The organism is Cupriavidus sp. HY129 (assembly GCF_059492215.1).
Map to the genome: position 1 here is coordinate 1,839,894 of NZ_CP083255.1, position 111,968 is coordinate 1,951,861.

Here is a 111,968-nt window from a genome sequence, read left to right on the forward strand (position 1 = left end):
TGGCGCGTACCATTTCGGCTGCCTGCTCGGCGGTGTCGACCATCGGCACCAGCAGCGAGCGCGCGCCGATATCGAGCAGTTGCTTGATCAGCGCGGTCTCGCCGGCGACGGCGCGCACCACTGGCTGCGAGCGGTAGGGGCCGAGCACCTGCAGCGTCTGCAGGATCGTGCGCACGTCGTTGGGTGCGTGTTCCCCGTCGATCAGCAGCCAGTCGAAGCCGGCCGTGGCGGTGACTTCGGCGAAGTAGGGCGCGGCGCCGGACATCCAGAGTCCGATTTGCGCCTGGCGCGCGGTCAGCGCGGCCTTGAAGGGGTTGTGTGCGGGCATGATGTCTCCTGTCGGGCCTTCGTTGTCAGACGGATTTCAGAGCAATTGGCCCTGGCAGAGATACTTGGTATGCATGTAATCGTCAAGTCCGTGGCGCGAGCCCTCGCGCCCGTAGCCGGATTCCTTGACACCGCCGAACGGGGCGGCCTCCGAGGCCAGCGCCCCCTCGTTGATGCCGACGATGCCGGTCTCCAGCGCCTGCGCCACGCGCCAGATGCGGCGCACGTCGTTCGAATAGAAATACGCGGCCAGGCCGAACGGGGTGTCGTTGGCGTGGCGCACGACCTCGTCTTCGTGCCGGAAGCGGAACACCGGCGCCACCGGGCCGAACGTTTCCTCGTGCGCCAGCGCCATGGCCGGCGTGGCATCCACCAGCACGGTGGGCGCGTAGTAGTGCGGGCCGTCGCCGGTACGCACGCGCTCTCCGCCGGTCACCACGCGGGCGCCCTTGTCGACGGCGTCGCGCACGTGGCGGTCGATCTTGTCGACGGCACGCGCATTGATCATCGGGCCGATCTGCGCGGCGGATTCGGTGGCGGGCCCCACGTGCAATGCGGCCACGCGTGCCGCCAGCCGTTCGACGAACGCGTCATGCACGCCATCCTGGACATAGACGCGGTTCGGGCACACGCAGGTCTGGCCGCCGTTGCGGAACTTGGCAGCCATCAGGCCATCGACGGCGGCGTCGAGATCGGCATCGTCGAACACGATGAACGGCGCGTTGCCGCCGAGTTCGAGCGACAGTTTCTTGAGCGTGCCGGCCGATTCGCGCGCCAGATGCTTGCCGACCGGCGTGGAGCCGGTGAACGTGATCTTGCGCACGCGCGGATCGGCCAGCCAGGCATCGACGACGGCCGGCGTGTTGGCGCGGGACGCGGTGACGATATTGAGCACGCCCGGCGGCAGCCCTGCCTGCTGCGCGAGCCATACGAGGGCGAGGGCGGTCAGTGGTGTGTCCTCGGCGGGCTTGGCCACCACGGTGCAGCCAGCGGCCAGCGCCGGCGCGATCTTGCGCGCGATCATCGCCAGCGGAAAGTTCCACGGCGTGATGGCGGCCACCACACCCACGGGCTCCTTCAGCACGATCATCTTGCGGCCCGGCACCGCTTCGGCCACCACATCGCCGCAGATGCGCGTGGCTTCTTCGGCAAACCATTCGACGTACGACGCGCCATAGCGGACTTCGCCCAGGCTCTCGTGCGTCGGCTTGCCCTGCTCGGCGGAGATGATGCGCGCCAGGTCCTGCTCGTGAGCGAGGATCAGCGCGTGCCAGCGCTTGATCAGTTGCGCGCGTTCGCGAGCGGTGCGGTGGCTCCAGTCCGGGAACGCTGCTGCGGCCGCATCGGCGGCGCGCTGCGCGTCGGCGGCATTGCTATCGGGCACTTCGGCAATGACGTGACCGGTGGCGGGGTCGGTGACCGGTAGCCGGACGTGGGCGTCGCACCAGTGCTGGGCGATCAGGTTCCGGGTGCGGAGGAGGTCAGGGTTGGCGAGGGTGGTCAGCATAGGGAAGTGGGTGATGTCTGGCACGGCCGGGGGAGAGGGCTAACGTAGGAAGCACCAAAGGCGCTAGCTCACGATCCCCACGTGCCAGGGCACGAATTCATGGTCGCCAAGCCCAAGCAACTCGCTCTTGGTGGGCTCGCCCGACGCGGCGCGCAGGATGTGTTCGAAGATCCGTTCGCCCATCTGCGCCACGCTGAGTTCGCCGTCGAGCACCAGACCACAGTTGATATCCATGTCTTCCTCGAGCCGCCGATACATGGGCGAGTTCGACGCCAGCTTGATCGTCGGCGCGGGTTTGGACCCGAACATCGAACCGCGCCCCGTAGTGAAACAGATCAGGTTGGCGCCGCTGGCGATCTGGCCGGTGGCGGCGACGGGGTCGTAGCCGGGTGAATCCATGAACACGAAGCCGGCCGTGTCGATCGGCTCCGCGTACTCGTAGACGGCCTGTAGCGGCGTGGTGCCGCCTTTCATGGCCGAGCCGAGCGATTTCTCGAAGATATTGGCCAGTCCGCCCTGCTGGTTGCCGTGACCCACCACGCCGTTGAACTGCGCGTTCTGCCCGGCCGTATAGCGTTCCCACCAGGCCAGTCGGTCCAGCAGTTTCTGGCCGACCTCGGGCGTGACCGCGCGGCGCGTCAGCATGTATTCCACGCCGTGGATCTCGGGCGTCTCCGACAGGATTGCCGTGCCGCCGTGTCGCACCAGGATGTCCATCGCCGCGCCGAGCGCGGGGTTCGCGGTGATGCCCGAAAAGCCATCCGAACCGCCGCATTCCAGGCCGATCTTGAGGTGGCTGGCGCTGACACGCTGCCGTGTGAAGGCGTTGGCGGCGGGCAGCATCCGCTCCACGGCTTGTACGCCTGCCGCGATGGTCGCCCGGGTACCGCCGGTGTCCTGCATGACCAGCGTGTGGAGGTTCTCTCCGGGGACCAGTCCTTGCGATTCCACCAGCGAGGCCACCTGGTTGCGCTCGCAGCCCAGGCCGACGATCAGCACGCCAGCAAGGTTTGCATGGCGCGCGTAGCCGGCCAGCGTGCGGCGCAGCAGATCGAAGTGCTCGCTCGGTGACGACATGCCGCAACCGCTGCTCTGCGCGAACGCCACCACGCCATCGACATTGGGGTAGGCGGCCAGACGCTCGGGCGTGAAGTGCGCGGCAATGTGCTTGATCACCGTGGCCGAACAGTTCACCGACGACAGGATGCCGATGAAGTTGCGTGTGCCCACGCGCCCGTCGGGACGCACATAGCCCATGAACGTGGCGCGCTCGGCTTCGGGCACGTAGTCGATCGGGCGGACGTCGCTGCAGAAGGACGGGTCGCGATAGAAGTCCACCAGCCGGAGGTTGTGGCTGTGCACGTGGTCGCCCGGACCGATATCGCGGTCGGCTACGCCGATGACGGTGTCGTACTTGCGTACCTGTTCGCCGCGCGCAATCGCGCGCGCGGCAATCTTGTGGCCGGCGGGGACCTGCGCGCGCACGCGCAGGTCGAGGTCCGGCAGATGCTGGCCCAGCGTCAGGTCGCCACGGGCGATCAGGACGTTGTCGTTGGCGTGCAGGCGAATGACGGGGTTTGAGGTCACGATGGTTTTGCTTCGATCAGCCCTGTTGCAGCATTTCCTTGAGCTTCAGGCGCTGGATCAGTTGGGTTTCCTGGTCATAGACGGCGGCCACGTACTTCTTGTAGTCGGGGCCGTCCAGGTACATCACCGGCGCGTCGATGCGTGCAGCCACCGACTTGAATTCGGTGCTGGCCACGGCCGCGCGGAAGGCCTCGCGCAGCTTCATCTCCACGGCAGGCGGCAGCCCCTTGGGCGCGCCGATGCCGTTGGGCGCTTCCACCACGACGTTGTAGCCGAGCTCCTTGAGCGTGGGCGTGTCCTTGAAGCGCGGCGTGCGCTGCTCGCCCCAGGTGGCCAGCAGTCGTGCCTTGCCGGCTTCCACGTGCGGCGCCCACGAGCTGGAGTCGGCCAGCAGGTCCACCTGCCCGGCCAGCACGTCCTGCAGGGCTGCGGAGCCGCCCTTGTAGGCGATGGCGTTGAACTTGACGCCCGCGACCATGGCGAATTGCTCCATGCCCACGTGCGTGGCGCCACCAATGCCGGCGTGCGCGTAGGTGACGTGGCCCGGGCGTGCCTTGGCTTCGGCAATCACGTCGGCCAGCGTCTTGAAGCGCGAGTTCGTCGGCACGGCGATGCCGAATGTCTGGCCGGAAGTCCGCGCCAGATAGGTCAGTTCGGTGCGCGGGTCGAGTTGCAGAAGCCCGAGTTGCGAGAAGCGCGTGACCGAGATCGGAATCTGGCCGATCGTGTAGCCGTCGGGCGTGGCACGGGCCAGCGCCTTGGTGCCGATCATGCCCGACGCGCCGGCGCGGTTTTCCACCACGATCGACTGCTTGAGGATGCCGGTAGCCACCTGGCAAAGCGCACGCATCGACTGGTCCGCCGTGCCGCCGACGGGCCACGGGCAGATGAAGGTGATGGGACGTTCGGGATACTCGGCCGCGGCGCGTGCCGTGGCCGGCACGATCAGGCCGGCGGTGCCGGTGGCGGCAGCGGCGGTGGCCGCGGCGCTGCCCAGCAGCAGGCGGCGGCGCATGAGGCTGGTGGGGTTGCCTTGCGTCATGATGTCTCCGGTGTTGTTCGATGCGGCTGGTGCTCTGCCAGTCGCCATGCCGGCGATTGTGGTGGCGCGGATCATAACAATCCAATCAAAAAATGGCATTGCTTCATAACCAAAAGATTAGGTAGACTCGCCAGCATGGCCCACATCGACCGCGCGTTGCGCTCCAACATCAAACTACGCCACCTGCAGATGCTGGTGGCGCTGGACGAATTTCGCCACCTGGGCCGCACTGCCGAGTTCCTGGCAGTCAGCCAGCCGGCGGTGTCAAAGGTGCTGGTGGAAGTCGAAAAGATGATGGGTATGGCGCTGTTCACGCGCTCCACGCGCGGGACCGAGCCGACGCCGGCCGGTGAGGCGCTGGTGCGCTTTGCCCGTTCCGTGCTGGCCCAGTACGAAGTCACGCGTGACGAGATCGAGGCCGAGGCCAGCGGTGCGTCAGGCCGTGTGCGCGTGGGGTCGATGGGGGCGACGCTGCCGGTGTTGCTGGCCGGCGCGGTGGAGCGTCTCAAGCAGCAGTCGGCGCGCGCCACGGTGCTGATCGAAGAGGGCGATCTCACGCACCTGCTGCCACGGTTGCGGCTGTCGGAGCTCGACGTGATCGTCGGGCGGCTGGAGCCAGCCTATGCGGCGCCGGATCTTGTGACCGAACCGCTCTATGACGAACCGATGGTTGCCATCGTCGCCGCTGACCACCCGCTGGCGCGCAAGAAGCGCCCCGGCTGGGCGGATCTGGCGCGCGGCCCGCTGGTGCTGCCGCCGCCCTGGGCTTCACTGCGGGTCAAGATCGAGCAGGCGTTCTTCCGACATGGATTCGAGCCGCCGGTGGATCGGGTGGAGTCGTCTTCGTATCTGGCGGTGACCACGTTCGTGGCGAAGCGGCAGGCGGTCGGCTTTGTCGCGCGGACGGTAGGCCGCCAGCTTGAGGCCGAAGGGAGATTCCGCGTGCTGGCGATGCCGGTGGAGGTGGATTTGCCCCCGGTAGGCCTGATCACGTTGCGGGACAGGCGACTGGCGCCGGGCGCCACGCAATTGATGGCGTGCCTGCGTGCCGAAGCCGGTGAGATCGCGCAGGCTGGCGCCGATCAGCCTTGAATCGCCGGGTTCAGGCCCATTCACGCATGCGGTACCCAGAACCCGATATGTGGCGCTGCAGCTTCGTCTTCCAGCATCGGTCCAAGCACGATGACCTGACGCTGTCCGCGCGCGAATACCTCGCGGCATGGCAATGCGAACGTTGGATTCTCCGGATGATCGCCGGTCAGGCCCAGCAGCCCATGTTCCGACAGCGCGTAGACCACGCGCCCGATGCCGGTCCAGTAGATCGCGCCCGCACACATGCAGCAGGGCTCGGCGCTGGTGTAGAGCGTGCAATCCGCGAGCTGGGCTGGCGTGAGCAGCTTTGCCGCGCGGGCAGCGGCCACCAGTTCGGCATGCTGGGTGGGGTCGCCTTCGGGCGGCATCGAGTTGTTGCCGGCCGTGACAATGACATTGCCCTGGGCATCGGCCACCAGCGCCGCGAACGGATGGCGGCCACGCTGCTTCGAATCTTCGGACAGGGCAATCGACTGGCGCAGCAGCGCGAGATCGAGTGGCGAGGGCGAGGAAGTGCTCAGGGTGGCGGTCGGGGCGGACATCGGGGTGGACATGGGGGCGAAGATCTCCGGAAGCGGTGCGTGTTGCGATGCGGCAGGCACCCGCCATCATCCGCGCAAGTGGCGGGCGTCGCAAGTCGGCGGGCGTCGCAAGTCGCGCCGGCCAGCGGCCATTGGCGCCGCCTTTCCGTTCATCCGCGAGACGTCCGATGCCTTCCGGCGGGTGCCGGTGGTAACCTCGCAGCATTCCGCGTCCCCGACCATCCGAATCGTCCATTCAACCGTGCGCCCCGCAGACCCCGAACTCTGGCGAACCGCCTCCGAGCAGCGCGCCTACAACGATGCGCGCCGTCGCGTGCGCTCGCTGCGCTTCTTCTACATGCACGCACTGGTCTACGTGACGGTCAATGCGATGCTGATCACCATCAACCTTGTGACGTCGCCACATCGGCCGTGGTCAGGCGGGCCGCTGATGGGCTGGGGGATCGCGCTGGCCATACACGGCATGATGACGTGGAGCCGCGTGGGTTTGCTCGGCCGTAGCTGGGAAGAACGAAAGATCGCCGAGTTCATGGCGCGCGAGCAGGTGCGCACGATCTCCACGGAAAAGCAGCTCGTGGAAGCGCAGATGCGCCTGCTGCAGGCCCAGATCGAGCCGCACTTCCTGTTCAATACACTGGCCAACGTGGTCAGCCTGATCGAGCCGGCGCCGCAGAAAGCCACGCTGATGCTCGAGCATTTCATTGCCTACCTGCGCGCGTCACTGGCGGCCAGCCGCGCCACCCAAGGCACGGTGGCGCAGGAGGCCAAGCTGCTGCGCGATTACCTGGCGCTGCTGAAGATCCGCATGGGCGACCGTCTGCAGTACACGATCGAGGTCGATCCCTCGCTCGACACCGCGCCGCTGGCGCCGATGCTGCTGCAGCCGGTGGTGGAGAACGCCATCAAGCATGGGCTGGAACCGAAGATCGAAGGTGGCCATCTGCGGATCACGCTGGAGTCACGCGGGCCGCGCATGTTGGCGACGATCGAGGACGACGGCATGGGCTTTCATCCCAAGGCCGGGTCCGGCGTGGGCCTGTCGAACCTGCGCGAGCGGCTGGCGGTGCTGTATGACGGTGACGCCCACGTGCGTATCGAGGAGCGGTCACCTGGGACCGCCGTACTGATCGAGATCCCGCTGCCCCGCGCATTCCGAACCGGAGACACCGCATGATGTCCACCGCCCCTACGGCGTTGATCGCAGACGACGAGGAACACCTGCGCGCCCACCTGCGCGGCAAGCTGGCCCGGCTGTGGCCGGAACTGCAAATCGTGGGAGAGGCCGCGAACGGCGTGGAGGCGGCGGCGTCGATCGCGCGTCTGGCGCCCGATGTCGCCTTTCTCGATATCAAGATGCCGGGCATGTCCGGGCTGGAGGTGGCGCAGGGTATCGAAACCGATACGCGGCTGGTGTTCGTCACCGCATACGACGAGTTCGCGCTCGATGCTTTCGATCGCGCGGCGGTCGACTATCTGGTCAAGCCGGTGACGGACGAGCGCCTGGCCCGCACCGTGGAGCGGCTGCGCAAGGCCTTCCAGGATGCAGCGCCGATGCCGGAACTGGCGCAGCTGCTGAGCCAGCTCACGCGCGGCCAGCCACGCGCCGAGGGTGGCGGCCTGCTGCGCTGGGTGCGCGCCAGCCGTGGGAACACCACGAGCCATGTGCCGATCCAGGACGTGATGTACTTCCACAGCGACGACAAGTACGTGGTGGTGCATACGCGGGACGGCGAGCACTTGATCCGCACACCGTTGGCGGAACTGGCCGAGGGCCTGGACCCCGACGTGTTCTGGCAGGTCCACCGCTCGACCATCGTCAATATGGAATGCGTCGCCGGGACGCGCCGCGACGAGAGCGGCCGGCTGTTCGTGCGGATGCGCGACAGCGATACCGAACTGCCGGTATCGCGCGCGTATGTGCACCGCTTCAGGCAGATGTAGCGTCTGCCTTGAAGCCGGGGCTCAGTGGCGATCCATGAACTCCTGGATCTTGCGCGCTTCCCAGTCGCGGCCCCAGCGCGACAGCCGCATCCACACCAGCCCGCCGTGGATCGCCAGCGCCAGCCCCCATCCGAGCGTGGTGCTCAGCGGCCAGGGCCAGCCCGTGGTCTGATAGTGCGACCACGACGGCGAGCCGAAGTAGTAGAAGCGGAACCACAGCCAGCCATTGACCAGCACATAGACCAGCAGGTGGATATACCAGCCGCGCAGCGCCCGCACCATGCGGCGGGCGCGCCAATAGGCCCAGGCGTTGTCGTCGGCGGGAGGGAAGGGCGGGCGCATGGATTCCTGACGCATGAGTGACCTCGCTATGTGGAGTGTGCGGGTTGTGTTGGTGCGTCATGTATAGGCCACTGCACGCGCCAGTGCCATGGGCATGGGCCGAATCGACGGAATCTGGGGGCGAATGACGGGGAATCGGCGCGAACGGGGGGCCTCCGTCCGGCCCGATCCTGATCCCTCCCTCTTAGCCCAGCACCGCCTTCAACCCGCTCAGCCGCTCCAGCGTTGCTTTCAGTTCCGCCGTCAACGTGGCAACCAGTTCCGCCGCAGGCATCGCCCTGGCCAGGGGCACTGCCTGGCCGGCCCACTGCGCGGCATAGTCGCTGTTGCCACTGGCCTTGGCCGCGGCGTGCAGCGCCTTGCCGGCGTCGTAGGTCATGGGGTAGCCGGCGGCTGCCGGCGCGCCGGCTGCGGCGCCCAGCGCGGTAAGCCGGTTCGCGAAGCCGCGGGCGGTGCGGCCCGAGATGGCCTGCGTGAAGGTGGTCGGGCGCGGCTGTTCGGCGGTAAGTGCGGCAGCCAATGCGGCGCGATAAGCGGCATCGGCGGACGATTCCTGGGTGCCGACGAATGCCGTGCCAAGTTGCGCGGCCTGCGCGCCCAGCGCCAGTACCGCCGCGATGCCCGCGCCGTCCATGATGCCGCCCGCCGCAATGATGGGCAGGCTGGTGCGCTCGACCAGTACGCGCACCAGTGCCAGTGTCCCCAGTCCCTCGTCTTCGCCATATGCATCGAATACGCCGCGATGGCCGCCGGCTTCGATACCTTGCGCCACGATCGCATCGATGCCCGCCGCTTCGATCAGTCGCGCCTCCCGCAACGATGTGGCGCTGGCCAGCAGCACGATGCCCGCCGCGCGCAGCGCGTCGATCTTCTCCTGCGCGGGAAGCCCGAAGTGGAAGCTGACCACGGCAGGCTTTTCCTCGAGCAGCATCTGGAACATGGCCTCGTCGGTCAGGAATGTCTTGTAGATCTCGTTCAGGCTGGCAGGCGCGGCGGCGCCGAACTTCTTGAATTCCGGCGCGAGGTATTCGAGCCAGGCGCGCTCGCGCGCCGCATCGGGCGCGTCGGGGACATGGCAGAACAGGTTGATGTTGAACGGCTTGCTGGTCAGCGCGCGGGTTTCGCGGATCGCCTTGCGCGCTCCGTCCACGTTCATCGCGCCGACACCCAGCGAGCCCAGGCCGCCCGCTTCGGAAACGGCGGCCGCCATGGCTGGCGTGCTGACGCCGGCCATGGGCGCCTGAATGATCGGTGTGGAGAGGTTGAGCCGCGCGAGCAGGTTCTGACGCGGGCTGCGGGAGGTGGTGTTCATGGCGGATTCCCCGGTTGGAGTGTCGAGCTTACGAATGGGTCTGGTGGGTCTGGCGGGTCTGGCTGGGCTGGCGGATCTCGCAGATGCCGGCGGCGATCAGCAGGGCGGCGGAGGCGATCTCCATCGCGCCGTTGAAGCTGCCGCCGTGAGACATCAGGGCCGAGGCCATCAGCGGTCCCGCGATCTGGCCCACGCCGTAGGCGGCGGTCATGGCCGCCACCAGATTGAATCGGACCAGATGCGCCGCGTGTCGGGCGGCGGGTACGGCGATGGTCACGGTGCCGACGAACGTGCCGCCAACCAGCACCGCGCTCGCCAGATAGGCGGCCGCAGAGTGATTGATGGCCGGCAGCGCCACACCTACCGCCTGGACCACGAGGTTCCATTGCATGGCACGCCGCGTGCCCAGCCGTTCGTGCACCGTGTGCCACAGGAAGCAGGAGGGCACCGCTGCCAGCCCGAACATGGCCCAGATGTGAAGTGGATTGACGTCGCGGAGCGCGCCGTGGATCAGCAGTGGCAGATAGGTTGCGGTGATGATGTAGCCAAGACCTGCCAGGCCATAGCTGGCGACCAGCGGCCACGCGCCCAGCGCGTGCCGGGGCCGATGCTGGTGCGCCGCCGAAGCCGTGGCGGCTTGTGCCGAAGGCTGGCGGATCGGCCGCCATGCCAGTACCGACAGCGCTAGCGCGCCGACTGTCAGCACCAGCCATAGCACGCTGCTACCCGGTGTCGACAGATTGCCGATCGCGATCAGCTCGGCCGAAACCGCGATGCCCGTGCCCACGCCAGCAAAGAGCAGCGGGGCGCCATTGTGCCGGCCCACGACGTGCAATAGCCAGACCGAGGCGCAGACAAGGCCCACGGCGCTGGCCACGCCCGCAAGAAAGCGCAGCGCCACGAAAACGGCAGGCGGAATGGGCGCGGCGAGCACGAGGATGCACAGGACGGTGGCAACGAGCGCGGCGCGCGTCCAGTCGCTGGCGGTGCGCGCCGGGATCTTCGTGGCAAGCAGCGCGCCGGCCAGATAGCCCGCGTAGTTGGCGGAGGCCGCGAGCGAGCCGGTGCCAACGGACATGGCTCCTTCCTGGACCATCAGCGGATACATGCCGGTGAACGCGAAGCGGCCGAAGCCCATGACCACGGCTAGCGCCAGCGCGGCGGCGACGGGTTCTTGCCACGATGCCGGCGTGGCGTGGCTACTGCCGCGCGCAACCGAAGACGGGTGCGGGGAATGCAGGCAATCAGACATGACGCAACTCCCGCTGGAATGCTTCAAAGGCGGACGTGGTGAATCCGGCGCGCTTGACCAGAAACGTGTGCGCAGGCCTGACCGGTACGGTCTGGAATTCGGCATGGTCGGGATGCAATGCCAGCAACGCGCGAGGCACGATCCCTACCGCCGACCCGGCTGCCACGGACGCGAGGATCGCGTGGTAGGACGGCATCTCCATGACCGACAGCGTGCGGCGTACCTCGTCGCCGCCTTCCTCCAGCCATTCCTCGGCGCAGCGGCGGTATGTGCAGCCACGCGCGAACGCGGCGAGGTGGCGCAACGTTACGTCCTGCGGACCGCGCACCTTCGGATGCGTGGCCGGCAGCACGAGCACCAGTTCCTCGGTCCGGATGAACGTGCCTTCCAGTCCGGCACCCATCTCCGCGATATCGAGATCGCGCGCGGCGCCCTTGCCAGGGTGCGCTACCACCGCGCAGTCCAGACGGCGATCCAGCACGGCGTCGACAAGGCTTTGCGTGGTGCCCGTCGTCAGATCGAGTTCGACGTCGGGCCAGGCGGCGTGATAGCGCCCGAGTGGCTTCGGCAGCAGGGTGGCGGCGGAACTCTCCATGGACCCCACGCGAAGCGTGCCACTCGGCGTATCGGCGCGCATCGATTGGCGGGCTTCCTCGGCCAGCGCGAGCATCTGTTCGGCATAGCCAAGCAGCCGCTGGCCTTCAGGCGTCAAGGTCATCTTCTTGCTGTCACGCTGGAACAGCGCGACGCCGAGGCTTTCCTCGAGCTGCTTCACGCGCGTGGTGACGTTGGATTGCACCCTGTCCAGCACGCGCGCCGCCCGGGTGATGCTCTGTTCCCGGGCCACCGCGCGAAAGATCTCCAGTTCGGCCAGTTCCACGTTGCCTTCACATCGCTCACGCGATGTTCTCCATTTGAGAATGAATATGATAAAAGTATTGTAAAAAGAGAATGACGTGTCAAGGTCTGCTTTTGGTGCCCAGTGACGAGGAAGCCAGTTCGTGCAGGCGCCTCGACCCACAGAATCGGACAGGCAAGCGGCACCTTTGGAGCCAGGGCGACGATATCCATCGCCTGCGCGTCACATTTCCACATGGTTTTGTATCGCTGTGTATCTGGCGCCGGCGCAGATACGTGCGGTCACTGAAACCCCACGTTTGCGCTACGGGCGCGATACATCGGTCTCCTTGAATACGTTGCGTGGCCCACGGCGAACCGCAACGAAGCGATCCCGGGGCACGCAGTTACCAACCCGATCCCGCTACTTCAAGGAGCATCATCATGACCTCGACCACCACCAAGCGTTTTGTTTTCGCGATCGCCCTGGCCGCTGCCGCCGCAGGCGCCCAGGCAGCAGGGCTTTCCCATGCCGGCGCGCGCGACCCGTTCACGGACGGTGCCCGTTCCGTGCAAGACGCGCGTGACGTGTACAGCGAGGGCGCGCACGGCGTGCAGGACCCGCGCAGCCCGTACACCGACGGCGCCCGCAACGTCGACACTTTCACCGACGGTGCCCGCACGCTGGCAGGTCTGGACCGCACCGGCGTATCCGCCGATCCGGCGCGCTCGGTCGATCCGTACCTTGACGGTGCCCGCACACTGGCAGGTCTGGACCGCACCGGCGTATCCGCCGATCCGGCGCGCTCGGTCGATCCGTACCTCGACGGTGCCCGCACACTGGCAGGTCTGGATCGCACCGGTGTGTCCGCCGATCCGGCACGCTCGATCGATCCGTACCTCGACGGCGCCAATGCCTGAGCGACGGAGGCCCGCAGGCGCATCCCCGGGGCCTCGTCGACGCCGGCCCCCTGAGCCATCAGCATGGCGCGGGCGGCCGGCAGATTTGCAACGATTCCTGTATAAGACGGCTCCAGATAGAGAGCGATACAACGCGTCGCCTAAAGTGCTACACAAAGGCGCTGCACAATGGGCGGCATGGGGATGAATGCCGACTGTACCGAGGGGAGCCAGGAATGATCCGGCCTGACCATATTCTGATCGTCGATGACGACCGCGAGATCCGTGAGCTTGTTGCGACCTATCTCGATCGCAACGAAATGCGTGTCACGCTTGCGGCGAACGGGCGAGAAATGCGCACTGCGCTGGAGAAGGGGTCGGTCGACCTCATCGTGCTGGACCTGATGATGCCAGGCGAAGACGGCCTGGCCCTGTGCCGCGACTTGCGCGCCGGGCCACACAAGACCACTCCCGTACTGATGCTGACGGCCCGCAATGAGGAAGCCGATCGCATCCTCGGGCTGGAAATGGGCGCCGACGACTACCTCGTCAAGCCATTCGCCGCGCGCGAGCTGCTGGCGCGGATCCGTTCCGTGCTGCGGCGCACGCGCATGTTGCCGCCGAACCTGCAGATCACCGAGGCCGCCACGCTGCTGGCATTCGGTGACTGGCGGCTCGATACCACGGCACGCCATCTGCTCGACGAGAACGATGTGCTGGTGGCGCTGAGCGGCGCGGAATACCGGCTGCTGCGGGTCTTTCTCGACAACCCGCAGCGTGTGCTCAGCCGCGACCAGCTATTGAATCTCACGCAGGGGCGCGACGCCGAACTGTTCGACCGTTCGATCGACCTGATGGTCAGCCGGTTGCGCCAGCGGCTGCGCGACGACGCCCGCGAGGCGCGTTACATCAAGACCGTGCGCAATGGCGGCTATGTGTTCACGGCGGTCGTCGAGGTACGCGAGGAGCGGACGTGACTCACGCGAGCGCGCTGCGCGCATGGCCGCGCTCCCTGTTTGCCCGGCTGATGGTGATCCTGCTGGTCGGATTGGCGTTGGCGCAGGGGCTTTCCTTCGCGCTCGTGCTGAAAGAGCGCGAAGGCGCGGCCGATCGGCTGATGCTCTCGAACCTGGAGCAGGATGTGGCGAGTTCCGTGTCGATTCTCGACATGATGCCGGCGGCCGAGCGGCCGCGCTGGCTCGACAAGCTCGAGCGCAAGAATTACAGCTACCAGCTCAACGCAGGCGTCAGCGGTGACGAGCCGCCGCGCGAGGCCCTGTCGCGGCAGGCGGTGGACACCATCACGCATGCGCTGCAAGGCCGCTACACGGTGCACGCGAATGCCGTGCCGGGCGACGCGGAGCACTTCCAGGTGCATATCCACCTGAGTGACGGCAGCCCGCTCACCATCGACATTCACCCGGCGCCCAAGCCACTGGCCATGTGGCTGCCCGCATTGCTCGCGGTGCAGCTTGTATTGCTGGGCGTTTGCGCCTGGCTCGCGGTGCGGGTGGTGACGCACCCGCTGAAGCAACTGGCCAGCGCGGCCGAAAACCTCGGTCCCGATCTCAAGGCCGAGCAGATTCCCGAATCAGGGCCGATGGAAGTGGCACATGCCGCGGCGGCTTTCAACGCCATGCAGCAGCGCATTGCTGGGTACCTTGCCGAGCGGGTGCAGATTCTCGCCGCCATTTCGCACGACCTGCAGACCCCGATCACGCGGATGCGGCTGCGCCTGGACCTGATGGAGCCATCGGACACGCAGGAGCGCTTTCTTCAGGATCTGCGCGAGATGGAGCAACTCGTGCGCGAAGGCGTGACCTATGCGCGCACATTGCACGGCAGCTCGGAAACGCCGGTGCGTGTGGACGTCGATGCCTTCCTCGACAGCCTTGCGTTCGACTATCGCGATGGCGGGCAGGCGATCGAGGTGGAAGGCAAGGCCGGCGCGCCCATCGAGACGCGGCCGCAGGCATTGCGGCGCATCCTGACGAACCTGATCGACAACGCGCTCAAGTTCGGCAATGAGGTGCGTGTCGCCGTCTCGCGCGAGGCAGGCGGCAATCTGGCGATTGCGGTGCAGGACCGGGGGCCGGGCATTCCCGAGGCCGATCTCGAACGGGTCATGCAGCCGTTCTACCGCGTCGAGACGTCGCGCAACCGGGGTACCGGCGGCACCGGGCTGGGTTTGGCGATTGCGCAGCAACTGGCGCGCGCCATGGGCGGGCATCTGGTGCTGTCCAACCGTGAAGGCGGTGGCTTGCAGGCGACGCTCACGTTGCCACCTGCATCATCGGCCCCGGCGCAGCCTGCCGCGCGTCACTGACGCGACTGGTGACGGTGCGGCCATTGCCGCGCCGTTTCACCGCTCACACTCCCTCCCGCTCTCCCGCTCTCCCGCTCTCCCGCTCTCCCGCTCTCCCGCTCTCCCGCCACACTGTTTTGTATCTCTCTGTATCGGCATCCCATGCCGATACGCGCGCACACGAAACCGGCCGATTTTGGCTACGGCGCTGATACATCCACCCGCTTAAATGCTCCTGTACGCAGCACGGCACGCATCGCAAACCGTGAAGGCGGCACCTTCGACATCTACCTATATGGCCCGGCAGCAGTCCGGGTCAGAACGTTCATCCGATACCAGGAGCCCAGCATGACCAAGATCGACAAAGTCCTCTACACCGGCAAGACCCACACTACCGGCGGCCGTGACGGCGCTGCACGCAGCGACGACGGCAGACTCGATATCCGCCTGACGCCCCCGGGCGCGGCAGGCCACGGCACCAACCCCGAGCAACTGTTCGCGGCCGGCTGGTCGGCTTGCTTTATCGGCGCGCTCGGCAAAGCGGCACAGGCGCGGAAGATTGCGCTGCCCGCTGGCGTGGCCGTCGATGCGGAAGTCGATCTGGGCATGGCTGGCGATCAGTTTTTCCTGCAGGCACGGCTCAACGTGAGCCTGCCGGGGTTCGACCGGGCCACCGCCCAGGCGCTGGCCGAGGATGCGCATCAGCGTTGCCCGTACTCGAAGGCCACGCGCGGCAATATCGATGTCGTGATCAATGTAGTGTGAATGGCGTGGTGTGACTGGCGTGGCGGGCCGGGTTAGCCACCCGGCCCGCGCTCCAGAATCTTGTACAGGTGGGAGCGCGAGATCCGCAGTTGCTCGGCGGCGCGCTTCTTGTTCCCACCATGGCGAGCAATGGCCTCAAGTACCGCCGCATAGGCGAGTTCGCTCATGCCGGCGGACAACGCGCCGGATGGCGGGGCTGCAGGCAGCGACGATGCGTAGGACACTGGCGGTTCGATCCCCGCACTGCTCTGCGCACTGTTCCCCGCACCTGGCGGCAGCGGTGCCTCATCCGGCTGGGCACTGGCGGCCACCGGCACGATTGCTGATTCCCCGCGCGAGAAGTCCGTCACGCGCAGCGTGCGGCCATCGCAGAACACCAGTGCTTCCTCGATGCGTTGCCGCAACTGGCGCACATTGCCGGGCCACGGCTGGCTGGCGATATGCCGGGCCACGTCCTGGTCGATCGCGGGGGCGGGGATGTTGTTACGCTGGCAGAACGCGTTGACGAAGTGATGCAGCAGCGCGGGAATGTCCTCGCGCCGCTGGCGCAGTGAAGGAATACGCAACACCACGCCGCTCAGCCGGTAGTAGAGGTCGAGGCGGAAACGCCCGGCATCGATCAGCGCGGGTATATCGCGGTTGGTCGCGGAGATCAGGCGGAAATCCACCCGTTCCGGGCGATGGCTGCCCAGCCGCTCGACCATGTGGTCCTCCAGCACGCGCAGCAGCTTGACCTGTACCTCCATCGGCACGTCGGCCACTTCATCGAGAAACACCGTGCCGCCAGCTGCAATCTCCAGCTTCCCGGCCTGTCCCTTGCGCTGGCTCCCCGTGAAGGCACCTGGCACATGGCCGAACAGTTCCGATTCGATCAGCGTGGCGGGCAGGGCGGCCAGGTTCAGGCTGACCAGCGGCCGTTCGCGTGCGGGCTCGCTGCCTGCGGCGTGAATGGCGCGGGCCACCAGTTCCTTGCCGGTGCCGCTTTCGCCCAGGATCAGCACTGGCACATCCAGGCGTGCCACGGTCTCGATCTCGCGGCGCAGCCGCTGCATCGGCGCGCTTTCCCCGATCAAGCCGTATGGCGATGGACTTTCACGCAGGCCATCCAGTTCGCGCCGGTAACGCACGACTTGAGAGCGCAGCTCGGACAGTTCTTCGTGCATTCGCGCAATGGCTTCCGGTCCCTTGAACATGATCTGCCCGATGGCGCCAACCACTTCGCCGGCCTCGCGGATAGGGATGCGGTTGACCACGCGTGTCACGCCGTTCATCTGCTGCAGTTGCCCGATTTCGGCCTTGCCGCTGGCCGCTACCTGGGGCAGCCGCGAATTCGGGATGACGTTCGCGGCCGGGCGCCCAATGCCTTCGCCGGTGTTCAGGCCAAGGAATTTCTCGTGGACCGGGCTGACGTAGCGCACCTGTCCGGCGTGGTCCGCCACGACGATGGCTTCGTATGGGCTGGTCAGGAAGTGGTCGAGGATCGCACCAGCGAACGGCACCGAGCCCAGGAAATCGAACAGCGCCGTGCTCGCGTCCGCGCGATGCAGAAGGATCAGTCGATGCTGGTCGTCTTCCTGGCACAGGCCGATGTAGCGGTGGAGGCCCGTCTCGACGGGGAAGAGCCGCCGCCCGGTTTCCCGGTCCGCCGACTGCGCCCATGCCTGCTCGGCCGCATCCGCGATGTTGCTGTCGGCGCACACGCCGACAGCGGCCACCCGGCCGCCGTCGCGGGATAGCACCAGTGCGCCGAGCGCGACGGCTTCGGTGGCCGGACGCTGTGTGTTCTCTGAGGACACTGCCTGTCTCCATGTGTGTCCTCGTTGAGGACACGAACTGTCGTTATGGCGGACATGATAGTGGCGACTGAGAAAATCCTCAATGAAATCATGGTGCTGGCGAGTGTCTTCGGGGTGGCATGGATCGTGCGCTAGTGGAGTCAATGCATACGCCGCCAAAGAGGAAACACGCCGTGACCTGGCAACCAGAGATTGATGAACTTGCCTACCGGAGGCGACTGGCCGCCCGCATGGGCGGTGAGGAAAAGGTGGCGCGCCATAAGGCGGCCGGCAAGCTTTCCGTGCGGGAGCGGATTGCCGGTATCGCCGATCCCGGTACGTTCCGGGAGGTTGGCGGACTGAGCGGCAGCGGCCGCTACGACAGCAACGGCCGGCTCGTGGACCTGGTGCCGTCCAACCTGGTGATGGGCCGGGCGAATGTCGGCGGGCGCCCGGTGGTGCTCGTGGGCGACGACTTCACCGTGCGTGGTGGCGCCAATGACGGCGCGGTGGGTGACAAGCTGATTCACGCGGAGAAGATGGCCCATGACCTGCGCCTGCCGATGGTGCGGCTGGTCGATGGCACGGGCGGTGGCGGCTCGGTGCGCAATGTCGAGATCAAGGGCCATACGCTGATCCCCACCATGAAGGTGTGGGAGCACGTGGTCGAGAACATGGCCGTGGTGCCCGTAGTGTCGCTTGCACTGGGGTCGGTGGCGGGCATGGGCGCGGCGCGCGTGGCAGCCAGCCACTACTCGGTGATGGTCCGCGAGACGTCGCAGCTCTTTTATGCCGGCCCGCCAGCGGCGGCGCCCAATGAGCAGGGGCTGACGAAGAACGAACTGGGTGGCAGTCACATCCACAGCCGCAATGGCGTGGTCGATGACGAGGTGGCCACCGAGCAGGAGGCGTTCGCGCGGGCGCGTGATTTCCTGTCCTACCTGCCGGCATCGGTGCACGAACTGCCGCCGCGCGTGACACCGGCAGACAACCCCGCCCGTCGTGATGAATGGCTGCTGGCCGCCATCCCGCGCGATGGCCGCGCGACGTACGAGATCCGTCCGATCCTGGAAGCGCTGGTCGACGCTGGCTCTTTCTTCGAGATCGGCAGGCACTGGGGCTGCGCCATCGTTACGGGCCTGGCCCGGCTCGATGGCTGGCCGGTGGCGGTGGTTGCCAGCGATCCGCGCGTGCAGGGTGGCAGTTGGGATAGCGATACCGCCGAGAAATTTACGCGCATTGTCGATCTGGCCCAGGCGTTCCACCTGCCCGTGGTGAATCTGGTGGACACCCCCGGATTCCAGTCCGGCCTGGACGCTGAGCGAGCCGGTACCACACGGCGCGGTGTACGCGCGCTGGCGGCGGTCTATCAGGCCACCGTGCCGTGGTGCTCGATCATCCTGCGCCGCGCGTATGGCGTGGCGGCCGCCGCGCATCAGCACATGGGGCGCTTCAATTTCCGCTACGCCTGGCCATCAGCCAACTGGGGCGAGGTGCCGATCGAAGGCGGGCTGGAAGTTGCCTACAAGTCCGAGATCGAAGGGGCGGACGACCCGGTGCAGAAACGCGCCGAGATCATGTTGCGCGTGCGCAGCCTGACCTCGCCGTTCCGCAGCGCGGAGGCCTTTGTCATCGAAGACATCATCGATCCGCGTGAAACACGTGCGCTGCTGTGCGAGTTCGCCAATCTGGCGGCGCCGCTGCGCGAGGCAGGCGTGAGCCGGTTCGGCATCCGGCCCTGATTGACGTACGAACTGAATTCCCAAGACAGAAGCAGAAACGAGGAGACTGAATTGAAGAAGCTGTTGATCGCCAACCGCGGAGAGATCGCATTGCGCGTCCAGCGCGCCGCACGCGACCTGGATATCGGCACCGTCGCGGTGTACTCGCAGGACGACGCGGGCTGCCGGCATCGGATGCTGGCCGACGAGGCCATTGCGCTGGACGGTGCAGGCCCGGCTGCGTACATCGACATCGCGGGAATCATCGCTGTCGCGAAGGCATCGGGCAGCGATGCCGTACACCCGGGCTACGGTTTTCTGAGTGAGCGGGCCGATTTTGCGCAGGCGTGCATCGATGCCGGCATCCGGTTCGTCGGACCGACGGTCGAGCATCTCGCTCTGTTTGGCGACAAGGGCCGCGCGCTGCAACTGGCGGCCGAGTGCGACGTGCCGGTCATGCCCGCCACGCATGGCGGCGCGTCTCTGGAGGAGATCGAACGCTTCTTCGATGCCCAGGGCGACGCCGGCATCGTCATCAAGGCGGTTGGCGGTGGCGGCGGGCGCGGTATGCGCGTGGTGCGCAGACGCGAGGATCTGGCGGAGGCTTATGCGCGCTGCCGGTCCGAGGCCAGTTCCGCGTTTGGCGTCGATGCGCTGTACGCCGAGCGGCTGGTCAGCCGGGCACGCCATATCGAAGTGCAGATCGCTGGCGACGGCCAGCACGTTATCGCGCTCGGCGAGCGGGACTGCACGCTGCAGCGCCGTTTCCAGAAACTGGTGGAGATTGCCCCGAGCCCGGTGCTCAAGCCGGAGCTGCGCGCGGAGATTATCAAGGCCGCGCTGCGGCTGGCGCGTCGCGTCAACTACCAGAGCCTGGGCACGTTCGAATTTCTGGTCGAGGAAAGCGAGTCGGGCGAGCAGAAGCGCTTCGTCTTTATCGAAGCCAATCCCCGGCTGCAGGTGGAGCACACCATCACCGAGCAGGTGACCGGCGTGGATCTCGTGGCGCTGCAGATCGGGCTGGCCTCGGGGCGGACGCTTGCCGAGCTTGGACTCGATCCGGCTTCGCCGCCGCAACCCCGGGGCTATGCGATCCAGGTGCGCGTCAATGCCGAAATGACCGATGCGCAAGGGCTGGCGCGTCCAGCATTTGGCCGTCTGGAGCGTTTCGAGCCGCCCGCCGGTCCTGATGTACGGGTGGACTCCCACGGGTACGCTGGCTACGAGCCGTCGCCGAGCTTCGACACCCTGCTGGCCAAGCTGATCGTGAGCAGCGCCGCACCCGGGTTCGAAGCTGCCGTGCGCCGGCTGCAGCGCAGCCTCGCGGAATTCCGCATTGTTGGCGTGCCGACCAACCTCAACCTGCTGCGGGCGCTTGCCCAGCGCGAGGACTTCCTGACGCAGGACGTCCACACGCGGCTTTTCGAGTCGATCCTGCCGGCGTTGATGGCGTCGGCGGAAACCATCGCCGAAGCCGAGCGGGCGCAGGACGCGCGTTTCGGCGGCGCATCCCATGCAATGCCCGCGCACGCGAGCCACGCGACCCGCGCACCGGAGGCCGAAGAGGAACTGGAAGAAGGGCTCGTGGCGATTCGCGCGCCGCTGACTGGCCGCGTGGTCGACATCCCGGTGCAACTGGACGAGATCGTCAAGCCGGGGCAGACGGTGGCCGTGCTCGATGCGATGAAGATGGAGCACGCGATTGTCGCGCCGTGCGCGGGCCGTGTGGTCGATCTGCGCCCGGAGAAGGGTGCGCTGGTGTCCGAAGGCCACATGCTGATCGTGCTCGAGCAGGCAGAGGCCGACGGCGTGGCCGTGGATGCCGCGCGGAATGTCGATCCGAATGCGATCCGAGCGGATCTGCAGCGTGTGCTGGACCGGCACGCCTATCTGTATGACGCGGCGCGTCCCGATGCCGTCGCCAAACGCCGTTCGCGCGGGCAGCGCACGGCGCGGGAGAACATCGCCGACCTGTGCGATGGCGACTCCTTCGTGGAATATGGCGCGCTCGCGCTGGCCGCGCAGGCATCCCGCCGCAGCAAGGAAGACCTGATCGTCAACACGCCCGCGGATGGCTTGATCACCGGTATCGGCGAGATCAACCGCGAGCTGGTAGCGAAGGAGCGGGCACGCAGCGCGGTGATGGCGTACGACGCCACGGTGCTGGCCGGCACGCAGGGCAAGCGCAATCACATCAAGACGGACCGTATCGTCGAGGTGGCGCTCCGTGATGAACTGCCACTCGTGCTGTTTGCCGAGGGTGGCGGCGGGCGGCCTGGTGACGTGGATTTCCCGTCCGTCTCCGGCCTGTATCAGCCGTCGTTCGCGGCGTTCGCCGAACTCAGCGGACACGTGCCGGTGGTCGGCATCGTGTCGGGCCGTTGCTTTGCCGGCAATGCCGCGTTCCTGGGCTGCTGCGACGTGATCATCGCCGATCGCTCGGCGAACATCGGCATGGCCGGGCCGGCCATGATCGAGGGCGGTGGCCTTGGCATCTTCCGTCCGGAAGACGTGGGTCCCGCGTCGGTGCAGTTCGCCAATGGCGTGGTCGACGTGCTGGTCGAGAACGAGGCCGAGGCGGTGGTGGTCGCCAAGCACTATCTGTCGATGTTCCAGGGCCGCGTGGCGCACTGGAGCGCGCCTGACGCGCTGGCGTTGCGCCAGGTCGTGCCCGAGAACCGCCTGCGCGTGTACGACACCCGCAAGGCCATCGAAGGCATCGCCGACGTCGGCAGCGTGCTGATGCTGCGCGGCGGGTTTGGCGCGGGCATTCACACCGCGCTGGCCCGTGTGGAGGGGCAGCCGGTCGGCATCATGGCCAACAACCCGTATCACCTTGGTGGCGCGATCGACGCAGATGCCGCGGACAAGGCAACGCGCTTCATGCAACTCTGCGATGCGCATGGCTTGCCGATCATCTCGCTGATCGATACCCCGGGATTCATGGTCGGACCCGAGATCGAGGCCCAGGCCCAGGTGCGTCACGTGTCGCGGATGTTCCTGGCTGCCGCCAAGCTGCGCGTAGCGCTGCTGGCCGTCACGCTGCGCAAGGGCTACGGCCTCGGCGCGATGGCGATGGCAGGCGGTGGCTTCCGCTCGGCAAACTTCACGATCTCGTGGCCCACCGGCGAATTCGGTCCGATGGGGCTGGAGGGTGCGGTCAGGCTCGGCTTCAAGAAGGAACTTGAAGCGGTGCCCGATGGCCCGGAGCGCAAGGCGCTGTTCGACAAGCTGGTGGCGCAGTCCTACGAGCGCGGCCACGCGATCAACACGGCCGCAGCGGTGGAGATCGATGCCGTGATCGACCCGGCCGAGACGCGCAAATGGATCGCCCAGGGCATCGCCTCGGCTGATGTTCGCAGCCGCAGGGCGCGCCAGTCGTTCGTCGATGCATGGTGAGCGTGGTGATCGTCACTGTGATGAGTGAAACGCGGGCACTGTTCGGCAGGCCCGATCCACGTCTACACACGAGGGTTTCAAGATGAAGGATGCTGCTACCCCGGCGCGGCTTGCGCTGGGCGGGCTGCGTGTACTCGAGGTCGGCACGGGTCCGGCGCTTGCGTACGCGGGCAAGTTGTTCGCCGATTTCGGCGCCGAAGTCATCAAGGTCGAGCGCCCGGAGGGCGATGTCTGGCGGCAGATGCCGCCGCTGGTTTCCAGTGCCGAAGCGCAGCCGGAAAGCGCGCTCTTCGCCTGGCTCAACACCAACAAGCGCAGCGTGACGGCTGATCCGGCAGATGCCGGTGACCGCGCGTGGCTTGCCCGGCTGGCAAGAACCTGCGACGTTGTTCTCGATGCCCGCGCGCTGACCGAAGGCGTGGGTGTGCTGTCCGCACCCGTCTGGGCCGCGGCCGCAGACGCAGAGGGCAACGGGGGGCACGAGCCAATCGAGGTCGCGCTCACGTGGTTCGGCGAAAGCGGACCATATAGCGAGTTCGCGGGTTCGGAAGCCGTGTGCCGCTGCCTGGCTGGCGCCGTGCACGGAAGCGGTCCGGTGGACGGGCCGCCGCACATGCCGCACGACGTGCAGACCGCGATCGTGGGTGGGCTGATGGCGTACTCGGCTGCGGTGGCCGCCCTGATCGGCGGTGCGCAAGGCAGCCGTCGCTATGTGCTGAGCCTGCATGAAGCGGTGTTCAGCGTGGTCGAGATGGAAGCCGGCATGGTGCCCGACAAGCGGCACCCGCTGCGCCGTCTGGGCGTCAACCGTTTCTGCGGCACGCATCCGGCCGGTATCTACGAGACCGCATCGGGCTGGATCGGCATCTTCACGCACACGCTGCCACAGTGGACGGCGCTGTGCGAAGCCATCGGACGGCCCAAACTGGCCCGCGACCCGCGTTTCGCGAACGGCCAGGAGCGCATGAACCGGGCCGACGAGATCGACGCCATCCTGATCCCGGCGTTCCGCACGCGCACAGCGCAGGCGTGGTTCGAGCTGCTCGGGGACATGAAGCATCCCACCGTGCTGGTGCCAACGATGCAGGAACTGCTCGGCCAGGCGGTGCACCGGGAACGTGGGGCGTTCGTGCCGGTGCGAATCGGCGGGACGACGTTCGAAGGTCCCGTGGTGCCACTCCGGCTCGACGCAGCGGGTCCGCTGGCCGGTGGCGACGCGCCGCTGAAGGGCGCGGACGATGCGTTCTATCGCGCGTCGGGTCTCGATCATCGACCGCTGCGCCAGCTTCAGCGCGCCACCACGGCCAAGGGTCCGCTGGAAGGCATCCGTGTCATCGACCTGACGATGGGCTGGGCCGGGCCGCTTGCATCGCGCACGCTGGCCGATTTCGGCGCCGAGGTCATCAAGGTCGAGAGCACGAGCTACCCCGACTGGTGGCGCGGCGCGAACTTCACCGAGGAGTTCTATCGGGAGCGGTTGTACGAGAAGAACTCGAACTTCAACCTGATGAACCGCAACAAGCAGGGCATCACGCTCGACCTGACGCGCGAGGAGGGCAAGCGGCTGTTGCTCGAACTGGTGGAGGGCGCGGACGCCGTCATCGAGAACTACTCGGCGGAGGTGTTGCCGAAGCTCGGGCTTGACTACGAGGCCTTGCGCGCCCGGAACAAGCGGTTGGTCATGGTGTCGATGCCGGCCTTCGGGCTCGGCAACGCGTGGAGCAATACCCGGGCCTACGGCGGCACGCTCGAACAGGCCAGCGGGCTGCCGCTCTACACCGGGCACCCGGATGGGCCGCCCGCCATGACCTCCTATGCCTACGGCGACCCGATTGGCGGGCTGAACGCGGGTGCGGCGATGCTGCTGGCGCTGTTCGCGCAGCAGACCACGGGCGAGGGGCGGCACGTCAACCTGTCGCAGGTGGAGGCCATGCTGCCGATGGCCGCGCCGTTCATGATCGAGCAGTCGATCTCCGGAGCGGTATCGCCGCGACAGGGTAATCGTCATCCGATGCTGTTTCCGCACGGGTGCTTCCGCTGCGACGGGGACGATGCGTGGGTCGTCCTGTCCGCAACGGACGCGCACTGGCCCGCCCTTTGTCGCGTCATTGGGCGGGACGATCTCGCCGCTGACGCGCACCTCGCCAGCGTGTCTGGCCGACGCGCGCGGGGGAATGAGATCGACGCGGCAATCAGCGCCTGGTGCGCGGGCCGCGATCCGGAGGCAGCGATGCAGACGCTGCAGCAGGCCGGTATCCCGGCGGGCGTGGTGCGTCCCATGTCGCAGGTACTTCAGGATGCCCATCTGCACGTACGCGGATTCTGGCGCGACATTGACCGTGCCCATAGCGGGCCGTACCGGGCCACGACCGCCTGGTTCCGCGCGGGCAGCGAGCCGCAGGCAATCCGATACGCCGCCCCAACGCTTGGAGAGCACACCGAATCGGTGCTGGCGCGCGTGCTCGCGCTCGGCCCGGCTCAGATCGCGGAACTGGAGCGTATCGGCGTGACAGGGAAAACCGCGCAGCCCAAGGTATCGAAGGGGCGCGCATGACGCAGGAACTCAGCAGGACCACCGAGAACGACATCGAGAACGACAAGGAGACACACATGAAAGAACGCGAAATCACCGCACGCCGCCGCGCCATCAAGGGCGGGATGAAGCTGGTGGCAGCGGCGCTGGCCGTCATGGCAGGGACGATGGCGGCGCCGGCTGGCGCGCAGACGGCCACACAGACGGCCAACTGGCCCAACAAGCCGATCCGGATCGTCGTGCCGTTCCCGGCAGGGTCCACCACCGATACCGTCGCGCGCGTGCTGTCGGAGCAGCTCAGCAAGTCGCTGGGGCAGCCCGTCATCGTCGAGAACAAGCCGGGCGCGAACGGCCTGATCGGCGTTGCCGAAGTCGCCAAGTCGCCCGCGGACGGTTATACGCTGCTGGTCACGAACTCGAGCAGCATCACCATCAACCCGCAGGTGTACAAGCGGAGCAACTACAAGCCCAAGGATCTGGCGCCGGTCGCGCTGGTAGTGGAGGCGCCGTTCGTGCTGGTGGCGAACCCCGAGTGGGCAAAGAAGAACAGTATCGGCTCGGTTGGCGATCTGGTTCGCTACGCCACGCGCAATCCGGGCAAGCTCAGCTATGGCTCGGCGGGGCCGGGCAACATCGCGCATCTGAGCTTCGCCATGCTGAACAACCGCGAGAAGATCCAGACCACGCACGTGCCGTACAAATCGGCCTCGCAGGCGGAGATGGCTGTGATCAGCGGTGAACTGGAGACTGCCTTCGACGCGTGGAACGGGCTGCCGCAGATCAAGGCTGGCAAGCTGAAGCCGCTTGCAGTGACGTCGCCCAAGCGGATGCCGCAGTTGCCAGACGTGCCGTCGCTGGAGGAAGCCGGTGTCAAGCCGTTCGATGTCAGCTTCTGGCTCGGCATGCTGGCGCCGGCCGGCACGCCGCCGCAGATCGTGCAGAAGCTGTATGAGATCACCAAGGGTCTGGCCAACGATGCCCGTGCAAAGTCTGTCCTGAGTCAGCAGGGTGAAGTCGTCATGATCGACCCGGCGAACTTTGCCAAGCGCATCGAGAAGGAAGATGCCAACTGGGCAGTGGTGATTCAGCGCGAGGGCATCACCCTGGACTGACGCGCCGTTGATGTACTGCTGACGCCGCACTATGGGTGACGGGCCAGCCGGGTATGCCAATCGTTCGGCGACGATGGGCATGTCCGGCTGGCTGCGGCGCATCGGGACGAAATCGAGCCCGATTTGATATGTGTCGTACCCGTTCGTTTCATCCTCCAAAGCGGTTGATAGCTATCAACACCTGGATGGAACCATAAGTGCCTAATCCGGCTTGCGGACCGCGCTGCGCGGTCCGACCCACAAGACGGAGTCCCCATGAAATCCAGCCGAAGCAGAGTCCTGTCGACGTTTTCGACGGCGACGTTCATGACGGTGCTGTTTGCCGCCGCCGTATCCAGTGCGCACGCCGCCGAGCCGCAAGCCGAACCTATCCAGCCCATTGCGCCTGCCAAGGTCCAGCACCCGGAACGCGTGGCGCTGGGCGAAAAGCTCTGGTTCGATCCTCGTCTTTCACGCTCTGGCTTTATCTCGTGCAACTCGTGCCACAACCTCAGCATGGGTGGCTCGGATAACCTCAAGACGTCCATCGGCGACAAGTGGAAGCAGGGCGGCATCAATTCGCCGACCGTCCTGAATTCCAGCCTGAATTTCGTGCAGTTCTGGGATGGCCGCGCGAAGGATTTGCCAGAGCAGGCGCGCGGGCCGATTGCCAACCCAATCGAGATGGCCTTCACGCACGAGTTGGCGGTCGACACGCTCCGATCCATCCCCGGGTACGTCGATGAGTTCCGCAAGGTCTTCAAGTCGGACAAGCTGACGATATCCGAAATCACACTGGCCATTGCCGCGTTCGAGGAAACGCTGGTCACGCCGAACGCGCGCTTCGACAAATGGCTGAAGGGTGACAAGAAGGCCATCAACGCGCAGGAGTTGCGCGGCTACCAGTTGTTCAAGGGCTCTGGCTGCGTTGCCTGCCACAACGGCCAGAACATCGGCGGCAACTCGTTCCAGAAGATGGGTCTCGTGGAGCCGTACAAGACCAGGAATCCGTCGGAGGGCCGGGCAGGCGTGACGGGCAAGGACGCTGACCGGTTCAATTTCAAGGTGCCGACCCTGCGTAATGTTGCGCTGACTTATCCGTACTTCCACGATGGCGAGGCGGCCACGCTGAGTCAGGCGGTGGATACGATGGGGCGCCTGCAACTGGCGCGCAAGTTCACGCCGGAAGAGAACGCCGATATCGTGGCGTTCCTGAAGACGCTGACCGGCGATCAGCCGAAGATCGTGCTGCCTATGCTGCCGCCGTCGAGCGACAAGACGCCGAAGCCGAAGCCTTTCGAGTAAGGCGCCGCTGACGGCGCCCGCGCGCGTTGGGGCCCCGTCCCGTCCCCGTCCGCTTTCCCCCTCGGGGGCCCCGCGTCACCGTGCTTGCGCCTCGGCGGGTTTGGCCGCTGCGTCGGACCCCTTGCCGAACCGCGCGGCGATCTGATCCTGGACCTTGGCCAGCGCGTCGGCCTGAGCCTTGGCGTCCTGAGCCTCCTTGGCCTTCCTGGCTTCGGCGGCCTGCTGTTGTTCCGGCGTTGGCGGCGGGAGCTTGGCGATGGCCGGCGCGGCCAGCAGGCAGCCGAGAGACAGCGCGAGCGCGCGCAGCGAAGCAGGAACGGACGTGGATTCGTGTTTCATGAGTTTCGTCTCCCTGAGGTGGTTGGGACGCTATCCGGCAACTGGCGTGCGCGGGTCAGTGTCTGCCGTACTGCATTGTAGCCATCCCAAGGGTCATGGCGGGCGAGCTCCTCAAGCCGCGCGCCGCGACATGACGAGGCATCAGCCCTGGCTCGCCGTGGCAGCGGCCTCGTCGATGAACGCTGCGATCTCCGCGGGCCGGGAGGCCAGCGATGCGTGGCTGGCGTCCAGCGTGATGACCTTCCTGGCGTTGAGCCGGGCGGACATCATGGTCTGGTTGGCCGGCGCAATCATTCTGTCTTCGCTGGAGATCTGGTACCACGATGGCTTGGTCTTCCAAGCCGGCACGGCGATGGTGTCGCCAAAGGTGCTGGCAACGGGCGCCTTCTGGGTGACGGCCATGACTAGGGCCTCGTCGGCGGACAGATCCTGGCAGAAGCTCTCATGAAACTTGTCAGCCTTCAGCCACAGATACCCGTCGTTGTCGGGCGCAAGGTTGGGCGCTGCAGCCGGCAGGCACTGCTGTGTGATGCCGCCGGGACTTTCTCCGGCATCCGGGGCGAATGCCGCGATATAGACGAGCCCCACCACATTCGGCTGATTGCCCGCCTGTGTGATCACGGCGCCACCGTACGAGTGGCCCACCAGCAGCACGGGGCCCGCCTGCTGCGCAATCATCTTTCGGGTACGTTCGGCATCGTCGGCCAGCGAGGTCAGCGGCATCTCGACGGCGTGAAGGGACGTATGCCCTTTGCGTGCAAGCTCGACGATGACTTTGCCCCAGTGGGCGGCGCCTCCCCAGAACCCATGTACCAGAATGATGGTGGGCTTGTTGCTCATGATGCGACTCCTGTCTGTCTACGGTCTTGCTGGTCACCGAGGTCTTCGACGCGCGCGGCCCTTCGGCGGGGGCGAGCCGCGCTCGCATCCGGTCCGCGAATTCGGATCCTGAATGCCGGAACAACTATAGAAGCCGGTTACCGATGCATGCCAGCCATCTGCATGAGCAGGCGGAGCACCAGGGCCGCCACGCCCAGCCCGGCCACGCTGCAGGTCCAGATGAGCAGAAGCCAGCCAGTCCTGCGCGCCCAGTCAGGTAAGTGCGACATGTCGGGTCTCCTAGTGGTAGCCATCGCCGACGCGGACCTTGCCGCGGAACACGTAGTAGGACCACACCGTGTACATCAGGATGAACGGAATCACGAACAGCGCGCCGACCAGCGCGAAGCCCTGGCTTTGCGGCGGCGCGGCGGCGGCCCAGATCGAGATCGATGGCGGCACGATGTTGGGCCACACGCTGATGGCCAGGCCGCTGTATCCCAGGAAAACCAGCCCGAGCGTGAAGAGGAACGGTTGCGCATGGGTGTCTCGGCGCAACGCACGCAGCAGGAGCACGGCGCACAGCAGCACAAGCAGGGGGACCGGCGCGAACCAGAAGAGGTTGGGCAGGCTGAACCAGCGTTCGGCGATGCGTGGCTGGGCAATCGGCGTCCAGATGCTGATGACCGCGATGATCGCGAGCAGCGCCCACACCAGCCGGGACGTCAGGGCTTTCATCCGGTCGTGCAGCAGGCCCTCGGTCTTCAGGATCAGCCACGTGCCACCCAGCAGCGTGTAGGCGACGACCACGCCGACGCCGCAGAACAGCGGGAACGGGGCGAGCCAGCCCATGGAACTGCCCACGAAGGCGCCGTCCTTGACGGGCAGGCCATCGACGTAGGCCCCCAGCGCCACCCCCTGGAAGAACGCGGCCACCAGTGATCCGCCCATGAACGACAGATCCCATACCGGGCGTTCGCGGTCGTTGGCCTTGAAGCGGAATTCGAACGCCACACCACGAAAGATCAGCCCCAGCAGCATCAGGACGATCGGCAGGTAGAGCGCGGACAGGACCACGGAGTAGGCCAGCGGGAACGCAGCCAGCAGGCCCGCGCCGCCCAGCACCAGCCAGGTCTCGTTGCCGTCCCAGACGGGCGCCACCGTGTTCATCATCACATCGCGGTCATGCCGGGCGGGCACGAACGGAAACAGGATGCCGATGCCGAGATCGAAGCCGTCCATCACGACGTACATCATCACGCCGAAAAAGATGATCAGAATCCAGAGCAGAGAGAGATCGATACCCATGATGTCAGCTCCTTGCTTCCGCGGGGTTCAGGCGCGTGTCGTCGTCGATGGCCGATAGCGGCCGCGCTGGTTTGTGGTCCGTCGGTGGTTCGGCATCGGATTCGAACACGTCGCCCTCGGACGGCTTCGGCCCCTTGCGTACCAGCCGCAACATGTAGGCAATGCCCACGCCGAAGACGAAGAAGTACGTAATGACGAACAGCGCCAGCGAGATCGTCAGTTGCGTGACGCTGTGCGGCGTCGCGGCATCGGCCGTCCGCATCAGGCCATACACCACCCAGGGCTGGCGGCCGATCTCCGTGGTGAACCACCCGGCGAGCAGGGCGACCAATCCTGTGGGGCCCATCCAGAGCGCCAGGCGCAGGAAGCCGCGATGTTCATACAGCCGCCCGCGCCAGCGTAGCCATTGGCTCCAGAGGCCGAGCAGGATCATCAGCAGGCCCAGGCCAACCATCACGCGGAAGCTCCAGAACAGGATCGCGGCATTGGGTCGGTCTTGCGGCGGGAAGGATTTCAGGCCCTTGATCTGCCCGTCCAGCGTGTGCGTCAGGATCAGGCTGCCCAGGCGAGGGATGCCGACTGCGAAGCGTGTTTCCTCCCGCTCCATATCCGGCCAGCCGAATACCAGCAACGGCAGCGGCTCGTCGCCGTGCGATTCCCAATGGCCTTCCAGCGCGGCGATCTTCGCGGGCTGATGTTCGAGCGTGTTCAGGCCGTGCATGTCACCCACCACGGCCTGGATGGGGGCGACGATCAGCAGCATTCCGACCGCCATCGACAGCATCTTGCGGATGGCTGGATTGTCGTTACCGCGCAGCAGATGCCATGCCGCCGATGCAGCGACGAACAGCGCGGTGGCAAGGAAGGCCGCGATGCTCATATGCACCAGGCGATAGGGGAACGACGGATTGAAGATCACGGCGAGCCAGTCGGTCGGCACCACGCGGCCATCGATGATCTCGAATCCCTGCGGGGTCTGCATCCAGCTATTGGACGCCAGAATCCACGTGGCCGAGATCAGCGTGCCCAGTGCCACCATCAGCGTGGCGAAGAAGTGCAGCCCCGGGCCGACCCGCTTCCAGCCGAACAGCATGACGCCGAGGAAGCCCGCTTCGAGGAAGAAGGCCGTCAGAACCTCGTACGCCAGCAGGGGGCCGGTGATGCTGCCCGCGAACTCGGAGAAGAAACTCCAGTTGGTACCGAACTGGTAGGCCATCACCAGTCCGGAGACCACGCCCATGCCGAAGTTCAGCGCGAAGATCTTGGACCAGAAATGGTAGAGGTCGCGATAGACGGTGTTCTTGGTGCGTAGCCAGCACCCTTCCAGCACGGCCAGATAGGACGCCATCCCGATCGTGATGGCCGGAAAAATGATGTGGAACGAGACGGTGAAGGCAAACTGAAACCGCGCCAGATCAAGGGCTTCGAATGCAGACATGGACAAATTCTCCTGGGCTCATCCCGATCCGCGCCTCGCCTGTCTGGCGGCTTGCGACACCGTGAGCCCGTGGCAAATACTCCATACAGTGATAAACTGTATGTGTTTGTGTATGGACTGTATGCGTATACTATGCCTCAGGTTCCGGGTTTGCAATGGACGATTGAAGGATGTTGACGATGAGTGACACGAAAGCCGAACGCCATGTGGAATGGCTGCGCCCGCTGACGCCGGGCGCCGGGCCGCGCTACGTGCAGATCGCGGACCTGATTGCGCGGGCGGTGCAGACGGGCGAACTCGCCGTGGGCGACCAGATCCCGTCGCAGCGGTGGCTGGCGACGCAGCTCGGGGTGGATCTCACCACGGTGACGCGTGCCTATACGGAGGCACGCAATCGCGGCCTGATCTCGTCGTTCAGCGGGCGTGGCTCGTTCGTCGCGGGCGTTGGCGAGGCGGGCGATGAGATGCGTATCGACCTGTCGATGAACACCCCACCGCAGCCGGCTAGTGGAAACATGGGTGACGCGCTCAAGTTGGCCATTGACGAAGTGCTGGCCCGGCAAGGCATCGAGGCGATGTCCGCCTACCAGGACACGTGGTCCGGCGCCTCGATCGTCCAGGCGGGCAGGGCGTGGCTGCGGCCCGCGGTTGGTGCGATGGCCGGGCAGCAGGAACTGATTGTCTGCGCGGGTACCCAGGCCGCGATCTTCAGCCTGTTGCAGTCGCGCACGCAGCGTGGGGATGCCGTCCTTGCCGAGCCGCTGACCTATCCCGGCTTTCTGCTTACCGCGCAGCAGCTCGGTTTGCGTGTCGTCGCGCTCGAAGTCGACCAGGATGGGGTGTTGCCGGACGCGATCGAACGAAGCCATCGCGAAACCGGCGCGCAGGTGATCTACCTGAATCCGACGCTCCAGAACCCAACTGCGAGCACCATGCCCGAGCACCGGCGCAAGGCCATCGGGGCCATGCTGCGCAAGCTCGGCATGACGCTGATCGAGGACGATCCCTACCGCTACCTGCTCAACGACGCGCCGCCGCCGATCGTCACCTACGAAGGGGGCGAGCGTGCGTACTATCTGACCTCGCTGTCGAAATGCCTCTGGCCGAGCCTGCGCACGTCGTTCGTCCTGTTGCCGCGCCAGCACGATGCCTCAATGCTGCAGGATGCGTTGCGCGCCTCCAGCATGGGGTGTTCGCTATTGCTGACCGCGGTGGCCGAGCACTGGATGCGCAGTGGCCAGGCCAGGCACCTGATGCTCGACATCCAGCGCGAGGTACGCGCGCGGCAGACGCTGGCGCGCAGCCTGTTGCCGAAGGACGTCAACGCACATCCCACCGGCCTGCACTTGTGGATGACGCTGCCGCCCCACTGGAATCGCCAGTTGTTCGCGCTCGCGCTCGAGCAGCAGGGTGTGCTGGTGGCCTGCTCGGATGCGTTCAGCGTGGATGCGAATCCCGTGGATGCGGTGCGTCTGTCGGTCGGTGGCGCGCGTAGCCAGACGGATCTGGCTCAAGCGCTGCAGCGGATCGCCACATTGCTGCGGGAGGATCGCCGTCGCGGCGTGCGGGCCATTGTCTAGTTGTCATCCATACGGATCCTGGGTGTATGGATGGAACCGGCGGTCGCTGATCGGGCGCGTGGCAGGGCTCGTGGCCCACGTGATCGAGGAGCGCGAGCATCCGATCGCGCAGGACATCTGGGATATGGCCACGGCGCAAAGCCATCGGTGAGGCAAGGTGGGATGCCTTCGCGGGCCGCCGCCGACGCCGGGGCCGACATTTTTGTCAGCGCTATGGCAACATGGGGCGTCCTGTGTCAGCGTGCGGCAGCTCTCGATTGCACTGCAACATGACTTGAAAGACGTCCGCGCGCGCGCCTACGATCAAGTCAGGACAGTTCGGCGTTGGTAGGTTTCAGCTCGCATGTGGCGCCGGAGATACGTCTCGCTTGTCAGTCCAACCCTTTGGTCAGGAGGAGTTGCCCATGAGTCCCATGGACCAGCAGACACCGCCCGCGGGCGCATCCGAACGCAGGGCCGCCATCATCGGCAATGTGAACCAGAAGCCCGGCAAGTGCGGGCCGTTCGTGATGGCCGCCGACACCCTGGAAGGCAACAAGGTCGTGGACCCTGCCGGCGACGAGCTCGGCACGATCGACCACATCATGCTGGACATCGTTGGCGGACGGATTGCCTATGCGGTGCTGGCGATGGGCGGGTTCCTTGGCATCGGGGAAAAGCTGCACGCGCTGCCTTGGTCAGCGCTGACCCTCGATACGCGCCGCAAGTGCTTCGTGCTGGGCGTCGAAAAGGAACGTCTCAAGGCGTCGCCGGGTTTCGACAAGGAACACTGGCCCACCATGGCCAACTCCGAGTGGGCCACCAGCATTCACGAGTACTACGGGATCTCTCCGTACTGGGAGAAGGACGGCTACGATCCCTGGGCCTGAGATGGCACCCGCGTGACGAGCAGGTTGGTGACGCCGAGAATGCCCGGCGGCGTTGCCGCAGCCTGCGCGATGCGGCGGGACAGGTCCGAGTCTTCCACGCGCCCGGTGATGGTCACCTGGCGGTCTACCACGTGCACGGCAACGCCATCAGGCATATCGCCGCCGCACGCCTCGGCAATACACGTGCCGATGCGCTCACGTAGCAGTTCATCTTCCTCGTCGGGGCTGGTCCAGGTGGATGCCTGGATTTCGGTCTGCATCATGGCAGTTCCTTGCAGGTGGTGAGGTACGCGTTGCTGGTATTAACGACGTGTCACGGGCCGGCGGCATCCTTGTAGGACACCGCCAGCGGGTAGCGCCCTGTTAGCGCTTTAGAGGCGCTATCAAAATGATTCTGGCGTCGTTGCGCGGCCTTGCCGTACTACTTGTACTGTCTGCGGCCGCGCGTCTAGCCAGAACCGCTTCGCTTCATTTTGATAGCGCCTCTTACACTGTAGTCCTAATGCGGTTCCACGGCGGTTTCATGGCGGCCGCATCGTGGGCCCGTTGCCGGGGCGCGTCAGAATGCCGCGCTGTAGATCGCGAATGCGTCGGCCTCGGTGACCTCGCGCGGATTGTTGACCAGCAGTCGTGTCTGCAGCATTGCATCGCGGGCCAGACGGCCCAGATCATTTTCCTTGACGCCAACTTCGCGCAATGTGCGCGGGATGCCCGTGGCCAGCACCAGTCCCTCGATATGGGCGATCAGCGCGGCTGCCTTGGTTTCGCAGCTACCGGTGGTGCCCGGCAGTATCACGTCGGCCAGTTCCGCATACAGCTTGCTGGCCGCCGGTGCGTTGAACTTCATGACGTGCGGCAGCACGAGCGCGTTGGAGAGCCCGTGCGCGACATGGAAGATGCCACCGATCGGATAGGCCAGCGCGTGCACGGCCGCCACCGGCGAGTTGGCAAAGGCCTGGCCGGCGAACATCGCGCCGAGCAGCATGGCTTCGCGCGCGCCGTGGTCGTGGCCATTGTCACAGGCAAGCATCAGGTTCTGCGATAGCAGTTCCAGCGCGCGCACGGCCAGCATGTCCGAGATCGGGTTCTTCAGATGCGCGCTCGTATAGGCCTCGATCGCGTGCACCATCGCGTCGATACCGGTGGCTGCGGTAGCGGCGCGTGGCAGGCCCAGCGTGAGTTCGGCGTCGAGAATGGCCAGGTCGGCCAGAAGCTGCGGCGCCACCACTCCCATCTTGGTGGTCTCTCCCGTGGTGACGATCGACACTGCAGTCACTTCCGAGCCAGTGCCGGCGGTGGTCGGCATTTGCACGAGTGGCAGCCGCGTGCCCGTGACCTTCTTCACGCCGTACATGTCCTTGAGCGACTGCGCGGCAGGAAGCAGCACGGCAATCAGCTTGGCGACGTCCATCGACGATCCGCCGCCGAGCCCGAGTACGACTTCCGCATCGGCTTGCCGCGCGCGCTCGGTGGCTTCGAGCACGATGTGCTCGGGCGGGTCGGCGATCACGTCGTCGATCAGGGTCACCTGCCAGCCGTGCTTGCCCAGGTCATCGAGGGCCGGGGTCAGCAGGCCGCTCTTCGAGAGAAAGCCGTCGGTCACCACGCAGAGGCGTTGCGCTTGCGGAAAGGCCTCGCGCAGCAACGCTCCCAGCCGGCGCGCGGCGCCAAGCTCGACGATGACCGTCGGCACGGTCTGGAAACGGAACGGGTTCATGGGGTCTCCGGTGTGTGGTTTTCTGGGTTGTCTTCCCTCTCCCCTGTGAGCGAGCGGGAGAGGGAGACGCAATCACATCTGCAGGCAAAGATACTTGATCTCGAGGTATTCCTCGATGCCGTGGCGCGAGCCTTCGCGGCCGACGCCGGATTGCTTGATGCCGCCGAACGGTGCCACCTCGTTGGAGATCAGGCCCGTGTTCAGGCCGACCATGCCGTACTCCAGTGCCTCGGCGGTGCGCCATGCGCGCGAGATATCGCGGGTGTAGAGATAGGCGGCCAGGCCATACTCGGTGGCGTTCGCGGCGGCAACGGCTTCGTCGTCCAGCCTGAAGCGGAACAGCGGTGCCACCGGCCCGAAGATTTCCTCGCGCGCCATGCGCATGTCAGCGGTGGCATTGCCGATCACGGTCGGCGTGTAATACGTGCCGCCGAGCGGGTGCTTGCCGCCACCGACCAGTACCTTGCCGCCCTTGGACGTGGCATCCTCGACCAGCGAATTCACCTTCTCGATCGCGGCGTCCTCGATCAGCGGGCCGATCACCACGCCTGCCTCGAGCCCGTTGCCGACACGCAGTTGAGCGGTGCGCTCGGCAAACTTGGCGGCGAACGCATCGTAAATACCGTCCTGGATGTAGAAGCGGTTCGCGCATACGCAGGTCTGGCCGCCGTTGCGGTACTTGGCGACGATCGCGCCTTCCACGGCCGCATCGACGTCGGCATCGTCGAAGACGATGAACGGCGCATTGCCGCCGAGTTCGAGCGACAGGCGCTTGATGGTCGGCGCCGACTGAGCCATCAGGATGCGGCCCACTTCCGTCGAGCCCGTGAACGACAGCTTGCGCACGATCGGGCTGGCCGTCAGCACGCCGCCAATGTTCCGGGCGTCGCCGGTGACAACTTGCAGCACGCCTGCCGGCACGCCGGCGCGATGCGCGAGTTCGGCCAGCGCGAATGCGGACAGCGGCGTCAGTTCGGCCGGCTTGATCACGATCGCGCAGCCCGCGGCCAGCGCTGGCGCCACCTTGCGCGTGATCATCGCAGCCGGAAAGTTCCACGGGGTGATGGCGGCGCACACGCCCACCGGCTGGCGCAGCGTGACCAGCCGTTTGTCGGCGGCAGGCGTGGCCAGCACTTCACCGTCCACGCGCTTGGCTTCCTCGGCGAACCATTCGATGAAACTGGCGGCGTAGGCGATTTCGCCCTTGGCTTCGGCCAGCGGCTTGCCCTGCTCGCGCGTCATCAGGTAGGCCAGGTCGTCGGTATTGGCCAGCATCAGGTCGAACCAGCGGCGCAGGATATTGGCGCGCTCCTTGCCGGTCTTTGCTGCCCAGGCTTTCTGGGCGACTTCCGCGGCAGCAACGGCGCGCGTGGTCTCGGCGGCACCCAGGTCGGCCACCCGGGCGATGACCTCGCCAGTGGCCGGGTCCGTGACGTCGAACGTGGCGCCCGAATCGGCGCCGATCCATTGACCGTCGACATAGGCCAGTTGCTTGAACAGCGAAGGGTCCTTGAGTTGCATGGCGAAATCCTCGGGTTGCATTCGTCGGGTTTGCGGTGTTTAATATCGTTCAATAGATTGAACGATATTCGATATGCGGAACGATGGAATATCTTACGCCCTCGTCGGAAAGACCGCCAGAGGGCAAGAACCGTTCCGATAGCAGCCAGCCGATGCCAAAGACAGCCTATGCCATTCCCGCCGCAGATGCGGCGGACGCCGCGCCAGCGCTCAAGTCCACTTCGCCTGCCGTGGTGCGCGCGGTCCAGGTGATGGATGCCGTGGCGGCAGCGCCGGAGCCGCTGACGCTGGCCGACCTGACCCGGCTGACCGGCGCGCCCAAGAGTTCGCTGCACGGCATGTGCGACACGCTCGTCCAGCTTCAATTGCTCAAGCGCTTGCCGGGCGGAGCGATGGCGCTGGGGCCACATGTGATGAGCTGGGCCAATGCCTTCCTGTCGCAGACGCAGATCACGGAAGAATTCCGGGCGCTGTGGGACGAGACCGATGCCTTTCACGACGCCACGGTCACGCTGTCGATGCTCGATGGCGCCGAGGTTGTGTACCTGGCCTGCCAGAATGGCGACCGCCCGTTGGGCGTGACCTTCCGCATCGGCATGCGGCTGCCCGCGCCATACACGGCCACGGGCAAGGCCATGCTCAGCACCGTACCGGCGGCGGAAGTCAGGCATCTGTTCGATGGGGGGATGCCCGTGCCGCTGACGCGCGCGAGCGTGGCCACGGTCGCGGCGCTGGTCGATGAGCTCGAACAGGTTCGTGCGCTCGGGTACTCGATCGACAACGGCCAGATGCGCGATGGCATGACCTGCTTTGGCGCCCCTGTTTTCGACGCCACGCGCTCGCGTGCGGTGGGTGCCATCGCTGTCAGCTACCTGACCAGCGAGATCGATGCGCCGACCGGCGAGCAAATCGGCGGACAGGTCCGTGCGTTGGCCGATCAGCTTTCCGCGCGGCTCGGCGCGGTTCGCATGTCGCGCGCAGTGGGCTGATACAGCGGCCAACGCAGCAGCCAACACTACGACCAACGCCGGCAAACGACGGCAAACGTCGGCAAACGCGGCGCGACGCTTTCGTTTCGTTTGCGCCGAGTCAAAGGCTCACTATCAGCGTATCGCTAGCATCCGGGAACTCCCTTTCCGGACCCGATGCGATGAATCCACCCTTGGCGGTGCCCGTGCGCCGCCCTCAACTTGTCGCACCCGCAGGCTCGCTAGCAGCGCTGCGCATGGCGCTGCAGCACGGCGCCGACGCGGTGTATCTGGGCCTGCGAGATGCCACCAACGCCCGTAACTTCGGCGGTCTGAATTTCAGCGAGGACGATATCCGCACCGGTGTGGCCGAGGCCCATGCACGCGGTGCCGAAGTGCTGTTCGCGATCAACACGTTCGCGCAGATGGGCCACGTCGAGCAATGGCACCACGCTGTCGACGCGGCGGCCGCGCTCGGCGCGGACGCGGTGATCATGGCCGACCCCGGTCTGATTGCCTATGCCGCGAAACGCCATCCGTCCCTGCGCATCCACCTTTCCGTCCAGGGCTCCGCCACCCACGCCGACGCCATCGAGCTGATGCGCGAGCAGTTCGGCATCCGGCGGGTCGTGCTGCCGCGAGTGCTCACGGTCACGCAGATTGCGAAGCTTGCCCGCCAGACCGATATCGAACTCGAAGTCTTTGGATTCGGCAGTCTCTGCGTGATGGCGGAGGGCCGGTGCCTGCTGTCGTCCTACGCTACCGGCGACTCGCCCAATAACAAGGGCGTCTGCTCTCCGGCTCATGCGGTGCGCTGGGACGAGCAGGACGGCACGATGCAGGCGCGACTGTCCGGCATCCTGATCGACAGCTACGCCCCTGGCGAGCCGGCAGGCTATCCGACCCTGTGCAAGGGACGTTTCACCGTCGAAGGCGAACGCGGCTACGTGCTGGAGGAACCGACCAGTCTCAATGCGGTATCGCTGCTGCCCACGCTGATCGATATTGGCATTGCCGCGATCAAGATCGAAGGCCGGCAGCGCAGCCCGCGCTACGTGGCTGACGTGGTGGGTGTGCTGCGCGCGGCCATCGACGATGCATGCCGCGATCCGAAGCGGTTCGCGCCGCGCCAGGAATGGCAGGCCACGCTGGGACGCCACGCCGAAGGCGACCAGGTCACGCAAGGCGCGTACGAGCGGCCCTGGCGCTGAGCGGCGTCCAACCATCACAAGCCAGGATTCCATATGGCAATGCCCACACAGCAATCTCCCTTGTTTCGAATTTCCCTCGGCCCCTTGCTTTACTACTGGCCGCGCGCGACGGTGCTGCAGTTCTACGCGTCGGTCGCGGACAGCCCCGTCGACCGTGTCCATCTCGGCGAGGCCGTCTGCACGCGGCGGCACGAACTACGCCATGCGGACTGGCTCGAAATCGCGCAGATGTTGCGCGAGGCAGGCAAGCAGGTGGTGCTGTCGACGCCGGTGCTGGTCGAATCCGACAGCGATATCGCAGTCATGCGCCGGGTTTGCGGGCAGGACGACTACCTGGTCGAAGCCAACGACCTTGGCGCGGTGCGCTGCATGGGCGGGCGTCCGTTCGTGGGCGGCCCACACCTGAACGTCTATCAGGGCGACACGCTGGCATGGCTGGCATCGCTCGGCGCGGTAGGTTGCACGGTGCCGGTCGAAATGGATGGCCGCACCATGGCCGCGCTGGCCGCGGCGCGCCCTGCGGGTCTCGATCTGGAAGCGCTGGTCTGGGGGCGTATGCCGTTGGCGTTTTCCGCGCGCTGCTTTACCGCACGCCATCACCGTCTGCGCAAGGACGCCTGCGAATTCCGCTGCCTGGACTATCCGGACGGGCTGGTGGCGGACACGGGCGAGGGGCAGGCGTTCTTCACGCTCAACGGCATCCAGACGCAGTCTGCTACTTGCCTCGACCTCTGCGCTGAAGTGTCGCGGATGGCGGAGGCCGGTGTTGGTCTGATGCGTGTCAGCCCCCATTCCACAGGCACTTTCGAAGCGATTGCCCATCTCGATGGCATTCGCCACGGAATGCCGGCGGCGCCGAGTCCGGTCATGCCTGCGGACGCGGCACCCAGTAACGGGTATTGGACAGGCAAGCCGGGCATTCGATGGATTGAGAGCGAGGAGGCTACGGCATGACGATGCTGACCGGATTGATGTCGCGGGTGCACCGGCACATGCCGGCGCCCGCGCGCGCGTTGCCCTTCGTGTTGGCCGTGGAGGCCATGCGCCGCTCGGGATGGCTGGAGCCGCCGGCCGCGCTGAATGGCCATACGTTTCGGCTGACGGTCGAGGATATCGGCTTGGAAGTGCGCTTTCGATGTGTCGATGGCCGGTTTGCGCCGGGGCCGTTCGATGGTTCCGCATCGGACCTGACCTTGCGTGCCAAGGTGGCGGACTACCTGCGCCTGATCAGCGGCGATGCCGACACGGACACGCTGTTTTTCCAGCGCCGCCTGTCGATCAGCGGCGACACCGAACTGGGGCTGGAAGTCAAATACTGGCTGGATGCCGCGCCACGCCCGACGTGGGTGGGGCCATTCGCCGCGCGGTTGTCCGTGCTGTTTCCCGCGCCGGCCTCGGCGTCCTGAATGGAAACCTGAATGGAAGATTAAGGCCCGCGCAAGCGGGCGGGCGAGGGCTCAGACCCTCGCCGGAATATTGCCGTAGCGCGTGCCGCGCTGCTTGAAGCAATGGCTGGCACGTAGTACAGCGTGCGGCATGGCGGTTAACCCGCCAATCGCATCGAAGCGCGACAGCGTCGTCTCGAGTTCGTGCATCCCGCGTGCGTGCACCATGGCAAAGAGGTTGTATTGCCAGTTTGGCAGGCGTCGGGGGCGTCGGTAGCACAGCGTGACATGCGGCAGGCTGGCGATGCGCATCCCGATGGCATCGACGCGCGCATCGGGCACATTCCACACGCACATCGCATTGTGCGAATACCCAAATGGCCGATGGTGCAGGATGACACCAAAGCGGCGGATCACACCGTTCTTGCGCCACTGCTGCAGGCGCTGCAGCGTCTCGGTCAGTGGCAGGCCACAACGTTCGGCCAGCGCGTGATAGGGCTCCGGCGTCAGAGACAGGCCAGGTTCCAGCGCGGCCACCAGACGCCAGTCGCACTCGTCCATGTCTGGCTTGGGCACGGATGCTGGCGGTGCTCGCCGGGTTGGTTTGCTGGCTTCCCGACCCTTGCCAAGGGGAAAACCGAGGTCGATGTGATATTCGCGTTCGAGTGGCAGATCAATCGGCTGGTACCCCACGTCGTCGGCGATGTGCTGCAGCACGGCATCGAGCATCATGCGATCGCGCGCGCCGGCGACAAACCAGAGGTTGTAGCGGTGACCGGTACGGGCATAGTTGTGACTGATCGCCGGGTCCGCGTTCAGACGTTCCGCTACCTGCTTCATTTCATTCGGCGGCACCGCCAGCGCGGCCAGCGTGCTTGTCCCGATCGAGTTGGGGGCGAACACCGCGCCGATGCGGCTGATGCGTCCGTTGCCAAGGTCTCGTGCGAGCAGGCTCAGTACCGTTCGCTCGGAGAGGCCGAGTAGCGATGCTGCGCGTTGATAGGGACGGGTGTCGAGCGGGAAATCGTGCTGAATGTGGTCGTAGAGTTGGGTTTCATCAATCATGGCGACGATCGGGCTATCCACTTGGATTGGCCCGGGCGCCAGGTGTCAAAGCCGAAGCATCAAGGTCGATGCGGTGGCCGCGGGTCCGAGGAGGGACCGATGTCGCCCGAGACATGGGGGCATCATCGTGAAGTTCCGCGTAGTCACGGTTGACCAGTGTCAACGGAGGCGGAGATGCCCTGTCCCACGGCCGCGGAAGCAAGCGCGCAGCGTGCTGGCAGGCGGGAGTCCGAACTTGGGGCGGAGGCGTTCCTGATCTACATTGACCAGTTCCGGCGTCGTGCTATCGGCAGGGCTGCCTAAATCTTGTGCAGTCCAGTGCGGTGCCGTACATAAAGGGCTAGCGCGAACCGCTCGGTGAGGATATCCACAGAACCTGTGGATATCCTCACCGACCACAGGGTCATCCCCTGGGCTGGACGGCGCCACCCGGCTTTCGCATCATCGTCGGTCAACTGTCATCTTCGTACGCCCTATGCGTCTGAACCGGTCCGCTGCAGTGCTCTGTATCCCCTGCGCTCTCGTGCTGGGCGGTTGCGTGAGCCATTATCGGGTACCGCCCGACGCGCCCTACGCGATGGTACGGGTGACAACCAGCACCGATGACCGCACGACCTTCAGCGTGCTGGACCCCGCGAGCTGTCCCAAGGCCCCGTGGCCGCTCGTGCTGGCGGGAACCGGAAAGCAATTGGCTGCGATGGGGCGCGACGGAGAGCTGGATATGGTCGGAAGCTCCCCGGAACCGCCGTCGCGAACGCGTGAGCGGAAGGTAGCGGTGGACAAGCGGATTTACGTGGCCGTGACGTCGACGGCCGCGCCACCGGCCGAGGAGGTTCGTTGCGCGGCGGGGGTGTCTTTCATCCCGCGAACGGGCGCGCAGTACGAGATCCGGTACACGAGGGATGAGACCGCCCAGCATTGCTCGGCGCGGGTGCTCCGACTGGAGCCAAGGGGGGATGGGGGCGCGAATGTCGCGCCCGAGCCAACGCAACTCGGATTCCGGGCGTTGCGTAGCGAATATCTTTGCGAGGCGCGCTGAGCAGCGCGCCTCATGCGGCAGCCCGGCGTTTGCCGGACTGCCCGCTGAACTCTCTTACGCCTGTTCAATCAGGAAGCGCTCGGGGCGCTTGCCGAGCCATGCCGGCGCGCGGCCACGGCCCGACCAGGTCTTGCCGGTTTTCGGGTCAAGGTACTTCGGCGGCAGGGACGACGTCTTGCGTGCCACGGTGGCGCCGCTGGCCGGACGACCGCGACGGCGCTTGGGGGCGATGTCTTCGACGGTCAGATCATAATCGGCCATCAATTGGCGAATTTGCTCGATCACGCCAGCCACTTCATTGGCGCGAACTTCATTGAGCTTGGCTTCGAGTGCTTCTTTTTCCGCTAGCAACTGCTTGTAGGTCGGCATTTTTGGATCCCCGATAGATTTGTGGCGGAATGTTACAGGACATCGCAACGCACCCGCACAACAAAAATATTACAAAAAATATCTGAAAAAGCACGGATCAAACGCTAATTTGCGAACAAAAAATTCGCTTTGCATCGCGTCTATTAGACATATGGCGCAGGCAAGCCCGCCCATTATTGTGATTGGGTTGCGCGCGGCGGCGGAGGCGGATAGCCATCGGTGCCGAACGGCATCCTAACCAAAACGCGGCAAGATAGCCACCCGGGATTTTATGGCGCTGTATCCGGGCAATCTGGATAAGCGGCTGAGGGAGGTTGAGCCACCCGGATTTCAATCCACGATTGAGGAGTCATCGTGGTCAGCGAATGGCGCGATGATATTTCTGTCGGGTTTTCGAATGACTCTGTATCGATTCTTCGGAGCTTTCCGATACGGTGCCGACAATAACTAACAGGAGAACGAGAGGAAGAAAAAAGCCTCCGGGGGGAAAGTCCCCGGAGGCCGGCAAATCCACCGGTCATCCCAGGTGGAGGAGACAAGATTCTCGGTGTTGGGTGCGATCAGATCGCCCAGCCACCTGCATAGAACGCGGCCAGCGCGACGGCAATCGCGACCGTGCCGATATTGAGCTTGCGCCATTCGCCCGAGACGATGCGGCCGATCACCAGCGTGCAGAAGCCGAGCATGATGCCGGTGACGATGTTGCAGGTCAGCACGATGAACACGGCGCAGACCAGCCCCGAGAGCGCGTCGACCAGGTCGTCCATGTGCAGGCGCGACACGCTCGACAGCATCAGCAGACCCACGTACATCAGCGCGGGAGCGGTGGCGTACGACGGCACCAGGCCAGCCAGCGGCGAGAAGAACATCACGGCCAGGAACAGCGCGCCGACGGTCACGGCAGCCAGGCCGGTGCGGGCGCCAGCGGCCACGCCGACGGTCGATTCGATATAGGCTGCAGCCGGGGCGCCGCCGAAGAAGGCCGAGAAGATCGAGCTCACGGAGTCGGCGGTCAGGGCGCGGCCACCGTTGTGGATGCGGCCCGTGGCGTCGAGCTGGTTGGCCTGACCGGCCACCGCGCGGATCGTGCCAGTGGCGTCGAAGACGGCGGTCATCACCAGTGCCAGCACACTCGGCAGCACCGCGGCGGACAGCGCGCCGCGAATATCCATGGCGCCAATCAGCGAGGTGTGACCCGGCGCGGAGAGCGTCGGCAGCGCGAAGATGCCGGTGAACTTGACCGATGGATCGAAAACAAGCCCGAGCGTCGAGATCGCCACGATCACCAGCAGGATGCCACCCGGCACGCGGCGACGCTCAAGGCCGAAGATCGCGGCCAGTCCGAGGATCGACATCATCACCGGGAAGGCGGTGATATTGCCGAGCGAGACGGGCAGTCCGGGTCCGGGGTTCTTGATGACGAGGCCGACTTCGTTCGAGGCGATCAGCAGCAGGAACAGGCCGATACCGATGCCGGCGCCGTGTGCCACGCCAGCGGGCAGGTTGCGCAGGATCCAGGTGCGCACGCCGGTCACCGAGATCGCGGTGAAGACCACGCCCATCAGGAACACGGCGCCCAGCGCCACGGCGGGGGACAGATGCTGGCCCAGCACCAGGCCAAAGGCCATGAACGCGGTCAGCGAGATCGCGCAACCGATGGCAATCGGCAGCTTGGCCCAGAGGCCCATCAATAGCGACCCGAATGCGGTGGTGAGGCAGACGGCGACAAAGACCGCGCTGGTATCGAAGCCGGCCTTGCCGAGCATCCCAGGCACGACGAAAACGGCATACACCATCGCCATGAAGGTGGTGATGCCGGCGACGACCTCTCGGCGCTGCGTGCTGCCGCGCGCGCTGATCTGGAAGTACTGGTCGATTTTGCCTTGGGCAGTGGGGGGCGCGGCATCCGTGTCCGCGACGGACGGATAGGGCTGTTCGATCATGATGTTGTGTCTCCTTGCAGGGGGCGCTGCGCGCGTCCGCGTACGGATCAGGCGTCAGCCTCGTCTCACATGGTTCCGGGTGTGAGGGCGGAGGTCCCGTGGGCATCGGGCAAGGGGTGCGGTCGCTCTTTCCTCGGTGTCCGGCCCTAGGGCCGGGGCCGGTCAGCCACCTCTGATGGGCGGGATCCGGCGAGGCTCAAAGGTAGGCGAGCGTGACGTTGTCTTCATCATCGAGCGAACATGCGGAACATGCCCGGGGCCGAATAACCCCGGGTTTGCAGTGCATTGCGAGGCTCAGGGATTTCCCTTGGTGCATGGGCGACGGTGGTTGGAGAGCGGTATGCGTCACAAGTGCGTCATGGATGCGTCGCTGGAATTTCGCTCGAGCGCGGGCGCCGCGCTGTGGGTCGTGCTGGAGGCTAAAGGTTGAAGCCTCCCGGCCGTTAGTTCTTCGGCATTACACGTATTCACCCCATCCAGCGGAGCTAGAGCATGACCAGCGCGATGAGAGACATCGACGAGCGCACCAACCTGACCAACAACAACCAGTTCGAGTTGCTGTTGTTCCGACTGGGTGATGCGGCACACACCGGGCAGTCCGAACTGTTCGGCATCAATGTGTTCAAGGTCCGTGAAATCCTGGTGATGCCGCCGGTGACCAGCGTGGTCGGCGCGGAGCCGTCGATCCTGGGCATGTCCGATATCCGGGGTCAGGTGATTCCGGTTATCGACCTGCCGCGCCTGCTGGAGTGCAATCCGAAGTCGGGCCTGAACATCATGCTCGTGACCGAGTACGCGCGGTCCACGCAGGGCTTCGCGGTGGAAGCGGTCGAGGAAATCGTCCGCCTGGACTGGAACCAGGTGATCTCCGCCGAGACCAGCGTGAAGGGCGGGCTGGTGACCAGCATCGCCAAGCTCGATGCGGGTGGCGAGAACCCGCGGCTGGTGCAGGTGCTGGATGTCGAGCAGATCCTGCGCGACGTGTTGCCCTCGCGCCAGCCAGACGTAGATCCGTCGACCGTCGGCCCGGCGTTGTCGATCCGCCCCGGCAGCAAGATTCTCTGCGCGGACGATTCCGCGCTGGCGCGCGGCCTGATCGAAAACGGTCTCAAGGCAATGGGCGTGCAAGTCGTGATGACCAAGTCCGGTCAGGAAGCCTGGGATATGCTCGGCGAGATCGCAGACCTGACCGCCAGCAAGGGCGCCACGGTCCGCGACGAGATCGCGCTGGTGCTGACCGATCTGGAAATGCCGGAGATGGATGGCTTCACCCTGACGCGCAAGATCAAGGCCGACGCCCGGCTGAAGTCGCTGCCGGTGGTGATCCACTCATCGCTCTCGGGCGAGGCCAGTGAGGAGCACGTGCGCAAGGTTGGCGCCGATGCCTATGTGTCGAAGTTCCTGGCGAAAGATCTGGCCGATACGATTCGCGGTGTGCTCGCGCGGCATCCGTGACGCCGTACTGAATGGCGTTGTTGCCGGTTGATGCTGGTTGATGCTGGTTGATGCGCCACGGGCTGGCGCATCACCCCCCCCGCCTGCTTACAGCCCCAGCACGATCTTTCCGCCCTTCGCCGCTCGCGAGCAGCAGGCCATCATCCGGTTGTTCGCTTCACGCTCGCCGCGCGTTAGCACGACGTCGCGGTGGTCGATCTCGCCGGCCAGCACGCGCACTTCGCACGATCCACACAGGCCTTCCTCGCAATCGCTTTGCACGTCGATGTTTGCGGCGCGCAGGGTGGCGAGCAGGGTCTGGTCCGGAGGGACTTCAAGCGTCAGACCCGAGTCTTTCAGTTCGACCGTGAACGGCTGTTCCCGCGAAGGATCGAGCGTTCCAAGTTTCGAACTGAAGTGTTCCACGCGCAGCGAATCCTCGGGCCATGTCGCGCACAAGGCTTCCAGCGCCTCGACCATCCGGGCCGGTCCACAAGCGTAGATCTGCGTGTTCGCATCGGGCGCGCCGAGCACTTGCGCGAGATCGGCGCGCTGGCCTTCATCCGCGGCATGAATCCGCACGCGATCACCATGCAAGGCGCGCAGCTCATCGATCATCGCCATGGAGGCACGGCTGCGGCCGCAATAGTGGAAGGTGTAGTCGACGCCCAGTTCTTTCGCACGCCTTGCCATGGCGCTGACCGGGGTCACGCCAATGCCACCGGCGATGAAGATCGCGCGACGGCAGGTCTCGTCGAGTCGGAAGTGATTGCGCGGGCCGCGCACCTTGAGCTTGTCGCCTGCGTGCAGGCTGGCATGAATCCACGCCGATCCGCCACGGCTTTCGGGCTCGCGCAGCACCGCGATCTCGAAGGCGCCGGTATCGGCGGGGTCGCCGCACAGCGAATACTGGCGCGAGATGCCGGTGTGGCCGCATTCGACGTCGATATGCGAGCCCGGCGACCAGCGCGGTAGCGCGCGGCCATCGGGCGAAACCAGGCGGATCCTCACCACCCCTTGCGCGGCCGTCTCGACGCGCTCGACAATGAGCGTGCGGCCGGTGGTGCCGCCAGTCGGTTCGCCGATGCGGACCGCGTCACGTGGCGCCAGCACGGTCGGATCGGTCCGCTCGGGGTTGCGTGCGGGGTCCCACTCGACCCAGAGATGCTCCGGGCCACGGAACGAGGTGTTCGGCACGTAGGTGAAGCGCTGCGCGGCCAGACGCATATGGGGCAGCCGGCTGGTCAGTTCCTCCAGGAAGATCTGCATCTCCATGCGCGCGAGGTTCTTGCCCATGCACTGGTGAGAGCCGTAGCCGAACGTAAGCTGGTCGCTGGCATTGTCACGATGGATGTCGAACAGGTCGGCATCGGCGAAATGATGTTCGTCGTGGTTGGCCGACGACGTGACGATCAGCAATTTGCTGCCAGCCGCGAGCGACATGCCGCCCACTTCGGTGTCGCGCGTGACGAGGCGCCGCCAGGCCGCCACCGAGCCGTTGTGCCGCAGGCATTCTTCCACCGCGTTTGGAATCAATGCCGGGTCTTCGCAGATCTCCCGCCAGACATCGGGATGTTGCAGCAGCAGCTTGATCGCGTTGGCCGATGCATTGGCCGTGGTCTCGTGTGCGGCCACGATGCCGGCCATCATCATCGAGTGCAGGTACGAATCGGTAACCACCTCGGGCAGTTCGCGCTGCTTGCGCAGGCCGTACTGCATCCAGCCCGGGCCGGATGGATCTTCGCGCATCTTGTCGAGAATGCGGCCGGCCAGTTGCCAGAAGTTGCCCACGGCGTGGGCCACGGCCACCTGCTCCTCGGGTTTCGGGCGGCCCCACGTATTGACCGTATGGGCGATCGAGTACTGGCGCAACCGGTCCATGTCTTCCTCGGGCACGCCGAGGAAATGCAGCGCCACCGTCAGCGGCACCTCCCAGAGCATCTCGTCCACCAGATCCGCGCGCCCGTTGTCGATGAAACGGTCGACGTACTCGCGTGTGAGCTTGCGCACCATCGGTTCGTGGTGGGCCAGTTCTGCGGGAGTGAACGGCTCCATCAACGCGCGGCGGCGCGGCATATGCGCGGGTTCGTCTTCGTTGACGAGCGTGCGATTCATCGCGTAGCCGTACGAGGCCAGCACCGCATTGGCCGCCTCACCCGTGGGTGTGATCTTCTCGAGCGCAATCGACGGGCTGAAGGTGATGTTGTCGCGGAAGATCGCCTTGATGTCGTCGTAGCGCGTCACCACCCAGTAGCCGAGCTTCGGGCTGTAGAACACCGGCTCCTGCGCGCGCGACCAGCGCACGTACTCGGGCGGGTCCTGCTGGTAGCCGTCCTCGAAGGGATCGAACGCCGCCGCCTGGTGGCTGACCGGGCAACCGTTGGGCGCGCGCAGGGCGCTGTGGTCGATCGGGCAGCTTCCACTGCTGGCGGGTGCGTTCGTCTGCGGCATGGTTCAGTCCAGCGAGATTAGTCCAACGTGATCTTCAGATCGTGAATCAGCTTGGTCCAGCGCGTGCTCTCGGCACGCAGCAGGTCGCTGTATTGCGTGGGGGAATTGCCTACCGGCTCCACACCGAAATCCACCAGCTTCTTGTTGATGGCGGGGTCCTTGATCGACGCCACCACTTGCTTGTTCAGCGTGGCAATCACATCGGATGGCGTGCCGGCCGGCACCACCATCCCGACCAGCGCGGCGGCCTCCACATTCTTGTAGCCAAGTTCCGCGAACGTCGGCACGTCAGGCAGTTGCGCCAGACGGGTGGGATTCGCCACGGCCAGCGGGCGTACCTTGCCACCCTTGATAAAGCCCGCGCCGGCGGCGTAGTCGACCATCATCGCTGGAATCTGGCCCGCGGCCACGTCGGAGAGAGCGGGGCCGGCGCCACGATATGGCGCGTGTGTCATGGTCAGGTGCGCTTCCACCTTGAGCAGTTCCATCGCCAGATGGTGAGGGCTGCCCGCGCCGGCGGAACCATAGTTGATGCCACCGGGCGCGGCCTTGACCTGTGCGATGAATTCCTGCGCTGTCTTCGCGGTGCTACCCGGTCCCACCACCAGGATCATCGGGAAGCGGCCAATCAGCGTCACCGGCGCGAGGTCGCGGGTAGGGTTATAGGACAGCGTCTTGTACAGCACGGGGTTGAATACCAGCGTGCCGTTGTCGGCGGAGAGCACCGTGTAGCCATCTGCGGGCGAGCGCGCGGTTTCCGATGCGCCGATCGCCGTGTTGCCGCCGGGCTTGTTGTCCACCACCACCGGCTGGCCGATCTTTGCCGACAACCCCTGTCCGATTGTGCGTGCCAGGAAATCCGAACCGCCACCGGCTGCATACGGCACGATCCAGCGGATCGGCTTGGTCGGATAGCTATCGGCGGCATGTGCCGCGCTGGCGGCAAATGCCATGGACGTCACAGACACAATGGATGCAGCGAACAGCGCTGCAGGCTGAGAGGGGCGCATCAGGTTGTCTCCTTGGTATTTGGCCGGATGGTATTTGGCCTGTTTTGCGTAAATCATATACGCATTGCGTAATCATTGAATGAGGGTTAACCGCAGACGCTATGCCCAGGACACCCGCCATGCCAGCCATACCTGCCGAATCCACCCCCGCGCCGCGCCCGCGAGCACGGCGCCAGCGCGTGCAGGCTGCCGAGACCGGCATGGCCGTGCTCAAGGGGCTTGCCCGCCTGGGTGGCCGCGCCAGCCTGACGGCCATCGCCGCGCAACTCGACGAAAGTCCGGCCAAGGTGCACCGATATCTGGTGAGCCTGATGGAGGAAGGGTTTGTGGCGCAGGAGGCAGGCACGCAGCAGTACCACCTCGGGATCGAGGCGCTGCAGATCGGGCTGGCCGCGATGCGGCAGGCCGATCCGCTGCGGCTGTCGGAAGCCGCCCTGATCCGCCTGCGCGAGCGGCTGGAAGTGACGTGCTTCGTCGCGGTGATGGGAACCCGGGGGGCGACCATCGTACGCATCGAGGAACCGGGTTTGCCGGTCACGGTGAATGCGCGCGTCGGCTCGGTGATGCCGTTGCTGTCATCGGCCACCGGACGCGTGTTTCTGGGGCTGCTCGATGAATCCAGCGTGGAGGCGCTGGCGCAGGAGGAACTGCAGATGCTGCCGCCTGACCGAAGGGCGCTGCTCGATGCTGTCGATCCGCTCGGCAAGTTGCGCGAGCCAGTTCGCGCGCAGGATTGCGCATCGGTGCGTGACACGAACCTGAAGGGCATCAGCGCCGTGGCGGCGCCGGTGCGTGACTATACGGGCCGTGTATGCGCGGTGCTGACGGCATTGGGCGCGACCGGTGGGTTCGATCCTTCGATCGACGGACCAGTCGGCCGCGCCGTGCGCGAGGAAGCCGCGGCGATCAGCGCGTTGCTGGGCTACGCCACGTAATACGCCTTATCCGGCATTAATCCGGATCATTCAGGGCGCTTCGGGATATTGATCGCGCGTTGCACGGCCGGGCGGGCCACGAACGCATCGAGCACGCGCGTGACTTCGGGGAAGTCCTGAATGCCGACCAGATCGCCAGCTTCGTAGAAGCCCAGCAGGTTGCGGATCCACGGAAAGGTGACCATGTCGGCGATCGTGTAGTCGTCGCCCATGATCCATTGGCGTCCCTTCAGGCGTTCGTTCAGCACGTTCAACAGGCGGCGCGACTCGCTGACATAGCGGTCACGCGGGCGCTTGTCCTCGAAGTCCTTGCCGGCGAACCGGTTGAAGAAGCCAACCTGTCCGAACATCGGGCCAATGCCGCCCATCTGAAACATGACCCACTGGATCGTCTCGTAGCGCAGGGCCGGATCGGCGGACATGAACTTGCCGGTCTTTTCGGCCAGGTAGAGCAGGATCGCGCCCGATTCCCACAGTGCCAGCGGCTTGCCGCCGGGGCCATTGGGGTCGAGGATGGCCGGGATCTTGTTGTTCGGATTCAGCGACAGGAATTCCGGCGTCATCTGGTCGTTCTTGTCGAAGCGGACCAGATGCGGTTCGTAGGGGAGGCCGGTTTCCTCGAGCATCAGCGATACCTTGATGCCGTTGGGGGTATTCAGCGAGTACAACTGCAGGCGATCCGGATGTTGCGCCGGCCATCGCTTGGTAATGGGGAAGGCGGACAGGTCTGCCATGAGATCCTCGTAACGTTGAAGGCTAGACGAGGATGGTAAACGCTTCGGCGGAAGGTTGCCGAAGCCCCCGGTCATCCGGGTGCTTCGGTATGCCTTGCTATTCGGCCGATGCCGGGGCCAGAGGCCGCGTCGCCGGTGAATCGTCCTTTTCGATCTCCGGCAGGGCCGGGAATTTCATTTCGGCATACGGCACGAAGTGCGTCTTGCGCACGAGCCGGTAGCCGAGCCAGATCAGCAGGAAGATCGGAATGCCCACATAGGTAGCCGTCACGGCCACCCAGTCGATCTTGCCTTCGCTGAATGCCTGGTAGTTCTGGCCGAGGGTGACGATCATGCACAGCGCGAACGCGAAGATCGGCCCATAAGGAAAGAACGGCGAGCGATAAGGCAGGCGGTTCAGGTCGAGACCCTGCGCCACGAAGCCCCGGCGAAACCGATAGTGGCTCACTGCGATGCCCAGCCACGCGATGAAGCCGGTCATGCCCGACAGGTTCAGCAGCCACAGGTAGACCGACTTGCTTTCGAACAGCGACGTCAGGAAGCACAGGCCACCGACGGCCGTGGTGGCCAGCAGCGCGACCAGGGGCACGCCATTGCGGGTAAGTTGCGCGAAGATACGCGGCGCGCGGCCCTCGGTGGCCAGGTTGTAGAGCATCCGCGTCGACGCGTACATGCCGGAGTTGCCGGCCGAGAGCACGGCAGTCAGGATCACGGCGTTCATTACGCCCGCGGCAAACGCAAGACCCGCGTGGCGGAACACCAGCGTGAACGGGCTTACGCCCACGGTTTCCACGTCGGTCTTGAGCAGACTGGGGTCGGTGTACGGAATCAGGATGCCGATGATCAGGATCGCCAGGACGTAGAACAGCAGGATGCGCCAGAACACCTGACGCACCGCGCGCGGGATGTTCTTGGCCGGCTCGTCGGATTCCCCTGCAGCCACGCCGATCAGCTCGGTGCCCTGGAACGAGAATCCCGCGATCATCGCCACCCCGATCATGGCGGGCAGGCCGCCGACGAACGGCGCATCGCCGGTGGTGAGGTTGGCCAGTCCGCCTGCGTGGGAGAAATCGCCGCGCATGATGCCGAAGATCATCAAGGTGCCGATGACGATGAAGGCGATCACCGTGAGGACCTTGATCAGCGCGCACCAGTATTCCGCTTCGCCGAAACCACGCACGGAGATCGCGTTGAGCGCGAACATGAGGCCAAGGAACAGGGCGCTCCAGAGCACGCCCGGTGTGTCAGGGAACCAGTACTGCATCACGAGCTGCGCCGCGGCCAGCTCTACGGCGATCGTGACGGCCCAGTTGTACCAGTAGTTCCAGCCGAGCGCGAAACCGAAGCCCTCGTCGACGTACAGCGCGCCATAGGTGGCAAAGGACCCGGATACCGGCATGTACGCGGCCAGTTCGCCCAGGCTGGTCATCAGGAAGTAGACCATCGCGCCGATCAGGATGTAGGCGGCCAGCGCGCCGCCGGGGCCGGCCTGGGCGATGGTGGCGCCCGAGGCGACGAAGAGTCCGGTGCCGATCGACCCGCCAATGGCGATCATGGTCAGATGGCGCGCGCGCAGTTCGCGGCGCAGGCCGGGAACGGGGACGGCTGGAGTTGTATTGGTATTGGACATAGGCTGCCGGCCATGGAGGTGGGCGGCATCATAAGACAAAAACGCCGGACGGGAAAAGAACAAGGCCACCCGAGGGTGTAATGCGGTTCCGTTAAGTCCGAACGGCATTTTTCCTGGCAGGGGTTGCAAACAAAGTATCGAGCTGTTAACTAGCTGTCCCGATGCTATCGGAGCAGATCCACGCCACCCTTGAGCTCGCAGAGCCGACCAGTTTTGCCCGGCTCTGCGAGCATCTGCCGGCGGCCTGGATTGGGCAGGCGCTGGCAGCCACAGGAACAGCATCCGTTCGCCGGCACGGACTGCCAGCAGAGAAGGTAGCCTGGCTTTTGAAACGGTCTCTTAGAAGTCGTATGTTAACTTGTTGACCCGGCAGGCAAAGGAGTTCAGATCCGTGTACTGTCGCTGGTGTTGCCTCATCGCAGCGAACACATCAACCATATGTGCCTTACCGTGCGGTGCCACTGTAATGAGATCAAATTGTGCATTCGGCATCAGCGCTGTCGCCATCTCGTTGTAAGTTAGTGAGTAGTTGACGATCCCTCTTCCTCCAAGAACGGTTTCCATCGGCCGAATGTTTGCGCCGGCAAGCAGATGCACCCCATGAGTAAAGACCGCGACGAAATCTGGGAGGGCATGGAAATGCAAGGCAGTGTATGAAGGCACCTGACAGCATCCAGAACCAAGAAAAATGCGATTCCTCGGCGGTGTATAGCCGCCGTGGGCCATTAGAATGGCCCGACTGGCGTTGCCTGCGATTGTTCGAATAATCACATTCCTATACCGAAGTATCTGCACAACTTCTCTCCATCAATGGGATTGTGTTAAGGATGGTGTTCAAAACTGAGCGTGCCCTCGAATTTCGTATCCGATAGCCAAGGCTAACATCATGCCGCACCGCTGGTGCTGAGCGGGGGACCAGGACCACTCGAATTGCATCGGGCTGAGATAGCCCAATGTCGAATGCAGACGCCGATGATTGTAAAAGCGCAACCAGTCGATCACCTCGTCCATCGCCTCGCTTCGCCTCGCTTCGCCTCGCTCCGCGTGGCGAAGCGCTTGCCGCGCAGGCGTGCAACCTTGAGCGATTCCCACAGGTTTTCAGTCGTCGCATTGACGCTCCTATGTCAAGCGGCGTGCTCAAGCGGCGCGCGTCGAATCGGCCAGACCGGCCAGGATGAGTGGATACAATTCCCTGACGATATAGCGCTTGAGGCAGCGATGGGTTTCCTTTTTCGACATGCCTTCCTTCGTCCGGCGTTCGACGTATTCCCGCGTCCTGGGATCGCTGCGCATTCGCACCATGGCGATGGTCCACAAGGCGTTATTTGCCGAACGATCTCCGCCCCTGTTCAAGCGACGCCGGACCGTTTTGCCAGACGAAGCCTGCAAAGGACTTGTGCCACAAAGGGCTGCCAGTGCAGCTTCGCTTTTCAGGCGTTCCGGGTTGTCACCTGCAACGACAACCAGAACCGCAGCGATCTGAGGCCCGACACCGAATCGTTCCCGCAGCCACTTGGTATGCTGACTGGCAGGCCATCAAGCATGCCGTCGAGGGTGCTCAGTTCCTCTTCCAGTGCCAATCAGCGCGTGGCCAGCAGGCGTAGGGTGGCGGTCAAAGTTTGCAGCATTGGGGCATCGCGCTAACGAGCGCAAGCGGGCGCAGCTCGCTACGCATTCCGCCGTCTTCCCAACTTCATGAACCGGCTGGTACGGGACGCCAGGCGCAAGGTCTACCTGATACTGGACAATCTGCGCGTGCATCACGGCAAGCCGGTCTGGGGGCGCTGCTTGCGTACAACCTTGTGCGTCTGGAGATGGCCAAGGCTGCGCTTGAGGCCCGCGTCGAGCCTACCGACCTGAGCTTTGTGCGGGCCTTGCGCCTGATACAGGGTGAGCAGATCTGGGCGGCCGACATGGCCCCAGGCAAGCTGCCAGCACACCCGCGGCGCATGCGCGCCAAACTTCAGTTGGCGATCGTACAAAAACGACGGGGGCGTACTTGCCCCCGTGTTGTCAAGGCCCTGCCTAAGCGCTATACCGTTCGGCACCTCAGAAAGGACCTTAACTGAACGGCATTACACCCGAGGGTGGCCTTGTGACTGCAAAGGCGTGCTTCAGGCGTTTCAGCCCTTCAGCACCTTCCCGATGGCGTTGGCGACGACGCCGACGTTGCGCTCGTTCAGACCGGCCACGCACATGCGGCCCGAGCGCAGCACGTACACGCCGTGCTCGTTCTTCAGGCGGTCGACCTGGTCGGCCGACAGACCGGTGTACGTGAACATGCCGCGCTGGGTGATGTAGCGCGAGAGCTTTTCGCCGCTCACATGCTCACGCAGATGGTCGTGGATGGCCTGGCGCATGCGGGTGATGCGCTGGCACATCGCAGCCAGTTCCTGCTCCCAGTTCGCGCGCAGCGCCGGCGTGGTCAGCACACGGGCCACCACACGGGCGCCGTGGGTCGGCGGGTTGCTGTAGTTGGCGCGCACGGCGCCGGTAAGCTGGCCGAGCACACGGCTGGCTTCGTCGGCGCTCTGGCAGACCACCGAAAGGCCGCCGCAACGCTCGCCGTACAGCGAGAAGTTCTTCGAGAACGAATTGGCCACCAGGCAGGGCACATTCTGGCGCGCCAGTTCGCGCACGGCGAAGGCGTCATCGTCCAGGCCCGAGCCGAAACCCTGGTAGGCCATGTCGACGAACGGCAGCAGCTTGCGCGCCTTGAGCACGCCGATCACCTGGCGCCACTGGTCCTGATTCAGGTCGACGCCGGTCGGGTTGTGGCAGCACGCGTGCAGCAGCACGATGTCGCCTTGCGGGATCGCTTCGATCGCGGCAAGCATCGCGTCGAATTTCAGGCCGCCGGTGGCCGAATCGTAGTACGGGTAGGTGTTGACCTTGAAGCCGGCACGCTCGAAGACCACGCGGTGATTCTCCCAGCTCGGATCGCTGATCCACATCTCCGCCTTCGGGAAGTAGCGCTTCAGGAAATCGGCGCCGACGCGCAGCGCGCCCGAGCCGCCCAGCGTCTGCAACGTGGCGACGCGGCCTTCGGCACGGGCGGCGCAATCCTCGCCGAACACCAGCGCCTGCACGGCCTGACGATACGCGGCCATGCCGGACATCGGCAGGTACGGGCGCGGACCCATGTCCGACAGCAGCGCGGCCTCGGCATCCGCCACGGCCTTCATCACCGGCAGGCGGCCTTCGTCGTCGAAGTAGATGCCGATGCTCAGATTGACCTTGTTGGTACGCGGGTCCTGCTGAAAGTCCTCGTTGAGCGAGAGGATCGGATCACCCGGAAAGGCTTCTATATGTTCGAACATGGGATGCGTCTGGCTGTTTGGTTCAGAAGGGCGGCGGCCCGGAGGCCGCACCGGCAATTACTGGATCTGGGCGCTGGCGGCGGGCATGGCCGAACCGGCGTTTTTCTGCCGGAGGCGATAGCTTACGCCAAGTACGCCCAGCCATACCGGAATCAGGTAGACCGAGATGCGCAGGCCGGGCGTCAGGAACATCACCACGAGGATGCCTGCCAGGAAGGCCAGCGTCACGTAGTTGGTCAGCGGGTAGCCCAGGCTCTGGAAGCGCGTGGTCTTGCCGGCGGCCGCCTTGGCGCGACGGAACATCAGGTGGATGATGCTGATCATCGCCCAGTTGATGATCAGGGCCGAGACCACCAGGCCCATCAGCAGTTCGAAGGCCTCGCCAGGCATGAAGTAGTTGATCACCACGCAGATGCCGGTGGCGATGGCCGAGACGGCCAGCGCGGTCAGCGGAATGCCGCGGCGGTTCACGCGCATCAGCGAGCGCGGGGCGTTACCTTGCTGCGCCAGGCCCAGCAGCATGCGGCTGTTGCAATAGACGCCGCTGTTGTAGACCGACAGGGCGGCGGTAAGTACCACGATATTGAGCACGGTGGCGACCACGTTGCTGTTCATCGCGTGGAAGATCAGCACGAACGGGCTGCCGCCGGTCACGACCTTTTCCCACGGATAGAGCGACAGCAGCACGGCCAGCGCGCCGACGTAGAAGATCAGGATGCGGTAGATGACCTGATTGGTCGCCTTCGGGATGCTCTTCTCGGGGCTGTCCGCTTCCGCAGCGGTGATGCCCACGAGTTCGAGGCCGCCAAACGAGAACATGATCACGGCCATAGCCATCACCAGGCCGCTGAAGCCGTTCGGGAAGAAGCCGCCGTGTTGCCACAGGTTGGCGATGCTGGCGTCGGGGCCCGCGGTGCCGGTGGCCAGCAGGTAGCCGCCGAAACCGATCATGCCGACGATGGCTGCCACCTTGATGATCGAGAACCAGAATTCCATCTCGCCGAACGACTTCACGCTGGCAAGGTTGATCGCGTTGATGATCAGGAAGAAGGCCAGCGCGGAAATCCAGGTCGGAATGCCGGGCCACCAGTACTGGACGTAGATGCCGACGGCCGATAGCTCGGCCATGCTGACGAGGATGTAGAGCACCCAGTAGTTCCAGCCGGACATGAAGCCGGCGAAGTGTCCGCAGTACTTGTTGGCGAAGTAGCTGAACGAGCCGGCGACGGGCTCGTCCACGACCATTTCGCCGAGCTGGCGCATGATGAAGAAGGCGACCACGCCGGCCAGCGCGTAGCCCAGCAGCACCGAGGGGCCGGCCAGCTTGATAGTCTGGGCGATGCCCAGGAACAGGCCGGTGCCGATGGCGCCGCCCAGCGCGATGAGCTGGATATGACGATTCTTCAGGCCACGCTGGAGCGTGCCTTGATTGTCGGGAGCGTGCATGAGTTGTTTCCTCTACCCATTCTTGTGGAATGTCGGGCGCGTCTCTCTTGAGGCGGACGCTTGTCAATGAAGCGCGCCGGCGTGGGTGACGCCGGGCGCAGGGTGCGCGCCGCCATCCGGGGGATGCCGGCGCAAATCTGTATCAAGCGGGGAGGCGGGGGCGAAAGCCCCCGGAAGATCAGACCTTCAGCGTGCCGCGTTCGATCTGGTCGCGTTCGAGCGATTCGAACAGCGCCTTGAAATTGCCTTCGCCGAAACCATCGTCGCCGGAGCGCTGGATGTATTCAAAGAACACCGGGCCGAGCACGGTCTTCGAGAAGATCTGCAGCAGCAGGCGCGGCTTGCCGCCTTCTGTCGTGCCGTCCAGCAGGATGCCGCGGGCCTTGAGCTGGTCCACCGGCTGGCCATGGCCTGGCAGACGGGTGTCCAGGGCCTGGTAGTAGTAGTCGTTCGGTGCCGTCATCAGCTCGACGCCGGCCATCTGCAGGCTGTCGATGACTTCGAGCAGGTTGTCGACGGAGAAGGCGATGTGCTGGATGCCTTCGCCATTGAACGCCATCAGGAATTCCTCGATCTGGCCGGCGCCCTTCGACGACTCTTCGTTCAGCGGGATGCGGATCTTGCCGTCCGGCGCGGTCATCGCCTTCGAGGTCAGGCCCGTGTATTCGCCCTGGATGTCGAAGTAACGGATTTCGCGGAAGTTGAACAGGCGTTCGTAGAAACTCGCCCAGTACGCCATGCGGCCACGGTAGACGTTGTGCGTCAGGTGGTCGATCAGCTTCAGGCCGTGGCCCTTCGGGTGGCGGTCCACGCCCTCGATGAATTCGAAGTCGATGTCATAGATCGACTTGCCGTCTTCGAAACGGTCGATCAGGTAGAGCGGCGCGCCGCCGATGCCCTTGATCGCGGGCAGGCGCAGTTCCATCGGGCCGGTAGCGATTTCCACCGGCTGGGCGCCCAGCATCAGCGCGCGGTTGTAGGCCTGGTGGGAATCCTTGACGCGGAATGCCATGCCACAGGCGCTCGGGCCGTGCTCGGCGGCGAAATACGCGGCGGGGCTATGCGGCTCGTTGTTGACGATGAAATTGATGTCGCCCTGGCGGTACAGCACGACATCCTTCGAGCGGTGACGGGCCACCAGGGTGAAGCCCATTTTCTCGAACAGCGGTTCCAGGACGTTGGGCGTGGGCGAGGCGAATTCAACGAACTCGAAGCCCATCAGCTTCATCGGGTTTTCAAAGAGGTCGGCCATGGTCAGTGCTCGGGGGCGGATGCGGGGGTGGAAATAATATTGCGGCGGGGAAACGGATTGGGGGCACCCGGAGGCGCTTCCCACGCTGCTCGACATGCGAAAAGTTTATATGCCGGCCAGCTAAATAGGATTTCCTTAGAGGCGCAGGAAAACCCTCGGATATGAGATAAGATTTCGTCAAACCGCTAGTTTGGGAAACGAAAATGCAACATCCGGAACTTGATCGCACGGATCGCCGCTTGCTGGGCGTGCTGCAGGAAAACGGCCGCGCGTCCAATCTGGAACTGGCTGAGGCCATCAGCCTGTCCCCCGCGCAGACTTTGCGGCGTCACCGCCGCCTGGAGGAGGGCGGCATCATCAAGCGCTACGAGGCGCGGCTGGATAGTTCGGCACTTGGCTTCGGCGTCACGGCGTTTATCCATGTGACGATGGAGCGTGGGCATATCCGCGATCTGTCCAAGTTCAAGGGACTGGTGGCGGAACTGGCGCAAATCCAGGAGTGCTTCTCCGTCACCGGAGATATCGACTACGTGCTGAAGGTGGTGGCCAAGGACCTGAAGTCCTTGTCTGACTTCCTGCTCGACACCCTGATGCGCATCCCGGGTGTGAGCGGGGTGAAGTCGAGCGTGTGCCTTGACGAGATCAAGTGCACGAGTGCAATGCCGCTGGAGATCTAGGCAGGTTCCGGTCCCCAGTCTTCGGCGGCGGACGTATCTGCGTCCTGCTGCCTTACGGGAGGATGCGTCGCATCGCCGCGGCGATGTCCTTGGCACTTTCCGGCCTTACCAGCCGCGCGACTTCCTTGCCATCCCGAAGGAAAACCAGGGTCGGCCAGAGCTTGACGCGGAACGAGCGACCCAGCGGCCGACCGCTCCCATCCTCGACCTTCACGTGATGGATGGCCGGGTAGCCGCCGAACGCTTCCTCGATCAACGGCTGGGCGCGCATGCAGTAGCCGCACCACGGGGCGCCGAACTCCAGCAGCGTGGCACCCGGCAGGGCATCGATCTCGTCGCGGGTCGGCTCGGTGGCGGCAAAGCTCCTGGTCATGCTCATCGCGGTCTGGCTCCTCGTGTGCTTGCAGATGTGCGTGCAGATGTGCGTGCAGATGTGCGCCCGGATGCGCACCCCGATGGGCGCATCCGGCGTGGCCATCATTTTGCCAGCACAGGGGCGTCGGTGTGCGGCATCGTTTTCGTGGCTGTTCAAGCATGTCAACGGCTTTGATGGGCTCGTCGGGGTGCTGGTCTGATCTGCATCAAGCGGCCCCGGATTGCGCTCACTAATATTGATGCAATTTAAATGCATCTTTACGGATGCCATACCCAGCCGAAAGGAATTCCATGTCTCAGTCCACTGCCAACCCCCGCCTCGACCTGCGCACGATCCCGCCGCGTGACCGCCATCCGCTGATTTTCTCGACGTTTACCGGGCTTGAGGTCGGCCAGGCGCTGGAGCTGGTCAATGACCATGATCCGCGTCCGCTTCAGATGCAATTCCAGATCGAGCGTCCTGGCCAGTTTGCCTGGGACTATCTGGAACAAGGCCCCGCTACATGGCGCGTGGCCATCAAGAAGGTTGCATCAGCCGCCAAGGCTGGTCAGTGCTGCGGCGGTTGCGGCGGCGCCTGATCACGACGGCCGACCCGTTCCCGCTCCCCATGTCAGGCGCCCGACCCGGCGCCTGTTTTCCTTTGTTCCGCCGAGTTCATGATGTCTACGTCCGATCGCTCCAGACTCCCCTTGGTCTACGCCTGCTCAGGGTGTTCCAGTGTCGCCCAACTGGCCAATGCCTTTGCCGTCCGGCTGGATCGCAGTGGCCAAGCCGAGATGTCCTGTATCAGTGGGGTGGGTGGCCGCGTGCCCGCGCTGACGCGGATCGCACAGTCGGGGCGTCCGATTCTGGCGATCGATGGCTGTCAGCTTGCGTGCGTGAAGGCTTGTCTTGAGGGTGTCGGGGTGGTTGCCTCGCGTCATCTGGTGCTGAACCGGATCGGGGCGACCAAGCGCCAGCACGGGGAGTGTACCGAGGCCGAAGAGGCGGCAACCTGGCAGAGCATCAAGCTCGCGCTATCGGAGATCTTGCCGGTCCCCGAGAGCGTGGCGGGCAATTAAAGCTCAATTAAAGCTGTTTCAGATTGAAGCGAAGCGGTTCTGGCAAGGCCCCGCAACGACGCCAGAATCGTCTTGAAACGGCTTTCTAGGGCCGAGCGGCCTGGGCGAGCATGGTGGCAATCTGCTCGTCCTTTTCTTCCCAGACCTGTCCCAGCCAGCGGTGAAATTCGCCGCGGAAGGTTGCATCGCTGTTGTAGTCACCGGTGCAGAATTCCGGCGGGATCGGCAGTTCCCGGACATGCACCATCACCCTGCCAGCCTGGCCGCTGGCGAGTTGCCAGAAAGTGGGTGTGCCATCCGGATAGGCAATGCTGACATCCAGCATCGCGTGGAACTGTTCTCCCATCGCGTTGAGCGCCATGGCGAGCGAGCCAGCCTTGGGTTTGAGCAGATGGCGATACGGGGACGATTGCCCCCGATGCTTGACCGGGGTGTAGCGCGTGCCTTCCGCAAAGGTCATCACGCTGGTCGGAATCCGGGCGAACTTGGCGCACGCGCGTCGCGCGGTCTCGCGGTCCTGGTTGCGCAGTTCAGGATTCTTGCGCAGCGCGGCTTTCGAATGCCGCCGCATGAACGGGAAATCCAGTGCCCACCAGGCCAGACCAATAACCGGCACGTAGATGAGCTGCTGCTTCAGGAAGAACTTCAGCAACGGAATCCGCCGGTTCAATACGCGCTGAAGCACGAAGATGTCGACCCAGGAGCGGTGGTTGCAGTTAACCAGATACCAGCTGTCCGGGCGCAACGAACCGAGACCTTCCACGGCCCAGGGCTCACGCTGGAGCAGGCCGATCCAGACGCTGTTGCAGGTAACCCAGCTTGTCGCGATGCGGTTGAGAATGGGGTCGATCAGCCGTCGCACACCGGCGAACGGCAACAGCAATTTGATCACGGCGAGCACGAACAACGGCGTGCACCAGAAAATCGTATTCAGGGCGAGCAAGGTCAGACTGAGCGTACCCAGGAGGAAAGCAAGCAAGCGTTTCAACAGCAACTCCGGTGAGTCTCTGCACCTGTTTAGGGCGGAGGGGGCGATTAGAGACAGGTAGAGACACCATCAAAATGATCCCGGCGTCGTTGCGCGGCCTTGACCGGTCCTGGCGGACTGTCTGCGACCGCACCCCGAACCGGGGTCGCTCTGCTTCATTCTGCTAGCGTCTCTGCGTCAGGAGTGGGAGGGTAGCGCGGCTCCCCGCGTGAAGCCATGCGCTAAATCATAGTTTCACGACCGCATACGGGTCGCCATGCCTTCGGACATCCATGGATGAGACCCGGGCCCGACAATCAGAGCATCCACGTTAGCCATGGGCCCCAGCAGGCTCCGTCCTGCCGCTGTACCAGCCACCATGATAGCGGCCCCGAGGCCGTTGACGTCACTTGTTTTGCAGTAGCGGTGCCGCCGTCAGGTAGCGCCACCGGGCAAGGGCGGAAGGAGGGAGAACCAGGGGCCTAAGATGAATAGCTATCCGACCTGGAGCGGTGCCGATGGGCCATCTCAAGATCGCGACGTTCAATATCAACGGCATTCACGCGCGGCTGCCGTCGCTGCTCGCATGGCTGGAGCGTGAGCAGCCCGACGTGGCCTGTCTGCAGGAACTCAAGGCCGTGGACGAATCATTTCCGGTGGCAGAACTCCACGCGGCTGGCTACGGCGCAGTCTGGCAAGGGCAGAAATCATGGAATGGCGTGGCGATCCTCGCGAAAGGGACGGATCCGGTCGAAGTGCGGCGTGGTCTGCCAGGCGATGCCGCTGATACGCAGAGCCGCTATATCGAGGCGGCGGTCGCGGGCGTGCTGGTGGCCTGCCTCTACCTGCCGAACGGCAATCCCCAGCCAGGGTCGAAGTTCGACTACAAGCTGGCCTGGTTCGAACGGTTGATCCGACATGCAAGCACGCTCTACGCCAGCGGCCACCCGGTGATACTGGCAGGCGATTTCAATGTGGTGCCGACCGACGACGACATCTACAATCCGCGCTCATGGCTCAAGGACGCACTGTTGCAGCCGGCGTCTCGCGAATGCTATCGACAGTTGCTAGAGCAGGGATGGACCGATGCGCTACGCACACGCCATCCTGATACCCGGATCTATACGTTCTGGGACTACTTTCGTCAGCACTGGCAGAAGGACTCGGGTCTGCGCATCGATCATCTGCTGCTGAGCCGGGATCTGGCGCAGCACATGCGCGACGCGGGCGTCGACAAATGGGTGCGAGGCGAGCCGCACGCGAGCGATCATGCACCGGCGTGGGTGGAAATAGAGATGGGGGCGGAAGCGAAAACGAAAACAACGCCCGCCGCGAGAGCAAGACGGCGGGCGTCGGGCGCGTGAATGCGCCGAAAACGGTAATGCCAGGCCTAGGCGGCTACGGCTTCGTGTTCCTCGATGGCGCACATCGAGCCGCCAACGGCGCCAATCAGCATATTCGCTGCGGCGTCGATTCGATCATTCGAGCCGGACATCCGCGCGGTGATCAGTCCGTTCTGGATCGCGCCATAAAGCACCTTGGCCAGTAGCTGGGGCGGCACCGGGTACTGCTGGCCGCGTTCTGCCTCGGCGCGGCGCAACATGTCGGCGATGAAGTTCTCGTTCGCCTGGAAATGCTCCTGCAGCAACGCTCGAACCGCTTGCGGCAGAACCATCACCTCCGCGGCCAACATGCCGATCAGACAGATCTGCCCGAGGTCGATGCCATTGCTCAGCGGCAGCACATACTTCCGCGCCTGCTCGATCAATGGAAGCGAGGTGTCGATCGCCGCGAGGCGGGCCACCGACGTTTGGCGGTACTGACGTACCACTTCCAGCACCAGATCATCCTTGGACGGGAAGTAGTAGTGAATGCTCGAGGTCTTCACGCCCACCAGCTCCGCGAGGTCGCGATAGCTGAAGCCGTTATAGCCACGCCGTCGCATCAGCACCGAAGCGTGTTCAAGCAGTTGTTCGCGTACGGACGACGTTTTCATGGCGACTGTCCCCAACTTTCGCTTTCGCAGGGGACCCTCCGATTTTCGCTATCTCAGATCGACAGCGACTTTGCAACGAGCGAGACAAGGGCGCCGCTGCCAAGGGCCAGCATCACCCATCCACCCAGAATCAGGGCACTGTCACGCAGACTCATGATGACACTCCAGATGTTGGTGTCGGCCACCGGCGCGGCACGTGTACCGCGTCGGTGGCCTGATCTGTATTAGGCGTTTGCGCCTTCGGTGTACGGGTCGAACTTGCCGGTACGGGCACCGTCGTAGTACGGATCAACCTTGCGGGCCGGTTCGCTCGAGACACCGGTGCGATCCAGGCCGGCGACCATGCGTGCGCCGTCGGTGTACGGGTCGAACTTGCCGACCTTGGCGCCGTCGAGGTACGGGTCAACCTTGCGGGCGGGTTCGCTCGAGACACCGGTGCGGTCCAGACCGGCGACGATGCGGGCGCCGTCGGTGTACGGATCGAACTTGCCTACCTTGGCGCCGTCGGTGAACGGGTCAGCCTTGCCGACCTTTGCACCATCGGTGTACGGGTCGGTCTTGCCGACGCGTGCGCCGTCGGTGAAGGCGCTGCGCTGGTCGTTCACGCGATAGCTGTAGCCGTAGACTTCGCCGGCCTTCTGGGCGGCGGGGGCGGCTTGTGCGGCACCAGTGACGAAAGCGGCGGCGAGTGCGGCGGCGGTCAGGATGGTCTTGGCGTTCATGATTGCTCTCCTTGCGAAGGGCCGGGCGATCTTGGTGTGTGGGTCGCGGGGCCGGTATTCTGTGCTGCGAATCTCAGGGGTCTTGGTTCGGGCGCTGTTGCTATCTACTGCTAGATAGGTAACCAGGGCTAAAAAAAAGACCGCCTCCCGGTACTGACAAACGACTTGGTATTGCGTGGATCGGCTTGGTGCTGCGGACTGCTTTGCTGCATCGCGTCGTCCATGAGCCAAATATTATCTACTACTAGATAGATAAGCAAGGAGAATTTGGAGAAATTGCTATGCTCGAACTCGAGCAGCCGCTCTAGAGTGTTCGTAATTGCATGAATAAAAAGGAAAAACGGCGTTGCTCACGAGAAATGAGCAACGCCGTCTGGCACTACGCGAATGTGATGTTCTAGCGCTTGCCGATGGTGAAAGTGATTTCACCGATACCCTCGACACCGCCGCTGACGACGTCGCCGGGGTTCAGGGCGCCGACGCCTGCCGGCGTGCCGGTGAAGATCAGGTCACCCGGTTCCAGTGCAACGGCTTCCGAGATATAGGCAATCACATCGGCAACAGGCCAGATCAGTTCGGTCAGGTCGCCTTCCTGGCGCGTTTCGCCATTGACCTTGAGCCAGATCGCGCCCTTGGACGGATGGCCGATGCTGGATGCGGGATGCAGCGGACCGCACGGGCCTGACGCATCGAAGGCCTTCGACCAGTCCCACGGGCGGCTCATCTTCTTGGCGACGTCCTGCAGATCACGGCGCGTCATGTCCACGCCCACGGCGTAGCCCCACACCAGGTCGAGTGCCTGCGCCGGGCTGACGTTCGTGCCGCCCTTGCCGATCGCGACAACAAGCTCGATCTCGTGGTGGAGGTTCTCCGTCAACGGCGGATACGGCACCGTGCCTTCAGCAGCCACGACGGCATCGGCTGGCTTGGTGAAGAAGAACGGCGGTTCGCGATCGGGGTCCTTGCCCATTTCGCGTGCGTGGGCGGCGTAGTTGCGCCCCACGCAGAACACGCGGCGGATAGGGAAACGGGCCTGGCTACCCGCCACGGCTACGCTGGCCTGCGGGGCAGGCTGGATGACGAATTCGGTCATGTCTCGCTGGATTGTCTTGGGATGGGTGAATCGTGTGGGGGTGTTACTTCGCGAATACCTGGCTCATGTCGCCGAACGCCTTGAACTCCAGCGCGTTGCCCGACGGGTCCAGGAAAAACATCGTGGCCTGTTCGCCAACCTGACCCTTGAAGCGCACGTGCGGCTCGATCACGAACCGGGTGCCGGCGGCGCGTAGCTTGTCGGCCAGGGCTTCCCATTCGGTCATCGGCAGGATCGCCCCGAAGTGGCGTACGGGCACGTCATCGCCATCCACGGCGCTGGTAGCGCGGTGGCCGCACTCGTCGGGGGACAGGTGCGCCACCACTTGATGGCCGTAGAAGTTGAAATCGATCCAGGCGTCGGAACTGCGGCCTTCCGGGCAGCCAAGCAGTTCGCCATAGAAGTGGCGAGCAGCGGCAAGATCGTGCACGGGAAAGGCAAGGTGGAACAGGGGAATGGCGTTCATGGTGGGGCGTTATCTCCATGGATGCGTGAAGGCGTCGTTGATTGTAATCAGCAGAACTCGTAATATGAAACGAATCATTTTTTGACTGAGCATCGAAAATTTCGATGCTTGAATCCCGCCTTGCTTCGCTATTTCAAGACCTTTCTCGTAGCCGCCGAAACCGGTTCGTTCTCGTCCGCCGGCGCGCGGCTCGGGCTGACGCAGTCGGCCGTCAGCACCCAGATCCGCCGGTTGGAAGAAGACCTCGGCTGCACGTTGTTTGATCGATCGGGCAAATCGGTGACCCTGAGCGAGGAGGGCCGGCAGATGCTGGCGGACGCCTCGCGCATCGTTGCGCTCTACGAGTCGATGAAGGGCGCGCGACTGCAGCGCGATACGGCGCCGCTGGATTTGGGGGCGGTATCGACTGTTCAGGCCAGTCTGTTGCCGCGTGCCATGCAACGTTTTCGCGTCGCGTTTCCTGACACCCACGTCAATATCGTGCCGGGCATGTCGACGCAGTTGCTGACGCAGGTCGATGCCCGAGAGCTGGATATTGCGGTGCTGGTCAAGCCGCGGCTCGGCATTCCACCCGAACTGAAGTGGGTGCCGCTGGTGAAGGAGCGCTTCGTGGCGGTGGCGCCGAAGGGGGCGCCGGCCGACCTGAAGACGCTGCTGTCGACAGTCCCGTTTATCCGATACAACCGCCACTCGACCGGCGGGCAACTCGTGGACCGCTATCTCAAACGGCACCGCCTTTGGGTACGCGAGGGCATGGAGTTGGACGAGCCTGCAGTCATCCTGCAGATGGTTGGCGAGGGGCTCGGTTGCGCGATCATTCCTTGCGAGCTTGTGCCGCTGGCGCAGACCCCGAATGTCGAGCAGGTGCCGATGCCGGGTATGCCGATGTATCGGGAGATCGGCGTGCTGGTCCGGCAATCGGCGTTGAAGCGTGCCAGCGCGGCAGCGCTGATCGATGCGTTCGTGGCGGCCTGCCACGAACGCTAGTGTTGCCTTCCGGCGCGCTCAGGCGCCTTCAGGCGCCAGCCGCTTGCGGCGTGACGCCATCTGCCCGAGGGGCCGGGCGCCGTACCATCAATGCGAGCAGTCCGGCGACGATACATGCGGCACCGGCCACGTAAAGCGCCGGCGAGTAGGTCAGCCAGGCCGTGCGCGACAGTCCCGCACCGAATGCCGCCGTTGCCGCGCCGATCTGATGCGCGGCGAAGATCCAGCCGAATACCATCGCAGCACGTTCTCTCCCGAATGTGGTGCCAGCCAGCTTGATCGTCGGCGGCACCGTGGCCACCCAGTCGAGTCCATAGAACATCGCGAACACCGACAGACCGTAGAGCGTGAACTCCGAGTGCGGCAGCCAGAACAGCGACAACCCACGCAGCACGTAGTACCAGAACAGCAGCTTGCGGTTGTCATAGCGGTCCGACAGCCAGCCCGAGAGGATCGTCCCGACGAAGTCGAACGCGCCCATCATGGCCAGTGCCGATGCGGCTGGTACCGGCGACATCCCGAAATCCGCGCATAGCGCGATGAAGTGCGTCTGGATCAGGCCATTGGTCGATAGCCCGCAGATAAAGAAGGTGCCAGCCAGGATCCAGAACGTTTGTGTGCGCGCCGCGTCGCGCAACACCACGAACGGCCCGCGCCATGTCAGCGGCATGGCCGGTGCCGTGGCGGCGGGCGCCGTGCCGGGCAATTCCCCGAACGGCACCAGGCCGACGTCGGCGGGGCGATTGCGCATGAAGGCGAACACGAGGAGCGCCAGCGTGCCGCAGGCAAACAGCACCGGCAGCACGGCAAAGCGCCAGCCCATGTGTTCGATCAGCCAGGCGGCCGCCGGCAGGAATGCAAGCTGGCCGGTGGCGGAGCTGGCGGTCAACATGCCGATCACCAGCCCGCGCCGCGCCGTGAACCAGCGGTTGGCGACGAGCGCGGCAAGCACCATCGCCGTCATGCCCGACCCGATACCGAGCATCAGCCCCCACGCGATGAACAACTGCCAAAGCTGCGTCGATACCGTGGCCAGCGCCATGGCCCCGGCAATCAACGCCAGCGCCACGCAGACCACGTTGCGGACGCCGAAGCGATCCATCAGCAGCGCCGAGAACGGCGCCATCAAACCAAACAGCGCAAACCGCACCGCGAGGATCGACGAGACCTGATCCGTGCTCCAGCCCATCTCGCTGGTCAGCGGCTTGAGAAAGGCGCCGGGCAGGCCGAGCGCGGCGGCAGTGGTGAGCATCACGCTGAACGTGATGGCTGCGACGATCCACGCATAGTGGATGCCACGCCGGTCGAGCCGGTTCGATAGGGCTTGTGCAAACATGGGTCTCCCCTGGGGGCAATGAGAATGGGTGCGGCCTGCGGTCAGGCGTCTGTGGGTTCGTGGCTGGCCAGCAGGCGGTCTCGGGCTGCGGCGAGGATGTCGTCGGAAAGGGCGTCGCCGCGCGTTGCACGCGCGATGGTGATGGCGCCGACCAGTGTGGCGAGATCGACCAGTGCCGAGTCGCTGGCGGCATCGTCGCCATCCGGCGCGGTGGACTGCCAGATGTCGATCAGTGACTTGAGGCCGTGCAGATACGCATCGTGTACAGGCTTGTCGCTGGCCTCGCGTGCCACGTCGCCGGCGAGCGCCGAGGCGGCGCATCCCCGGCCTGCTGCATCCCGATGGGTTGTGCTCAGGTATTGCACGACCAGATTCCGGCGTGCCGCTTTCCGGTCACCTTGCGCCTGATCGATGCGTTGCCGCCAGCGTGTCGCCGACTCCTCGAACGCCAAGGCGCAGGCCCGGGCGACCAGCGCGTCCCGGGAAGGGAAGTGGCCGTAGAACCCGCCATGGGTGAGCCCGGCATCGGCCATGACCTGCGCGACCGACACACCATGCAACCCATGTTCCCGGAACAGCCGGGCCGATGCCGCCTCAATGGCTGCCTTGTGCTGCTCTGCAACCGCTCGTGATGCGCGCGCCATATAACGATCTCCTTCATTCCCGATCGTGAATCCTTGCTTGACGCGAGTTTAGATGATGAACATACTTTATTCAATAGATGTTGGGCGTCATCCAAATTGCGAGATCGACTTCTACCTAACCTGATCAGTGACAGGAGTTCCACTCATGTACAAGCTGTTCGATATGTCCGGCCGCGTCGCGGTCGTCACGGGGTCCACCAAGGGGATGGGTCTGGAAATGGCGCGAGCCCTTGGCGCATCCGGGGCCCGGGTGGTGGTGTCTGGGCGCGACGCGGCGGTCAGCGAGAAAATTGCCGCCGAACTGAAGTCGGAGGGCATCGACGCCACTGGCCTCGCCTGCGACATCGCCGATACCGCCAGCGTGCGGGCCTTTGCCGACCGGGTGCTGGAGACGTTCGGCCGCGTGGACGCGTTAATCCTGAATGCTGCGGGCAGTGGTGTGGCCGGTTCAATCCTGGAGCAGGGGCCTGAGGACTTCGACGCGGTGATGGCGGGCAACGTGCGCGGCAATCTCGTGCTCGTCAATGCACTGGCGCCGCAGATGATTTCCCGCAACGATGGCTCGATCATCTTCATGTCGAGCATCGCGGCACGTCGGGGATCCGCGCTGTTGCCGCTGTACAGCATCTCGAAGGGGGCCGTCGATCTGGCGATGCGCAGCCTCGCTCATACGCTCGGACCGCACAACATCAATGTGAACAGCATCAATCCGGGTCCGGTCCGCACCGATTTTTCGCGTGATGCGCTATGGGGCAACCCCGACCGCGAGAAGGCGTTGTCTGCTTCCATCCCGATGCGGCGCATTGCCGAGGCGCACGACGTGGCGGGGTTGGCCGTGCTGCTGGCATCGCCCGCGGGACGCTATATCTCCGGGCAGACGATCGGGCTCGACGGCGGCGCTACGGCCTGATCCAGGTAGCGGGCACTGTGTCCGCACTTGGCGCATTTAGCGCATTTGGCGTCAGGCCCGGGTCAGTGCCACGCCACCGGCGAGACGCTCCGACACGGCGCGGCGGACACCTTCGGGCGCGTCCTCCAGAATGCGTGGCCAATCGGCTTGAGCCTGACGCACGGTTTCCCTCGCGATCGACAGCAGGCGCGAGCGCCTGAGCAGGCCGGCGGAGCGCACCATGGCGTCGAGGTCGTCGAACGTATAGGCGCGCAGGGTCTTGTCGATCGCGCGATTGATGCCGTAGTCCGTCACGGGAACGTCGTCGAAAAACGCCGTCACGCATACGGGGTCGTAGAGCGGCGAGAGGACAGGCGCCCGGCCGTCCGGATAGCGGACTGCCCAATTTTTCAGATGGGCGTCGGTGTTGCCCATCAACAGGAATGCAACGAAACGCTTGATGAACTCCTGGACGTCGGGTGCGGGGCGCGCCGACAGTCGATCGAGGACGCGAAGCATATTGCCGTAGTCGAGCGCGAGCGCGCGACCGTACTTGTTCCGCGGTGCGTACCCGAGAATCTGCGCGAACTCCTCCATGTGAACGCGATGCCCGCCAGGGGCGCGATCGAAGCGCTTGACGGCCAGAATGCGCTGGAAGGGCACCTGCTCGGGTAGCTCGGCTTCCTCGCGCGAGATGACTGTTGCCTCTGCGCAATCGAGCCCCAGGGCCCCGCATAGCTGGTAACCCGTGAATTCGTTCTCGACCAGATCGGGATGGCGCGTCGATGGCAGCTTGAGGATGAAGTCGCCAGCCTCGCCGTGGCGCTTGACCACGTAACGCCGTCCCTGCTGGATGGCCGAGAATTTCGTGACCACGCCGGGGATGGCCGCGGCGTCTTCCACCGGGTCTTCGACGAAGCCGGGTTCCAGCACATCGAGCCCTAGCGCGGTGTGCCAGTTGCGCACGATCTGGGGCACGCCTTCGGCGGGCGGAACGGGTTCGACTTCCACCGCGCCCGGCAAGTCGTGACCGGCCGCCGCCAGCAGTTCGAACTCGTCTTCCGTGCTGCAACCGCGCTCGCTGGCCAGGCGCTCGCGATTGTGGCCCTCCGGCAGGAGGTTCTGGAAGAACACCGGCCAGTGACCATCCGTGCGGACCACTCGGACGTCCCGTAGCGCCGTGAGGATCGCCCGCGTAGCCGCCTCTGTCTCACCGACGTATCCGAGCGACAACGTGGGGCGATTCTCGTCCTCGATGTAATCACGGTCGAAAGAGATCCGGAGGATGTCGCCGTACTGGGACAGGTAGCCGATGCCACGGCGCCCGGTAGCAGTGTAGAGAAACAGGCGCAGATAGCGGATCGACGTGGTCATTTCGCGATCAGGGTGTCGACGACCGACGGCGGGGCATCGCCGCCCGGAGGTTGGGCGAGATACTTGCCACCGGCGCGGACGAAATTCTCGAGATCTGGCCGTAGCACCGTCGGCACAAGCATGACGTCCATGCCCAGGGCGCGTGCCATTTCGACGACGGTGGATAGCCTGGGATCGATCTCATGGCTTTCCGTGCGCTGAACGGTCATCCGCGACAGGCCTGCCCGTGACGCGAGTTCCTGTTGGCTGACGCCGGCGGCACGACGGGCTGATTCTAGTTCGCTCTGTAAGGCTGTGCTCATTATGCTACTCATTTATGCGTAAATGCATAGAAAGAGTAGCAAGTTGTCGCGCGTTCTTCAAGGTGAGATGAGTAGCTTAATGATCATTTCGGTCAAAATAATCATTAATAGATCGTTGCACCCAAGATTCTGAGCAAGATCAGAGTTGACCTTGTGGGGTGGTGGCCGCAGGCGGCTGCTTATTGCGTGTCGAGCTGTACGAGAAGTACTTGGCCTTCGCGCCCTTGGCCCAGTAGGCCACGACGAGCGCCTTGCCATCGCGGGCGTAGAGCATTTCGATGCCGCCGTTTGCCGCCGCCCATTCCGCATAGCCATTCTCGGCATTGGCATCGGTCTTGCGTTTGGACTCATACCGCGCATCGAGTTGCCGGACGACATCGTCCATTGCCGACCGGTCAAAGTTCAAGGTGACGAGCGCCACCGTGTCATGCTGGTCGCAGTTGACCGTCGCCTTGGTCAGGCCTGGCAGCTTGAATCGTTCCAGATTCCGGATTTCGATGGTGTCGCCGCCAGCCCAGGGCGAGGTGCCGGTCTTGGTGCGATTGGGGCCCGACGGCATACGCGCGCACGTCGTTTTTCCCAGTTCGACGCCGAGCGGCGCGGCAGTATTGAGGGTTTCAGCGTGGGTTACCGCGCTGGTTAGCAGGGCGGCGCAGAACAAGGCAAACGTCTTCATCGAGTAGCTGTGGCTTCTGAATTTGATTGGTCAGCCACGATTTTACGGCCAGCTGCTGCGTGCGCTTGAGATATCAGTGTGGATGGCTGTGCCCATGCTGCTTGGCATGAGCGTGCCCACTGGCGGGGCCAAGCAGGTCCGTGCTGCAGCTTGGCGACGCTTCGTCGTGCGTATGGGGCTCCAGCGCGCCCGGCACGCGTCGGCTGGACAGGCCGTCCGCACGCAGCCAGGCCACCGTTGCCTCGGCCGCACGCTCGATCAGTTCGCCGCAGCGAGTGTAGTCATAAGGCGAGATATCTAGCGGGCAAAGCGGTGGCACCACCGCGATCTGGGCCCGCTCCGACCAGCGTTCCAGGTCATACACGAGCTGCCGCGCCACTAGCAGCGACAGGGCATTGAAGGCGTGCTCGACGGCCCCGCGTGGCGGCCTGCGTTCGGCGCAGGCAAAGCCGGCTGGCAGCACGATGATGCGGGTTGCGCCCAGCCGGATGGCGGTGGATACAGGGGTATTGTTGGCGACGCCACCGTCGATCAGCTTGCGGCCACCGACTTCCACCGGCGGAAAGACACCGGGAATGGCGGCGCTGGCCAGCACTGCATCGACGATGTTGCCCGCGGAGAGCACGACTTCGGCACCTGTCTGCATGTCCGTGGCGACCACATAAAGCGGTACGGCGGACTCTTCAAGCCTGGCCGCGCCAAAGTTGCGATTGAGCAGGCGCCGCAAGCCGAAGGATTCCACGAGGTGTCCCCGGTTGCCAGCGATCATCCCGAACATGCTGCGCCACGACCATGGCAAGACTTCCGCCCTGGTGATGCTCCGCCACAGCGATTCCAGCCGGGCGGTACCTTCGGCATGGGGGTTGCATGCAAAGTAGGCCCCGTTGATCGCGCCCGCAGATGCGCCGATGACAAGGTCCGGTGCCACACCCCATTTCACCAGTTCCCGCAGCATGCCGACCTCGATGGCGCCCAGGCTGCCACCGCCGGCGAATACGAATGCAGTCTTTTCCATGGATATCGGTATGAAAGGCGGGGCGCCCGTCAATGTTGTCGCGTGATGGTCGTGAGGACAGCATAGGCCACTTCCGGGCAGTCCCAAAGGGAAGGGATGGCACCGGCAATTATGCGACTAGTTCGGTCAATTGCGCGGACGGTGCGATTCGCCAAACCTCGGCAAGGGCACTCAGAATGGCATCGCGTGCGCAGGGCGTTTCGCGCGTGAACAGCAAGGCAAGGCGACCCGGCAGGCCGACAGCCGTGAGCGCATCATCGCATCCGTCTGCGCCCAGGCGTTCAACCAGCTCATGCAGATTGAAATGTGCAATTAACGGCCTAGAAAGGCTTCCGGCAGCCTTTAAGTTGGCCAGCAGATAAGGGGGCGGAGCAAGATGTGCAAACATTGCGGTCGTCTGAATGACTTCCTCGCCAAGCACATGCTGTCCAGCCAATACGTCAGCCGCGTAACCTTGCTTCGGGACAAGGTTCCGGGCTTCGATCGCTATCCGTTCTCGTTGCCAGCCGTGCGCGAGTTGGAGACGCTCGATTTGCACCCTGGCGTGACGTTCCTTGTTGGAGAAAACGGTTCCGGAAAGTCGACGCTGCTGGAAGGGATTGCGGTGGCGCTCGGCTTCAATGCCGAAGGTGGCAGTCGCAACTTCAGTTTCGCCACGCGCGCGTCGCATTCCGATCTTCACGAGTACCTGCGCATCGCCAAAGGCGTCCGCCGGCCGCGCACGGGCTATTTCCTGCGCGCGGAGAGCTTCTACAACGTTGCGACGGAGATTGAACGGCTTGATGCGGAACCCGGGCTAGGCGCGCCGGTGATCAACTCGTATGGTGGCCACTCATTGCATGAGCAGTCACATGGGGAGGCTTTCCTGACGCTGCTGACCGAGCGCTTCCAGGGGAAGGGGCTCTATATCCTCGACGAGCCGGAGGCTGCGCTATCGCCGGCAAGGCAGTTGGCGGTGATTTCGCGGCTGCACGACTTGGTGCGGGAAGGATCGCAGTTCGTGATCGCCACGCACTCGCCCATCCTGATGGCTTATCCCGATGCATGCATCTACCAGTGCTCGGCGCGCGGCATCGAGCCAATCGCCTATCAGGACACGGAGCACTACCAGATCACGCGTGACTTTCTGGTCGACCCGGAGCGGATGCTCCGGGTGTTGATGGAAGACTGAAGGGCAAGGCCTTGGCTTAGGCCGCCAGCGCTTCGTTGGCGGCCTTGCCAAGCTGTCCCTGCGGCTGCATGGTGCCTTGCTCGCGGTAGTTGATGTGCCAGGCGAACGCTTCCTCGAGCAGATGAGGCGTCTGGCCACCACGGAGGCAGGCGCGGCGGAAGTAGTCGAGCAGTCCGTCGCGGTAGGCGGGGTCGGCGCAGTTGTTGATGACCTGCAGCGCTCGCTCGCGCGGTGCCAGTCCGCGCAGGTCGGCCAGTCCGTGTTCGGTAACGAGGATGTCGACGTCGTGCTCGCTGTTGTCGACGTGCGAGACCATCGGCACGATGCTGGAGATCTTGCCGTCCTTGGCCACCGATTTGGTGACGAACACCGACAGGTACGCATTGCGCGCGAAATCGCCCGAGCCGCCGATACCGTTCATCATGTGCGTGCCGCCAACGTGCGTCGAGTTCACGTTGCCATAGATGTCGCACTCGAGCGCGGTGTTGATCGTGATCAGGCCCAGGCGGCGCAGAATTTCGGGGTGGTTGCTGATCTCTTGCGGGCGCAGGATCAGACGCGATTTGTAGCGCTCGATATCATCGAGCACGCGGCGATACACGGGTGCCGACAGCGTCATCGACGATGCCGAGGCAAAGCGCAGCTTGCCTGCGTCGATCAGCGCGATCGTGCTGTCCTGCAGGACTTCCGAGTACATGGTCAGATCATGGAACGGCGAGTCGGCCAGCCCGTGCAGTACGGCGTTGGCGATCGTGCCAATACCGGCCTGCAGCGGCTGCAGCGACGTCGAGAGCCGTCCGGCGCGCACTTCACGATCGAGCAGCGCATTCAGGTGTCCGGCGATCTGGCGCGTTTCGCCATCGGGCGGCAGCGCGTTCGACGGGCTGTCGTCGCGCTGGGTGATCACGATCGCGGCGATGCGCGACGGATCGACGGGGATGTACGGCAGGCCGATGCGTTGCTCGACGGCGATCAATGGAATTGGCTGGCGATACGGGCGTTGTACCGGGAACGCGATGTCATGCAGCCCCTCCAGCCCGGTCGGCATGTTCAGGTTCAGTTCGACGATCACCTTCTTCGCCATCATCGCGAAGCTGGCGGAGTTGCCGACCGACGTGGTGGGCACGATGCCACCCGTCTCGGTGATAGCCGTGGCTTCGATAACCGCGATATCGACGGGTGCGATCTGGCCGCTGCGTAGCTGCTCGACGGTTTCACCCAGATGCTGGTCGATGAACATCACCTCGCCGTCGTTGATCTTGCGGCGCAGCGTGGAGTCGGACTGGAAAGGCAGGCGGCGGGCAAGCACATTGCTCTCCGCCAGGATCTTGTCGGTGTCGTTACCGAGAGATGCGCCCGTGATCAGCGTGATCTGTAGCGGATCGGTGGCAGCGCGGCGCGCCAGCGCCACCGGTACGGCCTTGCAGTCGCCTGCGCGGGTGAACCCGCTCATCCCTACCGTCATGCCATCCTGAATCAGTGCTGCAGCTTGATCGGCCGACATGATCCTGTTCTGCAGGTCTGCCAGGCGAATGCGATCGCGGTACATCTCGTCTCCTTGCTTGCTTGGGGGCTGTCTGGTTCTCCGCCAGCGGACCTTGTGAATCGCGGCGGACGTTGCGTGTCAACAGGCGCGCAGCACAGTGTAGCTACCGCTTAATATTCTCACCATGATTTAAATCACTGGTATCAAGTCGGTTTTTTCATGGAACGGCGAGTTCGACATTTCCGCCGCGGGGCAGGTGATCCGGCGGGTCTTTCCTGCCGCCGCTGCCTAAAATCTTCATGTGTACTTGGTGCGAGGCGCGAGGCATGACTACCATCAATCCTTGCGCGGCCGGAGCATCCGGCCACCACACGATTGCAAGGGGGAAGCATGGAGATGACGCGGGCGACATCGGAGACCGATGCCAATCCTGATACCTCGGGTGGCGACGGTGGTCACGAGCCGGTTTCCGGGCTGGAGGCGCCGTACTCGCTACTGGAATCCCGCAGCCACCAGATGTTTCCAACGCTGACGGCGGCCGAAATCGAGCGCATTCACCGTTTCGGCGAAGTCAGATCGTGGCGCGCTGGCGAGATGCTCTTCTCGACGGGCGACGTGGGGCGCGGGATGTACGTCGTCCTGTCCGGCCGCGCGCGCATCATCCAGCGGGACGGGCTGGGTAACCGCAGCACCATTACCGAGGAAGGGCCCGGCCAGTTTCTGGCGGAGGTCGGGCAACTGACCGGCAAGCCGGCGCTGGTCGACGCCTTGGCCATCGAGGATACCGTCGCGCTGGTGATTGTCCCCGAGCGCCTGCGCGCGCTGCTGGTGGCAGAGGCCGATCTGGGCGAGCGCATCATGCGGGCGCTGATCCTGCGCCGGGTTGGCCTGATCGAGCGCGGCAGTGGCCCGGTGCTTGTGGGACGTGGCACGCAGCCCTTGTTGCTGGCGCTGCAGGCGTTCCTGCGTCGTAACGGCCACCCGCACAAGGTGATCGATATCGAGACGGATCACGACTCCACCTGTCTGCTCGATCTCAGCAATGCGCCGCAGAGCGATTTTCCGATGGTGATCTGCCCGGATGGCAGCATCCTGCGCGCGCCGGATGAGGGCCAGCTTGCCAGTTGCCTTGGCCTGGTTCCCGAGTTCGATCCCGAGCATGTCTATGACGTGATCGTCGTCGGCGCAGGCCCGGCGGGGCTGGCCACGGCCGTCTATGCGGCGTCCGAAGGGTTGTCCGTGGCCGTGATCGATTGCCGCTCGCCGGGCGGGCAAGCTGGCGCGAGCGCCCGGATCGAGAACTACCTGGGTTTTCCCACCGGCATTTCCGGGCAGGCGCTGGCGGGGCGGGCCTTCGTCCAGGCGCTCAAGTTCGGTGCGCATCTGGCGATTCCACTGGAAGCAAAGGCGTTGCATTGTGGTGAGAATCCGATCCGGATCGAACTGTCGGACGGTCGTCAGATTCCCACGCGTACCGTTGTGATCGCCACCGGCGCGCAGTACCGTCGCGCGGAGATCGACTCGCTCGATCGCTATGAAGGCCGTGGCGTCTACTACTGGGCTTCGCCGGTAGAAGCCAAGCTGTGCAAGGACGAACACGCGATGCTCGTCGGCGGCGGTAACTCGGCCGGCCAGGCAGCGGTGTTCCTGGCGTCCCACGCCAGGGAGGTGCACATCCTCGTGCGCGGCGAAGGGCTCGAGGCAACGATGTCGCGCTATCTGATCGACCGCATCCGCAGCCTCCCCAACGTCACATTGCACACGCACGCCCAGATCACCGCGCTGGAGGGCGAGGAGTGGCTGTCGATCGTGCGCTATCGGGAGCAAACGCAGGGTGCCGACTGCATTTCTGTGCCGATGCGCCACGTATTCCTGTTCATCGGCGCGGCGCCCAACACCGAATGGTTGCGCGCCTGCAATGTGGAGACCGATGCCAAGGGTTTCGTGCTGACCGGATACGAGGCCCATCGCTCCTGCACCGAACGCGCCGACTTCACGCTTGAGACGAGCGTGCCGGGCGTGTTCGCGATCGGAGACGTGCGATCCGGTTCGACCAAGCGCGTGGCCGCCGCCGTGGGTGAGGGCGCGGCGGTCGTTGCGCAGATCCACCGGTATCTGGCGGACCTGCAACCCGTCGCCCTGGCTGTTCGCATGTGATCGGCTGACTCGCCGTATCCCGGAGTCGGGGCATTCCTGCTTGACATACAGATCTGTCTACATACACTGTGTAGACAGATCTGTATCACCCCCATCTGATCACACGCAGGAAGGAGTCCCTCGATGTCGAACGTCCCCGAAGTCCGGCCGCCGCTGCCGCCGTTTACCCGTGAAAGCGCCATCGCCAAGGTGCGTGCAGCCGAAGACGGCTGGAATACGCGCGATCCGGCCCGTGTGGCCTTGGCCTATACGATCGACAGCGCCTGGCGCAATCGTGCCGAGTTCGTGCATGGCCGCGAGCAGATTCAGGCCTTTCTTACCCGCAAATGGCAGAAGGAACTGGACTACCGGCTGATCAAGGAGCTTTGGGCGTACGAGGGCAATCGCATCGCGGTGCGGTTTGCCTACGAGTGGCACGATGATTCGGGCAACTGGTTCCGCTCGTATGGCAACGAGAATTGGGAATTCGACGAGTACGGCCTGATGCGGCAGCGTCATGCATCCATCAATGACGCGCCGATCCGCGAGAGCGATCGCAAGTACCACTGGCCGCTCGGTCGCCGGCCCGATGACCATCCGGGCCTGAGCGACCTGGGCTTCTGAACGCCGTCCTTTAGCGCCCGAGTACCCAGCCAGCCAGTTCGCGCAGGTCGGCGTCGCTGACATCCGCGAACGGCGGCATCGGCACGCTTCCCCATTTGCCGCTGCCTCCGGCGCGGATGCTACGCATCACGGTGTTGACGGCATCGGCCTGGCCGGCGTATTTCGCGGCAACATCGTGGAATGCGGGGCCCACCACCTTCTTGTCCACGGCGTGGCAGGCGAGGCAGTTGTTGGTCGCGAGGAGGCTGCTGGCGTCGTGTGCCTTGGCTGGCGCTGGCTTTGCCGATGCGGCGGGAGCAGGCGATACGGCCGCGGCGGCGGTCGTCTGGCGTTCCGCACCATAGGTCCGGACCAGATAGTCGGCCATCACCGGGATGTCTTCGTCGCGCAGTGGCGCGCCGAAGGCAGTCTTCATCTTCTTGACGGTGGCATCCCAGTAAGCGCGGCCCAGCGACTGCGGCTGCGTCGACACGTACTGCGCCGAATGGCAGGTCATGCAGTTCTGCTGCACCAGCCGATAGCCGGGCAGTTCGCTGGGTTGATAGCTTGCGGTTTCGGGGGGAAGCTGGATTTCCAGCGCGTGCGCGGCGGGCAGTGCGGAGAGCATCAGCGCCAGGCTGATGGCAAGGCGCCGTGCCGGGAAGCGGCTGCAAGGGGTCCAAGGGGTCTTTTGCATGGCGGGCTCCTCAGACTGCCTTGACGCGCGTGGTTTCCACCACGTTGCGCATGTAGCCGGCCGGATTCCACAACGCCGTCATCGGCTGGCTCTGGCCGATACGATTGACCGCGCGCACCCGGAGGTCATAGGCCCCCTTGCGTGGCGGGCGGAATGCGGCGCGCCATTCGCGGAACGAGTACTTGCCGAGATCCTGGCCGAGCGTGGCTTCCGTCCAGCTTCGGCCGCCGTCGGCCGAGAAGGCGACTTCGGCGATACCGTAGCCGCCGTCGAACGCAATGCCTCTTACCACGGTCTCTCGTCCGGACGGGACCGTCGCGCCTTCGGTCAGGCTGGTGATGAACGAGCGCACGTTGAAGCGCCCGATCGGGCGCGTGCGTGCCGGTGCCGAGCCGGGTTCGACATTGGCCCCGGCGTTGTCGGGAATGCGATAGGCGCTCTGCACCCAGAAGCCGTCGAACTGTTTGTCGAGAACGGTGATATCGGAAAGGTGTTTCACCCAGTACGTACCGTAGTGGCCCGGCACCACCAGCCGTAGCGGGTAGCCATTGAGCATCGGCAAGTCTTCGCCATTCATGGACCACGCCAGCATGACTTCGCCATCGAGCGCCTGGTCGATATCGAGCGATTTGACGAAGTCGGGGCTGTTGTCGAGTGGTGGCCGGTCGAGGCCATTGAAGCTGACCTGGACAGCGCCGGGTTGCACGCCGGCTCGTTCGAGCACGGCCTTCAGCGGCACGCCGGTCCAGCGCGCGTTGCCCATGGCGCCGTTGGCGAGCTGGCCGCCATTGACGCGCGGAGCAAGAAAGCCACGGCTGTTGCCCGAGCACTGGTTGACGGCGACGACTTCCACCGGCTGCGCGATAGCCTTGATGTCGGCCAGCGATAGCTCGAGCGGCGTTTTCACCTTGCCGCCAATGCGGAGCCGATAGGTCTGTGGGTCGACCGAGGTCGGAATGCCGCTCCAGTGATAACGCACGAAAAACGCGTCATTGGGCGTCAGAATCCCCTCGTTGAACACGCTAAACGGGGTTTCCAGCTGCGGAGGCCGGCTGGTCAGCAGGATCAGCGGCCGCTTCTGCGGAAACGCCACAAGCTCGCGCGCGCCGTTGTCGAAGGGGAGCTGGACCTGCTTGTCGCCGCTGGCGGCGAGGGCGTTCAGGGCGGTGGTGCCGACGACCGCATTGGCCGTCAGCGCGCCAGCCTGCTTGAGAAACCGGCGTCGCCGGACTCGATTCTCCATGGCTTGTCTCCGTCGTTCTTATCTTGGGCCGTGGCCGCGGGGGCGCACACACGGGGGTGAGGACGGGGATAAAGCCTATTCAGTGCCGCAAGGCATGTAAAACAGATTAAATCGATAACAACAAGAGGAATTCCCGCTAAACGACCCGCTACGACTACGCTAAGCAACCCGCTAAGCGGATCCGTCAAGCTGGCCGCACCGCTTCGATGTATCCCGGCACGGCCAGCCGAGCGGCCTTACTGCATCGATTTCAGATTGCCAACGCGCACGAGCATCTCCGTGAACATCTGCATGTCCAGGTTCAGGTCGGCCACTTCCTTGTACTCCTTCGCGTTGTGCGCGGTGTACTTCTTGCCCGGCATCGCTGGCCCGAAGTTGATCGCGTTCGGCATCAGCTTGGCCGTGGTGCTGCCGGCGGTCGGCACGGGCTTGGCTTCGAGCCCGGTGGTATCGCCGTAGATGTTCAGCAACGTGGCCAGCCAGGCGCCCTTGGGATCCCGGGCCATCCAGTCGCCCTGTTCGTGCTGGATCTCCAGCGCGGTGTGCGTGGTTGCTGCCCAGCCCTGGACGCGCTCGGCGATCTTCGCGCGCAAGGCATCGGGCGTTGAACCGCGTGGCATCCGCACGTTGGCGGTGACTTCGAGCTTGCCGCCGCGCTCGCGGATCAGCGTCGGCGAGATCGTCAACGGACCCATGAAGTCATCCCGATAGGCCACGCCGAGCTTTTCCCCGAGATAGTCGGTGCCATAGAGGTCGGTCAGGTAGCGGATCGCATGGGCGTACTGGTTGTCCGCAAAGGCGACGCCCGACGACTGCAGGAACATCGCGAGACGCGGCACGGGGTTCACGCCTTCCTCGGGGCGGGAGCCATGGGCGGACGTGCCAGTCACCTTCACGACGATGACGTCGCCGTCACGCGCGATGTCGATCGAGAACTTGCCCTGGGCCTCATGCTGGGCGATGAAACCGGCGCGCGCCTTTTCCAGGCCGGCGGCCACGGCTGCCAGGTCACCGCCGCTGATGCGTGCCGTCGCCGTCTGAGGAATCGCGTTGGCCGAGGCCGCGCCGCTCATGGCCACGATGGCCGCCTGCTTGCCGTCCACCGTCTGATCCGCGAAGCGCGCGGTCAGCGCGCCCGAGCCTTTCTCGGCGACCACGGCAGGGTACTTGCTGTCGAGCACGATGTTGTACTCGGGCAGGGCGGTTTTCTCGCGGTAGTACTTCATGCCGTCGCCACCGGTTTCCTCGGTGGTCTCGATCATCAGCCGGATCGAACGCGCCAGCGGCACGCCGCTTTCCCGCACGGTTTTCATCGCGTAGAGGGCGGCGGCAATCGAGCCCTTGTCGTCGATCGTGCCACGTCCGTAGAGGTAGTCGCCCACGCGCGTGACCTTGAACGGGTCGAGCTTCGTGCCATCGTCGAGTACCCATTCGTCGGCCACCACGGGCACCACGTCGGCATGGGTAAGGATGCCGAAGGTGTCCTTGCCGGTGCCGGGCAGCGTGACTTCGAACACGCGGTTGTCGATGTTGCGATAGTGCAGGCCAAAGTCCTTGGCCATCCGCTCCACGAGCTTGCCGAACTCGATGATCGCGGGGTTCTCGTGCTGCGGCACCTTGTCGTCTCGCACCGTGTGCAGCGCCACCATCTCGCTGATGCTGTCGAGTACGGCACCGCCGTTGTGTACGCGGTTGTAGACGCCGAGCAGGCGCCCGATGTTGACGAGGTCGTCGCCCGTAAGCGGGCGCTTCGCCCGGTAGGCACGCACGGATGGCGCAAGTTTCGGGTCGGCCTTGACCGCGGCGTCGAGGAAGGCATTGAAACTGGCTGGAGGCGTTGCCGTGGCACCGGCTACGAGTTGGTCGAGCTCCGGCTTGGCGATGGTCGCCGCGTTCGCCATGGGTGTCAGCGGGCAGGCGAGCAGGGCGGCGGCCAGCAGGGTTGCCGCTGGCAGTCGTGCAGTCAGACGATTCATCGGGTTTGTCCCTTCGGTTGTCTTGGTTGTCTTTGTTGGGTGGCCGAATGATAGCGGCGCCCGGTGCCGCAAGAAAGCAGGGAGATCACTCGTCGATAGTGAAAATCAATCGCCTTTCTACGATTGATAATAGTAATTATCAATCGGGCTGGTTGAAACGATGAATTGTACAAATCACATTGGGATCTTCAGAATCCACTCCATCGCTGCAACACGCGGCGCCAACCTGACCCAGAGGAGTGATCCAGATGCTGCAATCCCGTGAAGGCCAACGCGTTCCCAACGTCACGTTCCGTGTGCGTGCAAACAATGAGTGGAAGGACGTGACCACGGCCGAACTGTTCGACGGCAAGACTGTAGTGTTGTTCTCGCTGCCGGGCGCCTTCACCCCGACGTGCTCGTCCACGCACCTGCCGCGCTACAACGAACTGGCGCCGGTGTTCGCCAAGCAAGGCGTCGACGCGATCCTGTGCGTGTCGGTCAACGACACCTTTGTCATGAACGAGTGGGCCAAGGACCAGGAGTCCGAGAACATCGTCATGATCCCCGACGGCAACGGCGAATTCACCGACGGCATGGGCATGCTCGTCGACAAGGCTGACCTCGGTTTCGGCAAGCGTAGCTGGCGCTATTCGATGCTGGTCAAGGACGGTGTGGTGGACAAGATGTTCATCGAGCCGGAAGAGCCGGGCGACCCGTTCAAGGTGTCGGATGCCGACACGATGCTGAACTACATCGCGCCGACCGCCAAGCAGCCGGACCAGGTGGTGGTGTTCTCGAAGGTTGGCTGCTCGCACTGCGCCAAGGCAAAGCAACTGCTGTCGGACAACGGCTTCGAGTACATCGACGTGCCGCTCGAGAACAAGATTCGCGGCAAGGTGCTGGGCGCCGTGTCGGGCGAAATGACTGCGCCGCAGGTGTTCATCAACGGCAAGCTGGTTGGTGGCGCCGAAGCGCTCGAACAGTACCTCGCTCGCTGATCTCCCTCGCCCGGGCCCGGTTCCCCCGACCGGTGTCCTGGGCACCTCTCCCCCTTGCTAGTCGTCGTATCCGATGGCGCCGCGTATGTGGCGGCGCCATCCCGTACGCCGATTGACGATCGATACAGGAAACGCACATGAACACGAACCAGAATGCCCAGACCGCTCAGACTGTCCAGACCGTTCAGACCGACGTGGCCATCATCGGCGCGGGTACTGCCGGCCTGGCGGCCTACCGCGCGGCCATTGCCGCCGGCAAGCGCGCCGTGATCATCGAGGGCGGCGCCTATGGCACGACCTGCGCCCGCGTGGGCTGCATGCCGTCGAAGCTGCTGATTGCCGCGGCGGAAGCCGCGCACGAAGCGCGTCACACTGCTGCATTTGGCGTGCACGTGGATGGCCCGGTCCGCATCGACGGCCGGGAAGTCATGCAGCGCGTGCGCAGCGAACGCGACCGCTTTGTCGGCTTCGTGGTGCGCGGTGTGGAGGGCATTCCCCAGGACGACCGCCTGATCGGCCAAGCGCGGTTCATCGACAACACGATCCTCCAGGTTGACGATCACACTGTCGTGCGCGCTAGCCGCGTGGTGATCGCCACGGGCTCGCGCCCCGCCGTGCCGCCGTCCTTTGGCGTGTTTGGAGATCGCCTGATCGTCAATGACGATGTGTTCTCGTGGGAAGACCTGCCCCAAAGCGTGGCCGTGTTCGGCCCGGGCGTGATTGGTCTGGAACTGGGGCAGGCCCTGTCGCGGCTTGGTGTGCGGGTGCGCGTGTTTGGTGTCGGCGGCGGCGTCGGTCCGTTGTCGGACCCCGAAATTCGTGCTTACGCTGCCAAGTCCTTCAACCAGGAATTCTCGCTGTTGCCGGATGCGCGCGTGCTTGAGATGCGACGCGAGGGCGACGACGCCGTCATCACGTTCGAAGACGCCGACGGCCAGACCGTGACGGAGCGCTTCGCCTACGTGCTGGCCGCCACGGGCCGCCAGCCCAATGTCGACAATCTTGGGCTGAACAACACCGCGCTGGAACTCGATTGGCGGGGCGTACCGGTGTTCGACCCGGTGACACTCCAGTGCGGCGAGTCGCCGATCTTCATCGCCGGCGATGCCAACAACGTCCTGCCGCTGCTGCATGAGGCGGCCGACGAAGGCAAGATTGCCGGCGAAAACGCTGCGCTCTGGCCGAAGGTCGGGCCGCTGACGCGGCGCGCGCCGATCGCGGTGGTGTTCTCCGATCCGCAGATCGCGATGGTCGGCAAGCGCTTTGCCGATCTGACGCCGGGCAGCTTCGTGACTGGCGAGGTCAGCTTCGAGGATCAGGGGCGCAGCCGTGTGATGCTCAAGAACCGGGGGCTGATGCACGTCTACGCGGATCGCGCCACGGGCCGCTTCCTTGGCGCGGAGTGGATTGGCCCGCGCGCCGAGAACATCGCGCATCTGCTGGCGTGGTCATACCAGCAGGGGCTGACGATTGCCGCGATGCTGGCCATGCCTTTCTACCATCCCGTGGTGGAAGAGGGCTTGCGCACGGCGCTGCGTGATGCGCAAGCCAAGCTGGCGCAATTGCAGGAAGCCGCCTGATCGGACGGCAGCCTGAGCCTGGCTTGATCGGGAGGGCCGGAAGCGAAGTCTCGCTTCCGGCCCTTGTTCATTTGGCGGGACGTATATAGAGAGATCGAGACAGATCAAGACAGATCTGTCTCCTATAATGGCGCCTATCCACGCCAACGTCTTACCCTGTCACCCGTCATGCCCACCCCATCCGCGCGCGACCGCATCCTCGATACCGCAGCACGCCTGTTCTACCGCGATGGCTATCGCGGTACCGGGATCGACCGGATCATCGCCGAGTCGGGCGTGGCCAAGATGTCGCTCTACCGGCATTTCCCTTCCAAGAACGACCTGATCGTCGCGTATCTCGAGCGCCGGCATGACTACTGGATGGGCTGGTTCCGTGATGCGGTGACCCGGCGACTGGCCGCACGCGGCAACCTCGATGTCATGGCCGATGCGCTGGGCGAGTGGTTCGCCACCGAGGATTTCCGTGGCTGCTCCTTTATCAACATGATCGCGGAGGCAGGTGGCGGTGCCGGCGACGACCCACGGCTGCTGGCGCAGGCAGTGGCGCACAAGGCGTCGCTGGAGGACTTCGTCACCGGGATCGCGCGCGATCTGGGGCTGTCCAGTCCACGCGAAGTGGCGGAAGAGTCCATGCTCTGCATCGAGGGCATGATCGTCCGCTACCAGACCACGCATGCCGGCGGCGTGGTCGATGCCGGGCGGCGGATGCTTGGCAGGCTGCATACGGCACATTCGGCACATTCGGCAGCGTAATCTACTGAAACACAGTGCGTACACGTTAACCCTGATGCCACGGTAAAATCCGTAGCATAAGACATGGGCCGGAAGCAATTTCGGCCCGTTTGCATTGGGAAGCACGCCTGTGAACGCAGTGAACAACAACCAGCGGCGCACCGAGGTCGACCTGATTCGCGGCATCGCGCTGCTCTTCATCGTGGTCGACCATGTCAACGGCAGCGTGCTGGCCGACTACACGATCCGCAACTTCACGCTCTTCGACGCCGCCGAGGTCTTTGTTTTCCTGGCCGGCTATTCGGCGGGCGCCGCCTATCTCGCGATGGAGGCCCGCCAGGGCGCCAGCGCCGCGAGCAAACGCCTGCACCGCCGTAGCTGGGAGATCTACAAGGCCTTCGTGCTGACCGGCGTGCTGATGCTGCTGTTCGGGTTCCTGCTGGCGATGTGCAAGGTGCCCGCGCCAGCCGTGCGCGCGACCGAGGCACCGGCGTTCATGGCCCAACCGATCGAGACGCTGTTCCAGGTGATCGGCCTGGCGCGGCAGCCATTCGTCTCGGATGTACTGCCGATGTACGCGGTGTTTATTGGACTGGCGCCGCTGGCGATCGGCTGGGCGAGAAAGTATCCGTTGGCCTTTGTCTGCGGCAGCGTGGCGCTCTGGATCATGGCGCCGGCGCTGCTGCCGCTGTTGCCGAGCAGCGAGCCGCGCGGCTGGAGCTTCAACCCGTTCGCATGGCAACTGATGTTCGGCATGGGCCTGCTGGCACGCCTGAGGCCGGACTTCGTGCTGCCGCAACAGAACATCGCGCGCTGGGCCTGCACGATTGGCGCGGTGATCGTCACGATGGCCTGCATGGCGCTGGCGTATCTGTGGATGCGTCCGCACGTGTATGAGGCCTGGCTGCCGGCGTGGTTGCCATCGATGGTCTTTCCGCTGCCGAAGCAGAGCCTGGCGTTCCTGCGCGTGCTCAGCTTCCTCGGGCTGGCATGGCTGGTCTATCTGGCGGCGCGCGCGGGATGGGTCGAGCGCGTGGCCCGCTTCATGGGGCCGGTGGTGCAGATCGGCCGGCATAGCCTGTTCTGCTTCGTGCTGGGCGCCGTGGTGTCGGTGACGATCGAAGGCTTTACCTATGGCATCGCCGGCGGCCGGCCCACGCGCCCGGTGGCGCTGGGCGGCGATCTGGTGGCGGTGGCAATCCTGCTGGTGGTCGGCGGGTGGTATGGCCGCAGGAAAGAAGCGCGGAAGGTGGCCGCGAAGTCGGCGATCGTTACTGCATCCCCATCGCGCGCGTGATCGCGTTTGATCATCTCTGATCGCGCGTCATGCGCGCCCCCTCCCAAGCAAATCGGAGAGGGGCGCGATCAAGCGGCAAGTCAGCGCGTCAGCCAAGGTCTCCGCCACCCACCGGCACTACAGTCCCCGTCATATACGACGCCTCGTCCGAAGCAAGGAACAGGATCACACCCACTTGTTCCTCGATCGTCCCGTACCGGTGCATCAGGCTCGACGACACGGTCTGATCGACGATTGCCTGATACCACTTCGATTCCTGTTCCGACTGTTCCGACTGTTGCTGCGTGTTGCGCGGGATCTTGCGCGGCGGCGCCTCGGTACCGCCCGTAGCCACCGCGTTAATGCGAATGCCATCCGCCGCGTGCTCGAACGCCAGGCTCGCGGTCAGCGCATTCACGCCTCCTTTGGCCGCCGCGTAGGGCACGCGATGGATGCCACGCGTCGCAATCGACGACACGTTGACGATAACCCCGGCGCGACGCTCGACCATGCCCGGTAACACCGCGCGGCAACCCCAAAGCGTGGGAAACAGCGACCGGCGGATCTCCGCCTCGATTTCGGCTTCAGCGTAGTGCTCATAGGGCTTGGCCCAGATCGTGCCGCCCACGTTGTTGATCAGGATGTCGACATGGCCGAAGGCAGCGGTGGCCGTGGCCACCATCGCCTGCGCCCCCGCATACGTCTCCAGATCCGCATTGACGGGCAGTGCCGTGCCGCCCGCAGCCAGAATCTCGGCCGCGACTTCCTCGACCAGTCTGGCGCGGTCCACCAGCACCACACTTGCACCCTCGGCAGCCGCGGACATTGCCACGCCGCGACCGATACCCTGCGCCGCGCCCGTGACGATCATCGTCCGGCCGGCGAAACGTTGCATCGTGCGCATCATGCCTCCGCGCTGGCCGAGAACTTCTCGTAGTAGAAATTGGCCGGCGTGATGCCGGCATCCCGCAGCCAGTCACGCACGGCTTCCACCATGGCGACGGGGCCGCACAGGTAGACGTCGACGTCTCCGTCGTTGATCCATGCGGGGTCGACATGCGTGGTCACGTAGCCCTTGCGCTCGTGTGAGCTTGCGGCGTCGGCAATGCAGGTGCGGTAGGTGAATCCGTCGATGCTGGCCGCGGCGGCCTCAAGCCGCTCGGTAGCCACGAGGTCGATGTCATGCGTGACGCCGTAGACCATGCGCACCGGATGCGTGCTGCCGCTGGCGGCCAATACGTCGAGCATGGACAGGAACGGCGCGATGCCGGTGCCGCCGGCCAGGAACAATACGGGCCGCGTGACGGCGCGCAGGTAGAAGCTGCCGAACGGGCCGGAGAATGCCATGCGCTGCCCGGTCTGCGCCTCGCCGGCCAGAAAGCCGCTCATGCGGCCCTGTGGCACGTTGCGCACGACGAAGGCCGCCTGAGACGCGCCCGGCGGCGAACTGAACGAGTACGCGCGCGTTAGTCCACTGCCCGGGATTTCCACGTTGACATACTGCCCGGGCAGGAAGCTGAGCGCGGTTGGGTCATCGAGGTCGATCGAGAAGCCGATGGTCGACTCCGACAGCGGCGCCACGGCGGCGATCGCGCCCTCAAATCGAGTCACGCCAGTCTTGCAGGCCGCGGACGAAGCCGACACGCGGATCACGCAATCCGAGCGCGGCCGTGTCTGGCAGGCCAGCACGTATCCCTTGGCCGCCTCCTCGGCGGTCAGCGCGTCCTCGATATAGCTCGATTCGGGTAGATCGTAGTGGCCGGATTCGCACAGGCCGCGACAGGTTCCGCACGCGCCGTCGCGGCAGTCGAGCGGAATGTTGATCTGCTGGCGATAGGCGGCGTCCGAGAGCGTCTCCTTGTCGCCGCACGTGATGAAGCGCGTCACGCCGTCTTCGAACTGCAGGGCGATCGTATGTTCCATGGCCTTGTCCCTCCGTGGTGCTGCCTGATACGGCGAGCGAATCAGATGTGATAGATGTCGATGACCTGGTGGATGTAGTCGTTCTTGAGCACGACGTACTTGTCCAGGATGCGCGGCGTGCCTAGCGAGAAATCGATCACGTAGCGCGACATGCCGAAGTAGCTGAAATTGGTCTGGTAGCGATGCGCGAGCGTGTGCCAGTTGAAGCGCACCGTGGCCAGTTGTCCATCGGTCGACTCGATTTCGATATTGCTCAGGTTGTGGCTCGTGCGCGTGTCGGGGATCGTCGCGCTCGACCGCTCGGTCTTGATGCGGAAGATGCGGTCCTCCAGCCCCTGCCGGTTCGGATAGAAGATCAGTGAGATCTCTCGTTCCGGATCGGTGACGAGCTTGCCGTCGTCATCCCAGCAAGGCATCCAGAATCGCGCCTCGGGGTGATAGCAGGTCAGCCATTCATCCCATTGCTCGTCGTCGAGCAGGCGGCACTCGCGGTAGAGAAAGGCCGAGACATCGCTCATGGGGATGGCGGCGCTCATGCTGCATCTCCCTGTGCCACGGCCCGCTTCATCGTCTCCAGCCAGTAGCGGTGCTGTACGGTATAGAGCCCTTCATCCTCGGTACGCAGCCCGCTCATCACCGGATTCAGACCGATGCGCTTTGCTGCGTCGTCGGGCCCGTCGATCCAGTGCGTGGCGCCCCGGCACATATCGTTCCAGGCCAGTGCCTGGCCCGCGTAGCCCTGTTGGCAGGCGCGGAACTCCTCGAGGTCGTCGGGCGTGGCCATGCCGCTGACGTTGAAGAAGTCCTCGTACTGGCGGATGCGGCGCGCGCGGGCCTCGTCCGATTCGCCCTTGGGGGCGATGCAGTAGATCGTGACTTCGGTGCGGTCCACCGACAGCGGGCGCAGCAGGCGGATCTGCGAGCCGAACTGGTCCATCAGGTAGACATTGGGGTACAGGCACAGGTTGCGCGAGTTCTGGATCATCCAGTCGGCGCGCTCCTCGCCACAGCGTTGCGCGAACTCGTCGCGACGGGCGAAGTTCGGACGATCTTCCGGGTTGGCCCAGCGCGACCACAGCAGCATATGGCCGTGATCGAACGCGTAGAAGCCGCCGCCTTGCTGACCCCACTTGCCCGCATCCATCGCGCGGATCTTGTCCTCGCGTTCGTTCTGCTGCTTGCGGTGGCTTGTGGTGGCGGCGTAGTTCCAGTGCACGGCGGACACATGGTAGCCATCGGCGCCATTCTCGGCCTGCAGCTTCCAGTTGCCGGCGAACGTGTATGTCGACGAGCCACGCAGCACCTCCAGGCCATCGGGTGACTGGTCGACGATCATGTCGATGATGCGCGCGGCATCGCCCAGAAACTGCTCGATCGGCGGCACATCGGCGTTGAGGCTGCCAAACAGGAAGCCGCGATAGTTGGCAAAGCGCGCCAGCTTCTTCAGGTCGTGGGACCCCTCCTTGTTGAAGCATTCCGGATAGCCGGCCTGTTCGGGGTCCTTGACCTTGAGTAGCTTGCCGCTGTTGTTGAATGTCCAGCCGTGGAATGGGCAGGTGTATGTGGCCTTGTTGCCGCGCTTGTGCCGGCACAACATGGCGCCACGATGGCTGCACGCGTTGATGAATGCGTTCAGTTCGCCCTGGCGATTACGCGCGATCACGATCGGCTGGCGGCCGATATGCGTCGTGTAGTAATCGTTGTTGTTCGGGATCTGGCTTTCGTGCGCCAGGTAGATCCAGTTGCCCTCGAAGATGTGCTGCATCTCGAGTTCGAACAGCGCCTCGTCCGTGAACGCGCTGCGGTGCAGCCGATAGTCGCCGGTGACTTTGTCTTCGACCAGGAACTGGTCAAGGTTTTCCAGGCGGTTGGGCTGATGCTGGGGACGAGCGGGGCCCGCCCCGGTATCCAGATGGATCGGGATCATGGTGGTCTCCTGCCAGAGCGGCGGGGAAGGGGCCGGGACGCGCGGTGGTGGCGGGTCCCGGCGAATCAGATCGCTTTCTGCGGTCTCAGGCGGTCTTGGGCGGTCTTGCGCGGTGACCCTTGGCGCTGGCCTCAGGCGGCAGCGCGCATGCGGTCCACTTCGGAGGCCGGGATGTCGCTGGCCTCGCGCAGCAGGCGGAAGTCGAAGTCGATCGAGGCGAACGGCTTGCTAACGCCATGCTTGTCGAGCCGCGCGGCGTCCCCGACGCGCTCGACCGCCGGCACCAGACCATCGCGGCTGGCAAAGGCGAAGTCATCCCACAGGTACTCGTCGCCGTCGATGTTGATCTGCGTGGTCAGCTTGCGATGGCCGGCGGCGGATACGAAGAAGTGAATATGTGCGGGGCGGCGGCCGTGGCGGGCCAGCAGGTTCAGCAGGCGCTGCGTCGTGCCCTCGGGCGGGCAGCCATAGCCCATCGGCACGATGCTGCGGAACTGGTAGCGGCCGTTGGCATCGGTGACGATCGTGCGGCGCAGGTTGAAGTGGGATTGGCTCTTGTCGAAGAACGAGTAATTGCCAAGCAGGTTGGCGTGCCATACCTCGACCTTCGCGCCGGCCAGCGGCTTGCCGTCGGTGTCGTAGACCGTGCCCTGCATGAACAGCACCTCGCCCTTGTCGTCCTCCGTGCCGTCGTCGAGCCGTGCGAAGCCGGTGGATTCGGGCGCGCCGGCCACATACAGCGGGCCTTCGATCGTGCGCGGCGTGCCGCCGGTCAGGCCGGCGCGGGCTTCTGCCTCGTCGGCGCGGATGTCCAGGAATCGCTCCAGACCCAGGCCGGCGGCCAGCAGGCCCAGCTCGTGGGTGGCGCCTGCCTCGGCGAAATACTCGATGCCCTTCCAGACTTCGGTGGCGCTCAAATCCAGATCCTCGATCGCCTTGAACAGATCGGTCGTCAGCCGTACCACGACCTGTTGCACGCGTGCGTCCGGTGTGCCTTGCGTGGCGGTGTGTACGAGGAACTGCTTTACCAGCGCTTCGATGTCAGCGTGCGTCATGTCTCACTCCGAAATGTCTCTTTGGTGGGGGTCGAATGATCGGTTGGTTAATGCTCTGTGGGTATAAACCCGTATCGAGGATTGCCGTCCGACTTGTTGCGGAGCATAGTTCAGGGGTGTTTGGGCAGTCCAAGACTGATTGAGTATCCGGACGATACCTGTGAGGTATAGCGTTGGAATTGAGACATTTGAGGTACTTCGTGGCCGTGGCCGAGGAGCGCAACTTCACGCGCGCCGCGGAGCGGCTGCATATCGCCCAGCCCCCGCTGTCGCGCCAGATCCAGCAACTGGAGGAGTCGCTGGGCGTGTTGCTGTTCGAGCGCAACGCCCGGCCGCTCAAGCTGACCGATACCGGGCGCTTCTTCTACACCCACGCCCTGCAACTGCTGGCGCAGACCACCGAACTTGAGGCGATGATGCGCCGGGTTGGCAAGATCGAACGGGCGATGTCGATCGGCTTCGTGGGCTCCACGCTCTACGGCATGTTGCCGCGCATCATCCGCCGCTTCCGGACCGAACACGCCGAGATCGAACTGACGCTGCACGAGATGTCGACGATGGACCAGATCAAGGCACTCAAGGAAGGGCGCATCGATGTGGGCTTTGGCCGCATCCGGCACGAAGACCCGGCCGTCCGCCGTGTGGTGCTGCGCGAGGAACGCATGATTGTGGCCTTGCCGGTGGGGCATCCGCTGTCGATCGGCAGGAAGATGCTGGCGTTGCCGGATCTGCTCGAAGATACGCTGATCATCTTCCCGAAGGCGCCACGCCCGAGTTTTGCCGACCAGGTGCTGGCGGCGTTTCACGACCGCGCGTTGCGTCCGGGCCGCATCCATGAGGTGCGCGAGTTGCAGATCGCGCTGGGGTTGGTGGCGATGGGTGAGGGCATCTCAGTGGTACCCAGCAGCGTTTACGGCCTCAAGCGTGACGATGTGACCTACGTTGAGCTTGATGATGCGAAGCTGGTGTCGCCGATCATCATGAGCATGCGCACACTGGACGAATCCGAGGACCTGCGTGCGATGCTGGACATGATCTACCGGCTCTACGAGGAAATCGGCATGGAGTACATTCCGCCGGCCCAGGAGTGACTACGCTTGCTGCAGGACCCATGCGATCGCGCGGGCCAGGTACGGCGAGGTGTCGCCCGAGCGGTAGCTCATGATCACGGGTGAGACGAAGCCCGGAGCGTTGATCGGCACATAGCGCACATCGTCACGATGCAGGCGCTGCACCGAGGACGGCACGAGCGTGATACCTAGCCCGGCGGCGACGAGGCCGAGCGCAGTCTGCAGTTCGTTGGCCTCCTGCACCACGCGGGGCTGCAACCCTTGGCCGCGGAACAGCGACAGCACATGATCGGCGTAGCTTGGCCGTGGCCGGGCAGGATAGAGGATCAGCGGCTGTCGGGCCAGCGCGTCGGCATCGAAAGGAGCGCTGGGGGTGGGCGCCGTGCCCGGGATCGCCGCCACCAGCGATTCGGCCATCACCACCTGCTGGACGATCGCCGGGTCGTTGAACGTGAGACGCCCGAAGGCCAGATCGATCCGCCCGGACTTGAGCGCTTCGAGTTGCTGTACCGTGATCATCTCGGTCAGGCCGACCTCCACCTGGCTATCGTCGCCACGCAGTTCGCGGATCAGCTCCGGCAGCACCCCGTACAGCACCGACGGCACGAAGCCGATGCCGAACCAGCGCTTTTCGTTGCGGCCGATGCGCCGCGTGCTCTCCAGCGTCTCCTCCAGTCGCTGCGTCAGTTGCAGCGACTGCTCGAGCAGGAAACGGCCCGCTTCGGTCAGCCTCAGGCCCCGCCCGACACGATCGAACAACGCCACGCCGACTTCTTCCTCGAACTGGCGGATTTGTCGGGAAAGTGGCGGTTGTGCCATATGAAGCCTTTCGGCCGCCCGTGTCACGTTGAGTTCCTGGGCAACCGTCTGGAAGTAGCGGAGGTGGCGGAGTTCCATGGTGATGGCGATCACGGTGGGTGTTTCCTCTCTCCCGCAGGAAGGAGAGAGGCGAGAATCCTGACATACCGAAAAGGTATGGAATGAGACATCTTCGGTCTTGGACGCCTAGCAAGTCAAGGTACATACTCCGTGCACGAGACTAATTTGCATGGAAAAGGTATGACAGCGGGTATGACAGCGACGATTTCTTCCATCGAGGCCATTCTGGTCGATCTGCCCACGATCCGGGCGCATCAGTTGGCCATGGCCACGATGCAGCAGCAGACGCTGGTGATCGTGCGGCTGCGCTGCAGCGACGGGATCGAGGGCATCGGTGAGGCCACTACCATCGGCGGCCTGTCATACGGCGACGAAAGTCCCGAGGGCATCAAGCTGACGATCGATACCTACCTGGCGCCGGCACTGGTCGGTCAGGACGCCACCAATGTCCACGCCGCGATGGCGCGCCTGAACAAGGTCGCGCGCGGCAACCGGTTTGCCAAGTCGGCGCTGGAATCGGCCATGCTCGACGCGCAGGGCAAGCGTCTGGACGTGCCGCTGGCCACGCTGCTGGGTGGCGCGGTGCGCGACACGCTGCCGGTGCTCTGGACACTGGCCAGCGGCGATACCGCACGCGATATCGAGGAAGCTGAGCGCTTCCTGGGGGAACGCCGCCACAACACGTTCAAACTCAAGATCGGTCGCCGCAGCGTGCGTGAGGACGTGGCGCATGTCTCGGCGATCAAGCGCGCGCTGGGCGATCGCGCCCGCGTGACGGTGGACGTGAACCAGGCCTGGAACGAAGCCGATGCCGCCACCGGCATTGCCATGCTCGAAGCGGCCGGCATCGACCTGATCGAACAACCGACGCCGCGCGAGCAACGCACGGCGCTGGCGCGTCTGGCCGCCCGTTTCGTGGTGCCGATCATGGCCGACGAAGCCGTGACGGGCCCCGAGGATGCAATGGAACTGGCACGCCTGGGCGCCGCCGATGTGTTTGCGCTGAAGATCGCCAAGTCCGGTGGCATCTTCGGCATGTTGCGGACTGCGGCCGTGGGCGATGCGGCAGGTATCGCGCTCTACGGTGGCACGATGCTCGAAGGCAGCGTCGGCACGATCGCCGCGGCGCACGGCTTCTGCACGCTGCCGCAACTGGCATGGGGCACGGAATTGTTCGGCCCGCTGCTGGTGAAGGACGATATCGTTGTCGAGCGCCCTGTGTTCAAGGACTTCTCGCTGCATCTGCCGCAGGGTCCGGGGCTGGGTCTGGCAATCGACGAAGACAAGCTTGCGCACTATCGTCGCAAGTCCGCCTGATTGGCTGATCGGCCCACCACCTAACCGCATCCTTCAAGAACAAGGAGACCCCAATGCTGTTTCTCGTCAGGATGGACGTTCAGATTCCGCATGATTTGCCGGCTGCCGAGGCCGACGAGATCAAGGCACGCGAGAAGGCTTACTCGCAAGACTTGCAGCGCCAGGGAAAATGGCAGGCGCTGTACCGCGTGGTGGGCGAGTACGCCAACTACAGCCTGTTCGACGTGGAGTCGAACGATGAACTGCACACGCTGCTGTCGGCGCTGCCGCTGTTCCCGTACATGAAGATCCACGTCACGCCACTGGCCAAGCACCCGTCGTCGATCCGCTGATCGGCGCGCTCACAAGAAGGAATGGAGACAATGAAGTCCTTGCTGCAACGGTCGAACGTTCTGTCGGCCGCCCTCGCTGCCACGATGCTGTTCGCGGCCGCCGCCCCCGCACACGCGGCCTATCCTGACCACCCGATCCGCTGGATCGTGCCGTTCCCGGCCGGCGGCGCGATGGACAACATCGCCCGCACGCTGGGCGAAGACATGTCGAAGACGCTTGGCCAAGCGATCGTGGTCGAAAACCGTCCCGGCGCGGGCGGAAACATCGGCGCCGAAATGGTGGCCCGCTCGCCGGCAGACGGCTACACGCTGATCATCGTTGCCAACGGCATGGCCGTGAACCCCGCGCTGTACGGCAAGCTCAGCTACGACCCGGTCAAGGATTTCGCGCCGGTGTCGCTGCTGGCCGTGGTGCCCAACGTGCTGGTGGCCAACAAGGCCAAGACGCCAGTCAAGACCGTGGCCGAAGTCATCGCGAGCGCCAAGGCCAGGCCGGGCAAGTACACGTATGCGTCGGCCGGCAACGGTACGTCGATCCACCTGGCAGGCGAACTGTTCACGTCGATGGCCCATGTGGACATGCTCCATATCCCGTACAAGGGATCGGGCCCTGCGATGACCGATCTGCTCGGTGGTCAGGTGGACTACATGTTCGACAGCATCACCTCGGCCAAGCCGCATATCGACAGCGGCAAGCTGACCGCGATCGCCGTCACCACCAGCAAGCGGTCGTCGGCATTGCCCAATGTACCGACGGTGGCCGAAGCGGGGCTGCCTGGCTATGAATTGTCGCCGTGGTTCGCGGCATTCGTGCCGGCCAAGACGCCGCAGCCCGTCATCGACACGCTGAACAAGGCCATGCTCGATGCCCTGAAGAAGCCGTCCGTGCAGCAGCGCCTGGCAGGCATCGGCGCCGAGCCGATCGGCAGCACGCCAGCCGCGCTGAAGGACCACCTGGCCAAGGAAACAGCCAAGTGGGGCACGCTCATTCGCGAGAAGGGCATTCATGCCGACTGAACCGACGCGCAGGCTCCATTACGTGATTGAGGGCGCCGCCGACAAGCCGGTGCTGGTGATGTCCAATTCTCTGGGCACCACGCTCGACATGTGGGGGCCGCAGATGGCGGCGCTGACCGCGCACTACCGGGTGCTGCGCTATGACACGCGCGGCCACGGGCGTTCAGCCTTGCCATCGTCGTCGTTCGGGATGCGCGAACTTGCTGAAGACGTGATCGCGATCATGGATCATGCCGGCATCGAGCGCGCGCATTTCTGTGGTCTGTCGATGGGTGGCATGACGGGCATGTATCTGGCGCGCCATCACACGGGGCGTTTCGGACGATTTGTGCTGGCGAACACCGCCGCGCTGATCGGCCCGGAGTCGGTGTGGAACACCCGGATCGAAACCGTGCGGCGCGATGGCATGGCGGCTATCGTCAACGGCGTGCTGGCTCGTTGGTTCACCGATCACTACGTGCTCACGCGTCGCGACGAGTACGAGCCGGTGCGGCGGATGCTGACGGGTACCAGCGCCGAAGGCTATGTTGCCAACTGCGCGGCCGTGCGCGACACCGATCTGCGTGGATTGCTGCCGGGTGTTCAGGCGCCGGTGCTGGTGATTGCCGGCGAGCAGGACCTGGCCACTACCGCGGCCCAGGGCCAGGAGGTCGTCCGGGCGATTCCGGGCGCGGAGTATCTGGAGCTGGCTGGCGCTCACCTGTCCAACTGGGAACTGCCCGAGGCGTTTGGGAATGCCGTGATCGGATTCCTGCGGCAGAAGTAAACCGTCGCGTTTCGCCCCGCTTCCATATATGGGAGTGGGGCGAAAGACCGTACCGAAGACCGTACCGTTACGGAACGATCGTCAGGAACAGATACGCGGCGAAGATCACCATGTGCACCACGCCCTGGAGGATCGTGGTCCGTCCCATGCCCAGCGTCAGCGAGGCGACGATCATGGTCAGGAACAGCAGGACCATTTCCTTGGGGCCGAGCCCGAGTTCAAGCGGCCGGCTGAGCATGATGAACACGGCCGCCACGGTCGGAATCGTCAGGCCGATACTGGCCAGCGCGGAACCGAGCGCAAGGTTGAGGCTGGTCTGAATCCGGTCCGAACGTGCCGCGCGCAACGCGGCCAGCCCTTCAGGCAGCAGCACCAGCGCTGCAATCACCACACCCACCACGGCAGGAGGCAGCCCAGCACCCAATACGGCCGCTTCCACCGATGGGGACAGCAGCTTGGCCAGCGCCACCACGGCCACCAGGCAGACGACCAGCAGCACGCCACTGACTACCGCGACGCGCACCGGAGGCGGCGGCGCATGCTCGTTCTCGTCGCTGCTGCCTTCCACCAGGAAGTAGTCGCGGTGCCGCACCGTCTGCACGAACACGAAGCTGCCATAGAGCACCAGCGACATGGCGCCCGCGAAGGCGAGTTGCGACGGGGACAGCATGGGGCCCGGCGTTGAACTGGTGAAGTTGGGGAGCACCATGGTCAGGCCGAGCAGGGCAACCAGGATGGCCATCGCGGCATTGGCGCCGGGCGCCTGAAACGCCTGTTCGCGGTGATGCAGGCCGCCGACGAACAGGCAGACCCCGACGATCCCGTTGCAGATGATCATGACCGCCGCGAACACCGTGTCACGGGCGAGGCCGGCCTTTTCCGGCCCGGACGACAGCATCACCGACACGATCAGCGCCACTTCGATCACCGTCACGGCAATCGCAAGCACCAAGGTGCCGAATGGCTCGCCGACCTTGTGGGCGACGACCTCGGCATGGTGCACTGCGGAAAATACCGCGCCCGCCAGGGCCACGGCCATCACCGCGATCATCCACGACTGTCCCGTCAATAGAAGGCCCAGGCCGAACGCTGCCCAGGCAGCCAGCGGGGACCAGACGGTCCAAGCCGGCAGCTTGTTGGAAGTTGCCATCCCTTGTGTTCCTTTCTTTTTGTGGCGTGCAGAAGCACAGCGTGCACGCCAGACGGCGCGCGCGCAAGAGATATTCTGGCAACGAAGGGCGGCCACAGTTCCCGGCCGGGGCGAGTATCAGTCGCGCGGCAGTGGACGGGTAGCGGTGTCGAGTACTTCCGGGCCGGTGGCTGCTGGCTTGTTTCCCGGCGATTTCCTGGGCGGATCGAGGTTACTGTCCCGCAGGGCAGGATGATGGAGATAGATCCAGCGCGCGGCGATGATCACCGCGATGAGGAACGCAAGACCGTAACCGACAAAAGTGACCGAATTCATATTGTTCTGACCTGTTGGACAGCTCTGATGGCTGGTGCGGGCCAGTATGGTCAGGTACGGCTACATCCGACACCCTCACTCAGTAGGGCGCTCGCATCACCCGTTTGGGCGATGGCATCAGGGGGTGGAACCCTCGCCGGGGCCGTCCACGTCTTTCGACGCGCGGGCAGTCTTGTCTGTTGTCACTCTCACAATGGGATCTGGCGCGGTTGCCATGCTTTCCGCGGGGTAAAGACGCAGGAAGCTGCGGGCCAGCTCCGGGTTGCGGCAATGCAGCCAGTCGTCCCAGTCGGACGCCGGGACGATCACGATCGAGCGTTTTTCGGCGCCCGGCCGGTGCATCCGGCGCAACACTGGATGGGTCTCCGCGTTGACCGTGAGCATCGTGAAGGACAGGGTCTGGTCGGGCCACGTCCGCCAGAGCCCGGCGATGCCGAAGGCGGGGGCGTCGGGTAGCCAGATCTTCCAGCGCTCCGCCTTGCCCGGGTGCTCGGGCGTGCCGTCCTCGGGGTACGCATATTCGTAGAACGCGCTCGCGGGTACCAGGCAAAGCTGACCGTGCCGCCAGGCAGGCGCGAACGTGGGCTTTTCGCCGACGGTCTCGCTGCGTGCGTTGGTCGTATCGTAGCGGCGGCCACCGGGTGGGGTACGCTTGCGCGGCACCATGCCGAAGGTGGCCAATGCGCACTGTCGTGGTCCGTCCGGGGCGGCGTGGACGATCGGCGCGGCGTAGTCGGGCCAGGTTTCCTGCGGGTAGATCCCCGGAGGTGGCTCCACACCGAAGATTTCACGCAGGATTCGCTGCTGGACGGGGGCGTAGTTCGTGCACATGCGGGCGCTCCTGAGAGCCGGTCTGCCGCGTATCGTCCACGCTAAGGTGTCACGGGTCAATATGCGCGCGCCATACGCGTGGTGATGCGCGGTGATGCGGCGGGGCGCTTCCTATAATGCCTAGGCGGACGCGGGGACTTCCGCCGGATGTCCCCGGCCGACGCGCTACACGTGCTTGCAGGCAGGGGCACGCATCCCACCATCTCCACGCCAAATGGGGAGATTGACATCATGCATAGTAGCGAAGCGGTGCTGACGCTGGCACGAGCCGCGTTGGCTCATGTGCCATATCAAGGCCACCATCTCCATCCCACCATCAACCTGCGCCTGTCCGACGGCGCGCTGATTCTCGAAGGCGAAGTTGCCGATATTGTCGACAAGACCCGTACCGCGGCCCAGTTGCGGCGTGTGGACGGCGTCACGATGGTGATCGATCACCTGCGCATTGCCAACGGCGGCACACCGATTGGTGACGGCGAGGTACGTGCGGCGGTCTGCGAGCGACTGCGGAGCGCGATTGATTTCCGGAACTGCAAGATCTGCGCGCGGGTCAAGGGCCAGCTCGAACCCGTGCGCGAAGCGGTGGGTGAGCGCAGCGGCTGGCTGGAGGTCTCCGTGCATGACGGCGCGGTCACGCTCAACGGGCAGGTGATCAGCCTGTCGCACATGCGGCTGGCCGGCGTGCTGGCCTGGTGGTCACGCGGCTGCCGCTGCGTGATCAATGACATCGTGATTGCGCCGGCCGAAGCCGATAGCGACGAGGAGATCTCCGAGGCATTGCGGCTGGTGCTGGAAACCGACCCGTTCGTCGACGCAGCTCGCATCAGTGTGCGTACGGATCGCCGTGTGGTGACGCTCGACGGCTACGCGTCCAGCGATGGCGCGCGCAGGCAAGTCGAACGGGACGCCTGGTATGTGCACGGCGTGGAAAACGTCATCAATCACATCGCCCTGAGCAGTTAACGGTTCCGGCGATTCATCGCGGGACACTTCACGTCTGCGGCGCGGCGCGGCCACGTCGCGCCGCCTGGCCTTCTACACGCCAGTAACGGCGGCGCGTGCGCAACGCAAAGCGCGTGCGGTACTCCGACATCGACATCTGCATGGCGCGCTGAAACAGCCGCCGGAACGCCGCGGCATCGCTGTAGCCGCACGCTTCGGCGATGGCCTGCGTGCCGTGCAGCGTGACTTCGAGCAACATGCGCGCGCGTTCCACGCGCAGCCGGTGCAGGTAGTCGAGCGGCGTCTGCCCGGTGACCTGCCGAAAATGGCGCAGCAGCGTCCGCTCGCTGACGGCTGCCGCCTCGGCCACGGCGCCAAGCCGGTATGGCTCGTCGACGTGGGCCTGAAGCCAGCCAATGGCGCGATACACCGGGCTGTCCGTGGTTTTACCGAGCCAGCGTTGCGAAACCAGTTCCGGCACCCATTGCTGGCGTTCCTGCTGATAGAGCAGCAAGCGCGAGACGGTCTGCGCGAGGTCGGGGTCGTGCAGATGGCCCAGCACGCGAAGCATGAATTCGGTCAACAGCGCCGGGGCGACGCAATGGAACACGCGCTCGTGCAGGCCTATCGGCTCGTCCGAAGACAGGTCGCAACCCGGGAATCGCTGTGCCAGCGAGCTCTGGAACATCCATGGCGCCCCGCATCGCGCGCCGTCGAGCAGGCCCAGCGCAAGCGGGTAAACCATGCCCGAGTAGATGGCAGCCAGCCAGCCCCCTGCGTCCACATGACGCGCGATCGTACGTTGCGTGACGGTATCGTTCGTGACCATCTCGCTCAGATGCGGCGCGCTGTGGGCCATCAGCCCGGGCACGATCATCAGCGTCCGGCCATGGCGCTGGCCACGCCGGGCGGGTACCGCCTGCAGGCCAGGCAGCGGCGCGGGCAGTGCCCGGCCATTGCCTCCGATGATTTCCCACGTCAGCAGATTCGATTCGCCAGGCCGCTGCAATTGGGCGACGCCGGCCGCCGTGCGCAGCACGTCGAGCGCGCCGAACAGCGTGCCGGGCATCGCATCGGGCAGCCATAGCAGCTTGACGTGCAGGGGGTGATTGGACGTGGTAGCGGGATCGGCCATGCGTGGGGGCGAGAAGGACGAGAAGGACGAAAAAGGGAGAAAGAAGGGGAAAGGCGAGGAGCGAACGGGCTGTGGCGGGATCGGCTTTGGGAATGGCGATATTGAGCCTCCCCGCGAGATATCGCAAGGGCTACATTTGAGGCTTCCATCAGAACAGGAGACGTCATGCTGCTTTCCCTTCGCCACCTTGCCATCGCCGCTGCTGCTGCCGTGGTCTGCAATGCCGCCGTGGCTGCCGGCGCCGATACCGGGTTGCTCGATGCCGCGCGATCCGCCCAGCCGGCCGTGGTGCAGTCCCTCAAGGACATGGTGTCGATAGAGTCGGGCAGCGCCAATATCGAAGGGCTCGACCGCATGGCGGACTACACGTCGAAGCGGCTCCAGGCGTTGGGCGCCAAGGTGGAGCGTGTGCCGGCAAGCTCGGGCAAGAGCCCGATCGTCAAGGCGACGCTGACCGGTACGGGCAAGCGCAAGATCATGTTGATTGCCCATATGGATACGGTCTATCCGGCCGGTATCCTCAAGACGCAGCCGATCCGTGAGGACGGCAACCGCCTCTACGGTCCCGGCATCGCCGACGACAAGGGCGGCATTGCGGTGGTCCTGCATTCGCTGGAAATCCTCAAGGCGCAAGGATGGAAGGACTACGCGCAACTGACCGTGCTGTTCAACGCCGACGAGGAAGTCGGTTCGGGCGGATCGGGCGAAACGATTGCGGCGCTGGCCGATCAGCAGGACGTGGTGCTGTCCTGCGAGCCGAACGTGGCCAAGTCTGTCGCCAAGTCGGAGTCGCTGCTGCTGGGCGCTGCCGGCACGGCGACTGCAACGATGCAGGTCAAGGGCCGCTCGTCGCACGCCGGCGCGGCGCCGGAGTTGGGTCGCAATGCGCTGATCGAACTGGCCTATCAGTTGCAGCAGACGCGTGATGTGGCCAAGTCGGTGCCCGGCTCTCAACTGAACTGGACCATGGCCAAGGGCGGCGACGTGGGCAACCAGATCCCCGAGTTGGCCAGTGCGTATGGCGATGTGCGTGTCACGGCCAATGGTGCCGCGCAGAAGCTGCAGACCGCGCTGCAGGAGAAGGTCAACGCGGGTCACCTGGTTCCCGATACGCAGACCACGGTGACGATGGAAGAGGGCCGGCCCGCCTATGTGGCTGACGCCCGCGCGAAGGACCTGGCCAAACGCGCGCAGCAGGTCTATGCGGAACTCGACGGCCGCTCGCTGCTGCTGATCCCCGGCACGGGTGGCGGCACGGACGCTGGCTATGCGGGGCGGTCGGGCAAGGCGGTGGTGCTGGAGAGCTTCGGCCTGTCTGGCTTCGGCTACCACGCTCGCGACGAATACGTGGAGCTCGATTCGATCGTGCCCCGTCTGTATCTGATGACGCGGATGCTGCAGGAGATCGGAAAGAACTGAGCGTATCGAATGCTGCGGCAAGGTTCCCTCTCCCGTGCTAACGGGAGAGGGAACAAGCAGGCGGTGACAACTACGCCGCCACCGCCTGCGGGGCCGCGCCGAAATGCGGATGGCGCGAGAACAGTTCCGCCGCCCAGTTCACGAAGACCCGCACCTTGGCCGACAGATGCCGGTTCTGCGGGTACATCGCCGAGATCGGCAATTCATCCGTCTGCCAGTCGCTCATCACCTCGACCAACCGGCCGCTGTTGACGTACGGTTCGGCCATCGCGCGCGAGATGCGGGCGATGCCATGGCCTTCGAGCGCGCAGGCCATGTAGACATCGGCATCGTTAGTCGAAATGGCCGATGGCAGCAACACCTCGGTGCGTTCGCCGCCGCGCGACAACGGCCAGGGCATTTCACGGCCGGTGCGGTTGGACAGGAAGTTGACCGCCTTGTGCTGTGCCAGCTCGGTCAGATTCTGCGGCGTGCCAACGCGACGCAGATAGATCGGCGACGCATAGAACGCCAGCTTCAACTGACCGATACGTCGCGCCACCATCGACTCGTCGAGCGCACCCACGCGCAGCACCACGTCCACGCCTTCCTTGAGCAGATCGATCGGCTTGCCATTGATGGTCAGCTCGAGCTTCAGGTCCGGATAGGCTTTGAAGAAGTCGTGCAGGTGCGGCAGCAGCACCATCTGCGCGAGCCCGCTCGTGGTGTCGACGCATAGCGTGCCGCGCGGCGAGTTGTTGTGTCGCGTAAGCGATTGTTCCGCTTCCTCGACGTCGGCCAGGATACGGACGCAGCGTTCGTAATAGGCAGCGCCATCGGTCGTCACGCTGATGCGGCGCGTTGTCCGATGCAGCAGCTTGACGCCCAGATGGGTTTCCAGATTCTGGATCAGGCGGGTGAGGGTGGCCTTTGGCAGGTCTAATGACTCCGCCGCACGCGCAAAGCTGCCGACATCCACCACCCGCGTGAATGCCTGCATGGAAACAAGACGATCCATGATTGAGAAGCTTTCGAAAGAAGTACGAGCTAGCTTGCGTTCAGAAGGATGTCTGGCGGGAATGGGTCCGCTGCATGTCAAGTGCGCGGCCTGGGTTTGCTGCCGGCGGTCCGCCAGTGGAGGCCGGAGCGGGGACGGGTGGAGCCTGGGGGCGTGGTGGACGCGCATGTTTCCCCAAACTGCGCGGCACCAAAGGACCGGAGTGAATCACATTTTGGGTGACCTTGCCAAGCATGTGGTTTCACTTCAGCGATTATTCCAACTCAGAAATAGTGCGTTGGCAATAGCTCGCTTTATCCCATCATCGTCAATCACCATAATTCGGTGCATCGCAACACAGTATCGACGACCCATGCCGGTCGCCTGAACGCCATGACCAAGACCACCACAGCCCGTAGTTCCGCCGTGCAACCGGCCGCAGAACAGGGCGAACCGTACGTGGTGCAGCATATGGTCGTCAGTGGCGATCGGGAGATCAAGGTCTGCGTGTGTTACCCCGCAGGTTATTGGCCGTTGAGCGCAGGCTCGGCAACCTTGCCATGGCTGGTGTATCTCCATGCCGGTGGTTTTGTCGAAGGTGACGTCGAGGCAGCCAAGGAACTGGCGCGGGATCTGGCGGAGTCGGTCCCGGCCGTGGTGGTGACGCCGGGATACTCGCTGGCGCCCGAAAATCCGTTCCCGGCTGCGCCCGAGGACGCCGTGGCCACCGTGACGTGGGTACTGAAGCAGGCGAAAAAGCTCAAGGTCGACAAGCTGCGCTTCGCGCTGGTCGGCGAAGAGGCGGGCGGGAACCTGGCGATTGCCACGGCGCAGATGCTGCGGGATCGCGGCCTGCCGCAGCCGGCGGGCCAGTGGCTGATCCGCCCCGTTACGGACCCGTGCCTGTCGGCGATGTCTTCGACGCGTCAGGTGCCGATGGAAATGCTGCGCCGCCTGGCCTGCAACTATCGCGAATACCTGCCGACACCGGCCGACAGCGTGCACCCGTACGCGGCGCCGGCGCTGGCATCGCGGATGTCCGGCCTGCCTGCCACGCTGGTGCAGGTGGCGGAACAAGACGCCTTGCGTGCCGAAGGTGAAGCCTTCGCCGCGAAGCTGGCCAAGGCCGGAATATCGGCCAGGGCCCTGATCATGCCCGGCGCCTGCGGCGACGGGGTGGAACAGTCCCATGAGAAGTGTCAGGCATGGGTCGAAGAAGGTGCGCGGTTCCTGCGCGATTGTTTCGCAAAGGCCGACGACGCCTCGTAACCGGTCCGAACACCGGCCGATACCGGGAGCATGACGGTATCGGATTCAACGGCCAGCGCCCTTTGAGGCTGGCAGCAGCAATCCCGTCCTGACCGGACGGGAACACCCCCGTATTCCCGATTTCCGGGCCACTCGGCTCGGCGGGCGGCGTTCGGCCTCGATTTTTGCTTTTCCAGTTGAAGAAACCCGACGAATCACGGAGTGAAGAAAAATGAATCAACAGTCTCGACGCACGCTGATTGCGATTGCCATCGTGGCAATCCTGGGCACCGGCGTGGCAACCTCGGTTCTGCGTCCCTGGCACGGCGGGGAAGCACAGGCCAATACTCCGCCGCCGGCACCGGCGGTGGAAGTGTCCGCGGCGATCGGCAAGACCATTACCGAATGGGATGAATTCTCCGGCCGCATCGAAGCGGTGGACCGTGTGGAGATCCGTCCGCGTGTTTCCGGCACGATCGAAACCGTGCACTTCCGCGAGGGTTCGATCGTGAAGAAGGGCGATCCGTTGTTCACGATCGATCCGCGTCCGTATGCCGCCGAAGTGGCACGTGCCGAAGCCGCCTTGGCAGCGGCGCAGGTACGCGCGTCACTTGCGCAGACCGAGAAAGCCCGCGCCCAGCGCCTGCTGGACGACAACGCGATCTCGCGCCGCGAGTTCGATGAGCGGATCAACGCCGCCAGCGAGATGTCGGCCGACGTGCGCGGCGCACAGGCGGCGCTGGAAGTGGCGAAGCTGAACCTGAGCTACACGCGCATCGTCGCGCCGGTGTCGGGCAAGGTGTCGCGCGCAGAGATCACGGTGGGCAACCTGGTGGCCGCCGGCGCGGCGTCCCCGGCGCTGACCACGGTGGTGTCCGTGTCGCCGGTGTACGCGAGCTTCGACGTCGACGAGCAGAGCTACCTGCGCTACACGGCGCCGGGCGCCAGCGGCGGCAAGAATGATCTGCCGGTGTTCCTGGGGCTGGCCAACGAGGACAACACCCCGCACGAAGGCAAAATCCACTCGGTGGACAACCGGCTGGATACGCGCAGCGGCACGATCCGCGTGCGGGCGATCTTCGCCAATGAAGATGGCCGCCTGCTGCCGGGCCTGTACGCGAAGATCAAGCTCGGTGGCGGCACGCCGCATCCGGCTGTGCTGATCAACGATCGCGCCATCGGCACGGACCAGGGCAAGAAGTTCGTGCTCGTGGTGGATCAGGCCAACAAGCTCACGTATCGCGAAGTCGAACTCGGGCCGACGTATGAAGGGCTGCGTGTGATCCGCAAGGGCTTGAAGCCGGGCGAGAGCATCGTCGTCAATGGCCTGATGCGTGTGCGGCCAGGCGACACCGTTGCGCCGAAGCCGGTATCGATGGCCTTCCGCAGCGAGCTCGAACCGCGAGGCAACGCGCCGGACCGCAAGCAGGCAGCGGAAGAGAAGGCCGAGAAGCCCAACGTGAGCTAAGCAACCCAGTCTAGCCAGACACAGACAATTTCCCCCCTTCGTGGCATCGAATGGCGTCCGCTTGCGAGCGGACCGCCAGGGGGGGGCTGTTTTCGCCGAGACCAAGATGAATCTCTCGAAATTCTTTATCGACCGCCCCATTTTCGCGGGTGTGCTATCGGTGCTGATCTTCCTGATCGGCGCCATATCGATGTTCAAGTTGCCGATCTCGGAGTACCCGGAAGTGGTGCCGCCGTCGGTGGTGGTGCGCGCGCAGTTCCCGGGCGCCAACCCGAAGGTGATCGCCGAGACCGTGGCCACGCCGCTGGAAGAGCAGATCAACGGCGTCGAGGACATGCTCTACATGAACTCGCAGGCCAACAGCGACGGCACGCTGACGCTGACGGTGACCTTCAAGCTGGGCACGGACCCGGACAAGGCCCAGCAGCTCGTGCAGAACCGCGTCTCGCAGGCCGAGCCGCGCCTGCCCGAGGACGTGCGCCGCCTGGGCATCACCACGGTCAAGAGCTCGCCTGACCTGACCATGGTGGTGCACCTGGTCTCGCCGAACAATCGCTATGACATGACGTATCTGCGCAACTACGCGCTGATTAACGTCAAGGACCGCCTGGCGCGTATCCAGGGCGTCGGTCAGGTGCAGATGTTCGGCTCGGGCGACTACTCGATGCGTGTGTGGTTGAACCCCGACAAGATCGCCGAGCGCCATCTGGCGGCCTCGGACGTGGTCAAGGCCATCCGCGAGCAGAACGTGCAGGTGGCAGCCGGCGTGATCGGACAGTCGCCCTCGCTGCCGGGCACCGATCTGCAACTGTCGGTCAACGCGCAGGGCCGTCTGCAGACGGTGGAAGAGTTTGGCGACATCATCGTCAACACCTCGCCGGACGGCGCGGTGACGTACCTCAAGGACATCGCCCGCGTAGAGCTGGGTGCCTCCGAGTACGCACTGCGTTCGCTGCTCGACAACAAGTCCGCCGTGGCGCTGCCGATCTTCCAGGCGCCGGGGTCGAACGCGATCCAGATCTCGGACGATGTGCGCAAGACGATGGCCGAGCTGAAGGCGAACATGCCGGAGGGCGTGGACTACAGCATCGTCTATGACCCGACCCAGTTCGTGCGCCACAGTATCGAGGCGGTGACGCACACGCTGTTCGAGGCCATCGCGCTGGTGGTGCTGGTGGTGATCCTGTTCCTGCAGACCTGGCGCGCGTCGATCATTCCGCTGCTGGCCGTGCCGGTGTCGATCGTCGGCACGTTCGGGCTGATGCACGCGTTCGGGTTCTCGATCAACGCGCTGAGCCTGTTCGGTCTGGTGTTGGCAATCGGTATCGTGGTGGACGATGCGATCGTGGTGGTGGAGAACGTCGAGCGGAATATCGAGGAAGGGTTGTCGCCGAAGGAAGCCACGTACAAGGCCATGCGCGAGGTAAGCGGCCCGATCATCGCCATCGCGCTGACGCTGATCGCCGTGTTCGTGCCGCTGGCATTCATGACTGGCCTGACCGGGCAGTTCTACAAGCAGTTCGCGCTGACGATCTCGATCTCGACGATCATCTCGGCGTTCAACTCGCTGACGCTTTCGCCCGCGCTGTCCGCGCTGCTGCTCAAGAGCCACGACGCGCCGAAGGATTGGCTGACGCGCGCCATGGACAAGGTGCTCGGCAAGTTCTTCGTCCGCTTCAACCAGTTCTTCCGCCGCAGCTCGGACAACTATGGCCGGGGCGTGAAGGGTGTGATTCGTCGCAAGGGCTCGGTGTTCGGCGTGTACGCGCTGATGCTGGTGGCAACCTGGGGCGTGTTCCAGATGGTGCCGAAGGGCTTCGTGCCGGCGCAGGACAAGCAGTACCTGGTGAGCTTCGCCAAGCTGCCTGACGGCGCGACGCTGGATCGCACGGAAGACGTGATCCGCCGCATGTCGGATATCGCGCTCAAGCATCCGGGCGTGGAGTCGGCGGTGGCATTCCCGGGCCTGTCGATCAACGGCTTCACCAACAGCCCGAGCGCCGGCATCGTGTTCGTCACGCTCGATCCGTTCGACAAGCGCAAGAGCAAGGAGCTGTCTGGCAATGCGATCGCGGCCGATCTGAACAAGCAGTACGGCTCGATCCAGGACGCCTTCATCGCGGTGTTCCCGCCCCCGCCGGTGCAGGGCCTGGGTACGATCGGCGGTTTCAAGATGATGATCGAAGACCGCGCCGCGCTGGGCTATGACGAACTGTTCAATGCGACCAACGCGTTCATGACCAAGGCGCGCGCCACGCCCGAACTGGCCGGCATCTTCAGCAACTATCAGGTGAACGTGCCGCAGCTCGACGTGAAACTGGACCGCACCAAGGCCAAGCAACTCGGCGTGCCCGTGACCGACGTCTTCGACACGCTCCAGACCTACCTCGGCTCGGCGTACGTCAACGACTTCAACAAGTTTGGTCGCACGTACCAGGTCAAGGTGCAGGCCGATGCGCAGTTCCGCCAGCATGCAGAGGACATCCTGCAACTGAAGACGCGCAACGTGAGTGGCGAGATGGTGCCGCTGTCGTCGCTGGTGCAGGTCAAGCAGAGCTTCGGCCCCGACAGTGTGATCCGCTACAACGGCTTCACGGCTGCCGATATGAATGGTGGTCCGGCTCCTGGCTTTTCGTCGGGTCAGGCGCAGGCCGCCGCCGAGCGGATCGCCGCGGAGACGCTGCCCAAGGGTATCGGCTTCGAGTGGACCGAGCTGACGTACCAGGACATCCTGGCCGGCAATGCGGGCGTCTGGATCTTCCCGCTGTGCGTGTTGCTGGTGTTCCTGGTGCTGGCCGCCCAGTACGAAAGCCTGACGCTGCCGCTGGCGGTGATCCTGATCGTGCCGCTGAGCCTGCTGGCCGCCATGACCGGTGTGTGGCTGACCCGTGGCGACAACAACATCTTCACGCAGATCGGTTTCATCGTGCTGGTGGGGCTATCCGCGAAGAACGCGATCCTGATCGTCGAGTTCGCGCGTGAGCTGGAGCATCACGGCCGTACGGTGGTGCAGGCCGCGATCGAGGCCAGCCGCCTGCGTCTGCGCCCGATCCTGATGACGTCGTTCGCTTTCATCATGGGTGTAGTGCCGCTGGTGGTGTCCACCGGCGCCGGCGCGGAAATGCGCCATGCGATGGGCGTGGCCGTGTTCGCGGGGATGCTGGGGGTGACGTTCTTCGGCCTGTTCCTGACGCCGGTCTTCTATGTGGCGCTGCGTTTGCTGGCCACGCGTGGCCAGCGCCGGAAGGTGGCTGAGCAGCCTGCAACGGCGTCGCAGCCGGTGGTATCGGCAGAATAAGGGTGAACAAAATGAATAACGCAATGAAGCTGGTCTTGCCGAAGCTGGGTATGCTGGCCGCCGCGCTGGTGCTGGCGGGCTGCTCGCTGGCGCCGACTTACAAGGTGCCCGAGACGCCCACCGCATCGACGTTCAAGGAAGCCGAAGCCGCCGCTGCGGAAGGCGCGCAATGGAAGACAGCGACACCGGCCGAGGGCCAGCATCGCGGTGAATGGTGGAAGGTCTTCGGCGACGCCGATCTCGATCGCCTGATCGACGCGGCCAACACCTATAACCAGGACCTCGCTGCGGCTGCGGCGCGCCTGAAGCAGGCGCGTGCCTTCACGGGGGCGACCGAGGCGGACCTGTACCCGCAATTGAGCGCGGGGTTCAGCCCGACGCGCGCGCAGCTTTCGGCAGCCTCGCAAGGCTTGCCCGATGGCACGCGGGTGCCGCCGCAGACCGTGTACCAGGCGCGTCTGATCGCCAACTACGAGCTTGATCTCTTCGGCCGCGTGGCCAACAGCGTCAATGCAGCACGCGCCGACGAGCAGGGCGCCGAAGACCTGTATCGCTCGGTGCAGCTCGCGCTGCAGGCCGATACGGCGCAGGCGTACTTCGCGCTGCGCACGCTCGATAGCGACCGGGATCTGCTCAACGCGACGATCAAGCTGCGCGAGGACGCGCTGACGCTGCTGCGCAAGCGCTACGAGGCGGGCGAAACCACCGATCTCGATCCGGCCCGCGCCGAGGCCGAGCTTGGCACGGCCCGCGCCGATCTGGCTGGGATCGAGCGCCGTCGTGCCAACCAGGAGCACGCGCTGGCCGTCCTGACCGGAGTGTCGCCGTCGCAGTTCGCGCTGGCGGCGCGGCCGTTCGACACGCCGCCGGTTGCGGTTCCCGCCGGCTTGCCGTCGGAACTGCTCGAACGTCGCCCCGATATCGCCGCGGCGGAACGCCAGATGGCGGCTGCCAACGCGCGGATCGGTGTGGCAAAGGCGGCGTTCTTCCCACGCATCTCGCTGACGGCACTGTTCGGCTTTGAGTCGTCGGATATCTCGAACCTGTTCAAGTGGTCGTCGCGCGCATGGTTGCTTGGGCC

Annotated in this window: 105 protein-coding genes and 2 pseudogenes (2 of these 107 cut by a window edge); 48 read left to right on the plus strand and 59 right to left on the minus strand. The window is 64.7% G+C overall.

Annotation, left to right across the window (positions count from 1 at the left end):
• From hpaI to K6G35_RS24560, 4 genes are all read right to left on the minus strand, one after another.
• Positions 1-328: the 5' portion of a 4-hydroxy-2-oxoheptanedioate aldolase gene (hpaI, locus tag K6G35_RS24545; RefSeq protein ID WP_495676474.1), read on the minus strand. The gene continues 476 nt to the left of window position 1, outside the view; only the first 328 of its 804 coding nucleotides appear in the window; its start codon is at positions 326-328; its stop codon lies off the left edge, out of view.
• Positions 329-364: 36 nt separating this feature from the next.
• Positions 365-1,834: an NAD-dependent succinate-semialdehyde dehydrogenase gene (locus K6G35_RS24550; protein WP_286881987.1), complete on the minus strand. Its 1,470-nt coding sequence runs from the start codon at positions 1,832-1,834 to the stop codon at positions 365-367.
• Positions 1,835-1,897: 63 nt separating this feature from the next.
• Positions 1,898-3,421 (minus strand): UxaA family hydrolase, encoded by a 1,524-nt coding sequence (locus K6G35_RS24555; protein ID WP_215242680.1) that lies wholly within the window; start codon positions 3,419-3,421, stop codon positions 1,898-1,900.
• Positions 3,422-3,437: 16 nt separating this feature from the next.
• Positions 3,438-4,463, minus strand: a complete 1,026-nt coding sequence (locus tag K6G35_RS24560) for a tripartite tricarboxylate transporter substrate binding protein (RefSeq protein ID WP_495676475.1) — start codon at positions 4,461-4,463, stop codon at positions 3,438-3,440.
• A 135-nt stretch (positions 4,464-4,598) separates the two neighbouring features.
• Between K6G35_RS24560 and K6G35_RS24565 the strand changes: the two genes are divergently transcribed.
• On the plus strand, positions 4,599-5,555 hold the full coding sequence (locus tag K6G35_RS24565; RefSeq protein ID WP_495676476.1) for a LysR substrate-binding domain-containing protein: 957 nt from the start codon (positions 4,599-4,601) through the stop codon (positions 5,553-5,555).
• A gap of 20 nt (positions 5,556-5,575) precedes the next feature.
• Here the strand turns inward: K6G35_RS24565 and K6G35_RS24570 are convergent, their stop codons facing one another.
• Positions 5,576-6,109, minus strand: a complete 534-nt coding sequence (locus K6G35_RS24570; protein ID WP_186425867.1) for a nucleoside deaminase — start codon at positions 6,107-6,109, stop codon at positions 5,576-5,578.
• Here K6G35_RS24570 and K6G35_RS24575 point away from each other — a divergent pair.
• Both K6G35_RS24575 and K6G35_RS24580 read left to right on the plus strand, forming a co-directional pair.
• A complete protein-coding gene (locus K6G35_RS24575) occupies positions 6,108-7,271 on the plus strand; it encodes a sensor histidine kinase (protein ID WP_234707054.1) in 1,164 nt (387 codons plus the stop codon). The two genes, K6G35_RS24570 and K6G35_RS24575, sit on opposite strands and share 2 nt — an antisense overlap.
• Complete coding sequence (locus K6G35_RS24580) at positions 7,268-8,038, plus strand: LytR/AlgR family response regulator transcription factor (RefSeq protein ID WP_186425868.1); 771 nt, start codon at positions 7,268-7,270, stop codon at positions 8,036-8,038. The genes K6G35_RS24575 and K6G35_RS24580 overlap by 4 nt, the downstream gene beginning before the upstream one ends.
• A 21-nt stretch (positions 8,039-8,059) precedes the next feature.
• Here the strand turns inward: K6G35_RS24580 and K6G35_RS24585 are convergent, their stop codons facing one another.
• From K6G35_RS24585 to K6G35_RS24600, 4 genes are all read right to left on the minus strand, one after another.
• Positions 8,060-8,380 (minus strand): 2TM domain-containing protein, encoded by a 321-nt coding sequence (locus tag K6G35_RS24585; protein WP_024570492.1) that lies wholly within the window; start codon positions 8,378-8,380, stop codon positions 8,060-8,062.
• Positions 8,381-8,564: 184 nt separating this feature from the next.
• The gene (locus tag K6G35_RS24590; protein WP_495676477.1) at positions 8,565-9,692 is read right to left on the minus strand and encodes an NAD(P)H-dependent flavin oxidoreductase; all 1,128 of its coding nucleotides are present in this window, start codon (positions 9,690-9,692) and stop codon (positions 8,565-8,567) included.
• A 28-nt stretch (positions 9,693-9,720) separates the two neighbouring features.
• Positions 9,721-10,944, minus strand: coding sequence for a YbfB/YjiJ family MFS transporter (locus K6G35_RS24595; RefSeq protein ID WP_495676478.1), 1,224 nt, complete (start codon positions 10,942-10,944; stop codon positions 9,721-9,723).
• A complete protein-coding gene (locus K6G35_RS24600) occupies positions 10,937-11,824 on the minus strand; it encodes a LysR substrate-binding domain-containing protein (RefSeq protein WP_286882035.1) in 888 nt (295 codons plus the stop codon). Before K6G35_RS24600 ends, K6G35_RS24595 begins: the two co-directional genes overlap by 8 nt.
• 401 nt (positions 11,825-12,225) lie before the next feature.
• On the opposite strand from K6G35_RS24600, the gene K6G35_RS24605 reads away from it, so the two are divergent.
• The 4 genes from K6G35_RS24605 (at position 12,226) to K6G35_RS24620 (ending at position 15,751) form a co-directional block, all read left to right on the plus strand.
• The gene (locus K6G35_RS24605) at positions 12,226-12,702 is read left to right on the plus strand and encodes a hydroxyquinol 1,2-dioxygenase (protein WP_495676479.1); all 477 of its coding nucleotides are present in this window, start codon (positions 12,226-12,228) and stop codon (positions 12,700-12,702) included.
• A 215-nt stretch (positions 12,703-12,917) separates the two neighbouring features.
• Positions 12,918-13,658: a response regulator gene (locus K6G35_RS24610; RefSeq protein WP_035883836.1), complete on the plus strand. Its 741-nt coding sequence runs from the start codon at positions 12,918-12,920 to the stop codon at positions 13,656-13,658.
• Positions 13,659-13,708: 50 nt separating this feature from the next.
• A complete protein-coding gene (locus tag K6G35_RS24615) occupies positions 13,709-15,007 on the plus strand; it encodes a sensor histidine kinase (protein WP_186425922.1) in 1,299 nt (432 codons plus the stop codon).
• Positions 15,008-15,334: 327 nt separating this feature from the next.
• Positions 15,335-15,751 carry an organic hydroperoxide resistance protein gene (locus K6G35_RS24620; RefSeq protein ID WP_495676480.1) on the plus strand — a complete coding sequence of 139 codons (417 nt, stop codon included), beginning with the start codon at positions 15,335-15,337 and terminating at the stop codon, positions 15,749-15,751.
• Between the two features lie 32 nt (positions 15,752-15,783).
• Here the strand turns inward: K6G35_RS24620 and K6G35_RS24625 are convergent, their stop codons facing one another.
• Positions 15,784-17,547 (minus strand): sigma-54 interaction domain-containing protein, encoded by a 1,764-nt coding sequence (locus K6G35_RS24625; RefSeq protein ID WP_495676481.1) that lies wholly within the window; start codon positions 17,545-17,547, stop codon positions 15,784-15,786.
• A 173-nt stretch (positions 17,548-17,720) separates the two neighbouring features.
• Between K6G35_RS24625 and K6G35_RS24630 the strand changes: the two genes are divergently transcribed.
• From K6G35_RS24630 to K6G35_RS24650, 5 genes are all read left to right on the plus strand, one after another.
• Positions 17,721-19,268: an acyl-CoA carboxylase subunit beta gene (locus K6G35_RS24630; RefSeq protein ID WP_495676482.1), complete on the plus strand. Its 1,548-nt coding sequence runs from the start codon at positions 17,721-17,723 to the stop codon at positions 19,266-19,268.
• A gap of 51 nt (positions 19,269-19,319) precedes the next feature.
• Positions 19,320-22,646, plus strand: coding sequence for an acetyl-CoA carboxylase family protein (locus tag K6G35_RS24635; RefSeq protein WP_495676483.1), 3,327 nt, complete (start codon positions 19,320-19,322; stop codon positions 22,644-22,646).
• A gap of 82 nt (positions 22,647-22,728) precedes the next feature.
• Positions 22,729-25,200 (plus strand): CoA transferase, encoded by a 2,472-nt coding sequence (locus tag K6G35_RS24640; protein ID WP_495676484.1) that lies wholly within the window; start codon positions 22,729-22,731, stop codon positions 25,198-25,200.
• A gap of 56 nt (positions 25,201-25,256) precedes the next feature.
• On the plus strand, positions 25,257-26,291 hold the full coding sequence (locus K6G35_RS24645; protein WP_051705494.1) for a Bug family tripartite tricarboxylate transporter substrate binding protein: 1,035 nt from the start codon (positions 25,257-25,259) through the stop codon (positions 26,289-26,291).
• Between the two features lie 306 nt (positions 26,292-26,597).
• A complete protein-coding gene (locus K6G35_RS24650) occupies positions 26,598-27,575 on the plus strand; it encodes a cytochrome-c peroxidase (protein WP_008651016.1) in 978 nt (325 codons plus the stop codon).
• A 75-nt stretch (positions 27,576-27,650) separates the two neighbouring features.
• Here K6G35_RS24650 and K6G35_RS24655 read toward each other — a convergent pair whose 3' ends face one another.
• The 5 genes from K6G35_RS24655 to K6G35_RS24675 form a co-directional block, all read right to left on the minus strand.
• Positions 27,651-27,914 carry a hypothetical protein gene (locus K6G35_RS24655; RefSeq protein WP_495676485.1) on the minus strand — a complete coding sequence of 88 codons (264 nt, stop codon included), beginning with the start codon at positions 27,912-27,914 and terminating at the stop codon, positions 27,651-27,653.
• Positions 27,915-28,055: 141 nt separating this feature from the next.
• Positions 28,056-28,754: an alpha/beta hydrolase gene (locus tag K6G35_RS24660; RefSeq protein WP_495676486.1), complete on the minus strand. Its 699-nt coding sequence runs from the start codon at positions 28,752-28,754 to the stop codon at positions 28,056-28,058.
• Between the two features lie 137 nt (positions 28,755-28,891).
• Entirely contained in the window at positions 28,892-29,023 is a 132-nt protein-coding gene (locus K6G35_RS24665) for a DUF2474 domain-containing protein (protein ID WP_008651019.1), read from the minus strand.
• A 10-nt stretch (positions 29,024-29,033) separates the two neighbouring features.
• The gene (gene cydB, locus K6G35_RS24670) at positions 29,034-30,041 is read right to left on the minus strand and encodes a cytochrome d ubiquinol oxidase subunit II (RefSeq protein ID WP_495676487.1); all 1,008 of its coding nucleotides are present in this window, start codon (positions 30,039-30,041) and stop codon (positions 29,034-29,036) included.
• Positions 30,042-30,045: 4 nt separating this feature from the next.
• Complete coding sequence (locus tag K6G35_RS24675; RefSeq protein ID WP_495676488.1) at positions 30,046-31,479, minus strand: cytochrome ubiquinol oxidase subunit I; 1,434 nt, start codon at positions 31,477-31,479, stop codon at positions 30,046-30,048.
• Between the two features lie 179 nt (positions 31,480-31,658).
• On the opposite strand from K6G35_RS24675, the gene K6G35_RS24680 reads away from it, so the two are divergent.
• From K6G35_RS24680 to K6G35_RS24690, 3 genes are all read left to right on the plus strand, one after another.
• Positions 31,659-33,059 (plus strand): aminotransferase-like domain-containing protein, encoded by a 1,401-nt coding sequence (locus tag K6G35_RS24680; RefSeq protein ID WP_035883825.1) that lies wholly within the window; start codon positions 31,659-31,661, stop codon positions 33,057-33,059.
• 22 nt (positions 33,060-33,081) lie between these two features.
• Complete coding sequence (locus K6G35_RS24685; protein ID WP_272938069.1) at positions 33,082-33,210, plus strand: hypothetical protein; 129 nt, start codon at positions 33,082-33,084, stop codon at positions 33,208-33,210.
• A 253-nt stretch (positions 33,211-33,463) separates the two neighbouring features.
• A complete protein-coding gene (locus K6G35_RS24690) occupies positions 33,464-33,928 on the plus strand; it encodes a PRC-barrel domain-containing protein (protein WP_011519366.1) in 465 nt (154 codons plus the stop codon).
• On the opposite strand, the gene K6G35_RS24695 is transcribed toward K6G35_RS24690, so the two are convergent.
• The 3 genes from K6G35_RS24695 to K6G35_RS24705 all read right to left on the minus strand — a co-directional run bounded on the left by K6G35_RS24695 (position 33,910) and on the right by K6G35_RS24705 (position 37,166).
• Positions 33,910-34,191: a BON domain-containing protein gene (locus tag K6G35_RS24695; protein ID WP_008651028.1), complete on the minus strand. Its 282-nt coding sequence runs from the start codon at positions 34,189-34,191 to the stop codon at positions 33,910-33,912. The two genes, K6G35_RS24690 and K6G35_RS24695, sit on opposite strands and share 19 nt — an antisense overlap.
• 296 nt (positions 34,192-34,487) lie before the next feature.
• Positions 34,488-35,645 (minus strand): iron-containing alcohol dehydrogenase, encoded by a 1,158-nt coding sequence (locus tag K6G35_RS24700; RefSeq protein ID WP_186425887.1) that lies wholly within the window; start codon positions 35,643-35,645, stop codon positions 34,488-34,490.
• Positions 35,646-35,717: 72 nt separating this feature from the next.
• On the minus strand, positions 35,718-37,166 hold the full coding sequence (locus K6G35_RS24705; RefSeq protein WP_080709860.1) for an NAD-dependent succinate-semialdehyde dehydrogenase: 1,449 nt from the start codon (positions 37,164-37,166) through the stop codon (positions 35,718-35,720).
• 152 nt (positions 37,167-37,318) lie between these two features.
• Here K6G35_RS24705 and K6G35_RS24710 point away from each other — a divergent pair, with 152 nt between their 5' ends.
• The 4 genes from K6G35_RS24710 to ubiT all read left to right on the plus strand — a co-directional run bounded on the left by K6G35_RS24710 (position 37,319) and on the right by ubiT (position 40,751).
• A complete protein-coding gene (locus K6G35_RS24710; RefSeq protein ID WP_008651031.1) occupies positions 37,319-38,155 on the plus strand; it encodes an IclR family transcriptional regulator in 837 nt (278 codons plus the stop codon).
• A gap of 161 nt (positions 38,156-38,316) precedes the next feature.
• The gene (gene ubiU, locus K6G35_RS24715) at positions 38,317-39,345 is read left to right on the plus strand and encodes a ubiquinone anaerobic biosynthesis protein UbiU (RefSeq protein WP_187192319.1); all 1,029 of its coding nucleotides are present in this window, start codon (positions 38,317-38,319) and stop codon (positions 39,343-39,345) included.
• Positions 39,346-39,378: 33 nt separating this feature from the next.
• Entirely contained in the window at positions 39,379-40,299 is a 921-nt protein-coding gene (locus K6G35_RS24720) for a U32 family peptidase (RefSeq protein WP_024570514.1), read from the plus strand.
• Entirely contained in the window at positions 40,296-40,751 is a 456-nt protein-coding gene (ubiT, locus tag K6G35_RS24725) for a ubiquinone anaerobic biosynthesis accessory factor UbiT (RefSeq protein ID WP_024570515.1), read from the plus strand. Before K6G35_RS24720 ends, ubiT begins: the two co-directional genes overlap by 4 nt.
• A 51-nt stretch (positions 40,752-40,802) precedes the next feature.
• On the opposite strand, the gene ahbB is transcribed toward ubiT, so the two are convergent.
• A complete protein-coding gene (gene ahbB, locus K6G35_RS24730) occupies positions 40,803-41,795 on the minus strand; it encodes a siroheme decarboxylase subunit beta (RefSeq protein ID WP_035883820.1) in 993 nt (330 codons plus the stop codon).
• A 577-nt stretch (positions 41,796-42,372) separates the two neighbouring features.
• Here ahbB and K6G35_RS24735 point away from each other — a divergent pair.
• On the plus strand, positions 42,373-42,834 hold the full coding sequence (locus K6G35_RS24735) for a hypothetical protein (RefSeq protein WP_186425926.1): 462 nt from the start codon (positions 42,373-42,375) through the stop codon (positions 42,832-42,834).
• Positions 42,835-42,888: 54 nt separating this feature from the next.
• On the opposite strand, the gene K6G35_RS24740 is transcribed toward K6G35_RS24735, so the two are convergent.
• Positions 42,889-43,203: an H-NS histone family protein gene (locus K6G35_RS24740; RefSeq protein WP_008651043.1), complete on the minus strand. Its 315-nt coding sequence runs from the start codon at positions 43,201-43,203 to the stop codon at positions 42,889-42,891.
• Positions 43,204-43,763: 560 nt separating this feature from the next.
• Positions 43,764-45,146, minus strand: coding sequence for an NCS2 family permease (locus K6G35_RS24745; RefSeq protein ID WP_008651044.1), 1,383 nt, complete (start codon positions 45,144-45,146; stop codon positions 43,764-43,766).
• A gap of 492 nt (positions 45,147-45,638) precedes the next feature.
• Here K6G35_RS24745 and K6G35_RS24750 point away from each other — a divergent pair, with 492 nt between their 5' ends.
• Complete coding sequence (locus K6G35_RS24750; RefSeq protein ID WP_008651045.1) at positions 45,639-46,601, plus strand: chemotaxis protein; 963 nt, start codon at positions 45,639-45,641, stop codon at positions 46,599-46,601.
• Positions 46,602-46,688: 87 nt separating this feature from the next.
• On the opposite strand, the gene K6G35_RS24755 is transcribed toward K6G35_RS24750, so the two are convergent.
• Together K6G35_RS24755 and K6G35_RS24760 are read right to left on the minus strand one after the other, a co-directional pair.
• Complete coding sequence (locus tag K6G35_RS24755) at positions 46,689-49,031, minus strand: cytochrome P450/oxidoreductase (protein ID WP_495676489.1); 2,343 nt, start codon at positions 49,029-49,031, stop codon at positions 46,689-46,691.
• Positions 49,032-49,048: 17 nt separating this feature from the next.
• Positions 49,049-49,984 (minus strand): Bug family tripartite tricarboxylate transporter substrate binding protein, encoded by a 936-nt coding sequence (locus K6G35_RS24760; RefSeq protein WP_495677129.1) that lies wholly within the window; start codon positions 49,982-49,984, stop codon positions 49,049-49,051.
• Positions 49,985-50,160: 176 nt separating this feature from the next.
• Here K6G35_RS24760 and K6G35_RS24765 point away from each other — a divergent pair, with 176 nt between their 5' ends.
• Positions 50,161-50,976, plus strand: coding sequence for an IclR family transcriptional regulator (locus tag K6G35_RS24765; RefSeq protein WP_495676490.1), 816 nt, complete (start codon positions 50,161-50,163; stop codon positions 50,974-50,976).
• 26 nt (positions 50,977-51,002) lie between these two features.
• Here the strand turns inward: K6G35_RS24765 and K6G35_RS24770 are convergent, their stop codons facing one another.
• Positions 51,003-51,710 carry a glutathione S-transferase N-terminal domain-containing protein gene (locus K6G35_RS24770; RefSeq protein ID WP_035883814.1) on the minus strand — a complete coding sequence of 236 codons (708 nt, stop codon included), beginning with the start codon at positions 51,708-51,710 and terminating at the stop codon, positions 51,003-51,005.
• 97 nt (positions 51,711-51,807) lie between these two features.
• Complete coding sequence (locus tag K6G35_RS24775) at positions 51,808-53,340, minus strand: amino acid permease (protein ID WP_495676491.1); 1,533 nt, start codon at positions 53,338-53,340, stop codon at positions 51,808-51,810.
• A gap of 161 nt (positions 53,341-53,501) precedes the next feature.
• On the opposite strand from K6G35_RS24775, the gene K6G35_RS24780 reads away from it, so the two are divergent.
• Positions 53,502-53,705 carry a transposase domain-containing protein gene (locus tag K6G35_RS24780; protein ID WP_495676492.1) on the plus strand — a complete coding sequence of 68 codons (204 nt, stop codon included), beginning with the start codon at positions 53,502-53,504 and terminating at the stop codon, positions 53,703-53,705.
• Here the strand turns inward: K6G35_RS24780 and K6G35_RS24785 are convergent.
• The 6 genes and pseudogenes from K6G35_RS24785 to hppD all read right to left on the minus strand — a co-directional run bounded on the left by K6G35_RS24785 (position 53,680) and on the right by hppD (position 59,358).
• Complete coding sequence (locus K6G35_RS24785; RefSeq protein WP_152564908.1) at positions 53,680-54,111, minus strand: putative adhesin; 432 nt, start codon at positions 54,109-54,111, stop codon at positions 53,680-53,682. The genes K6G35_RS24780 and K6G35_RS24785 overlap by 26 nt on opposite strands.
• A 63-nt stretch (positions 54,112-54,174) precedes the next feature.
• Positions 54,175-54,452, minus strand: a pseudogene (locus K6G35_RS24790) (IS3 family transposase); the annotation flags it as partial.
• A 25-nt stretch (positions 54,453-54,477) separates the two neighbouring features.
• A pseudogene (locus tag K6G35_RS24795) lies at positions 54,478-55,026 on the minus strand (transposase); the annotation flags it as partial.
• A 437-nt stretch (positions 55,027-55,463) separates the two neighbouring features.
• A complete protein-coding gene (locus K6G35_RS24800) occupies positions 55,464-56,660 on the minus strand; it encodes an amino acid aminotransferase (protein ID WP_495676493.1) in 1,197 nt (398 codons plus the stop codon).
• Between the two features lie 57 nt (positions 56,661-56,717).
• Positions 56,718-58,106 carry an amino acid permease gene (locus tag K6G35_RS24805; protein ID WP_008651060.1) on the minus strand — a complete coding sequence of 463 codons (1,389 nt, stop codon included), beginning with the start codon at positions 58,104-58,106 and terminating at the stop codon, positions 56,718-56,720.
• Positions 58,107-58,284: 178 nt separating this feature from the next.
• On the minus strand, positions 58,285-59,358 hold the full coding sequence (gene hppD / locus K6G35_RS24810) for a 4-hydroxyphenylpyruvate dioxygenase (RefSeq protein ID WP_008651062.1): 1,074 nt from the start codon (positions 59,356-59,358) through the stop codon (positions 58,285-58,287).
• A 203-nt stretch (positions 59,359-59,561) separates the two neighbouring features.
• Here hppD and K6G35_RS24815 point away from each other — a divergent pair, with 203 nt between their 5' ends.
• Complete coding sequence (locus K6G35_RS24815) at positions 59,562-60,035, plus strand: Lrp/AsnC family transcriptional regulator (RefSeq protein WP_008651063.1); 474 nt, start codon at positions 59,562-59,564, stop codon at positions 60,033-60,035.
• Positions 60,036-60,087: 52 nt separating this feature from the next.
• Here the strand turns inward: K6G35_RS24815 and K6G35_RS24820 are convergent, their stop codons facing one another.
• Positions 60,088-60,414: a thioredoxin family protein gene (locus K6G35_RS24820; RefSeq protein WP_024570521.1), complete on the minus strand. Its 327-nt coding sequence runs from the start codon at positions 60,412-60,414 to the stop codon at positions 60,088-60,090.
• On the opposite strand from K6G35_RS24820, the gene K6G35_RS24825 reads away from it, so the two are divergent.
• From K6G35_RS24825 to K6G35_RS24835, 3 genes are all read left to right on the plus strand, one after another.
• Positions 60,407-60,610, plus strand: a complete 204-nt coding sequence (locus K6G35_RS24825) for a hypothetical protein (protein ID WP_495676494.1) — start codon at positions 60,407-60,409, stop codon at positions 60,608-60,610. The genes K6G35_RS24820 and K6G35_RS24825 overlap by 8 nt on opposite strands.
• Positions 60,611-60,701: 91 nt before the next feature.
• Complete coding sequence (locus K6G35_RS24830) at positions 60,702-60,989, plus strand: DUF2249 domain-containing protein (RefSeq protein WP_017511851.1); 288 nt, start codon at positions 60,702-60,704, stop codon at positions 60,987-60,989.
• Positions 60,990-61,070: 81 nt separating this feature from the next.
• On the plus strand, positions 61,071-61,472 hold the full coding sequence (locus tag K6G35_RS24835) for a putative zinc-binding protein (RefSeq protein ID WP_035884113.1): 402 nt from the start codon (positions 61,071-61,073) through the stop codon (positions 61,470-61,472).
• Positions 61,473-61,557: 85 nt separating this feature from the next.
• Here K6G35_RS24835 and yihG read toward each other — a convergent pair whose 3' ends face one another.
• Entirely contained in the window at positions 61,558-62,460 is a 903-nt protein-coding gene (gene yihG, locus K6G35_RS24840; protein ID WP_017511849.1) for a 1-acylglycerol-3-phosphate O-acyltransferase, YihG family, read from the minus strand.
• Positions 62,461-62,957: 497 nt separating this feature from the next.
• Here yihG and xth point away from each other — a divergent pair, with 497 nt between their 5' ends.
• On the plus strand, positions 62,958-63,803 hold the full coding sequence (gene xth, locus K6G35_RS24845) for an exodeoxyribonuclease III (protein ID WP_035883805.1): 846 nt from the start codon (positions 62,958-62,960) through the stop codon (positions 63,801-63,803).
• 26 nt (positions 63,804-63,829) lie between these two features.
• Here xth and K6G35_RS24850 read toward each other — a convergent pair whose 3' ends face one another.
• The 4 genes from K6G35_RS24850 to K6G35_RS24865 form a co-directional block, all read right to left on the minus strand.
• A complete protein-coding gene (locus K6G35_RS24850) occupies positions 63,830-64,435 on the minus strand; it encodes a TetR/AcrR family transcriptional regulator (RefSeq protein WP_011519330.1) in 606 nt (201 codons plus the stop codon).
• Positions 64,436-64,659: 224 nt separating this feature from the next.
• A complete protein-coding gene (locus K6G35_RS24855; protein ID WP_011519329.1) occupies positions 64,660-65,157 on the minus strand; it encodes a hypothetical protein in 498 nt (165 codons plus the stop codon).
• A gap of 397 nt (positions 65,158-65,554) precedes the next feature.
• Entirely contained in the window at positions 65,555-66,250 is a 696-nt protein-coding gene (locus K6G35_RS24860) for a fumarylacetoacetate hydrolase family protein (protein ID WP_008645799.1), read from the minus strand.
• Positions 66,251-66,293: 43 nt separating this feature from the next.
• Entirely contained in the window at positions 66,294-66,716 is a 423-nt protein-coding gene (locus K6G35_RS24865; RefSeq protein WP_008645798.1) for a VOC family protein, read from the minus strand.
• Positions 66,717-66,836: 120 nt separating this feature from the next.
• Here K6G35_RS24865 and K6G35_RS24870 point away from each other — a divergent pair, with 120 nt between their 5' ends.
• Positions 66,837-67,703, plus strand: a complete 867-nt coding sequence (locus K6G35_RS24870; RefSeq protein ID WP_017513109.1) for a LysR family transcriptional regulator — start codon at positions 66,837-66,839, stop codon at positions 67,701-67,703.
• Between the two features lie 28 nt (positions 67,704-67,731).
• Here the strand turns inward: K6G35_RS24870 and K6G35_RS24875 are convergent, their stop codons facing one another.
• Together K6G35_RS24875 and K6G35_RS24880 are read right to left on the minus strand one after the other, a co-directional pair.
• Positions 67,732-69,039, minus strand: coding sequence for an MFS transporter (locus tag K6G35_RS24875; RefSeq protein WP_035883792.1), 1,308 nt, complete (start codon positions 69,037-69,039; stop codon positions 67,732-67,734).
• 41 nt (positions 69,040-69,080) lie between these two features.
• On the minus strand, positions 69,081-69,683 hold the full coding sequence (locus K6G35_RS24880; RefSeq protein ID WP_286881300.1) for a TetR family transcriptional regulator: 603 nt from the start codon (positions 69,681-69,683) through the stop codon (positions 69,081-69,083).
• A 145-nt stretch (positions 69,684-69,828) separates the two neighbouring features.
• Here K6G35_RS24880 and K6G35_RS24885 point away from each other — a divergent pair, with 145 nt between their 5' ends.
• Positions 69,829-70,593, plus strand: coding sequence for an SDR family NAD(P)-dependent oxidoreductase (locus K6G35_RS24885; RefSeq protein ID WP_495676495.1), 765 nt, complete (start codon positions 69,829-69,831; stop codon positions 70,591-70,593).
• A 51-nt stretch (positions 70,594-70,644) separates the two neighbouring features.
• On the opposite strand, the gene K6G35_RS24890 is transcribed toward K6G35_RS24885, so the two are convergent.
• The 5 genes from K6G35_RS24890 to K6G35_RS24910 form a co-directional block, all read right to left on the minus strand.
• Complete coding sequence (locus K6G35_RS24890) at positions 70,645-71,946, minus strand: type II toxin-antitoxin system HipA family toxin (RefSeq protein ID WP_495676496.1); 1,302 nt, start codon at positions 71,944-71,946, stop codon at positions 70,645-70,647.
• Positions 71,943-72,248: a helix-turn-helix transcriptional regulator gene (locus K6G35_RS24895; RefSeq protein WP_035883788.1), complete on the minus strand. Its 306-nt coding sequence runs from the start codon at positions 72,246-72,248 to the stop codon at positions 71,943-71,945. Before K6G35_RS24895 ends, K6G35_RS24890 begins: the two co-directional genes overlap by 4 nt.
• 139 nt (positions 72,249-72,387) lie before the next feature.
• Positions 72,388-72,924 (minus strand): hypothetical protein, encoded by a 537-nt coding sequence (locus K6G35_RS24900; RefSeq protein WP_495676497.1) that lies wholly within the window; start codon positions 72,922-72,924, stop codon positions 72,388-72,390.
• 73 nt (positions 72,925-72,997) lie between these two features.
• The gene (locus K6G35_RS24905; protein WP_008645787.1) at positions 72,998-73,939 is read right to left on the minus strand and encodes a patatin-like phospholipase family protein; all 942 of its coding nucleotides are present in this window, start codon (positions 73,937-73,939) and stop codon (positions 72,998-73,000) included.
• Positions 73,940-74,048: 109 nt separating this feature from the next.
• A complete protein-coding gene (locus K6G35_RS24910) occupies positions 74,049-74,327 on the minus strand; it encodes a hypothetical protein (RefSeq protein ID WP_200876305.1) in 279 nt (92 codons plus the stop codon).
• Positions 74,328-74,360: 33 nt separating this feature from the next.
• Here K6G35_RS24910 and K6G35_RS24915 point away from each other — a divergent pair, with 33 nt between their 5' ends.
• A complete protein-coding gene (locus tag K6G35_RS24915) occupies positions 74,361-75,110 on the plus strand; it encodes an AAA family ATPase (protein ID WP_495676498.1) in 750 nt (249 codons plus the stop codon).
• Positions 75,111-75,126: 16 nt separating this feature from the next.
• Here K6G35_RS24915 and scpC read toward each other — a convergent pair whose 3' ends face one another.
• Positions 75,127-76,659 carry a succinyl-CoA:acetate CoA-transferase ScpC gene (gene scpC / locus K6G35_RS24920; protein WP_008645781.1) on the minus strand — a complete coding sequence of 511 codons (1,533 nt, stop codon included), beginning with the start codon at positions 76,657-76,659 and terminating at the stop codon, positions 75,127-75,129.
• A gap of 327 nt (positions 76,660-76,986) precedes the next feature.
• Between scpC and K6G35_RS24925 the strand changes: the two genes are divergently transcribed.
• Complete coding sequence (locus tag K6G35_RS24925; protein WP_286881297.1) at positions 76,987-78,753, plus strand: FAD-dependent oxidoreductase; 1,767 nt, start codon at positions 76,987-76,989, stop codon at positions 78,751-78,753.
• A gap of 123 nt (positions 78,754-78,876) precedes the next feature.
• Entirely contained in the window at positions 78,877-79,356 is a 480-nt protein-coding gene (locus K6G35_RS24930; RefSeq protein WP_286881296.1) for a nuclear transport factor 2 family protein, read from the plus strand.
• Between the two features lie 10 nt (positions 79,357-79,366).
• Here K6G35_RS24930 and sorB read toward each other — a convergent pair whose 3' ends face one another.
• From sorB to K6G35_RS24945, 3 genes are all read right to left on the minus strand, one after another.
• Complete coding sequence (sorB, locus tag K6G35_RS24935; protein WP_286881295.1) at positions 79,367-80,032, minus strand: SorB family sulfite dehydrogenase c-type cytochrome subunit; 666 nt, start codon at positions 80,030-80,032, stop codon at positions 79,367-79,369.
• A 10-nt stretch (positions 80,033-80,042) separates the two neighbouring features.
• Complete coding sequence (gene sorA / locus K6G35_RS24940) at positions 80,043-81,275, minus strand: SorA family sulfite dehydrogenase catalytic subunit (protein WP_008645771.1); 1,233 nt, start codon at positions 81,273-81,275, stop codon at positions 80,043-80,045.
• 236 nt (positions 81,276-81,511) lie between these two features.
• Entirely contained in the window at positions 81,512-83,251 is a 1,740-nt protein-coding gene (locus tag K6G35_RS24945) for a dipeptidase (protein ID WP_495676499.1), read from the minus strand.
• A gap of 248 nt (positions 83,252-83,499) precedes the next feature.
• Here K6G35_RS24945 and K6G35_RS24950 point away from each other — a divergent pair, with 248 nt between their 5' ends.
• The 4 genes from K6G35_RS24950 (at position 83,500) to K6G35_RS24965 (ending at position 87,840) form a co-directional block, all read left to right on the plus strand.
• Entirely contained in the window at positions 83,500-84,231 is a 732-nt protein-coding gene (locus K6G35_RS24950) for a glutathione peroxidase (RefSeq protein WP_008645767.1), read from the plus strand.
• Positions 84,232-84,368: 137 nt separating this feature from the next.
• Positions 84,369-85,811, plus strand: coding sequence for a dihydrolipoyl dehydrogenase (locus K6G35_RS24955; protein ID WP_495676500.1), 1,443 nt, complete (start codon positions 84,369-84,371; stop codon positions 85,809-85,811).
• 168 nt (positions 85,812-85,979) lie between these two features.
• Positions 85,980-86,564: a TetR/AcrR family transcriptional regulator gene (locus K6G35_RS24960; protein ID WP_495676501.1), complete on the plus strand. Its 585-nt coding sequence runs from the start codon at positions 85,980-85,982 to the stop codon at positions 86,562-86,564.
• Between the two features lie 109 nt (positions 86,565-86,673).
• Positions 86,674-87,840 (plus strand): OpgC domain-containing protein, encoded by a 1,167-nt coding sequence (locus K6G35_RS24965; protein ID WP_035883778.1) that lies wholly within the window; start codon positions 86,674-86,676, stop codon positions 87,838-87,840.
• Between the two features lie 88 nt (positions 87,841-87,928).
• Here the strand turns inward: K6G35_RS24965 and K6G35_RS24970 are convergent, their stop codons facing one another.
• The 5 genes from K6G35_RS24970 to catA form a co-directional block, all read right to left on the minus strand.
• Positions 87,929-88,723, minus strand: coding sequence for a 1,6-dihydroxycyclohexa-2,4-diene-1-carboxylate dehydrogenase (locus K6G35_RS24970; RefSeq protein WP_495677130.1), 795 nt, complete (start codon positions 88,721-88,723; stop codon positions 87,929-87,931).
• A complete protein-coding gene (benC, locus tag K6G35_RS24975) occupies positions 88,723-89,742 on the minus strand; it encodes a benzoate 1,2-dioxygenase electron transfer component BenC (RefSeq protein WP_186425903.1) in 1,020 nt (339 codons plus the stop codon). The genes K6G35_RS24970 and benC overlap by 1 nt, the downstream gene beginning before the upstream one ends.
• A gap of 41 nt (positions 89,743-89,783) precedes the next feature.
• Entirely contained in the window at positions 89,784-90,278 is a 495-nt protein-coding gene (gene benB, locus K6G35_RS24980; RefSeq protein WP_495676502.1) for a benzoate 1,2-dioxygenase small subunit, read from the minus strand.
• Entirely contained in the window at positions 90,275-91,669 is a 1,395-nt protein-coding gene (benA, locus tag K6G35_RS24985) for a benzoate 1,2-dioxygenase large subunit (protein ID WP_495676503.1), read from the minus strand. Before benA ends, benB begins: the two co-directional genes overlap by 4 nt.
• Positions 91,670-91,800: 131 nt before the next feature.
• Complete coding sequence (catA, locus tag K6G35_RS24990) at positions 91,801-92,724, minus strand: catechol 1,2-dioxygenase (RefSeq protein WP_495676504.1); 924 nt, start codon at positions 92,722-92,724, stop codon at positions 91,801-91,803.
• Between the two features lie 173 nt (positions 92,725-92,897).
• Between catA and K6G35_RS24995 the strand changes: the two genes are divergently transcribed.
• Positions 92,898-93,815 carry a LysR family transcriptional regulator gene (locus K6G35_RS24995; RefSeq protein WP_008641481.1) on the plus strand — a complete coding sequence of 306 codons (918 nt, stop codon included), beginning with the start codon at positions 92,898-92,900 and terminating at the stop codon, positions 93,813-93,815.
• Here K6G35_RS24995 and K6G35_RS25000 read toward each other — a convergent pair whose 3' ends face one another.
• On the minus strand, positions 93,816-94,691 hold the full coding sequence (locus K6G35_RS25000; protein WP_040010824.1) for a LysR family transcriptional regulator: 876 nt from the start codon (positions 94,689-94,691) through the stop codon (positions 93,816-93,818).
• A gap of 174 nt (positions 94,692-94,865) precedes the next feature.
• Between K6G35_RS25000 and K6G35_RS25005 the strand changes: the two genes are divergently transcribed.
• Genes K6G35_RS25005 through pcaD form a run of 4 tightly spaced genes read left to right on the plus strand, consistent with a single transcriptional unit; the run spans position 94,866 to position 98,105 of the window.
• Positions 94,866-95,990 carry a muconate/chloromuconate family cycloisomerase gene (locus K6G35_RS25005; protein WP_008641478.1) on the plus strand — a complete coding sequence of 375 codons (1,125 nt, stop codon included), beginning with the start codon at positions 94,866-94,868 and terminating at the stop codon, positions 95,988-95,990.
• A gap of 53 nt (positions 95,991-96,043) precedes the next feature.
• Positions 96,044-96,322, plus strand: coding sequence for a muconolactone Delta-isomerase (gene catC / locus K6G35_RS25010; RefSeq protein ID WP_008641477.1), 279 nt, complete (start codon positions 96,044-96,046; stop codon positions 96,320-96,322).
• A gap of 30 nt (positions 96,323-96,352) precedes the next feature.
• Positions 96,353-97,339, plus strand: a complete 987-nt coding sequence (locus K6G35_RS25015; RefSeq protein ID WP_008641475.1) for a tripartite tricarboxylate transporter substrate binding protein — start codon at positions 96,353-96,355, stop codon at positions 97,337-97,339.
• The gene (pcaD, locus tag K6G35_RS25020) at positions 97,329-98,105 is read left to right on the plus strand and encodes a 3-oxoadipate enol-lactonase (RefSeq protein ID WP_495676505.1); all 777 of its coding nucleotides are present in this window, start codon (positions 97,329-97,331) and stop codon (positions 98,103-98,105) included. The genes K6G35_RS25015 and pcaD overlap by 11 nt, the downstream gene beginning before the upstream one ends.
• Positions 98,106-98,172: 67 nt before the next feature.
• Here pcaD and K6G35_RS25025 read toward each other — a convergent pair whose 3' ends face one another.
• From K6G35_RS25025 to K6G35_RS25035, 3 genes are all read right to left on the minus strand, one after another.
• Positions 98,173-99,255 (minus strand): calcium:cation antiporter, encoded by a 1,083-nt coding sequence (locus K6G35_RS25025; protein ID WP_008641465.1) that lies wholly within the window; start codon positions 99,253-99,255, stop codon positions 98,173-98,175.
• 117 nt (positions 99,256-99,372) lie between these two features.
• On the minus strand, positions 99,373-99,570 hold the full coding sequence (locus K6G35_RS25030; RefSeq protein WP_008641463.1) for a hypothetical protein: 198 nt from the start codon (positions 99,568-99,570) through the stop codon (positions 99,373-99,375).
• A gap of 117 nt (positions 99,571-99,687) precedes the next feature.
• Positions 99,688-100,401: an SOS response-associated peptidase gene (locus K6G35_RS25035; protein WP_495676506.1), complete on the minus strand. Its 714-nt coding sequence runs from the start codon at positions 100,399-100,401 to the stop codon at positions 99,688-99,690.
• 231 nt (positions 100,402-100,632) lie between these two features.
• Here K6G35_RS25035 and K6G35_RS25040 point away from each other — a divergent pair, with 231 nt between their 5' ends.
• Complete coding sequence (locus tag K6G35_RS25040) at positions 100,633-101,364, plus strand: BON domain-containing protein (protein ID WP_017511240.1); 732 nt, start codon at positions 100,633-100,635, stop codon at positions 101,362-101,364.
• A 28-nt stretch (positions 101,365-101,392) separates the two neighbouring features.
• On the opposite strand, the gene K6G35_RS25045 is transcribed toward K6G35_RS25040, so the two are convergent.
• Positions 101,393-102,478, minus strand: a complete 1,086-nt coding sequence (locus K6G35_RS25045; protein ID WP_286881283.1) for a GlxA family transcriptional regulator — start codon at positions 102,476-102,478, stop codon at positions 101,393-101,395.
• Positions 102,479-102,643: 165 nt separating this feature from the next.
• Between K6G35_RS25045 and K6G35_RS25050 the strand changes: the two genes are divergently transcribed.
• Positions 102,644-103,897, plus strand: a complete 1,254-nt coding sequence (locus tag K6G35_RS25050) for a M20/M25/M40 family metallo-hydrolase (protein WP_008641457.1) — start codon at positions 102,644-102,646, stop codon at positions 103,895-103,897.
• Between the two features lie 70 nt (positions 103,898-103,967).
• Here the strand turns inward: K6G35_RS25050 and K6G35_RS25055 are convergent, their stop codons facing one another.
• Entirely contained in the window at positions 103,968-104,894 is a 927-nt protein-coding gene (locus K6G35_RS25055; RefSeq protein WP_008641456.1) for a LysR family transcriptional regulator, read from the minus strand.
• A gap of 372 nt (positions 104,895-105,266) precedes the next feature.
• On the opposite strand from K6G35_RS25055, the gene K6G35_RS25060 reads away from it, so the two are divergent.
• The 4 genes from K6G35_RS25060 to K6G35_RS25075 form a co-directional block, all read left to right on the plus strand.
• The gene (locus K6G35_RS25060) at positions 105,267-106,142 is read left to right on the plus strand and encodes an alpha/beta hydrolase (protein ID WP_008641455.1); all 876 of its coding nucleotides are present in this window, start codon (positions 105,267-105,269) and stop codon (positions 106,140-106,142) included.
• A 211-nt stretch (positions 106,143-106,353) separates the two neighbouring features.
• Positions 106,354-107,589 (plus strand): efflux RND transporter periplasmic adaptor subunit, encoded by a 1,236-nt coding sequence (locus tag K6G35_RS25065; protein WP_495676507.1) that lies wholly within the window; start codon positions 106,354-106,356, stop codon positions 107,587-107,589.
• A gap of 106 nt (positions 107,590-107,695) precedes the next feature.
• Positions 107,696-110,887, plus strand: a complete 3,192-nt coding sequence (locus tag K6G35_RS25070; RefSeq protein WP_008641450.1) for an efflux RND transporter permease subunit — start codon at positions 107,696-107,698, stop codon at positions 110,885-110,887.
• Between the two features lie 11 nt (positions 110,888-110,898).
• Positions 110,899-111,968, plus strand: the 5' portion of a protein-coding gene (locus K6G35_RS25075) for an efflux transporter outer membrane subunit (RefSeq protein WP_035883801.1). The gene runs 412 nt beyond the window's last position; only the first 1,070 of its 1,482 coding nucleotides appear in the window; the start codon lies at positions 110,899-110,901; its stop codon lies off the right edge, out of view.

What these genes read in the sequence shown, in the direction of transcription:
- K6G35_RS24550 (WP_286881987.1), bottom strand. Translation starts at nt 1,834, where the DNA reads ATGCTGACCACCCTCGCCAACCCTGACCTCCTCCGCACCCGGAACCTG.
- K6G35_RS24560 (WP_495676475.1), bottom strand. Translation starts at nt 4,463, where the DNA reads ATGACGCAAGGCAACCCCACCAGCCTCATGCGCCGCCGCCTGCTGCTG.
- K6G35_RS24565 (WP_495676476.1), top strand. Translation starts at nt 4,599, where the DNA reads ATGGCCCACATCGACCGCGCGTTGCGCTCCAACATCAAACTACGCCAC.
- K6G35_RS24575 (WP_234707054.1), top strand. Translation starts at nt 6,108, where the DNA reads ATGGGGGCGAAGATCTCCGGAAGCGGTGCGTGTTGCGATGCGGCAGGC.
- K6G35_RS24570 (WP_186425867.1), bottom strand. Translation starts at nt 6,109, where the DNA reads ATGTCCACCCCGATGTCCGCCCCGACCGCCACCCTGAGCACTTCCTCG.
- K6G35_RS24580 (WP_186425868.1), top strand. Translation starts at nt 7,268, where the DNA reads ATGATGTCCACCGCCCCTACGGCGTTGATCGCAGACGACGAGGAACAC.
- K6G35_RS24585 (WP_024570492.1), bottom strand. Translation starts at nt 8,380, where the DNA reads ATGCGCCCGCCCTTCCCTCCCGCCGACGACAACGCCTGGGCCTATTGG.
- K6G35_RS24590 (WP_495676477.1), bottom strand. Translation starts at nt 9,692, where the DNA reads ATGAACACCACCTCCCGCAGCCCGCGTCAGAACCTGCTCGCGCGGCTC.
- K6G35_RS24595 (WP_495676478.1), bottom strand. Translation starts at nt 10,944, where the DNA reads ATGTCTGATTGCCTGCATTCCCCGCACCCGTCTTCGGTTGCGCGCGGC.
- K6G35_RS24605 (WP_495676479.1), top strand. Translation starts at nt 12,226, where the DNA reads ATGACCTCGACCACCACCAAGCGTTTTGTTTTCGCGATCGCCCTGGCC.
- K6G35_RS24610 (WP_035883836.1), top strand. Translation starts at nt 12,918, where the DNA reads ATGATCCGGCCTGACCATATTCTGATCGTCGATGACGACCGCGAGATC.
- K6G35_RS24615 (WP_186425922.1), top strand. Translation starts at nt 13,709, where the DNA reads ATGGTGATCCTGCTGGTCGGATTGGCGTTGGCGCAGGGGCTTTCCTTC.
- K6G35_RS24620 (WP_495676480.1), top strand. Translation starts at nt 15,335, where the DNA reads ATGACCAAGATCGACAAAGTCCTCTACACCGGCAAGACCCACACTACC.
- K6G35_RS24640 (WP_495676484.1), top strand. Translation starts at nt 22,729, where the DNA reads ATGAAGGATGCTGCTACCCCGGCGCGGCTTGCGCTGGGCGGGCTGCGT.
- K6G35_RS24645 (WP_051705494.1), top strand. Translation starts at nt 25,257, where the DNA reads ATGAAAGAACGCGAAATCACCGCACGCCGCCGCGCCATCAAGGGCGGG.
- K6G35_RS24650 (WP_008651016.1), top strand. Translation starts at nt 26,598, where the DNA reads ATGACGGTGCTGTTTGCCGCCGCCGTATCCAGTGCGCACGCCGCCGAG.
- K6G35_RS24655 (WP_495676485.1), bottom strand. Translation starts at nt 27,914, where the DNA reads ATGAAACACGAATCCACGTCCGTTCCTGCTTCGCTGCGCGCGCTCGCG.
- K6G35_RS24660 (WP_495676486.1), bottom strand. Translation starts at nt 28,754, where the DNA reads ATGAGCAACAAGCCCACCATCATTCTGGTACATGGGTTCTGGGGAGGC.
- K6G35_RS24665 (WP_008651019.1), bottom strand. Translation starts at nt 29,023, where the DNA reads ATGTCGCACTTACCTGACTGGGCGCGCAGGACTGGCTGGCTTCTGCTC.
- cydB (WP_495676487.1), bottom strand. Translation starts at nt 30,041, where the DNA reads ATGGGTATCGATCTCTCTCTGCTCTGGATTCTGATCATCTTTTTCGGC.
- K6G35_RS24675 (WP_495676488.1), bottom strand. Translation starts at nt 31,479, where the DNA reads ATGTCTGCATTCGAAGCCCTTGATCTGGCGCGGTTTCAGTTTGCCTTC.
- K6G35_RS24680 (WP_035883825.1), top strand. Translation starts at nt 31,659, where the DNA reads ATGAGTGACACGAAAGCCGAACGCCATGTGGAATGGCTGCGCCCGCTG.
- K6G35_RS24690 (WP_011519366.1), top strand. Translation starts at nt 33,464, where the DNA reads ATGAGTCCCATGGACCAGCAGACACCGCCCGCGGGCGCATCCGAACGC.
- K6G35_RS24695 (WP_008651028.1), bottom strand. Translation starts at nt 34,191, where the DNA reads ATGATGCAGACCGAAATCCAGGCATCCACCTGGACCAGCCCCGACGAG.
- K6G35_RS24700 (WP_186425887.1), bottom strand. Translation starts at nt 35,645, where the DNA reads ATGAACCCGTTCCGTTTCCAGACCGTGCCGACGGTCATCGTCGAGCTT.
- K6G35_RS24705 (WP_080709860.1), bottom strand. Translation starts at nt 37,166, where the DNA reads ATGCAACTCAAGGACCCTTCGCTGTTCAAGCAACTGGCCTATGTCGAC.
- K6G35_RS24710 (WP_008651031.1), top strand. Translation starts at nt 37,319, where the DNA reads ATGCCAAAGACAGCCTATGCCATTCCCGCCGCAGATGCGGCGGACGCC.
- ubiU (WP_187192319.1), top strand. Translation starts at nt 38,317, where the DNA reads ATGAATCCACCCTTGGCGGTGCCCGTGCGCCGCCCTCAACTTGTCGCA.
- K6G35_RS24720 (WP_024570514.1), top strand. Translation starts at nt 39,379, where the DNA reads ATGGCAATGCCCACACAGCAATCTCCCTTGTTTCGAATTTCCCTCGGC.
- ubiT (WP_024570515.1), top strand. Translation starts at nt 40,296, where the DNA reads ATGACGATGCTGACCGGATTGATGTCGCGGGTGCACCGGCACATGCCG.
- ahbB (WP_035883820.1), bottom strand. Translation starts at nt 41,795, where the DNA reads ATGATTGATGAAACCCAACTCTACGACCACATTCAGCACGATTTCCCG.
- K6G35_RS24735 (WP_186425926.1), top strand. Translation starts at nt 42,373, where the DNA reads ATGGTACGGGTGACAACCAGCACCGATGACCGCACGACCTTCAGCGTG.
- K6G35_RS24740 (WP_008651043.1), bottom strand. Translation starts at nt 43,203, where the DNA reads ATGCCGACCTACAAGCAGTTGCTAGCGGAAAAAGAAGCACTCGAAGCC.
- K6G35_RS24745 (WP_008651044.1), bottom strand. Translation starts at nt 45,146, where the DNA reads ATGATCGAACAGCCCTATCCGTCCGTCGCGGACACGGATGCCGCGCCC.
- K6G35_RS24750 (WP_008651045.1), top strand. Translation starts at nt 45,639, where the DNA reads ATGACCAGCGCGATGAGAGACATCGACGAGCGCACCAACCTGACCAAC.
- K6G35_RS24755 (WP_495676489.1), bottom strand. Translation starts at nt 49,031, where the DNA reads ATGCCGCAGACGAACGCACCCGCCAGCAGTGGAAGCTGCCCGATCGAC.
- K6G35_RS24760 (WP_495677129.1), bottom strand. Translation starts at nt 49,984, where the DNA reads ATGGCATTTGCCGCCAGCGCGGCACATGCCGCCGATAGCTATCCGACC.
- K6G35_RS24765 (WP_495676490.1), top strand. Translation starts at nt 50,161, where the DNA reads ATGCCAGCCATACCTGCCGAATCCACCCCCGCGCCGCGCCCGCGAGCA.
- K6G35_RS24770 (WP_035883814.1), bottom strand. Translation starts at nt 51,710, where the DNA reads ATGGCAGACCTGTCCGCCTTCCCCATTACCAAGCGATGGCCGGCGCAA.
- K6G35_RS24775 (WP_495676491.1), bottom strand. Translation starts at nt 53,340, where the DNA reads ATGTCCAATACCAATACAACTCCAGCCGTCCCCGTTCCCGGCCTGCGC.
- K6G35_RS24780 (WP_495676492.1), top strand. Translation starts at nt 53,502, where the DNA reads ATGCTATCGGAGCAGATCCACGCCACCCTTGAGCTCGCAGAGCCGACC.
- K6G35_RS24800 (WP_495676493.1), bottom strand. Translation starts at nt 56,660, where the DNA reads ATGTTCGAACATATAGAAGCCTTTCCGGGTGATCCGATCCTCTCGCTC.
- K6G35_RS24805 (WP_008651060.1), bottom strand. Translation starts at nt 58,106, where the DNA reads ATGCACGCTCCCGACAATCAAGGCACGCTCCAGCGTGGCCTGAAGAAT.
- hppD (WP_008651062.1), bottom strand. Translation starts at nt 59,358, where the DNA reads ATGGCCGACCTCTTTGAAAACCCGATGAAGCTGATGGGCTTCGAGTTC.
- K6G35_RS24815 (WP_008651063.1), top strand. Translation starts at nt 59,562, where the DNA reads ATGCAACATCCGGAACTTGATCGCACGGATCGCCGCTTGCTGGGCGTG.
- K6G35_RS24825 (WP_495676494.1), top strand. Translation starts at nt 60,407, where the DNA reads ATGCTCATCGCGGTCTGGCTCCTCGTGTGCTTGCAGATGTGCGTGCAG.
- K6G35_RS24820 (WP_024570521.1), bottom strand. Translation starts at nt 60,414, where the DNA reads ATGAGCATGACCAGGAGCTTTGCCGCCACCGAGCCGACCCGCGACGAG.
- K6G35_RS24830 (WP_017511851.1), top strand. Translation starts at nt 60,702, where the DNA reads ATGTCTCAGTCCACTGCCAACCCCCGCCTCGACCTGCGCACGATCCCG.
- K6G35_RS24835 (WP_035884113.1), top strand. Translation starts at nt 61,071, where the DNA reads ATGTCTACGTCCGATCGCTCCAGACTCCCCTTGGTCTACGCCTGCTCA.
- xth (WP_035883805.1), top strand. Translation starts at nt 62,958, where the DNA reads ATGGGCCATCTCAAGATCGCGACGTTCAATATCAACGGCATTCACGCG.
- K6G35_RS24850 (WP_011519330.1), bottom strand. Translation starts at nt 64,435, where the DNA reads ATGAAAACGTCGTCCGTACGCGAACAACTGCTTGAACACGCTTCGGTG.
- K6G35_RS24855 (WP_011519329.1), bottom strand. Translation starts at nt 65,157, where the DNA reads ATGAACGCCAAGACCATCCTGACCGCCGCCGCACTCGCCGCCGCTTTC.
- K6G35_RS24860 (WP_008645799.1), bottom strand. Translation starts at nt 66,250, where the DNA reads ATGACCGAATTCGTCATCCAGCCTGCCCCGCAGGCCAGCGTAGCCGTG.
- K6G35_RS24865 (WP_008645798.1), bottom strand. Translation starts at nt 66,716, where the DNA reads ATGAACGCCATTCCCCTGTTCCACCTTGCCTTTCCCGTGCACGATCTT.
- K6G35_RS24875 (WP_035883792.1), bottom strand. Translation starts at nt 69,039, where the DNA reads ATGTTTGCACAAGCCCTATCGAACCGGCTCGACCGGCGTGGCATCCAC.
- K6G35_RS24880 (WP_286881300.1), bottom strand. Translation starts at nt 69,683, where the DNA reads ATGGCGCGCGCATCACGAGCGGTTGCAGAGCAGCACAAGGCAGCCATT.
- K6G35_RS24885 (WP_495676495.1), top strand. Translation starts at nt 69,829, where the DNA reads ATGTACAAGCTGTTCGATATGTCCGGCCGCGTCGCGGTCGTCACGGGG.
- K6G35_RS24890 (WP_495676496.1), bottom strand. Translation starts at nt 71,946, where the DNA reads ATGACCACGTCGATCCGCTATCTGCGCCTGTTTCTCTACACTGCTACC.
- K6G35_RS24895 (WP_035883788.1), bottom strand. Translation starts at nt 72,248, where the DNA reads ATGAGCACAGCCTTACAGAGCGAACTAGAATCAGCCCGTCGTGCCGCC.
- K6G35_RS24900 (WP_495676497.1), bottom strand. Translation starts at nt 72,924, where the DNA reads ATGAAGACGTTTGCCTTGTTCTGCGCCGCCCTGCTAACCAGCGCGGTA.
- K6G35_RS24905 (WP_008645787.1), bottom strand. Translation starts at nt 73,939, where the DNA reads ATGGAAAAGACTGCATTCGTATTCGCCGGCGGTGGCAGCCTGGGCGCC.
- K6G35_RS24910 (WP_200876305.1), bottom strand. Translation starts at nt 74,327, where the DNA reads ATGTTTGCACATCTTGCTCCGCCCCCTTATCTGCTGGCCAACTTAAAG.
- K6G35_RS24915 (WP_495676498.1), top strand. Translation starts at nt 74,361, where the DNA reads ATGCTGTCCAGCCAATACGTCAGCCGCGTAACCTTGCTTCGGGACAAG.
- scpC (WP_008645781.1), bottom strand. Translation starts at nt 76,659, where the DNA reads ATGTACCGCGATCGCATTCGCCTGGCAGACCTGCAGAACAGGATCATG.
- K6G35_RS24925 (WP_286881297.1), top strand. Translation starts at nt 76,987, where the DNA reads ATGGAGATGACGCGGGCGACATCGGAGACCGATGCCAATCCTGATACC.
- K6G35_RS24930 (WP_286881296.1), top strand. Translation starts at nt 78,877, where the DNA reads ATGTCGAACGTCCCCGAAGTCCGGCCGCCGCTGCCGCCGTTTACCCGT.
- sorB (WP_286881295.1), bottom strand. Translation starts at nt 80,032, where the DNA reads ATGCAAAAGACCCCTTGGACCCCTTGCAGCCGCTTCCCGGCACGGCGC.
- sorA (WP_008645771.1), bottom strand. Translation starts at nt 81,275, where the DNA reads ATGGAGAATCGAGTCCGGCGACGCCGGTTTCTCAAGCAGGCTGGCGCG.
- K6G35_RS24945 (WP_495676499.1), bottom strand. Translation starts at nt 83,251, where the DNA reads ATGAATCGTCTGACTGCACGACTGCCAGCGGCAACCCTGCTGGCCGCC.
- K6G35_RS24950 (WP_008645767.1), top strand. Translation starts at nt 83,500, where the DNA reads ATGCTGCAATCCCGTGAAGGCCAACGCGTTCCCAACGTCACGTTCCGT.
- K6G35_RS24955 (WP_495676500.1), top strand. Translation starts at nt 84,369, where the DNA reads ATGAACACGAACCAGAATGCCCAGACCGCTCAGACTGTCCAGACCGTT.
- K6G35_RS24960 (WP_495676501.1), top strand. Translation starts at nt 85,980, where the DNA reads ATGCCCACCCCATCCGCGCGCGACCGCATCCTCGATACCGCAGCACGC.
- K6G35_RS24970 (WP_495677130.1), bottom strand. Translation starts at nt 88,723, where the DNA reads ATGCGCACGATGCAACGTTTCGCCGGCCGGACGATGATCGTCACGGGC.
- benC (WP_186425903.1), bottom strand. Translation starts at nt 89,742, where the DNA reads ATGGAACATACGATCGCCCTGCAGTTCGAAGACGGCGTGACGCGCTTC.
- benB (WP_495676502.1), bottom strand. Translation starts at nt 90,278, where the DNA reads ATGAGCGCCGCCATCCCCATGAGCGATGTCTCGGCCTTTCTCTACCGC.
- benA (WP_495676503.1), bottom strand. Translation starts at nt 91,669, where the DNA reads ATGATCCCGATCCATCTGGATACCGGGGCGGGCCCCGCTCGTCCCCAG.
- catA (WP_495676504.1), bottom strand. Translation starts at nt 92,724, where the DNA reads ATGACGCACGCTGACATCGAAGCGCTGGTAAAGCAGTTCCTCGTACAC.
- K6G35_RS25000 (WP_040010824.1), bottom strand. Translation starts at nt 94,691, where the DNA reads ATGGAACTCCGCCACCTCCGCTACTTCCAGACGGTTGCCCAGGAACTC.
- K6G35_RS25005 (WP_008641478.1), top strand. Translation starts at nt 94,866, where the DNA reads ATGACAGCGACGATTTCTTCCATCGAGGCCATTCTGGTCGATCTGCCC.
- catC (WP_008641477.1), top strand. Translation starts at nt 96,044, where the DNA reads ATGCTGTTTCTCGTCAGGATGGACGTTCAGATTCCGCATGATTTGCCG.
- K6G35_RS25015 (WP_008641475.1), top strand. Translation starts at nt 96,353, where the DNA reads ATGAAGTCCTTGCTGCAACGGTCGAACGTTCTGTCGGCCGCCCTCGCT.
- pcaD (WP_495676505.1), top strand. Translation starts at nt 97,329, where the DNA reads ATGCCGACTGAACCGACGCGCAGGCTCCATTACGTGATTGAGGGCGCC.
- K6G35_RS25025 (WP_008641465.1), bottom strand. Translation starts at nt 99,255, where the DNA reads ATGGCAACTTCCAACAAGCTGCCGGCTTGGACCGTCTGGTCCCCGCTG.
- K6G35_RS25030 (WP_008641463.1), bottom strand. Translation starts at nt 99,570, where the DNA reads ATGAATTCGGTCACTTTTGTCGGTTACGGTCTTGCGTTCCTCATCGCG.
- K6G35_RS25035 (WP_495676506.1), bottom strand. Translation starts at nt 100,401, where the DNA reads ATGTGCACGAACTACGCCCCCGTCCAGCAGCGAATCCTGCGTGAAATC.
- K6G35_RS25040 (WP_017511240.1), top strand. Translation starts at nt 100,633, where the DNA reads ATGCATAGTAGCGAAGCGGTGCTGACGCTGGCACGAGCCGCGTTGGCT.
- K6G35_RS25045 (WP_286881283.1), bottom strand. Translation starts at nt 102,478, where the DNA reads ATGGCCGATCCCGCTACCACGTCCAATCACCCCCTGCACGTCAAGCTG.
- K6G35_RS25050 (WP_008641457.1), top strand. Translation starts at nt 102,644, where the DNA reads ATGCTGCTTTCCCTTCGCCACCTTGCCATCGCCGCTGCTGCTGCCGTG.
- K6G35_RS25055 (WP_008641456.1), bottom strand. Translation starts at nt 104,894, where the DNA reads ATGGATCGTCTTGTTTCCATGCAGGCATTCACGCGGGTGGTGGATGTC.
- K6G35_RS25060 (WP_008641455.1), top strand. Translation starts at nt 105,267, where the DNA reads ATGACCAAGACCACCACAGCCCGTAGTTCCGCCGTGCAACCGGCCGCA.
- K6G35_RS25065 (WP_495676507.1), top strand. Translation starts at nt 106,354, where the DNA reads ATGAATCAACAGTCTCGACGCACGCTGATTGCGATTGCCATCGTGGCA.
- K6G35_RS25070 (WP_008641450.1), top strand. Translation starts at nt 107,696, where the DNA reads ATGAATCTCTCGAAATTCTTTATCGACCGCCCCATTTTCGCGGGTGTG.